This window comes from Parabacteroides sp. CH2-D42-20 (genome assembly GCF_003670185.1).
Lineage (GTDB): Bacteria > Bacteroidota > Bacteroidia > Bacteroidales > Tannerellaceae > Parabacteroides > Parabacteroides distasonis.
The window spans coordinates 173015-288357 of the sequence record NZ_RAYG01000002.1 but is presented as its reverse complement, the minus strand read 5'-3'; the positions used below and the strand labels follow the sequence as shown (position 1 = coordinate 288357).

100 protein-coding genes and 1 pseudogene (2 of these 101 running past the window's edge) are annotated in these 115343 nt (G+C 43.0%); 83 read left to right on the top strand and 18 right to left on the bottom strand.

The genetic code is table 11. From position 1 onward, the window contains the following. The 8 genes from D7V92_RS02890 to metK form a co-directional block, all read left to right on the top strand. A protein-coding gene (locus D7V92_RS02890; protein ID WP_121772227.1) for an ABC transporter permease crosses the window boundary here: on the top strand, positions 1–65 show its end. 814 nt of this gene lie to the left of the window's left edge; the window shows 65 of its 879 coding nt (coding positions 815–879); its start codon lies beyond the left edge, outside the window; the stop codon is at positions 63–65. Between the two features lie 27 nt (positions 66–92). Next, positions 93–332: a DUF3098 domain-containing protein gene (locus D7V92_RS02885; RefSeq protein ID WP_005853907.1), complete on the top strand. Its 240-nt coding sequence runs from the start codon at positions 93–95 to the stop codon at positions 330–332. Continuing rightward, complete coding sequence (locus D7V92_RS02880; RefSeq protein ID WP_005867094.1) at positions 329–1129, top strand: undecaprenyl-diphosphate phosphatase; 801 nt, start codon at positions 329–331, stop codon at positions 1127–1129. The genes D7V92_RS02885 and D7V92_RS02880 overlap by 4 nt, the downstream gene beginning before the upstream one ends. Before the next feature lie 3 nt (positions 1130–1132). After that, positions 1133–1840, top strand: a complete 708-nt coding sequence (gene truB / locus D7V92_RS02875) for a tRNA pseudouridine(55) synthase TruB (protein ID WP_057328132.1) — start codon at positions 1133–1135, stop codon at positions 1838–1840. A gap of 12 nt (positions 1841–1852) precedes the next feature. Continuing rightward, a complete protein-coding gene (queA, locus tag D7V92_RS02870) occupies positions 1853–2902 on the top strand; it encodes a tRNA preQ1(34) S-adenosylmethionine ribosyltransferase-isomerase QueA (protein WP_005853911.1) in 1050 nt (349 codons plus the stop codon). A 10-nt stretch (positions 2903–2912) separates the two neighbouring features. After that, positions 2913–3371 (top strand): 2-amino-4-hydroxy-6-hydroxymethyldihydropteridine diphosphokinase, encoded by a 459-nt coding sequence (gene folK / locus D7V92_RS02865; protein WP_008779929.1) that lies wholly within the window; start codon positions 2913–2915, stop codon positions 3369–3371. Positions 3372–3401: 30 nt separating this feature from the next. After that, on the top strand, positions 3402–3596 hold the full coding sequence (locus D7V92_RS02860; protein ID WP_008778718.1) for a hypothetical protein: 195 nt from the start codon (positions 3402–3404) through the stop codon (positions 3594–3596). A 188-nt stretch (positions 3597–3784) separates the two neighbouring features. After that, on the top strand, positions 3785–5071 hold the full coding sequence (gene metK, locus D7V92_RS02855) for a methionine adenosyltransferase (protein ID WP_005867099.1): 1287 nt from the start codon (positions 3785–3787) through the stop codon (positions 5069–5071). Between the two features lie 114 nt (positions 5072–5185). Here the strand turns inward: metK and D7V92_RS02850 are convergent, their stop codons facing one another. Further along, a complete protein-coding gene (locus tag D7V92_RS02850; protein ID WP_057328134.1) occupies positions 5186–5956 on the bottom strand; it encodes an ABC transporter ATP-binding protein in 771 nt (256 codons plus the stop codon). Between the two features lie 2 nt (positions 5957–5958). Next, the gene (locus D7V92_RS02845; protein ID WP_008773770.1) at positions 5959–6705 is read right to left on the bottom strand and encodes an ABC transporter permease; all 747 of its coding nucleotides are present in this window, start codon (positions 6703–6705) and stop codon (positions 5959–5961) included. Between the two features lie 650 nt (positions 6706–7355). Between D7V92_RS02845 and D7V92_RS02835 the strand changes: the two genes are divergently transcribed. The 6 genes and pseudogenes from D7V92_RS02835 to lptB all read left to right on the top strand — a co-directional run bounded on the left by D7V92_RS02835 (position 7356) and on the right by lptB (position 13030). Beyond that, entirely contained in the window at positions 7356–8528 is a 1173-nt protein-coding gene (locus D7V92_RS02835) for a 6-bladed beta-propeller (protein WP_057328135.1), read from the top strand. Between the two features lie 67 nt (positions 8529–8595). Continuing rightward, a complete protein-coding gene (locus D7V92_RS02830) occupies positions 8596–10164 on the top strand; it encodes a vitamin K epoxide reductase family protein (RefSeq protein ID WP_158598876.1) in 1569 nt (522 codons plus the stop codon). 12 nt (positions 10165–10176) lie between these two features. Further along, complete coding sequence (locus D7V92_RS02825; protein WP_057328137.1) at positions 10177–11202, top strand: hypothetical protein; 1026 nt, start codon at positions 10177–10179, stop codon at positions 11200–11202. Between the two features lie 10 nt (positions 11203–11212). After that, positions 11213–11998 (top strand): galactosyltransferase-related protein, encoded by a 786-nt coding sequence (locus tag D7V92_RS02820; RefSeq protein WP_057328138.1) that lies wholly within the window; start codon positions 11213–11215, stop codon positions 11996–11998. A gap of 51 nt (positions 11999–12049) precedes the next feature. After that, positions 12050–12193, top strand: a pseudogene (locus D7V92_RS02815) (beta-glucanase); the annotation flags it as partial. Between the two features lie 84 nt (positions 12194–12277). Beyond that, a complete protein-coding gene (gene lptB / locus D7V92_RS02810; RefSeq protein ID WP_057328139.1) occupies positions 12278–13030 on the top strand; it encodes an LPS export ABC transporter ATP-binding protein in 753 nt (250 codons plus the stop codon). On the opposite strand, the gene D7V92_RS02805 is transcribed toward lptB, so the two are convergent. Then, entirely contained in the window at positions 13025–13912 is an 888-nt protein-coding gene (locus tag D7V92_RS02805; RefSeq protein WP_008773768.1) for a CPBP family intramembrane glutamic endopeptidase, read from the bottom strand. The two genes, lptB and D7V92_RS02805, sit on opposite strands and share 6 nt — an antisense overlap. Positions 13913–14055: 143 nt before the next feature. On the opposite strand from D7V92_RS02805, the gene tig reads away from it, so the two are divergent. The 11 genes from tig (at position 14056) to mutL (ending at position 29147) form a co-directional block, all read left to right on the top strand. Beyond that, entirely contained in the window at positions 14056–15408 is a 1353-nt protein-coding gene (tig, locus tag D7V92_RS02800) for a trigger factor (protein ID WP_121772225.1), read from the top strand. A 189-nt stretch (positions 15409–15597) separates the two neighbouring features. Continuing rightward, positions 15598–16260 (top strand): ATP-dependent Clp endopeptidase proteolytic subunit ClpP, encoded by a 663-nt coding sequence (gene clpP, locus D7V92_RS02795; RefSeq protein ID WP_005853931.1) that lies wholly within the window; start codon positions 15598–15600, stop codon positions 16258–16260. Positions 16261–16281: 21 nt separating this feature from the next. Continuing rightward, positions 16282–17514 carry an ATP-dependent Clp protease ATP-binding subunit ClpX gene (gene clpX, locus D7V92_RS02790; RefSeq protein WP_005853934.1) on the top strand — a complete coding sequence of 411 codons (1233 nt, stop codon included), beginning with the start codon at positions 16282–16284 and terminating at the stop codon, positions 17512–17514. A gap of 32 nt (positions 17515–17546) precedes the next feature. After that, positions 17547–19727 (top strand): DNA helicase RecQ, encoded by a 2181-nt coding sequence (gene recQ, locus D7V92_RS02785; RefSeq protein ID WP_005853936.1) that lies wholly within the window; start codon positions 17547–17549, stop codon positions 19725–19727. Positions 19728–19941: 214 nt separating this feature from the next. Beyond that, positions 19942–21417, top strand: a complete 1476-nt coding sequence (gene guaB, locus D7V92_RS02780) for an IMP dehydrogenase (protein ID WP_005853938.1) — start codon at positions 19942–19944, stop codon at positions 21415–21417. A 108-nt stretch (positions 21418–21525) separates the two neighbouring features. After that, entirely contained in the window at positions 21526–23112 is a 1587-nt protein-coding gene (locus tag D7V92_RS02775) for a peptidylprolyl isomerase (RefSeq protein ID WP_121772235.1), read from the top strand. 13 nt (positions 23113–23125) lie between these two features. After that, on the top strand, positions 23126–23980 hold the full coding sequence (locus D7V92_RS02770; RefSeq protein ID WP_034532077.1) for a hypothetical protein: 855 nt from the start codon (positions 23126–23128) through the stop codon (positions 23978–23980). 25 nt (positions 23981–24005) lie between these two features. Further along, entirely contained in the window at positions 24006–25370 is a 1365-nt protein-coding gene (locus tag D7V92_RS02765; protein WP_008773764.1) for a peptidylprolyl isomerase, read from the top strand. After that, entirely contained in the window at positions 25367–26968 is a 1602-nt protein-coding gene (locus D7V92_RS02760; RefSeq protein WP_005867109.1) for an OstA-like protein, read from the top strand. Before D7V92_RS02765 ends, D7V92_RS02760 begins: the two co-directional genes overlap by 4 nt. Before the next feature lie 29 nt (positions 26969–26997). Further along, complete coding sequence (locus tag D7V92_RS02755) at positions 26998–27300, top strand: hypothetical protein (RefSeq protein ID WP_005853948.1); 303 nt, start codon at positions 26998–27000, stop codon at positions 27298–27300. After that, the gene (mutL, locus tag D7V92_RS02750) at positions 27300–29147 is read left to right on the top strand and encodes a DNA mismatch repair endonuclease MutL (RefSeq protein ID WP_036653375.1); all 1848 of its coding nucleotides are present in this window, start codon (positions 27300–27302) and stop codon (positions 29145–29147) included. The genes D7V92_RS02755 and mutL overlap by 1 nt, the downstream gene beginning before the upstream one ends. 51 nt (positions 29148–29198) lie before the next feature. Here the strand turns inward: mutL and D7V92_RS22365 are convergent, their stop codons facing one another. Beyond that, positions 29199–29816, bottom strand: a complete 618-nt coding sequence (locus D7V92_RS22365; protein WP_232285188.1) for a DUF3874 domain-containing protein — start codon at positions 29814–29816, stop codon at positions 29199–29201. Further along, a complete protein-coding gene (locus D7V92_RS22360; protein WP_034532073.1) occupies positions 29747–30301 on the bottom strand; it encodes a hypothetical protein in 555 nt (184 codons plus the stop codon). Before D7V92_RS22360 ends, D7V92_RS22365 begins: the two co-directional genes overlap by 70 nt. A gap of 314 nt (positions 30302–30615) precedes the next feature. Between D7V92_RS22360 and D7V92_RS02735 the strand changes: the two genes are divergently transcribed. The 35 genes from D7V92_RS02735 (at position 30616) to eno (ending at position 50891) form a co-directional block, all read left to right on the top strand. Further along, complete coding sequence (locus tag D7V92_RS02735) at positions 30616–31212, top strand: HU family DNA-binding protein (RefSeq protein WP_036618427.1); 597 nt, start codon at positions 30616–30618, stop codon at positions 31210–31212. A 219-nt stretch (positions 31213–31431) separates the two neighbouring features. Next, positions 31432–31842: a 30S ribosomal protein S12 gene (gene rpsL, locus D7V92_RS02730; protein WP_005853956.1), complete on the top strand. Its 411-nt coding sequence runs from the start codon at positions 31432–31434 to the stop codon at positions 31840–31842. Positions 31843–31995: 153 nt separating this feature from the next. Further along, positions 31996–32472, top strand: coding sequence for a 30S ribosomal protein S7 (gene rpsG, locus D7V92_RS02725; protein WP_005853957.1), 477 nt, complete (start codon positions 31996–31998; stop codon positions 32470–32472). A 23-nt stretch (positions 32473–32495) separates the two neighbouring features. Further along, on the top strand, positions 32496–34622 hold the full coding sequence (gene fusA / locus D7V92_RS02720; protein ID WP_005853959.1) for an elongation factor G: 2127 nt from the start codon (positions 32496–32498) through the stop codon (positions 34620–34622). Positions 34623–34644: 22 nt separating this feature from the next. Beyond that, positions 34645–34950 carry a 30S ribosomal protein S10 gene (gene rpsJ / locus D7V92_RS02715; RefSeq protein ID WP_005853961.1) on the top strand — a complete coding sequence of 102 codons (306 nt, stop codon included), beginning with the start codon at positions 34645–34647 and terminating at the stop codon, positions 34948–34950. A 19-nt stretch (positions 34951–34969) separates the two neighbouring features. Next, complete coding sequence (gene rplC / locus D7V92_RS02710) at positions 34970–35587, top strand: 50S ribosomal protein L3 (protein ID WP_005853963.1); 618 nt, start codon at positions 34970–34972, stop codon at positions 35585–35587. Then, the gene (gene rplD / locus D7V92_RS02705) at positions 35587–36216 is read left to right on the top strand and encodes a 50S ribosomal protein L4 (RefSeq protein ID WP_005853966.1); all 630 of its coding nucleotides are present in this window, start codon (positions 35587–35589) and stop codon (positions 36214–36216) included. The genes rplC and rplD overlap by 1 nt, the downstream gene beginning before the upstream one ends. An 11-nt stretch (positions 36217–36227) precedes the next feature. After that, positions 36228–36521: a 50S ribosomal protein L23 gene (gene rplW / locus D7V92_RS02700; protein ID WP_005853968.1), complete on the top strand. Its 294-nt coding sequence runs from the start codon at positions 36228–36230 to the stop codon at positions 36519–36521. Between the two features lie 8 nt (positions 36522–36529). After that, a complete protein-coding gene (rplB, locus tag D7V92_RS02695) occupies positions 36530–37354 on the top strand; it encodes a 50S ribosomal protein L2 (RefSeq protein WP_005853970.1) in 825 nt (274 codons plus the stop codon). 20 nt (positions 37355–37374) lie between these two features. Then, positions 37375–37644 carry a 30S ribosomal protein S19 gene (gene rpsS / locus D7V92_RS02690; RefSeq protein ID WP_005634738.1) on the top strand — a complete coding sequence of 90 codons (270 nt, stop codon included), beginning with the start codon at positions 37375–37377 and terminating at the stop codon, positions 37642–37644. Positions 37645–37696: 52 nt separating this feature from the next. Next, positions 37697–38107, top strand: a complete 411-nt coding sequence (rplV, locus tag D7V92_RS02685; RefSeq protein ID WP_005853972.1) for a 50S ribosomal protein L22 — start codon at positions 37697–37699, stop codon at positions 38105–38107. Positions 38108–38114: 7 nt separating this feature from the next. Beyond that, positions 38115–38849: a 30S ribosomal protein S3 gene (gene rpsC / locus D7V92_RS02680; protein WP_008773760.1), complete on the top strand. Its 735-nt coding sequence runs from the start codon at positions 38115–38117 to the stop codon at positions 38847–38849. A 20-nt stretch (positions 38850–38869) separates the two neighbouring features. Continuing rightward, the gene (rplP, locus tag D7V92_RS02675) at positions 38870–39304 is read left to right on the top strand and encodes a 50S ribosomal protein L16 (protein ID WP_005853976.1); all 435 of its coding nucleotides are present in this window, start codon (positions 38870–38872) and stop codon (positions 39302–39304) included. Between the two features lie 5 nt (positions 39305–39309). After that, entirely contained in the window at positions 39310–39507 is a 198-nt protein-coding gene (gene rpmC, locus D7V92_RS02670) for a 50S ribosomal protein L29 (RefSeq protein ID WP_005853979.1), read from the top strand. A 9-nt stretch (positions 39508–39516) separates the two neighbouring features. Continuing rightward, positions 39517–39774, top strand: a complete 258-nt coding sequence (gene rpsQ, locus D7V92_RS02665) for a 30S ribosomal protein S17 (protein ID WP_008773759.1) — start codon at positions 39517–39519, stop codon at positions 39772–39774. A gap of 1 nt (position 39775) precedes the next feature. Beyond that, complete coding sequence (gene rplN, locus D7V92_RS02660) at positions 39776–40141, top strand: 50S ribosomal protein L14 (protein ID WP_005853982.1); 366 nt, start codon at positions 39776–39778, stop codon at positions 40139–40141. A gap of 19 nt (positions 40142–40160) precedes the next feature. Beyond that, positions 40161–40481 (top strand): 50S ribosomal protein L24, encoded by a 321-nt coding sequence (rplX, locus tag D7V92_RS02655; protein ID WP_005853984.1) that lies wholly within the window; start codon positions 40161–40163, stop codon positions 40479–40481. Then, positions 40481–41038 (top strand): 50S ribosomal protein L5, encoded by a 558-nt coding sequence (rplE, locus tag D7V92_RS02650; RefSeq protein WP_005853986.1) that lies wholly within the window; start codon positions 40481–40483, stop codon positions 41036–41038. Before rplX ends, rplE begins: the two co-directional genes overlap by 1 nt. A 6-nt stretch (positions 41039–41044) precedes the next feature. Next, positions 41045–41314 (top strand): 30S ribosomal protein S14, encoded by a 270-nt coding sequence (gene rpsN, locus D7V92_RS02645; protein ID WP_005853988.1) that lies wholly within the window; start codon positions 41045–41047, stop codon positions 41312–41314. A gap of 58 nt (positions 41315–41372) precedes the next feature. Further along, positions 41373–41768 carry a 30S ribosomal protein S8 gene (gene rpsH, locus D7V92_RS02640; RefSeq protein ID WP_005634758.1) on the top strand — a complete coding sequence of 132 codons (396 nt, stop codon included), beginning with the start codon at positions 41373–41375 and terminating at the stop codon, positions 41766–41768. A 16-nt stretch (positions 41769–41784) separates the two neighbouring features. Beyond that, entirely contained in the window at positions 41785–42336 is a 552-nt protein-coding gene (gene rplF / locus D7V92_RS02635; protein ID WP_005853990.1) for a 50S ribosomal protein L6, read from the top strand. A 21-nt stretch (positions 42337–42357) separates the two neighbouring features. Next, on the top strand, positions 42358–42702 hold the full coding sequence (gene rplR, locus D7V92_RS02630; protein ID WP_005853992.1) for a 50S ribosomal protein L18: 345 nt from the start codon (positions 42358–42360) through the stop codon (positions 42700–42702). Beyond that, positions 42702–43220 (top strand): 30S ribosomal protein S5, encoded by a 519-nt coding sequence (gene rpsE / locus D7V92_RS02625; protein ID WP_008773758.1) that lies wholly within the window; start codon positions 42702–42704, stop codon positions 43218–43220. The genes rplR and rpsE overlap by 1 nt, the downstream gene beginning before the upstream one ends. Positions 43221–43237: 17 nt before the next feature. Next, on the top strand, positions 43238–43414 hold the full coding sequence (gene rpmD, locus D7V92_RS02620; protein ID WP_005853996.1) for a 50S ribosomal protein L30: 177 nt from the start codon (positions 43238–43240) through the stop codon (positions 43412–43414). Between the two features lie 29 nt (positions 43415–43443). Continuing rightward, positions 43444–43890, top strand: a complete 447-nt coding sequence (gene rplO / locus D7V92_RS02615; RefSeq protein WP_005853999.1) for a 50S ribosomal protein L15 — start codon at positions 43444–43446, stop codon at positions 43888–43890. 3 nt (positions 43891–43893) lie between these two features. Continuing rightward, positions 43894–45234 (top strand): preprotein translocase subunit SecY, encoded by a 1341-nt coding sequence (secY, locus tag D7V92_RS02610; RefSeq protein ID WP_005854004.1) that lies wholly within the window; start codon positions 43894–43896, stop codon positions 45232–45234. Positions 45235–45238: 4 nt separating this feature from the next. Beyond that, positions 45239–46024 (top strand): type I methionyl aminopeptidase, encoded by a 786-nt coding sequence (gene map, locus D7V92_RS02605; protein WP_005867121.1) that lies wholly within the window; start codon positions 45239–45241, stop codon positions 46022–46024. 10 nt (positions 46025–46034) lie between these two features. Then, entirely contained in the window at positions 46035–46253 is a 219-nt protein-coding gene (infA, locus tag D7V92_RS02600; RefSeq protein ID WP_005854007.1) for a translation initiation factor IF-1, read from the top strand. Between the two features lie 13 nt (positions 46254–46266). After that, complete coding sequence (gene ykgO / locus D7V92_RS02595; protein WP_005645768.1) at positions 46267–46383, top strand: type B 50S ribosomal protein L36; 117 nt, start codon at positions 46267–46269, stop codon at positions 46381–46383. Positions 46384–46418: 35 nt separating this feature from the next. Beyond that, positions 46419–46799, top strand: coding sequence for a 30S ribosomal protein S13 (rpsM, locus tag D7V92_RS02590; RefSeq protein ID WP_008779937.1), 381 nt, complete (start codon positions 46419–46421; stop codon positions 46797–46799). A gap of 11 nt (positions 46800–46810) precedes the next feature. Then, on the top strand, positions 46811–47200 hold the full coding sequence (gene rpsK, locus D7V92_RS02585) for a 30S ribosomal protein S11 (RefSeq protein ID WP_005634781.1): 390 nt from the start codon (positions 46811–46813) through the stop codon (positions 47198–47200). Positions 47201–47323: 123 nt separating this feature from the next. Beyond that, the gene (rpsD, locus tag D7V92_RS02580) at positions 47324–47929 is read left to right on the top strand and encodes a 30S ribosomal protein S4 (protein ID WP_005867123.1); all 606 of its coding nucleotides are present in this window, start codon (positions 47324–47326) and stop codon (positions 47927–47929) included. 12 nt (positions 47930–47941) lie between these two features. Then, complete coding sequence (locus D7V92_RS02575; protein ID WP_005867125.1) at positions 47942–48934, top strand: DNA-directed RNA polymerase subunit alpha; 993 nt, start codon at positions 47942–47944, stop codon at positions 48932–48934. 7 nt (positions 48935–48941) lie between these two features. After that, entirely contained in the window at positions 48942–49427 is a 486-nt protein-coding gene (gene rplQ / locus D7V92_RS02570; protein WP_121772224.1) for a 50S ribosomal protein L17, read from the top strand. 180 nt (positions 49428–49607) lie between these two features. Then, on the top strand, positions 49608–50891 hold the full coding sequence (gene eno, locus D7V92_RS02565; protein ID WP_008773753.1) for a phosphopyruvate hydratase: 1284 nt from the start codon (positions 49608–49610) through the stop codon (positions 50889–50891). A 62-nt stretch (positions 50892–50953) separates the two neighbouring features. Here eno and D7V92_RS02560 read toward each other — a convergent pair whose 3' ends face one another. Both D7V92_RS02560 and D7V92_RS02555 read right to left on the bottom strand, forming a co-directional pair. Beyond that, on the bottom strand, positions 50954–51307 hold the full coding sequence (locus D7V92_RS02560; protein ID WP_008778715.1) for a DUF4907 domain-containing protein: 354 nt from the start codon (positions 51305–51307) through the stop codon (positions 50954–50956). Continuing rightward, the gene (locus D7V92_RS02555) at positions 51294–52295 is read right to left on the bottom strand and encodes a kelch repeat-containing protein (protein WP_121772223.1); all 1002 of its coding nucleotides are present in this window, start codon (positions 52293–52295) and stop codon (positions 51294–51296) included. Before D7V92_RS02555 ends, D7V92_RS02560 begins: the two co-directional genes overlap by 14 nt. A gap of 271 nt (positions 52296–52566) precedes the next feature. Between D7V92_RS02555 and D7V92_RS02550 the strand changes: the two genes are divergently transcribed. Both D7V92_RS02550 and D7V92_RS02545 read left to right on the top strand, forming a co-directional pair. After that, positions 52567–53883, top strand: a complete 1317-nt coding sequence (locus tag D7V92_RS02550) for a DUF4270 family protein (protein ID WP_121772222.1) — start codon at positions 52567–52569, stop codon at positions 53881–53883. Then, positions 53870–55075, top strand: a complete 1206-nt coding sequence (locus tag D7V92_RS02545) for a hypothetical protein (protein ID WP_121772221.1) — start codon at positions 53870–53872, stop codon at positions 55073–55075. Before D7V92_RS02550 ends, D7V92_RS02545 begins: the two co-directional genes overlap by 14 nt. Here D7V92_RS02545 and D7V92_RS02540 read toward each other — a convergent pair whose 3' ends face one another. From D7V92_RS02540 to D7V92_RS02530, 3 genes are all read right to left on the bottom strand, one after another. After that, a complete protein-coding gene (locus tag D7V92_RS02540) occupies positions 55076–55513 on the bottom strand; it encodes a LytTR family DNA-binding domain-containing protein (protein WP_008773747.1) in 438 nt (145 codons plus the stop codon). It lies immediately after the preceding gene. 123 nt (positions 55514–55636) lie between these two features. Further along, positions 55637–56398 (bottom strand): LytTR family DNA-binding domain-containing protein, encoded by a 762-nt coding sequence (locus tag D7V92_RS02535; RefSeq protein ID WP_036618389.1) that lies wholly within the window; start codon positions 56396–56398, stop codon positions 55637–55639. Next, a complete protein-coding gene (locus D7V92_RS02530; RefSeq protein WP_005867144.1) occupies positions 56395–57576 on the bottom strand; it encodes a sensor histidine kinase in 1182 nt (393 codons plus the stop codon). Before D7V92_RS02530 ends, D7V92_RS02535 begins: the two co-directional genes overlap by 4 nt. 117 nt (positions 57577–57693) lie before the next feature. On the opposite strand from D7V92_RS02530, the gene D7V92_RS02525 reads away from it, so the two are divergent. From D7V92_RS02525 to D7V92_RS02500, 6 genes are all read left to right on the top strand, one after another. Next, complete coding sequence (locus tag D7V92_RS02525; RefSeq protein ID WP_233572775.1) at positions 57694–59382, top strand: LuxR family transcriptional regulator; 1689 nt, start codon at positions 57694–57696, stop codon at positions 59380–59382. 125 nt (positions 59383–59507) lie between these two features. After that, positions 59508–61577, top strand: coding sequence for an outer membrane beta-barrel protein (locus tag D7V92_RS02520; protein WP_121772219.1), 2070 nt, complete (start codon positions 59508–59510; stop codon positions 61575–61577). Positions 61578–61722: 145 nt separating this feature from the next. After that, on the top strand, positions 61723–62001 hold the full coding sequence (locus D7V92_RS02515) for a DUF3791 domain-containing protein (protein WP_005867148.1): 279 nt from the start codon (positions 61723–61725) through the stop codon (positions 61999–62001). Further along, on the top strand, positions 61995–62726 hold the full coding sequence (locus tag D7V92_RS02510; RefSeq protein ID WP_121772218.1) for a DUF3990 domain-containing protein: 732 nt from the start codon (positions 61995–61997) through the stop codon (positions 62724–62726). The genes D7V92_RS02515 and D7V92_RS02510 overlap by 7 nt, the downstream gene beginning before the upstream one ends. A gap of 796 nt (positions 62727–63522) precedes the next feature. Then, positions 63523–67755: a leucine-rich repeat protein gene (locus tag D7V92_RS02505; RefSeq protein WP_121772217.1), complete on the top strand. Its 4233-nt coding sequence runs from the start codon at positions 63523–63525 to the stop codon at positions 67753–67755. Between the two features lie 5 nt (positions 67756–67760). Then, positions 67761–69365, top strand: a complete 1605-nt coding sequence (locus D7V92_RS02500; RefSeq protein WP_233572774.1) for an InlB B-repeat-containing protein — start codon at positions 67761–67763, stop codon at positions 69363–69365. 185 nt (positions 69366–69550) lie between these two features. Here D7V92_RS02500 and rplS read toward each other — a convergent pair whose 3' ends face one another. The 3 genes from rplS to D7V92_RS02485 form a co-directional block, all read right to left on the bottom strand. Then, on the bottom strand, positions 69551–69898 hold the full coding sequence (gene rplS, locus D7V92_RS02495; protein WP_121772215.1) for a 50S ribosomal protein L19: 348 nt from the start codon (positions 69896–69898) through the stop codon (positions 69551–69553). A 138-nt stretch (positions 69899–70036) separates the two neighbouring features. Continuing rightward, on the bottom strand, positions 70037–71053 hold the full coding sequence (locus tag D7V92_RS02490) for a DUF4249 domain-containing protein (RefSeq protein ID WP_034532066.1): 1017 nt from the start codon (positions 71051–71053) through the stop codon (positions 70037–70039). A 5-nt stretch (positions 71054–71058) separates the two neighbouring features. Continuing rightward, a complete protein-coding gene (locus D7V92_RS02485; RefSeq protein ID WP_121772214.1) occupies positions 71059–73695 on the bottom strand; it encodes a TonB-dependent receptor domain-containing protein in 2637 nt (878 codons plus the stop codon). A gap of 114 nt (positions 73696–73809) precedes the next feature. Between D7V92_RS02485 and D7V92_RS02480 the strand changes: the two genes are divergently transcribed. Both D7V92_RS02480 and D7V92_RS02475 read left to right on the top strand, forming a co-directional pair. Then, positions 73810–76809 carry a glycoside hydrolase family 3 N-terminal domain-containing protein gene (locus tag D7V92_RS02480; protein WP_121772213.1) on the top strand — a complete coding sequence of 1000 codons (3000 nt, stop codon included), beginning with the start codon at positions 73810–73812 and terminating at the stop codon, positions 76807–76809. Positions 76810–76856: 47 nt separating this feature from the next. Beyond that, positions 76857–77885 carry a histidinol-phosphate transaminase gene (locus D7V92_RS02475; protein WP_121772212.1) on the top strand — a complete coding sequence of 343 codons (1029 nt, stop codon included), beginning with the start codon at positions 76857–76859 and terminating at the stop codon, positions 77883–77885. Positions 77886–77919: 34 nt separating this feature from the next. On the opposite strand, the gene D7V92_RS02470 is transcribed toward D7V92_RS02475, so the two are convergent. Further along, positions 77920–78504: an RNA polymerase sigma-70 factor gene (locus D7V92_RS02470; RefSeq protein WP_008773734.1), complete on the bottom strand. Its 585-nt coding sequence runs from the start codon at positions 78502–78504 to the stop codon at positions 77920–77922. 107 nt (positions 78505–78611) lie between these two features. On the opposite strand from D7V92_RS02470, the gene D7V92_RS02465 reads away from it, so the two are divergent. The 4 genes from D7V92_RS02465 (at position 78612) to D7V92_RS02450 (ending at position 87532) form a co-directional block, all read left to right on the top strand. Then, positions 78612–79556 carry a FecR family protein gene (locus D7V92_RS02465; protein ID WP_121772211.1) on the top strand — a complete coding sequence of 315 codons (945 nt, stop codon included), beginning with the start codon at positions 78612–78614 and terminating at the stop codon, positions 79554–79556. 42 nt (positions 79557–79598) lie between these two features. Continuing rightward, a complete protein-coding gene (locus D7V92_RS02460; RefSeq protein ID WP_121772210.1) occupies positions 79599–83048 on the top strand; it encodes a TonB-dependent receptor in 3450 nt (1149 codons plus the stop codon). A gap of 18 nt (positions 83049–83066) precedes the next feature. After that, positions 83067–84701: a RagB/SusD family nutrient uptake outer membrane protein gene (locus D7V92_RS02455; RefSeq protein ID WP_087342423.1), complete on the top strand. Its 1635-nt coding sequence runs from the start codon at positions 83067–83069 to the stop codon at positions 84699–84701. A gap of 71 nt (positions 84702–84772) precedes the next feature. Continuing rightward, positions 84773–87532, top strand: coding sequence for a GH92 family glycosyl hydrolase (locus D7V92_RS02450; protein WP_121772234.1), 2760 nt, complete (start codon positions 84773–84775; stop codon positions 87530–87532). 104 nt (positions 87533–87636) lie between these two features. Here D7V92_RS02450 and D7V92_RS22145 read toward each other — a convergent pair whose 3' ends face one another. Further along, entirely contained in the window at positions 87637–87807 is a 171-nt protein-coding gene (locus tag D7V92_RS22145; RefSeq protein WP_005854067.1) for a hypothetical protein, read from the bottom strand. A gap of 137 nt (positions 87808–87944) precedes the next feature. On the opposite strand from D7V92_RS22145, the gene D7V92_RS02445 reads away from it, so the two are divergent. Beyond that, on the top strand, positions 87945–88682 hold the full coding sequence (locus D7V92_RS02445; protein WP_005867165.1) for a 1-acyl-sn-glycerol-3-phosphate acyltransferase: 738 nt from the start codon (positions 87945–87947) through the stop codon (positions 88680–88682). A 9-nt stretch (positions 88683–88691) separates the two neighbouring features. Here D7V92_RS02445 and D7V92_RS02440 read toward each other — a convergent pair whose 3' ends face one another. Continuing rightward, positions 88692–90179: a capsule assembly Wzi family protein gene (locus D7V92_RS02440; protein WP_008773728.1), complete on the bottom strand. Its 1488-nt coding sequence runs from the start codon at positions 90177–90179 to the stop codon at positions 88692–88694. A gap of 59 nt (positions 90180–90238) precedes the next feature. Beyond that, the gene (locus D7V92_RS02435; protein ID WP_121772209.1) at positions 90239–91243 is read right to left on the bottom strand and encodes an alpha/beta hydrolase; all 1005 of its coding nucleotides are present in this window, start codon (positions 91241–91243) and stop codon (positions 90239–90241) included. A 617-nt stretch (positions 91244–91860) separates the two neighbouring features. Here D7V92_RS02435 and D7V92_RS02430 point away from each other — a divergent pair. From D7V92_RS02430 to D7V92_RS02410, 5 genes are all read left to right on the top strand, one after another. Beyond that, complete coding sequence (locus D7V92_RS02430; protein WP_121772208.1) at positions 91861–96225, top strand: hypothetical protein; 4365 nt, start codon at positions 91861–91863, stop codon at positions 96223–96225. 12 nt (positions 96226–96237) lie between these two features. Beyond that, positions 96238–99459 (top strand): PKD domain-containing protein, encoded by a 3222-nt coding sequence (locus tag D7V92_RS02425; RefSeq protein WP_121772207.1) that lies wholly within the window; start codon positions 96238–96240, stop codon positions 99457–99459. Positions 99460–99466: 7 nt separating this feature from the next. Further along, positions 99467–107536, top strand: a complete 8070-nt coding sequence (locus D7V92_RS02420; RefSeq protein WP_121772206.1) for a T9SS type A sorting domain-containing protein — start codon at positions 99467–99469, stop codon at positions 107534–107536. A gap of 37 nt (positions 107537–107573) precedes the next feature. Then, the gene (locus D7V92_RS02415) at positions 107574–109724 is read left to right on the top strand and encodes an Ig-like domain-containing protein (RefSeq protein ID WP_158598875.1); all 2151 of its coding nucleotides are present in this window, start codon (positions 107574–107576) and stop codon (positions 109722–109724) included. Positions 109725–109953: 229 nt separating this feature from the next. After that, positions 109954–110715 (top strand): LytTR family DNA-binding domain-containing protein, encoded by a 762-nt coding sequence (locus D7V92_RS02410; protein WP_008773721.1) that lies wholly within the window; start codon positions 109954–109956, stop codon positions 110713–110715. Between the two features lie 3 nt (positions 110716–110718). Here D7V92_RS02410 and D7V92_RS02405 read toward each other — a convergent pair whose 3' ends face one another. Further along, positions 110719–112092, bottom strand: a complete 1374-nt coding sequence (locus D7V92_RS02405) for a transglutaminase domain-containing protein (RefSeq protein ID WP_158598874.1) — start codon at positions 112090–112092, stop codon at positions 110719–110721. Positions 112093–112314: 222 nt separating this feature from the next. Here D7V92_RS02405 and D7V92_RS02400 point away from each other — a divergent pair, with 222 nt between their 5' ends. The 3 genes in view from D7V92_RS02400 to D7V92_RS02390 are tightly spaced (at most 22 nt apart) and all read left to right on the top strand, a layout consistent with a single transcriptional unit that may run on beyond the window. Beyond that, positions 112315–113481, top strand: coding sequence for a hypothetical protein (locus D7V92_RS02400; protein ID WP_147441509.1), 1167 nt, complete (start codon positions 112315–112317; stop codon positions 113479–113481). Positions 113482–113500: 19 nt separating this feature from the next. Continuing rightward, positions 113501–114562: a hypothetical protein gene (locus D7V92_RS02395; protein ID WP_121772202.1), complete on the top strand. Its 1062-nt coding sequence runs from the start codon at positions 113501–113503 to the stop codon at positions 114560–114562. A 22-nt stretch (positions 114563–114584) separates the two neighbouring features. After that, on the top strand, positions 114585–115343 hold the 5' portion of the coding sequence (locus tag D7V92_RS02390; RefSeq protein ID WP_121772201.1) for a nuclear transport factor 2 family protein. Its footprint extends 225 nt past the window's final position; 759 of the gene's 984 nt are visible here — the first part of the coding sequence; its start codon is at positions 114585–114587; the stop codon falls past the right edge of the window.

The following is a 115343-nucleotide window of genomic DNA, read 5'->3' as shown; positions in this document are numbered from 1 at the left end:
TCGCGACCATTTTTGCCGTGAATAAATATTTGCGGATGGGGGGCGATAAGTTGTATTATATTTAATGTACGAATAATAAAGAGTTGAGAAAGATGGCTAAAAGAGATTTTGCTTTCGGAAAAGAGAATTTTATACTGATTGCGGTAGCGGTTGCCTGCATCGTGCTTGGTTTCATATTGATGAGTGGTGGAGGTTCCGGGGATAATACGTTCAATCCCGATATATTCAGCGCCCGCCGTATCGTGGTAGCTCCGGTGGTTACGGTTATTGGTTTCGTGATGATGATTTTTGGAATCTTGAAGAATAGCAAAGATAAAGAAGTAACAGAATGAGTTGGTTTGAGGCCTTGATACTGGGTATTGTACAGGGATTGACCGAATATCTGCCGGTGAGCAGTAGCGGTCATTTAGCGATTGGTTCCGCTTTGTTTGGTATAGAGGGAGAGGAGAATCTCGCGTTTACGATCGTCGTGCATGTGGCGACCGTATTCAGTACGTTAGTGGTTTTATGGAAGGAAATCGATTGGATATTCCGTGGTTTGTTTAAATTTCAGATGAACGCGGAGACGAAGTATGTGATCAATATCTTGATTTCCATGATTCCGATCGGGATCGTTGGGGTATTCTTTAAAGATACGGTAGAACAAATCTTTGGATCGGGTTTATTGGTCGTTGGTTGTATGCTGCTATTGACGGCGGCTTTGCTGGCATTTTCGTATTATGCCAAACCACGCCAGAAAGAGTCGATCTCGATGAAAGACGCTTTTATTATCGGTCTGGCTCAGGCTTGCGCCGTGATGCCGGGTTTGTCACGTTCCGGATCAACGATCGCTACCGGTTTGTTATTGGGAAATAATAAGGCGAAACTGGCCCAGTTTTCTTTCTTGATGGTAATACCTCCGATCTTGGGAGAGGCGTTGTTGGATGTGATGAAGATGGTGAAAGGTGAAGATGTGGCCGGGAGCATTCCCGCGTTATCATTAGCGGTAGGTTTCGTGGCCGCTTTTGTTTCCGGTTGCGTGGCCTGTAAATGGATGATCAACATCGTGAAAAAGGGGAAACTGATTTATTTCGCTATCTATTGCGCGATCGCGGGATTGGTGACAATTGCTTGTACATTACTGAAATAAAGAATGGATTTTATAGCTGGAGAGATTTTATATTTTAATAAACCACTAACGTGGACTTCTTTTGACCTAGTTAATAAATTTCGCTATAAGCTAAGTCGGAAACTGAAGGTAAAGAAGATTAAAGTTGGACATGCGGGGACACTGGATCCCTTGGCTACAGGTGTGATGATCGTTTGTACCGGAAGGGCTACGAAGCGGATCGATGAGTTTCAATATCAGACGAAGGAATATATCGCTACGTTGAAGTTGGGAGAGACTACCCCGTCTTTCGATTTGGAGAAAGAGATAGACGCCGTGTATCCCACGGAACATATAACCCGTGAGCTCGTGGAGGAGGTTTTAAAGACATTCGTGGGTACGATCCAACAGATTCCCCCGGTGTTCTCCGCTTGCAAAATCGAAGGTAAACGTGCTTATGAGCTAGCCCGGAAAGGAGAGGAGGTTGAACTAAAATCCAAGACATTGGTTATAGACGAACTGGAGTTGCTGGAGTGTGATTTGCCTGTTATAAAGATACGGGTGGTATGTAGCAAAGGTACCTATATTCGTGCGTTGGCTCGTGATATCGGGAAGGCCTTGGATTCCGGCGCTCATTTGATTGGCTTGGAACGGACTCGCATCGGAGAGGTAACCTTGGATATGTGTATGTCTCCGGAGGAGATCGATGATTTCTTAGAGCAGAATGTGGTAAAAATAGAAGAAGAAAAATAAATAGAGTGCATTATGAAGCTTTCGAAATTCAAATTTAACTTACCGTCGGAATTAATCGCTTTACATCCGGCGAAGAACAGAGATGAGTCGAGGTTGATGGTCGTTCATCGTGATACGGGTGAGATCGAGCACCGCGAATTCAAGGATATTCTAGACTATTATGGAAAAGGTGACGTGTTTATCTTTAATAACACGAAAGTTTTCCCCGCTCGCTTGTACGGTAACAAGGAGAAAACAGGGGCGCGTATCGAGGTGTTCTTGTTGCGCGAGCTGAACGAGGACTTACGTTTGTGGGACGTATTGGTGGATCCGGCTCGTAAGATCCGTATCGGTAATAAGTTATACTTTGGCGAGGATGATTCCATGGTCGCAGAGGTAATTGATAATACGACTTCGCGTGGTCGTACGCTCCGTTTCTTATATGACGGGAACCACGACGAGTTTAAGAAGGCTTTGTATGCCTTGGGCGAGACTCCGCTGCCTAAGTATATCGAACGTGAGGTGGAACCGGAAGACGAGGATCGTTATCAGAATATTTTCGCCGCGGAAGAAGGTGCGGTTGTGGCTCCTGCCGCGGGATTGCATTTTAGCCGTGAGTTGATGAAACGTTTGGAGATCAAGGATTGCCAGTTCGCTTTCTTGACATTGCATTCGGGCTTGGGTAATTTCCGTGAGATCGACGTGGAAGATTTGACAAAGCATAAAATGGATTCTGAGCAAATGGTCGTAAATGCCGATGTAGTGGATATCGTGAACAAGGGAAAGGATGAGGGGCACAAGGTTTGTGCGGTCGGAACTTCCGTGATGCGTGCGATCGAGACGGCCGTAAGTACGGATGGTCATCTGAAAGAGTTCGAGGGCTGGACGAATAAGTTTATCTTCCCTCCGTATGATTTCAGCGTGGCTACCAGCATGGTGACAAATTTCCACATGCCGTTGTCTACATTATTGATGATGACAGCTTCTTTCGGTGGTTATGAGTTGATCATGGACGCTTACGATATCGCTTTGAAAGAGAAATATCGTTTCGGTGCTTACGGCGACGCTATGCTAATCCTTTAATCCGGTTTCTATGGCGACAGCTTACCTTGGATTAGGTACGAACGTAGGTAATAAACGAGGAAATTTGGTGACAGCGGCGGCGCTGTTGGCTGAAAGGGTGGGAGATGTTCTTGCCCTTTCTGATATGTATGAGACGGAGCCTTGGGGATTTGAATCGGACAACACTTTCTTGAACGCCGTGATCGTTATGACGACGGAACTTTCCCCTATGGAATTATTAGACGCTACCCGTTTGATCGAGATCGAGATGGGACGTATCGAAAAAAGTGACGGTGCGTATCATGACCGTATCATCGATATCGATCTGTTAATGGTGGATGAGCAAATCCTGCATACGGAGCGGCTGACGCTACCGCACCCTCTGATGCACAAACGGTCGTTTGTTATGGAACCGTTGGCAGAAGTAGCTCCGTTGGTGAAACATCCTGTGTTTGGCAAGACGATGCGTGAACTTTTATCCGAATTATAAGTTTTAATTATGAACTACGAGATTTGAGTTATGAATAAAGAAATTAATAAAGCGATGACGCAAGGGATCGTCTTCAAGAAAGCGAAAGGCGAAGCGGAAGATTCGAATGGTAAGAAAATCAAGTTCTCTGATTTCTTGAAAGGGACACATGGCTCTGATTCAGCGAAATGGAAGGCCGGTTTTAAATATAAAAAAGCCTTACGTAATTCCAAAAAGAAGAAATAATTTTCAATTTTCAACTTTCAATTCTCAATTATTGCGTATCTTTGCGAATGAATTGACGTGGATAGATTTGTATTGCTTGCAACCACGGGAAAAAATGCTAAAAACATATCCTTTTCGTTGCCGTCCGGCAGAAAAATCCTTCCAAGTTCAATTCAGTCATAGATTAGTAATCTTTTCAATTTAAAACGATGAGTTATTTATTCACCTCCGAATCGGTGTCTGAAGGGCACCCCGATAAAGTAGCCGATCAAATATCGGATGCTTTGCTGGATGAGTTCTTGGCGTATGACAAGAATTCGAAAGTTGCTTGCGAAACCCTTGTTACAACCGGACAGGTTGTCTTGGCTGGAGAAGTTAAATCAAGTGCGTATGTGGATGTGCAGGAAGTGGCACGTGGCGTGATCGAGAAGATTGGTTACACGAAAAGCGAGTACCAGTTTGAAGCGAAGTCATGTGGTGTGTTCTCTTCTATCCATGAGCAGAGTGGCGACATCAACCGTGGCGTAGAGCGTGCGGATCCCTATGAGCAGGGTGCCGGCGACCAAGGTATGATGTTCGGTTATGCTACTAATGAGACTGAGAATTATATGCCTTTGGCGTTGGACTTATCTCATAGTTTATTATGGGAATTGGCGAAGATCCGTAAGGAAGAACCGGATTTGATGCCTTATTTGCGTCCGGACGCTAAGAGTCAGGTTACGATTGAATATGATGATAACGGTAAGCCATTGCGTATCGATACGATTGTGGTATCCACGCAGCATGATGAGTTTATCGGTCCGAAAGGTATTTCACAGAAGGAAGCGGATGAGGCTATGCAAAAGAGGATCGCCTTAGACGTGAAGAAGATATTGATACCTCGTGTGAAGGCTCAATATCCGGCTCATGTACAGGCTTTGTTTAATGATAATATCATTTATCATGTGAACCCGACCGGTAAGTTCGTGATCGGTGGTCCTCACGGTGATACCGGTTTGACCGGCCGTAAGATTATCGTGGATACATACGGTGGCAAAGGTGCTCATGGCGGTGGTGCTTTCTCTGGAAAGGACCCTTCTAAGGTAGACCGTTCGGCTGCTTATGCCGCTCGTCATATCGCTAAGAATATGGTTGCCGCCGGTGTGGCGGATGAGATGCTGGTACAGGTGTCTTATGCGATCGGTGTGGCTAAACCGATGAATATTTTCGTGAATACTTTTGGCCGTGCGAAGGTGAATATGACGGACGGAGAGATCGCCGCTAAGATCTGGGATATCTTCGATATGCGTCCGAAAGCGATCGAGGAGCGTTTGAAATTGCGTAACCCGATTTATTTCGAGACCGCTTCTTATGGTCATATGGGACGCAAACCCCAGACGGTGACGAAGACATTCTCTTCCCGTTATTTGCAGAAGCCGGTTACTTGTGATGTGGAGTTATTCACATGGGAGAAATTGGATTATGCAGATAAGATCAAGGACGTGTTTGGTCTATAAAAAATAAGTGGAAAAAGTAAGCTGGCTTAAATGGCGAAGTATGTTAAGATACTTTGCCATTTAAGTTAAGATACTTAGCCGATGAAGTTAAGATACTTTGCCAAGTATGTTAACTTACCCTTCCTCTTGGAGCATTTCTACTTCTTTTACTTTCCTGAACAGGTCGGACGCAAAGATGAAATCGTTCAACGCTTGGTTATTGGAGGTGATTACCTGTTCTTTTGTCCCTTGCCATTCCTTCACGCCTTCCTTGATAAAGATGATATTATCACCAATATTCATCACGGAGTTCATGTCGTGGGTATTGATAACGGTCGTCATATTGTACTCTATCGTAATGTCGTGAATCAAATCATCGATCAATAAAGAAGTCTTGGGGTCTAGTCCGGAGTTCGGCTCATCGCAGAACAGATATTTAGGATTCAAGGAGATCGCTCTTGCGATGGCGGCACGTTTCATCATACCTCCACTGATCTCGGAAGGATATAGATGCCCGGCCTCGGACAGGTTTACACGTTCCAAACAAAATTCCGCACGTTTCCTGCGCTCTTTCGTTGAGTCTTTTGAGAACATGTCTAAGGGAAACATTACGTTTTCCAATACCGTCATGCTATCGAATAAAGCGGAACCTTGGAACAACATACCCATTTCCCGGCGTAGCATATTTAACTCATGCTTGTTCATCGTGATTAAGTCTCTGCCGTCATATAATATCTGTCCGGTGTCTGGCTTCATTAACCCAATGATATTCTTGATCATTACCGTTTTACCCGAACCGCTTCGTCCGATGATCAGATTTGTCTTGCCATCCTCGAACGTCGTACTTATATCTTTCAAGACGGCACGTCCATCGAAAGACTTCGTTAGATTTTTAACTTCGATCATTTTTAAGTAAGCATTAAATGGGTTAATATTACGTCGGCAAGCAAAATCATGATGCTACTCATGACTACGGCATTCGTACTAGCCTTACCTACCTCTAAAGCGCCTCCCTTTACGTTATAGCCAAAATAGGCGGCGATGGATGAGATGATGAACGCATATACTACGGATTTGATAATAGAATACCAAATGTAAAACTCGTTGAAGTAGAATTGCAAACCGTACTCGAACGAGGAAGGAGTCATTCCCGTACTCGTTGAGTAACTGGCGAATATGCCGCCCATGATACCGGTGAACATACTGAAGATAACCAATACTGGAATAAAGATCATCAAACCGAGCATTTTCGGAAGGATCAGGAAATTGGCGGAATTAACACCCATGATTTCCATGGCGTCTATCTGCTCGGTGACTCGCATGGTCCCGATCTCGGAGGCGATATTACTGCCTACTTTACCCGCTAGGATGAGTGCCATGATAGAGGAAGAGAATTCCAGCAAGATAATCTCACGGGTGGTATAGCCGATCGTAAACTTAGGAATCAAGGGGGAACTGATATTCAAGGAGATCTGGATGGCGATAACCGTACCGATAAAGACCGAGATGATTATGACAATCCAAAGAGAATCCACGCCTAGCTTGTATATCTCTTTGATCAATTGCTTAAAGAACATACTCCACCGGTCTGGAAGTGTTATACTCTTCATCATCAGTAGGGTATACTCACCCATTCTGTGTAATGCTTTATTCATTTTTATCTTGTCTTGATAAATTTCTGATTTCAATTTGCAAAGATAGCGTAAAATCCACTAATAACCATATAACATCTTAGAAACAAGATTGGTTTTATTTGTTATTTCACGAATTAGTAAGAGACAGTCGGCTTAAGTGTTTTTGCATGCAATGCTGGTTCAGCAAACGTTTTCTAGGAGAGGTCACATGATGCATCTTATCGGTGTAAGATGTATCATCTTGTTCATGTAAGATGTGTCATGTTAGTCATATAAGATGTATCATCTGTTATTTTGAGATGAGAGTTTTAAATGATGCTGTATGTTAACATGTTTTATATGTAAATGTTGGTTTATGTTGTTTCTTTTTCTTTTTTTTGTAAAACTTTTGATTAATCTGATTATTATGAAGACTATTAAATCATTCAAGATCGAAGGAGCTAGAATCCTTAAGAAACAAGAGATGAAAGAGATCTCAGGTGGTACATCTAAGTGCTGTTATTCTGATGGTATGTGGACTTCTACTTGTGGTGGTTCATGTGAGGTTTGGTGTACGCAACTTTATGGGTCAAATGCTTATTGCATGTAATGTGTAAAATTTGTAGGGTGAAGCTGGATAGAGTTTTGTTTGATCTATCCAGCTTTGTTTTCTTTTCTTAAATTAAAATATTATGAAAAAATTTTTTTTGTTATTGATGATTTTCTTTTCTTGTAGTAAGTCTGAAAAGAATATAGAATTAGTCCAATTTAATTCTCAAGCAAATTGTATTGAAAAAGAGTTTTTGTTGGAAGATATAGCTGATGTCTCTTATGTGTTTTTTAAAATAGATAAGGATGATACTGCTTTTCGTGGTAGACCACTTCATATTTCTAAAAATACGATCGTAATATTTGATTTCCCAACAGGCGATTTTCATTTGTTTGATTTGAGAGGAAATCTTATTTCTTGTTTTAATCATAAGGGATTAGGCCCAGATGATTACATGAGTGTTATTAGTGCCTTTGTAGACGAGAAGAAAGATGAGCTTTATGTCGTAGAGAAAAATAAAATTAAAATATATAGTAAAGCAGGTACTTTTATTAGAACTTTAAATTTGCCTAATGATGCGTGGGTGTATGAAGCTGTAGAGTATGATGATCGCTCAATTTTGTTAGCGGATAATTATGAACGAGCAGCCGGAACTTATGCGGATTTAGCGAATACTAATGCTGATACTTATATGGAGCCGTTCGTTCGTATATCCAAGGTGGATGGAAGTGTCATTGAGTATATAACCGTGCCAAAAGATTTTTCGGTAGATATGACTGCTACTTTTCAGATGGGTGAGAGAACAATGAAAATTGGTGGGCCACTTTATCGGATAGTTTCAAACAAAGATGGCTTTTTGTTGTCCAATCCAGAAATAGATACATTATTCCTTTTTTCAAAAAAAGAGAAGTTGAATCCAATATGGGTACATAATCCATCTGTGAAGGATATGGAAACAAAGAACTATCTAAATGCTTATGTGGAAGCTGGAGGCTATCAATTTTTTGAAAAAGTAACATTGAAAGTAGAAAAGACCCCACCTCTTCCTTCTGTAGCCTTGCTGTTTGATTCAAAGACAAATACTTTTTTTCGTCAAAAGGTTATGATGAAAGATTTTGAGGGAGAGATCATTCCAATAACTCCTGAAATTATTCAACGGACAAGAAATGCGCATGTGGGGCATGTGATGCTTTCGCTACCAAAATTGAAGGAAGCTCTTGAGGCCGGTCGTTTGAGCGGCAGGTTGAAAGAAATTGTTTCTGTCTCAAGCGAAGAAGATAATGATATATTGATGTTACTTCATTTTAAGCATTGATACAACAGATTGTTTAAGATTCAATAAGAGGGACTGTTTGTTTTGTTACTAAGTAAGTTTGATGATTATGGATGATATATTTATACGATATTTGAAATTTTTGGGTGTGAAATACACAAAAAAGTATGCAAAGGAATTGTGTGAATCTAATCCGAATAAAAATAATCTATATGGATTGTCTTCTTTGTTGGATAAATATCAAGTGGATAATGAAGGATTGTTACTTGATAGATCAAAATCGTCGTTGTCTAAAATAGATCCTCCTTTTGTCGTTGAGATGAAAGACGGCTTTGGAATTGTGCTTGAAAAGGATACCGAGAAAATAGATTTGCTGATATCAAAAAAGAAAAAAACGATAAGTTATGATGAATTTATTGAAAATTGGTCGGGAGTCGTTCTTATAAGTGAGCTTAACGAAAAATCAGGAGAACCTAATTATAGTGAAAATAGGAAGGCTTCGTTCTTGGAAATATTTGAAAAATGTCTTTTAGGGGCATTGTTGTTTTTGTTTTTGTTGTTTTGTGGTATTGAAAATGGATTGTTTAGTGAGTGCGGATTGGTTTTCTCTTTGCTCTTGAATATAATGGGTTTTTGTGTGTGCTGGTTGCTTATTGATAATCAAATAGATTCTTCTAGTGGATATATAGATAGTCTTTGTCCTTTATTTGGAGGAGGAAAAGATTGTAATCATATCTTGAAATCAGATGCATCTAGATTATTTGGGTATATAGCATGGAGTGAAATTGGGATAAGTTTCTATATTTCCAATTTATGGTTGATTTTTTGTTTTACGAATCTCTATGCTTATTTGTCAGTTATTTCTGTGTGCTCATTATTGTTTACTTTTTGGAGCGTATATTATCAAAAATATGAAGCAAAGGAATGGTGCTTTTTATGTTTGCTGGTGGTTTTTTCTTTGTGGTTGCTGTTTGTTAATAATCTTGTTTTTGGATTGATTAGGATGCCGGATTTTAGGTATGGAGATTTGATATCCGTATTATGCATATATCTTATACCTTTGTTTTCTGTTCATTTATTACTGCCTATTTTTATGAAATCTTCTAAATTAGAGGAAGTGTCTAGGCGATTTAAACAGTTGAAATCTGATGAGGATATATTTAGAAGTTTGTTGAAATCATCGAGGAAATATGTGATTGATAAACGTCTTGGTATTTCTTGGGGAGATTTTGAGTCTAAAAATACAATTACTGTTATTTCAAATCCTTATTGTAAATCTTGTGGAGAAATGCATTCTAACTTAAAGGCGATGATGATGAATGCTAGAGTGAAGTATAATATTCAATATATTTTTGTAACATATAATCAGACTTTGGAAAAGAGTATTGCTCTTTTTATGGCCATGAACCAAAGTCTAAATTCTTCAAAATTTGATGCTTTCTTAGATGATTGGTTTTCTTCTGATGACAAGAAGAGGCAAGATATAATGAATGGAAAATATTTATTTGATATTAATGATGAATGTTGGTGGAAGAATATCAAAGATCAAAAAAATTTCGCAAAGTTTGTAGATGTAAAGGCTACCCCTACTTTGTTTTTTAATGGATATTTATTACCGAGTAAATATGATGTAGAGGATTTAGTTGAGTTTTGTGATGTTGATGTAGATGTAGATTAATTGTAGTGATATATGCTAAATAAACAGTTGATAAATAAATTAATATCTTCGTTGGATGGCGATTTTCCGTTAGGATTGACTTATGGGAAAATGGGAGTTTGTATCTATTTTTACCAAATGGAACGATTAGTGAAAACGGATCAATATAGAGTGATAGGAGATAAAGTCTTGGATGATGTGTTAACGAAAATTTCTTCTGTTGAATCTTTGAATGTGGAAGATGGATTAGCTGGAATTGCTTTAGGATTAATCTTTTTAGTGAGGAAAAAATATATTGAAGCAAATTTGAATGAGCTATTAGTCGATGTGGATGACGTGATTTATAAATATTTAATGTTTCATGAAAACAAAAGTATTATTCCTGTTAAAGATATCTTAGGCTATATTTACTATTTTAATATACGTTTAGAGGAGATTTCTAATGAACAGGATCAATCTGTTTTTAAAGATGTAATAGCTTATTTAGTTGACTGCTTGTTTGAGAATGTCGATGAAAACTTCTTCGATGATTATGATAAGTTTTCTGTCTATTATTATCAACTGCCTTTGTTGTTTTTTGTTTTTGCAGGTTTGTTAGAAAAAGGAATCTATACTTCAAGGATTTTTCATATTCTTAACGAATGGAAAATGAGGTTGATAACTCGAATTCCTTTATTGCATATGAATCGCTTATATTTGTTATGGGGAATGTTGACTATTAAGCCGTTTTTAAAGGATACGGATTTTATTCAGTATGTTGATCAGATAAAACGCAGTGTGGATGTTAAATATTTAATTGAAAGAGAAATAAATATTAAGAATATATTTGTTACTAATGGGTATTCTTTGCTATTTGTCTTGTTGAAATTGATTGATAAAAAATATCCTTTATATAGCTTTGTTTATGATGAAAATCAGATTGTTGATAAGATTAAAACATCTCCTGCTTGGAAGGACCTGCAGGATGTCCCTTCGTTTTATCGGATTCATAGAGGGTTGCTAAATGGATTCTTGGGAGTTGATTTGCTTCTTTTTTCAAATGAAATGTTAGATAAATAGGCTTCTGTGTATGAAAAGAAATTTTTTAGACGTTACTTTCTTAATTCCTGTTAGGATCGATTCTTTGATTCGACTTGAAAATTTATTGTTGACTGTTAGGTTTATAAAAAGACAATTTGAGACTCATATAATGGTGTTAGAAGCTGCTCCATATCCTAATGGAATCATTCAATTTTTATTGGGAGAAGATATCGATTATATGTTTGTGCAAACTGATGATCCTATTTATCATAAAACAAAGTATTTGAATTTATTAATAAAGAAGGCTACTACTAATATAGTCTCTATATGGGATGCCGATATTATTATTCCTTATGAACAAATGGTAATGGCGGTTGAATCTATTAGGATAAATGATTATGATGTTGCATATCCTTATGATGGAGAATTTTTAGATACCTCTTTCATCTTAAGAAAACATTATTTTATTAATCATGATATAGATTTCTTATTAGCGAACAAGGGAAAAATGAAATTGCTTTATACTTTTGAAGGTATAATTGGTGCAGTTGGAGGTGCTGTTTTTGTAAAAAGAGAAAAGTATGTTTTTTCAGGCATGGAAAATGAGGATTTTTATGGTTGGGGGTTAGAGGATGGAGAGCGACATTATCGTTGGCTAGGATTTGGGTTCAGAATTTATCGTTCTTCTGGTTGCCTTTTTCATTTATCGCATCCAAGAGATATTAATGGAAGTTTTTATTCTGAAACACAAAAAATGAAAGCCTATCATTCTTTAAATGAGGTTATGAATTATACGAAAGAGGAATTGATTGAAAAATTTTCTATACAGCTCTAAGCTTGATGGTCATAATACTTTGATTATGCGTAGTGAATTTTCCGGTATGTAATACCCGGCCATGCGGATCGCTTTATTTATATGGGAGATCGTTGGACTCCGGAGAACGCTATAGACGGGCGTTATATCTGGCTTCCTATCCGATTCGAGGGGGAGCAACCCGTGATCGAGTGGCAAGCTGAGTGGAGTTATTAAATTCTCTTATCGCTTTTTTGCGAATGTATGTGATGTAGATCTGCGGATTATCACGTACATTCGCGTTAAATTTTTAAGTAGCTTATGTCAGACGAACAACGAATGGTGCTCCGTACGGAGGACTTGGTAAAGAAATATAGGATGCGTACGGTCGTGAATCATGTATCGATTAACGTGAAACAAGGGGAGATCGTTGGTTTGCTTGGTCCGAACGGAGCGGGAAAGACGACCACCTTTTATATGACAGTAGGTTTGGTCACTCCTAACGAGGGTAAGATCTTCTTGAATGACATGGAGATTACGAAATTCCCGGTCTATAAGCGGGCTCGCAACGGCATTGGTTATCTGGCGCAAGAGGCTTCGATTTTCCGGAAAATGACGGTGGAAGATAATATCCGCTCGGTCTTGGAGATGACGGGACGTAGCGTTGAGTACCAAAAAGAGAAACTGGAAAGCCTGATTTCTGAGTTCGGTTTGAATAAGGTTCGTAAAAACTTGGGAGACCAGCTTTCGGGTGGAGAGCGTCGTCGTGCGGAAATCGCCCGCTGTCTGGCGATCGACCCGAAGTTCATTATGTTGGATGAGCCTTTCGCCGGTGTAGACCCGATCGCCGTACAAGATATCCAGACAATCGTGGCTCGCTTGAAACATAAGAATATCGGAATCTTGATTACCGACCACAATGTGTACGAGACATTGAGTATTTGTGACCGGGCCTATCTCCTGTTTGAGGGAAAAGTCCTTTTCCAAGGAACCGCCGAACAACTAGCTGAGAACGAGATCGTGCGCGAGAAATATTTGGGAAAAGACTTCGTGCTGCGTAAGAAAGACTTATAGCAGCCGTTTCAATCGCCTGTTTACCAGCATGAACAGCAGGAAAGATAAGGCGGCGATAAGACAAAAGTCCAAAAGATGCTCGGCGGGAATATCGCCTGTGATAAACTCGTTATCCTTGAGACGACTGTCCGACATCCCTATTACGGCGAAAGCATTATTGACAAAGTGGGCGAACACCGGTATCCAGATGCTCTTGCTCCAATAGAGTAGATAGCCGAAATAGGCTCCGAGTATCATCCGGGGCAAGAATCCGTAAAATTGTAAATGGAAGGCGCTAAATAGTATGGCGGCGACCCATATGATCGTATGAGGGTTGGAGGTCCATTTCCCGATCACTCGTTGCAAGGCTCCTCTGAACAGGAACTCCTCGGTTATCCCGGCCGTAACGGCGATAACGATAAGGTTGGCCAGGATTACCCAAACGCTATCGCTGGATAACAGGATCGTCGTCAGTTGTTCGGCGAGGGTTTCTTGCGCCCGCATCCATTCCTCGATAGGAGCCATAAACGCGGGTAACTCCATCTGCTTGTTGAGCAATCCTAGCAAATTGATAACCGGAGAAAATAAGAACATGCAAACTAAGGTGAGAATCCAGATCCTGCCGTCTGTGATTTTCTTGACTGATAGATAATGGCGGGGATTGTCACTACATATCCAAGCCATGGCGATAGATGGTAGCAAAAAGGTACAGATCGCCGAGATGAACTGAATGAGCCTCATTAAATTAGCGTCTTGGGTTATATCAGCCTGTAAACCGTGGGTCGCGAGTAATAAGCCCGTGGATATAATAGATGATAAAACGGCTCCAGCCAATAAGAATAGCAGGAGGATCAAAAGTTGGATTATCGCCGGACGGGTAGCATATATTCCTTTTATTCTCATAATGATTCATTCAAAGGGTAAATAATTGCCGCCAAATATAAACAAAAGAATAAAAACAGATCAAAATTTGCACGATTAAAAGAATAAGTCTAATTTTGCGACCTAAAATTCGATACGACTATTAATTAAATAAATCATTCAGAATGAACGTTTCGCTTAAAAACAATGATGCCGTAAGCGGTATCGTGAAATTAGAAATAGTGAAAGCTGACTATGCTGATCAGGTAGACAAGAGCCTGCGTAGCCTTCGTCAGAAAGCCAATGTACCGGGTTTCCGTAAGGGCATGGTTCCTATGGGCATGGTTAAAAAAATGTACGGAAAGCACGTGCTGGTAGAGGAGATAAACAAATTAGTTTCTGAGAATCTGTTCAAGTATATCCGTGAGAACGATTTGCATATCTTAGGCGAGCCGATGCCTAACGAGACTGAGCAAAAGCCGTTGGATTTCGATAAGGAAGAGGATTTCGAATTCTGTTTTGACGTGGCTTTGGCTCCGGAGATCAATATCGAGTTGAGCAAGAACGATAAACTTCCGTTCTATCAAGTCGCTATCGATGAGGAAATGCTAAATAACCAAGTAAACGCTTATCGCTCAAACTTCGGTTCTTACGACAAGGTAGACGAGGTTGAAGAAAAAGATATGGTAAAAGGTACGGTAGCCGAGCTTGAGAATGGTGCCCCGAAAGAAGGTGGTATCGTTGTGGAGGACGCTGTCTTGATGCCTATGTATATCAAGGATGAGGAAGAAAAAGCTAAGTTTATCGGTGCTAAAGTAAATGCCGTAGTGGTATTCAACCCGAATAAGGCTTACGAGGGTGCTGAGGCAGAGATCGCTTCTTTCTTGAAGATCGATAAGGAGAAAGTGGCTGAGACTACAGGCGACTTCAGCTTCGAGATCAAGGAGATCACCCGTCATAAAGACGCTGAGATGAACCAAGAGTTGTTCGACAAGGTATTTGGCGAGAACGTGGTTACTAGCGAGGAAGAGTTCAAGAACAAGATCAAGGAAGCTTTGGCTGAGCAATTCGCTCCTCAGAGTGACTTTAAGTTCTTGACGGACACTCGTGATATGTTGGTTGAGAGAGCTGGCGAGTTGAATTTCGCTGACGATTTATTGAAACGCTGGTTGCTTGCCGCTAACGAGAAGAATACGAAAGAGAAGATCGACGAGGACTTCCCTCAGATCCTTCAGGATTTGAAATATCAGTTGATCAAGGAGAGCTTGGTTAAGAAGAACGGCTTGAAGGTTGAGGACGCTGACGTCGAGAACTTCGCTAAACGTGTGGCTAAGGCTCAGTTCGCTCAATACGGTATGTTGTCTGTACCCGAGGATGTACTTGACAATTACGCAAAAGACATGTTGAAAAATAAGCAAACACTTCAGAACATCATCGACCGTGCGGTTGAGGAGAAATTGGCTGCTTGGTTGAAAGAGCAAGTGGAACTTGATGTTAAGGAGGTAACCGCTGACGAGTTCAACAAACTTTTTGAATAAAAAGATCTTTACTCGGCCTCTTAGGAGGTTGTTTTATATCAAAAAAGGGATTTCTCTCTAAAAATATCTTAGCGGATAGCGAAATAAATTGTTTCTTTCAGAAATTTATTTATAACTTTGTTTTTCCGTTAAGTCACAGAGGGAAATCCCTTTTTACGTCTTCTCGGTAAATAAAAGATAGGAGAAAATATGGAAGATTTTAGAAAGTATGCTACAAAGCATTTAGGTATGAGTGGTACGGCTCTGGATAGTTATATGAACATCTCCAGTAGCTATATCTCCCCGACAATTATAGAGGAACGACAGCTGAATGTCGCTCAAATGGATGTCTTCTCTCGGTTGATGATGGACCGTATTATTTTCTTGGGCACGCAAGTGGATGATTATACCGCTAACGTGATTCAAGCGCAGTTGTTGTATCTGGATTCCAGTGATCCCGGAAAGGATATCTCTATTTATATCAATTCGCCGGGTGGCTCTGTATATGCGGGCTACGGCATTTACGACACGATGCAGTTTATCTCCAGCGACGTATCTACGATTTGTACGGGTATGGCCGCCTCTATGGCGTCTGTCTTATTGGTGGCGGGAACCAAGGGAAAACGTTTCGGCTTGAAGCACTCCCGTGTAATGATCCATCAACCGCTTGGCGGCGTACAAGGACAGGCTTCAGACATCGAGATTACCGCTCGCGAGATCTTGAAGGTTAAGAAAGAACTGTACACCATAATCTCGGATCATTCAGGTAGACCCTATGAGGAGATCGAGCGCGATGGCGACCGTGATTTCTGGATGACCGCGGAGGAAGCGAAAAAGTATGGCATGATCGACGATGTTTTAACACGTAAATAACAAAAACAACAATAAGAAACTATGGCCAAAACAACAGGCGATACATGTACGTTTTGCGGCAGGAGTAGCCGTGATGTTAATTTGCTTATCAATGGGATCTCTGGTTGTATTTGCGATGATTGTGCCCGGCAGGCGTATGAGATCGTAAAGGAGCAGACAGGAGGTAAGAAAACTTCTTTTGGTTTGAAGCAGAAAGATCTGCCTAAACCGGAAGATATCAAGACTTTCTTGGATCAGTACGTGATCGGGCAGGATGATGCGAAGCGTTATCTGTCGGTATCGGTATACAACCATTACAAGCGTTTACTTCAAAAGGTTACCGCCGACGATGTGGAGATAGAGAAATCTAATATTATCATGGTGGGCGCTACCGGTACGGGCAAGACTTTGTTAGCCCGTACGATCGCTAAGTTATTGCATGTCCCGTTCGCTATCGTGGACGCTACGGTACTTACCGAGGCAGGTTACGTGGGGGAGGATATCGAGAGTATCTTGACCCGGCTATTGCAAGCGGCGGATTATGATGTGGAGGCGGCCCAACGGGGTATTGTCTTCATCGATGAGATCGATAAGATCGCACGTAAGAGCGATAATCCGTCTATCACTCGGGATGTCAGCGGTGAGGGTGTACAGCAAGGTTTGCTGAAACTTCTAGAAGGATCGATCGTGAATGTGCCTCCTCAGGGGGGACGTAAGCATCCGGAGCAAAAGATGATTGCGGTGGATACGAAGAATATCCTGTTCGTTTGCGGTGGTGCTTTCGATGGAATCGAAAAGAAGATCGCTCAACGCTTAAATACCCGTGTGGTCGGTTATTCGGCTAGTTTGGATACGGCTACCGTAGACCGGAATAATTTACTGAAATACATCACCCCGACTGATTTGAAGTCGTTTGGCTTGATCCCGGAGATTATCGGTCGTTTACCTATCCTCACGTATCTGAATCCGCTGGATCGTGATACGCTTCGTAACATCTTGACCGAGCCGAAGAACTCCATTATCAAGCAATACGTCAAATTGTTCGAGATGGATGGCATTAAGCTGACGTTCGATGAGAAAGTCTATGAGTTTATCGTGGATAAGGCGCTTGAGTTTAAGCTGGGTGCCCGTGGGTTACGTTCAATCGTAGAAGCCGTGATGATGGACGCTATGTACAGTATGCCATCTCAAAAAGTAAAGGAACTCCATGTAACGTTGGAGTATGCGAAAGAGAAATTTGAAAAATCGGACGTGAACCGTTTACAGGTCGCGTAAACGTAGGCGGTTTACTATAAATAATACGAAGTATGGCAAAGAAGGATCATTTAACAGAAGAGCTAAATCGGCACTTTGGCTTCGGTACCTTTAAGGGGAACCAGAAGGCTATTATTGAGAACGTGCTGGCCGGGAAGGATACTTTTGTATTAATGCCGACGGGGGGAGGTAAATCTCTTTGTTATCAATTACCATCCATACTAATGGAAGGAACCGCGATCGTGATATCTCCGTTGATCGCTTTGATGAAGAATCAGGTGGACGCGATGCGGAATTTCAGTGAGGAAGATGGGGTCGCCCATTTTATCAATTCCTCTTTGAATAAGTCGGCTATCGACCAGGTGAAATCGGATATATTATCAGGACGTACCAAGTTGCTGTATGTAGCACCGGAGTCCTTGACCAAGGAAGAGAACGTGGATTTTCTGCGTCAGGTAAAGATCTCTTTCTATGCGGTGGACGAGGCGCATTGTATCTCGGAATGGGGACATGATTTCCGTCCGGAATATCGAAGAATCCGTCCGATTATCAATGAGATCGGTAAACGTCCGTTAATCGCTCTGACCGCTACCGCTACACCTAAGGTGCAGCACGATATCCAGAAGAATCTGGGTATGATAGACGCTACAGTCTTTAAATCATCCTTCAACCGCTCTAATTTGTATTATGAGGTTCGTCCGAAAGGAACGAATATAGACCGCGAGATCATTAAGTATATTAAAGCCAACGAGGGTAAATCGGGTATCGTATATTGTTTGAGCCGTAAAAAGGTGGAGGAATTTGCCGACATCTTGAAAGCTAACGGGATAAAGGCGTTGCCTTACCATGCGGGAATGGATTCGCAAGTACGTTCCGCCAATCAGGATGCCTTCCTGATGGAACAGGCGGATGTGATCGTGGCTACGATCGCTTTCGGTATGGGTATCGACAAGCCGGATGTCCGTTATGTGATTCATTACGATATCCCGAAGAGCCTAGAAGGTTATTACCAGGAAACCGGTCGTGCCGGTAGGGATGGCGGAGAAGGCCAATGTATCGCTTTCTATGCTTATAAGGACTTGCAAAAATTGGAGAAATTCATGCAAGGAAAGCCCGTGGCCGAACAGGAAATCGGCAAACAGTTGCTTTTAGAGACTGCAGCCTATGCCGAGACTTCCGTCTGCCGGAGAAAAGTGCTATTGCATTATTTCGGTGAGGAATACCTGGAAGATAATTGTGGTAATTGTGATAATTGTTTGAACCCAAAGAAGCAGGTGGAAGCGAAGGAATTGTTAAGTGCGGTACTGGAGGTTATCAGTACGTTGAAAGAAAAGTTTAAGGCAGATTATATCGTAAATATTTTGGTAGGTAACGAAACCTCCGAAATCCAAAATTACAAGCACAATGAATTAGAGGTCTTCGGTTCCGGACAGGACGAGGATGATAAAACTTGGAACGCCGTTATTCGTCAGGCTTTAATCGCTGGCTATTTAGCGAAGGATATTGAGAATTATGGTTTGCTGAAAATCACGGAAAAAGGTAAGGAGTTCATGAAGAAGCCGGTATCGTTCAAGATTACCGAGGACAATGAATTCGAGGAAGAGGAAGAGGAAGTTCCGGTTCGTGGGGGCGCCTCTTGTGCGGTAGACCCGGTTCTTTATTCCATGATGAAGGATTTGCGTAAGAAATTATCCAAGCGGTTGGAAGTTCCGCCTTTCGTGATTTTCCAAGATCCCTCTTTGGAGGCTATGGCTACTACTTATCCGATCACGTTGGACGAGTTGCAGAATATCCCGGGAGTGGGCGCTGGTAAGGCGAAACGTTATGGCAAGGAGTTCATTGAGTTGATCAAGAAACATGTAGAGGAGAACGAGATTGAGCGTCCGGAGGATTTGCGCGTACGTACGGTCGCTAATAAGTCCAAGTTGAAGGTCTCAATCATTCAGCGGATCGACCGTAAGGTGGCGCTGGACGAGATCGCGTTGACTAACGGACTTGAGTTCACCGAGCTTTTGGATGAGATCGAGGCGATCGTATATTCCGGTACACGTATCAATATCGATTATTTCTTGAATGATGTGATGGATGAGGATCATATCGAGGATATTTACGAGTATTTCAAGGATTCGGAGACCGACGGTCTGGAAGACGCCATCGAGGAATTAGGCGGTGACTATACGGAAGAGGAGATTCGCTTGGTCCGTATCAAGTTCTTGTCTGAAATGGCAAACTAATGGGAGGGTGGCCCGGTTCCACTCTAAAGAAAAAACAAATAAAGAAGCTTATTGTTCCTTCCGAAAGAGATTTATTTTTCCTTCGGAAGGAATTTTGTTTTCGTTCGGATGAAAGTTTATTTTCTTCCGAATCGAATTTTTAATTTCTCCCGTATCGATTTATTGCGTGAAAAGTCGTATATTTGCGCGCAATAATTTTTAAAGCATAAGTTCTATGTCATTTATTGCAGACAGGGTAGTTATGGATGGGTTAACGTTTGACGATGTATTGTTAATCCCAGCTTATTCGGAAGTTCTTCCTCGTAATGTCGATCTCACGACAAAGTTTTCACGTAATATCACATTGAATATACCGATGGTGTCGGCCGCTATGGATACGGTTACCGAGGCCAAGTTGGCTATCGCTATCGCCCGTGAGGGAGGTATTGGTGTGATTCATAAAAACATGACGATCGCCGAGCAGGCAAAGCAGGTCCAGACCGTTAAACGTGCGGAGAATGGAATGATCTATGATCCGGTGACTATCACGAAGGGCAAGCGTGTGGCGGATGCCTTGGCAATGATGGCTGAATATAAGATTGGCGGTATTCCCGTGGTGGATGAAGGCGGGTATTTGGTAGGTATCGTGACAAACCGTGACTTGCGTTTCGAGAAGGACATGAACCGTTCTATCGACGAGGTGATGACGAAAGAGAATTTGGTCGTAACCGGACAATCTACGGATATGGAGGCCGCCGCTCAGATCCTTCAGGAACATAAGATCGAGAAGTTACCGGTGGTCGATAGCCATAATAAGTTGATCGGCTTGATTACCTATAAAGATATAACGAAAGCGAAAGATAAACCGAAGGCTTGCAAGGATTCGAAAGGTCGTTTGCGTGTAGCTGCCGGTGTAGGCGTTACGTTCAATACCTTCGAGCGTGTAGCCGCTTTGGTGGATGCCGGGGTGGATGCTTTGGTGATCGACACGGCACATGGTCACTCAAAAGGTGTGGTGGATGTCTTGAAACAGATTAAGGCGCAATATCCGCATATTGATTGTGTGGTCGGTAATATCGCTACGGGCGAGGCTGCTAAATATTTAGTGGAAGCCGGGGCGGACGCCGTGAAGGTAGGTATCGGTCCGGGTTCGATTTGTACAACTCGTGTGATCGCTGGTGTGGGTGTTCCCCAGTTGTCGGCTATTTACGATGTGGCGAAGGCGTTGGAAGGAACTGGTGTGCCTTTGATCGCCGACGGTGGCTTGCGTTACTCCGGTGATATCGTGAAGGCGATCGCCGCTGGTGGATCTTCCGTGATGATGGGATCTCTGTTGGCGGGTGTAGAGGAGTCGCCGGGCGATACGATTATCTTCAATGGCCGAAAGTTTAAGTCTTACCGTGGAATGGGGTCGTTGGAAGCTATGCAAAAGGGGTCCAAGGATCGGTATTTCCAAGATGTGGAGGACGACGTGAAGAAGCTGGTTCCGGAGGGAATCGCTGCCCGTGTTCCGTTTAAGGGTTCTTTGTATGAGGTCATTTACCAAATGGTAGGTGGTTTACGTGCGGGAATGGGTTATTGCGGGGCTCATAATATCGAGGAGTTGCATAAAGCTCGTTTTACTCGAATCACCAACGCAGGTGTGCAAGAGAGCCATCCGCATGACGTAGCGATCACGCAAGAGGCTCCGAATTATAGCCGCGGTGAATAGTAATACAAGTTTTACGTTTTATAAAAAACACTAATTTAATGGGATAGCATACTTTTCTTGTCGGCTCTCCGTTAGATTAGTGTTATTTTTGTAATGTATATTCGTGCTATGGTAAAAGAATTTTTGATGAAAAAGTTACTTATTTCATTAGGGGTATTCGCTTGTGTGACAGTTAACGCTCAAACCGCATCCGATTCGGTCGTTATGACGGTCGCTGGAAAACAAGTGCCTTTATCTGAATTTATTTTTATCGCGGAGAAGAATGGAGAGGTGGATTTATCGAATACAAAGTCCGTCAAAAACTATGTCGAGCTATTTAAAAATTTTAAGCTAAAAGTAGCGGAGGCGGAATCTTTAGGGATCGACCAGACATCCTCATTCAAAAGTGAGCTGGATGGATACCGGGCTCAGTTGATCGATAGCTATATGTCGGATAAGGAGGGTGAGAAAGCGGCTGCCCGTGCGGTATATGACCGTGGGGATCACTCGGTAGAGTTGACCCACATCTTATTCCGTTTGCCGGAGAAGACGGTCTCCAAAGATACGGTAGCTGTATATCAAGAAGCCATGCGAGTATACGAACGTCTCCAGAAAGGAGAGGATATGGAAACAGTCGGAAAAGCTTTGGCCGAGAAGGATAAGGAGCATGTCGCTTGCGAATATGTACGTTGCTTGCTCCCGATGCAATCCCTAAAAGTGTTTGAGGATGCCGCCTATTCCTTGCCGATTGGCGTGGTGTCTGAACCGGTTCGCACGAAATTAGGATTTCATTTGATAAAAGTCCATAGTCGTAAACCCAATCCGGGGCGGGTACATGTCGCTCATATCTTGATCGCCTTCCCGAAAGATTCCGCTATTCAGGACTCATCGGCTTTTCTGGCAAAAGCGCAAGCTATCTATAAGCAAGTACAAGAGGGTGCGGATTTCGGTGAGTTGGCGAAAGAGTATTCGGGGGATGCGGCTTCCGCTAAGAAGGGGGGGGGATTACCTTGGTTTGGGGTAGGCGAGATGGTCCAGCCTTTTGAGCAAGCCGCTTTTGCGTTGAGCAAGCCGGGTGATTTATCCGGGGTGGTGGAAACTCGTTTTGGTTACCATATCATTAAGTTGATCGATAAGAAGGGACGCCCTTCGTTTGAGGAAGAGGAAAAAGCTTTGTCGAGACGTATGGGGCAGGGTGAACGTAACTTCGAGTTATATAAAGCTTTCGATGATCGTATGAAAAAAGAATACGGATACGTTTTCTATCCGGAAGCCTATGCGGAGCTGCAAGCGTTATGTAATGATTGTTTCCCCACGGACGAGGCGTTTTATGAGAAAGCGAAGGATATGAACAAGACGCTTATGCAATTGGATGGAAAGGATTTCCCGCAAGCGGAGTTCGCTTATTATATCCAACGTTGTCCGTTCTCGACAAAAACGTATGCGGGTGATTTTATGCAAGAGATCTATGATTTGTTTATCCGCGATATCGTAACGACCGCCGAGCGTAAGAATCTGGAGACAAAACATCCGGAGATCCCTCATTTGATGCAGGAGTACCGGGATGGGATTCTGTTGTTTGAGGTCAGCAACCGAGAGATCTGGAGCAAACCCTCCGCCCAGCAGAAGGTGTTGGAAGCGAAGTGGATTGCGGATTTGAATAAAAAATATCCGGTGACTGTCAACTGGAAATTATTGAAGAAACTAAAGAAATAAAATAAAGATAGATATGAGGATAGTCTTCATGTTCCTAACGTTCGTTGTGTTGTTGGGTGCCTGTAAAGGTTCTCAGCCAGTTGATACTACGGATGTCTTGGTTAGCGTGAAAGGACGTACCCTAAATCGTTCGGAGGTGAATAAGCTAATACCCCGGGGGATTTCCTCCGCAGATAGTCTGTTGCTGGCCGAGGGCTTTACCAAGAAATGGGTAAAGGATGTATTGGTGTACGATGTGGCTTTGCGTAACTTGGGGGATGAGAAAGAGGAGGTCGATAAATTGGTAGAGGAGTACAGGCGTTCCTTGGTTCGTTACCGTTATCAGGAACGATTGGTGGAGGAGAAGCTGAAAACTGATATCCGGGAAAGTGATAAATTAAACTATTACGAGGAAAACCAGAAAAAGTTTATCTTGGATAAAGGCTTGATCAAGGGATTATTCTTGAAAATCCCGGTTGATGCCCCGGGACTTACCGACGTCAAAAAGTGGTACAAATCCACAGATGTGGCCTCTTTAGAAAAAATTGAGAAGTATAGTGTGCAAAATGCCACGATTTATGAGTACTTTTACGACAAATGGGTTGATTTCGATGAGGTAATGGATAATATACCGATCCATGTGTCGAATCCGAATGCGTTTCTGAAGGCGAATAAGTATGTTGAGGTGGCGGATAGCAGTTATTGTTATCTGTTGAATATCAAGGAATATTTACCTTCCGGCAGTGTGGAGCCATATGATTATGCCAGTCCGCACGTCACGGAAATGCTGGTCAACCAACGAAAAGTTGAATTCTTGAAAAAATTTGAAGACGAGTTATATAACGATGCGATCCGGAGCGGTGACGTGGAATTCCATTCCGAGCCGTGATCTCTAATTTTATAAATGGGTAGACATGATGAAAAAGATTTTAAGTGTATTCTTTCTTGCCTGTTGTTCTTGCATTGTAATGGCGCAAGACAATGTGATCGATGAAATTGTGTGGGTGGTAGGAGATGACGCTATTTTACGTTCGGATATTGAGACGCAGCGTTTGTATAATCAAAACGAGGGGGTCCGTTTGGATGGCGACCCGTATTGCGTGATCCCGGAGCAGATGGCGATACAGAAACTATATCTGAATCAAGCAAAGATCGATAGTATTACCGTGAACGAGAACCAAGTGATCCAGAGCGTGGATCAATGGATGAACATGGCTGTGAACCAAATCGGGTCTCGCGAGAAATTGGAGGAGTATTTCGGTAAGAAATTTTCCCAGATCAAGGACGAGCGGAAAGAGGCGATGCGGGAGCAGCAGGTCGTGCAACAGATGCAGCAGCAATTGATCGGCGAGATCAAGCTGACACCTTCCGAGGTGCGTAAATATTTCAGCCAGTTGTCTCAGGATAGCTTGCCGAATATCCCTACGACGGTGGAGGTGCAAATCGTTACCTTGGAACCGAAGATTCCGTTTGAGGAAACAGACGCTATCAAGGCCCGCTTACGTGATTTCACGGAGCAGGTCAATTCCGGTAAGATGGAATTCTCTACGTTGGCTCGTTTGTACTCGGAAGATCCGGGTTCGGCGTCTCGAGGTGGTGAGCTGGGTTTCATGAGCAAGACACAGCTGTTGCCGGAGTTCGCGAACGTCGCGTTCAACTTGAAAGACCCGAAACGTGTCTCCCAGATCGTACAGACGGAGTATGGTTACCATATCATCCAATTGATCGAGAAGCGTGGAGACCGTATCAACTGCCGCCATATCTTATTGAAACCGAAGGTTTCCGATAAGGAGTTGGCGGATGCTACCACTCGTCTGGATTCATTGTACAATGATTTGCAAGCGAATAAATTTACGTTCGAGGAAGCCGCCACATTCGTCTCTTACGACAAGGATACACGTAATAATAAAGGTTTGATGGTAAACCAAGATTACGAGAGCAGCAATATGGGAACCCCTAAGTTCGAGATGCAAGAACTTCCGCAGGAAATCGGTAAGGTGGTATATGGCATGAAAGTCGGAGAGATCTCCAAGCCTTTTACCATGTTGACGAACAAGCAGAAAGAGGTAGTAGCTATTGTTAAGCTGAAAGCTCGGACGGAAGGACATAAGGCGAATTTGGCCGATGACTTCCAAGCTTTGAAAGCGATCGTAGAGGCTAAGAAACGTGAGGAATTATTGAACGACTGGATCACGAAGAAACAAAAATCAACCTACGTGCGTATTAGTGACGGTTGGAGGAATTGTGATTTCAAATATCCGGGTTGGATTAAGGAATGAGACTAATTAACAGGTTATTTCTAGCGCTCTTATCGTGTGCTTTATCGGTTGGCGTATTTGCGCAAACGCAAGATAGCACGGTGGTAGCCGCCAAAGATAGTGTCGCTCCCAAGAAGACGAAGGTCTTTTTGGAGCATGCGAATACGCTTTCGTTCGATAAGGAGAGGAACGCCGAGGCTCAAGTACTGAATGGTGATGTTTGTTTTCGCCATGATAGTTCGTATATGTATTGCGATAGCGCATATTTCTTTGAGCAGACCAATTCCTTGGAAGCGTTTAGTAATGTCCGGATGGAACAAGGGGATACCTTGTTCGTGTATGGAAATTACCTGTTTTACGATGGAAATACCCAGATCGCTTATTTGCGGGAGAATGTCCGCATGGAGAATGGGCAGGTTACCCTGTTTACGGATAGCTTGAACTATGAGCGAATCCCGGATATCGGATATTATTTCGACGGAGGTCTGATTGTCGATTCCTTGAATCAGCTCTCTTCTTTTTACGGGCAATATTCGCCTAGTACGAAATTGGCTATCTTCAATGATAGCGTCCGTCTGGAGAATGAGCAATTCACGTTGTATTCCGATACCTTGCATTATAATACGGACTCGAAGATCGCCACGATCCTCGGACCATCCATTATCGTGTCGGATAGCGGCACGATCTATTCTTCCAGAGGTTGGTACGATACCGTGAATAATACCTCTTTGCTATTGGATCGTTCTCAGGTGGTTTCCGGCGACCGTATCTTGACGGGCGACTCTATCGCCTACAACCGGGAACTGGGTTTTGGGGAAGCGTTCGGTAATATGAGTCTGCAAGACACGGCGCAGCATGTCATGCTGGAAGGCCAATATGGCTTTTACAATGAGAAGACCGAGTATGCTTTCGCTACGGATAGCGCCCGTTTCTTGGAATTCAGCCAAGGGGATACATTGTTTCTGCATGGTGATACCTTGAAGATGACTACGGTGGACTCCCTTTACCGGGAAGTAAAAGCTTATTATGGCGTCCGTTTCTATCGGACGGATATGCAAGGTGTTTGCGATTCGATGCAGTTTAATACAAGAGACTCTATATTATATATGTATACGGACCCTATCGTTTGGAATGAACAGTATCAGATCTATGGGGATACGATCTTGATATTTATGAATGATAGCTCGATCGATTTCGCTCACGTGAAGCAATTCGCTTTCGCGATACAGCAAATCGATTCTACCGCGTTCAATCAATTAAAGGGAAATGACTTGAAGGCTTATTTCGAGGGACAGGTCGTGAATCAGATCGATGTGTCGGGCAACGCCGAATCGATTTTCTTCCCATTGGAGAAGGACGGCTCGATGGTCGGCATGAACGAGACCAAGAGCGGTTTCCTTACGATCTGGCTAAAAGACAATAAGTTGGATAAACTGAAAATCTGGCCGACTCCAACAGGTACGATGACCCCTATTCCTGATTTGAAGCCCGACCAGAAATACTTGAAAGACTTTTATTGGTTTGATTATATCCGTCCAAAAGATAAGGATGATATTTATCAGGTCGTGAAAAGAAAAGCTCAAGATGCTCCGAAAAGAAGCAATAAATTCGTACATTAGCGTCGTATTCATAATTAATAGGTAAAGCTATGGCACTTTTCTCGTTTTATAACATGCGCAAGCCGCGTCAATTTGATCATAAGCCTATTTATTGGGACCCTCATAAGGAAGCCTTGGAGGAACGTATAAGCAAGGTCAAACGTGAAATGGGTGTAGAGGAGCCGTTGGAGGAATATAAGCCGCATATCAAGGGAACTTTCATTGAAGGTACCTCGCATCTGAAGAAAAGCGTGGGGCGAGGCGAGGATTCCCGGGCTCGTAGGTATAAGAATGTGAAACTGGCGGTGGCCTTGGCGGTCTTGGCTGCTTTCTTTTGGTATTTGTTCTGGTAATGAGCGATATCATTCATTTACTTCCGGACCATATCGCCAATCAAATCGCGGCGGGAGAGGTGATTCAACGTCCGGCCTCTGTCGTTAAAGAGTTGGTCGAGAATGCGGTGGACGCTGGCGCTTCCAATATCCAAGTGAACATTAAGGATGCGGGTAAGACATTGATACAGGTGATCGATGACGGGAAAGGTATGTCTGAGACGGATGCTCGCATGGCTTTTGAGCGGCACGCTACTTCTAAGATTTCTACGGCCGAGGATTTATTCTCTTTGCATACGATGGGTTTCCGAGGTGAGGCATTGGCCTCTATCGCCGCTGTCGCCCATATAGAGTTGCGTACCCGGGCTAGAGGGACCGAGCTTGGCACTTGCCTATCCATCGCGGGTTCCAATTTGGAGAGTATCGAGCCGGAGGCTTGTAACGAGGGAAGTATCTTCTCGGTAAAGAATCTTTTCTTTAATGTTCCCGCCCGCCGGAAATTCTTGAAGTCGAATGAGACGGAATTCCGGAATATCATCAATGAGTTCGAGCGAATCGCCTTGGTGAATCCGCAGGTGGGTATGTCTCTTTATCATAATGACGCGGAGATATTCAATCTGCCCGAGTCTGGGTTACGTCAGCGCATCATTAATATATATGGTAAGAGTTTAAACCAGAAGTTGCTCTCTCTGGATGCCCAAAGTTCCATGGTGACTATTTCCGGTTTCGTGGGGCGTCCGGACTCGGCGAAGAAGCGAGGGGCATTGCAGTTCTTTTTTGTGAATGGTCGTTATATGAAGCATCCTTATTTCCATAAGGCGATCATGCAGGCCTATGAGCAATTGATTCCTGCCGGGGATATGCCGAATTATTTTGTTTATTTCACGTTGGATCCCTCCTCGATCGATGTCAATATCCATCCGACAAAGACGGAGATTAAGTTTGAGAACGAGCAACCGATCTGGCAGATCTTGATGGCCGCTACCCGGGAGGCGTTGGCTAAATCGAGCGCTATCCCTACGATTGATTTCGATGTGGAGGATGCGATCGATATTCCTGTTTACAACCCGGTCAAGAAAAGTGAGCCTAGTACTTATAAGGCCCCGAAAGTGCAAGTGGATTCCAGTTATAATCCGTTTGACACTACTTCCTATAAAAAACCGGAATTCGATTGGTCTAAATTATATCAAGGGTTTGAGAACGATCGAGTGGCTGCCCAACTGGAGTCCGAGAGTTTCGAGGATGCCCCGATAGAGGAATTGCCGGCCGAGGCTTCGAACCCGGAAAACCTGTTTGCGGAGGTAAGCAATCCTTGCTATCAATATAAAGGGCGATATATCGTGACATCCTTGAAATCGGGTCTGGCGATTATTGACCAGCATCGTGCGCATGTGCGTATCTTGTTTGACCAATACCTGTCGAATATCCGTCAGCAACAAGGTGTATCCCAACAAGTCTTATTCCCGGAGATCGTAGAGTTTACCGCTGCCGAGGCGGCTGTACTGCCTTCCTTATTGGAGGATTTGCGCTTCGTCGGCTTTGATCTGAGCAATCTGGGAAATGACAATTACGCGATCAATGGCTTGCCCGCCGGCATAGAAAACCTTGATCCGGTAAATTTGGTAAAGGATATCGTGGACCGGGCGATCGAGACCGGATGCGAGGTGCATGAGAAGATCTGCGAAGCCATCGCCTTGTCTTTAGCGAAAGCCGCCGCTATCCGTCCCGGCAAATCCTTATCCTCGGAAGAGATGGATCATCTGATCGCCTCCCTATTCTCTTGTCCGGACTCGAACCTGACCCCGGATGGAAAGACGATTATCTCCATGCTGACAGATGAGGAGCTGGAGAGAAGATTTAAGTGCTAGGGATGATTTCGATGACATACGTTTCATTGGCCGCATTTGCTTGTGCTACAGCTAAATCCTGTGAAACGTGTGAAGGGTGAGCGGCACTACTTGATAAAGATTGCCATAGCGGGTGTGTTTACGCTCTATATGGAGGGCGGTCAGTACCTTTCCGAAATTGCTTGCCGTGCTACCGCACATGGCTGCTGGGTTCTTTTCCTTTAATATCTGGAAAATGGAGGCAGCTGATAGTGGATGTACATTTAGGTCTCCCGGACATGCGGCCCGGAAGCAGGCGTGGAACACATCTTCCTCGATCGGACGTTTATAGAAAGCCTCATTCGATCGCATGATCGCCTCCTCCTCTGCGGAGGTGAAACAATGGCGCTCTCCTTTTTGTAACTCGTTTTTCAGCTGGGCGTAGATTTGATCATGCTCGATACCTTCGCAATTAATCTTGCTTTGCACCTCCACGCATAGGAAACGGCGGCTTCCCGTGGGGTCGCTTAATAGGTTCTTCTGGTTTGTAGTGCCAATAAATGAGGCTAGGCGGGGTAGGGGGTGGAAATGCTTGGCGTGTGCCTTACGTACGTTCATCCCGGCCATCTGCATCCAATTTTTCAGCAAAGCCATTTTACGGTCGGGCAACCGGTCGAACTCATCGAGGTTGATGAGTCCGAACCCATCCATTGCGAGGCCAAGGCGAGCATCCAGCGATGAAACCCCTCCACCCATAACGGTTCTGAGGAGACCCGTCGTGCCAGATCGCTTACCCGGTCTTTCCCGTCCCATTCGGGTAACCGCTCCATATATTGCCGGAAAGGATGATACTCTTTTACTTCTTTTGAATATACGAAACGATTCACATCCCGATCCCAGCAATCGATCCCCGTCCGTCTTGCCTCCATGCAAATGCTATTTAGGTCACGTTGCGTCACCGGATAGAAGCGATCCGCTTCTGATCGTTTGTATCGATATTCAGTCTCCTCGCTCAACAAGTTGAAACGGAACTCGATGATTTCTTGGAGGAAAGTCTCCAGACTCTTTTGAAGGATTGAGTTATTGTCGCTAAATCGTTTGGCTTTACCTTCGGTTTGGTGTGGTATGGTGATTGGCCCGTTCGGTTTTAAGAAGCGAAGCCATAGCTGGCCTAAAAAATCCAATACAGTTTTCATGATACTATGTTTTAGAGGTTATTTTTACCGTTTTCTTCTGCGAATATATGTTGTTAACTTGAAGTTTTCCAAATATTTATATTATCATTTGAAATAAAAGTAATCTGTCCAAAATACTAGGAAGAACTCTTGTTTAGGTGGTATGAATGTAATACCTTTGTTAAGTGCCTATAATCTTTTCACCTATGTGAAAAGAACGTATCACAATCATGAAACGATCGTTTCACATAGGTGAAAAGATCATATCACCCTTGTGAAATGACTAATAGCATACGATGTTCCTATGAATAACCTTTTAATCTCATACTTGATATATGGCAGCAAAATATGACTTTTACAAGACTCCGGTATCGAAGGATAGCATGAAGCGTCCTCGTTTTCACGCACGTATCGTATCATCTGGCACGATCGATACGGATGATCTGGCCAAACGTATCCATGGTCGATGTACCGTCACGCCGGCAGACGTAGCTGCCGTGCTTATCTCTTTAAGCGAGGTGACAGCGGAATATTTGCGTGAAGGAAAACGTGTACATATCGATGGGTTGGGGTATTTGCAAGTCACGTTGCAATGCCCTGCCGTACAATCCACGCACGAGATACGTGCGGAGTCCATCCGTTTCAAGTCCGTGGCTTTCCGTCCCGAGGTAGAGCTGAAAGATAGCTTGAAGACGATGACGCTGGAACGAGCCAAGTACAAATCCCATTCCCGCCAATTGGAGCCTGATCGTATCGACCAATTGCTCGCAAGCTATTTTGCCGAGCATGAATATATGACCCGTGTTGCTTTCCAGCGGCTTTGCGGACTGACGAGTAGTACGGCCAGCCGCCGTCTGCATCAATTCGTCGAGGCGGGTAAATTGCGTGATATCGGCACCCGCCACCAGTCGCTTTACGTGCCAGTGAGGTAAATAGAGATAGTAAATGTTAAATATTAATAAATACAACAAGAGCCTACCTTGCCAAACGGGAACAAATATGTACCTTTGCACCGTTTTTAGTGCGGAGTATACGAAAAAAACAGGCACAACTTATTGATTGTCCGAAAATAATGCGTAACTTTGCGGCTCGAAATAGGAAAAGATTAGATAAATAATAATAACACATTCAAAGTTTAAAAAAAGAAAGAAATGCCTACAATTCAGCAATTAGTTAGAAAAGGAAGGGAAACTTTGGTGGAGAAGGGTAAATCACCCGCATTGGACGCTTGTCCTCAAAGACGTGGCGTTTGCGTACGTGTTTACACTACGACTCCGAAGAAACCTAACTCTGCAATGCGTAAAGTAGCGAGAGTACGTTTGACAAATGGTAAGGAAGTTAACTCCTATATTCCGGGAGAAGGACACAACTTGCAAGAGCACTCTATCGTATTGGTACGTGGTGGTCGTGTAAAGGACCTTCCGGGTGTGCGTTATCACATCGTACGTGGTACGTTGGATACAGCGGGTGTTAACGGCCGTACGCAAAGACGTTCCAAATATGGAGCTAAGCGTCCGAAACCGGGTCAAGCAGCAGCTGCCGCAAAAGGTAAGAAGAAGTAATTAATTACATGCCTTCAAACTGAGATTTAAATTTAAGTATTAAAACAGGTTTGAGTTATTTGGATAGGCTATAAGGTTGAGTAAATGGTTCAGCGGAACCGTTGAAGACAAATTAAAGGCAACCAACGACAAGAACAAATTTTTGAAAACAAAATGAGAAAAGCAAAACCAAAGAAAAGACAGATCCTTCCGGATCCTGTTTTCGGTGATGTAAAGGTTACGAGATTCGTTAACCATTTGATGTATGATGGCAAGAAAAATACTGCCTTCGAAATTTTCTATTCCGCTTTGGAAACCGTTAAGGGCAAATTGCCTAACGAGGAAAAGTCCGCTCTCGAAATTTGGAAAGCTGCGCTTGATAACATTACTCCTCAAGTCGAAGTTAAGTCACGCCGTGTAGGTGGTGCTACATTCCAAGTCCCTACTGAAATCCGCCCGGATCGTAAAGAGTCAATTTCTATGAAGAACCTTATTATCTTCGCACGTAAACGTGGAGGTAAGACTATGGCTGACAAGTTGTCTGCAGAGATTGTAGATGCTTTCAATAACCAAGGTGGCGCATTCAAAAGAAAAGAAGATATGCACCGTATGGCTGAGGCTAACCGTGCGTTCGCTCACTTCAGATTTTAATTTTTTAAGGCAATAAAAAGAATATGGCAAACAACGATAAGCAATTGATGTTCACTAGGAACATCGGTATCATGGCTCACATTGACGCTGGTAAGACAACGACTTCTGAACGTATCTTGTTTTACACAGGTTTGACACACAAGATCGGTGAGACTCATGATGGTACTGCTACAATGGACTGGATGGCGCAGGAGCAGGAGCGTGGTATCACGATTACTTCCGCTGCTACGACTACATTCTGGAACTATTTGGGCAACCGTTATAAAATCAACTTGATTGACACTCCGGGACACGTAGACTTCACGGTTGAGGTTGAACGTTCTCTTCGTGTATTGGATGGTGCTGTTGCTACATTCTGTGCCGTAGGTGGTGTTGAGCCCCAGTCTGAGACTGTATGGCGTCAGGCTGATAAATATAATGTGCCTCGTATCGGTTACGTTAACAAGATGGACCGCTCGGGTGCAAACTACTATGAGGTAGTACGCCAATTGAAGGACGTATTAGGAGCTAATCCTTGTCCGATCCAGATCCCTATCGGAGCTGAGGAGACTTTCAAGGGTGTTGTCGACTTGATCAAGATGAAGGCTATTTTCTGGCACGATGAGACTATGGGTGCCGAGTATAGCGTAGAGGAGATCCCGGCAGACTTGCAAGCTGAGGCTGAGGAGTGGCGCGACAAGATGCTTGAGGCTTTGGCTGAGTGCGACGACGCTATCATGGAGAAATACTTCGATGATCCTTCTACGATCACGGAAGAGGAGATCATGGTTGCTATCCGCAAGGGTACGTTGGCTATGCAGATCAACCCTATGACTTGTGGTTCTTCTTTCAAGAACAAAGGTGTACAGACTTTATTGGATGCAGTTTGCGCGTTTTTGCCTTCTCCTGAAGATACTCCGGCTATCGAGGGTACGGATCCTTCAGATCCTGATAAAATAATCACTCGTAAACCTTTGTTCGAGGAGCCGTTGACGGCGTTGGCATTTAAGATCGCTACCGACCCGTATGTAGGTCGTTTGTGCTTCTTCCGTGTATACGCAGGTTCTATCAACGCTGGTTCTTATGTGTTGAACACTCGTTCCGGAAAGAAAGAGCGTATCTCACGTTTGTTCCAGATGCACTCTAACAAGCAGAACCCGATGGAGGTGATTGGTTGTGGTGATATCGGCGCAGGTGTTGGTTTCAAGGATATCCGTACAGGTGATACACTTTGCGACGAAAACCATCCGATCACATTGGAGTCTATGGAATTCCCGGAACCGGTTATCGGTATCGCAGTAGAGCCTAAGACTCAGAAAGACATGGATAAGTTGGGTATGGGCTTGGCTAAGTTGGCCGAGGAGGATCCTACTTTCCGCGTACAGACAAACGAGGAGACAGGTCAGACCGTTATTAGCGGTATGGGTGAGCTTCACTTGGATATCATCATCGACCGTTTGCGTCGTGAGTTCAAGGTTGAATGTAACCAAGGCCGTCCGCAGGTTACTTATAAGGAGGCTATCACGCAGCCGGTTGAGCTTCGCGAGGTTTACAAAAAGCAATCTGGAGGTCGTGGTAAGTTCGCAGATATCATCGTTCGTATGGAGCCGGCAGACGAGAGCTTCGAGGGTACTTTGCAATTCATCGATGAGGTGAAGGGTGGTAACATTCCTAAGGAATTCATCCCGTCCGTACAGAAAGGTTTCGAGAAGGCTATGAAGAACGGTGTGTTGGCAGGTTATCCGCTTGACAAGTTGAAAGTGACTTTGATCGATGGTTCTTTCCACCCGGTAGACTCAGACCAGTTGTCATTCGAGATCGCCGCTATCCAAGCGTTCAAGAACGCTTCCGCCAAGGCAGGTCCTGTATTGATGGAGCCGATCATGCAGATGGAGGTTGTTACTCCAGAAGAGAGCATGGGTGACGTTATCGGTGACTTGAACAAGCGTCGTGGACAAGTTGAGGGTATGGAGACTAGCCGTACGGGAGCCCGTATCGTGAAGGCTAAGGTTCCATTGGCTGAGACATTCGGTTATGTGACAGCTTTGCGTACGATTACTTCAGGTCGCGCTACATCTTCAATGCAGTTCTCACACTACGCTCAAGTATCCTCTTCTATCGCTAAGCAAGTATTGACAGAGGTGCAAGGTCGCGTTGATTTGATCAAATAATATTTAGAAACATATAATAAATATGAGCCAAAAGATCAGAATTAAATTGAAGTCTTACGATTATTCTCTGGTAGACAAGTCTGCCGAGAAGATCGTAAAGACGGTAAAGGCTACAGGTGCTATCGTTAGCGGTCCTATACCTCTTCCTACGCACAAACGTATCTTTACAGTGAACCGCTCTACTTTCGTTAACAAGAAATCTCGTGAGCAGTTCGAACTCTCTTCTTATAAGAGATTAATCGATATCTATAGCTCAACTGCGAAGACAGTTGACGCTTTGATGAAGCTAGAATTACCTAGCGGTGTAGAAGTAGAAATTAAAGTGTAAGTTTTTAACAATTAGTGAAATGCCAGGATTATTAGGAAAAAAAATCGGAATGACATCCGTTTTCAGTGCCGAGGGAAAAAATCTTCCATGCACTGTTATCGAAGTGGGTCCTTGTGTGGTTACACAGATCAAGACTTTGGAGAAAGATGGCTATGAAGCTGTACAGTTGGGTTTCCAAGAGAAGAAAGAGAAGCACACGACACAGCCTGAGATGGGTCACTTCAAGAAAGCCGGTGTAGCACCTCAAAGACACTTGGCCGAGTTCAAGAATTTCGAAACTGAGTACAAGTTGGGTGACGTGATCACTGTAGACTTCTTGGAAGACGCAGGTTTCGTGGATGTAGTGGGTACATCAAAGGGTAAAGGTTTCCAAGGTGTAGTAAAACGTCATGGTTTTGGTGGTGTAGGTCAGACTACTCACGGTCAGCATAACCGTGCTCGTAAGCCGGGTTCTATCGGTGCTTGTTCTTACCCCGCAAAGGTATTTAAGGGCATGCGAATGGGCGGCCAGATGGGTAACGAACGTGTAACCGTTCAGAATCTTCAAGTGATCAAGGTAATGCCGGAACACAACCTTTTATTGGTAAAGGGATCTGTTCCAGGAGCAAAAGGTTCAATCTTATTAATTGAAAAGTAATGGAACTGAGCGTATTTAATATTAAAGGTGAAGATACCGGAAGAAAGGTAACTTTGAACGATGCGATCTTCGGCATTGAACCCAACGATCATGCTATTTACTTGGACGTAAAGCAGTATTTGGCAAATCAACGTCAGGGAACGCATAAGTCTAAAGAGAGAAGCGAAGTATCTGGTAGTACACGTAAGCTGATCCGTCAGAAAGGTGGTGGTGGCGCACGTCGTGGTGATATCAACTCTCCGGTGTTGGTTGGTGGTGGCCGTGTATTCGGTCCGAAGCCTCGTGATTATGAGTTCAAGCTGAACAAGAAAGTAAAATCTTTGGCTCGTAAGTCAGCATTGAGCTACAAGGCAAAGAACAATGCGATTGTTGTCGTAGAGGATTTCACAATGGAAGCTCCTAAGACTAAAGAATTTATAACAATTGCTAAAAACTTGAAAGTGGCTGATAAAAAGTTACTTATGGTTTTACCGGAGAAGAATAATTTAGTATATTTGTCCGCTCGAAATTTAGAGAAGGCAAGTGTAATAACTGCTTCTGAACTAAATACATACGCTGTGTTAAACGCTGTTAATTTGGTTTTAACGGAAAGTTCAGTCGCTGTTGTTGAACAAAATTTTAAAGCATAAGGAGTAGAATAATGGGAATTATTATTAAGCCTATAGTAACTGAGAAACAAACAGCGATCACAGAGAAATTTCCGAATCGCTATGGTTTTCGTGTTTCTCCTGATGCCAACAAATTGGAGATAAAGAAAGCTGTAGAGGACATGTACAGTGTTACAGTAGTTGATGTTAACACCATCAACTACTCTGGAAAGCGTAAAAGCCGTTATACAAAATCAGGTATCATCAACGGCAAGCAAGCTGCTTTCAAGAAAGCGATCGTAACGTTGAAAGAAGGAGAAACAATTGATTTCTTTAGTAATATCTAAAAAGAGAAATGGGAATACGTAAATTAAAGCCCACGACACCGGGGCAGAGACACAAAGTTATTGGTGCATTTGATAAAATCACTGCAAGTACACCAGAGAAGTCTCTTGTAGTAGGTAAGAAGAGTACAGGTGGACGTAACAACACTGGTAAGATGACAATGCGTTATATCGGTGGTGGTCACAAACAAAAGTACAGAATTATCGATTTCAAGAGAAACAAAGATGGCATTCCTGCGACAGTAAAGTCTATCGAGTATGATCCTAACCGTTCATCTCGTATCGCTTTGTTGTATTACGCTGACGGAGCAAAGAGCTATATCATCGCTCCGAACGGATTGGAAGTTGGCCAAACAGTGGTTTCAGGTAGCGACGCCGCTCCTGAGGTAGGTAATACTTTGCCTATGGCAAATATTCCCGTTGGTACTATTATTCACAATATTGAGCTTCGTCCTGGACAGGGTGCCAAAATGGTACGTTCCGCAGGTGCATTCGCTCAGCTGACTTCAAAGGAAGGCGCTTATGCGATTATTAAGATGCCTTCTGGTGAAACTAGAAAGATTCTTGCGGCTTGTAAGGCTACAATTGGCGCAGTTGGCAACTCAGACCATGCTCTTGAAAAATCAGGTAAGGCCGGTCGCTCTAGATGGTTAGGTCGTCGTCCTCGTAACCGTGGTGTTGTTATGAACCCGGTTGATCACCCAATGGGTGGTGGTGAAGGTCGTTCTTCCGGAGGTCATCCTAGATCCCGTAATGGCTTATATGCTAAGGGCTTGAAGACTAGAGCTCCTAAGAAGCATTCTTCAAAGTATATTATTGAAAGAAGAAAGAAATAATCTGATTAATTAAGTAAACTATGAGTCGTTCGCTAAAAAAAGGCCCGTATATTAATGTAAAGCTTGAGAAGAAAGTTCTGGCAATGAATGAGTCAGGAAAGAAAGCCGTAGTTAAGACATGGGCAAGAGCTTCAATGATTTCGCCTGATTTCGTAGGCCATACTATTGCAGTTCATAATGGAAATAAATTTATTCCTGTTTTCGTAACCGAGAATATGGTAGGTCACAAGTTGGGAGAGTTCTCACCGACACGTACTTTCCGCGGTCACGCCGGTAACAAGAAGAAATAATATCGGTAGTAACAGGAATTCAGGAATCTGAAAATAAAAAGAATCGAATAAAATGGGTGCTAGAAAAAGAATATCAGCTGAAGCAAGAAAAGAAGCCCAAAAGACCATGTATTTCGCGAAGTTGAACAATGTTCCTACCTCTCCTCGTAAGATGCGTTTGGTAGCAGACATGATTCGCGGTATGGAAGTATTCCGTGCGCTTGGTGTTTTGAAGTTTTCTAACAAGGAAGCTGCAGCAAGAGTAGAAAAATTGCTTCGTTCAGCAATCGCAAACTGGGAACAGAAAAATGAACGTAAAGCAGAAGCAGGAGAGTTATGCGTATCTTCAATCAGCGTTGATTGCGCTACTACGTTGAAGAGAATGCGTCCGGCTCCTCAAGGAAGAGGTTACAGAATTCGTAAACGCTCGAACCACGTAACTCTGTTTGTTGATACACTTAGTAAAAACGATAGTCAAAATTAATTTGTAGATGGGACAAAAGGTTAATCCGATTAGTAATCGTTTAGGAATTATCCGTGGTTGGGATTCCAATTGGTATGGCGGTAAGAATTACGGGGATACTTTGCTGGAAGATAGCAAAATCCGTAAATATTTGAATGCCCGTCTTGCAAAAGCTAGTGTATCTCGTATCGTTATTGAACGTACGCTTAAGTTGATCACGATCACTGTTTGTACGTCGCGTCCGGGTATCATCATCGGTAAAGGTGGTCAGGAAGTTGATAAGTTGAAGGAAGAGTTGAAGAAGATCACTGATAAAGAAGTGCAGATCAACATCTTCGAGGTGAAGAGACCTGAATTGGACGCTGTTATCGTAGCAAACAACATCGCACGTCAGCTTGAAGGTAAAATCGCATATCGTCGCGCGGTAAAGATGGCTATCGCCTCTACCATGAGAATGGGCGCCGAGGGTATAAAGATTCAAATCTCTGGTCGTTTGAATGGCGCTGAAATGGCTCGTTCGGAAATGTATAAGGAAGGAAGAACTCCGTTGCACACTCTTAGAGCAGATATTGACTATGCTTTGGCTGAGGCCTTGACAAAAGTTGGTTTGCTGGGTGTTAAGGTTTGGATCTGCCGTGGTGAGGTTTATGGCAAGCGCGATCTTGCTCCTTCTTTCACTGCTACCAAGGAGACAGGCCGTAGAAACGACAATGCCGGTGGCAACAGAGACAAGAACTTCAAGAGAAAAAGAGCTAATCGTTAAACGTTAGAATTTAAGTAGAGATGTTACAACCAAAGAAAACCAAGTTCAGAAGACAGCAGAAAGGTCGCATGAAGGGCGAAGCTCAACGTGGCAACCAGCTGGCCTTCGGTTCTTTTGGAATAAAGTCATTAGAGAATAAATGGATTACCGGTCGTCAGATCGAGGCTGCCCGTATCGCCGTTACACGTTATATGCAACGTCAGGGTCAGGTTTGGGTTCGTATCTTCCCGGATAAGCCAATCACGAAGAAGCCTGCAGAGGTTCGTATGGGTAAAGGTAAAGGTAATCCCGAGGGATTTGTTGCGCCTGTTACTCCGGGTCGTCTGATTTTCGAGATCGAAGGTGTTCCCTTTGATATCGCTAAGGAAGCGTTGCGCCTTGCCGCACAAAAACTTCCGGTTACAACCAAGTTTGTTGTGAGACGTGATTATGACATGCAAAATCAAAATGCGTAATTGTTATGAAGATTGCAGAAATTAGAGAACTAAGCACGAAAGAGTTGCTAGAGAGAGTAGATGCAGAGGTTGCGGCCTATGATCAGAAGAAGATTAACCATAGCATCTCGCCTATGGATAATCCTTCTCAGATTAAACAGCAACGCAGATTGATTGCGCGCATGAAAACAGAATTGCGCCAGAGAGAACTTAACAACAAATAATTGAGCCTGATGGAAACTAGAAATTTAAGAAAAGAAAGAACGGGCGTGGTAACGAGCAACAAGATGGATAAAAGCATCACGGTTGCCATTAAATGGAAGGAAAAACACCCCATTTATGGAAAGTTCGTTAGTAAGACGAAGAAATATCATGCTCACGACGAAAATAACGAATGCAACATTGGCGATACCGTAAAGATTATGGAGACTCGTCCTTTGAGCAAGACTAAAAGATGGAGATTAGTTCAAATAATCGAAAGGGCTAAGTAAGATGATACAACAAGAATCAAGACTAGTAGTAGCAGATAACAGTGGAGCTAAGGAAGCTTTGTGTATCCGTGTTTTGGGCGGTACGAGAAAGCGTTATGCCACTGTAGGTGATGTGATCGTAGTAGCAATCAAAAGCGTAATCCCAGCTAGCGACGTTAAGAAGGGTGCTGTTTCTAAGGCTATCATCGTTCGTACTAAGAAAGAGATCCGCCGTCCGGATGGTTCTTATATCCGTTTCGATGATAACGCTTGCGTATTATTGAATGCCGGTGGCGATATCCGTGGTAGCCGTATCTTCGGTCCGGTTGCCAGAGAGCTTCGTGCAACAAACATGAAAATTGTATCACTTGCACCTGAAGTGCTTTAATCTCGTAAAATTTAAAGTAATGAGTAAATTACATATCAAAAAAGGCGATATAGTATTTGTTAATGCCGGCGAGGACAAAGGTAAGACAGGTCGTGTTTTACAGGTACTTGTAAAAGATAATCGTGCGATTGTCGAAGGTATTAATGTGGTATCAAAGCATACCAAGCCTAATGCGAAGAATCCTCAAGGAGGAATCGAAAAGAAGGAAGCTCCTATTCATCTTTCTAACCTTAACGTGGTTGACCCGAAATCTGGTAAAGCTACACGTATCGGCCGTAAGTTGAATGAGAAGGGTGCTTTAGTGCGTTATTCTAAAAAATCAGGGGAGGAAATTAAGTAATGAGCAATACTGCCAGTCTTAAGAAAGAATACCAAGACAGAATTGTTCCTGCCTTAACGAAGGAGTTCGGTTACAAATCCGTGATGCAGGTACCTGTTTTGAAGAAAATCGTGATTAATCAGGGATTAGGTATGGCTACGGCTGACAAGAAGATCATCGATATCGCTATCAGCGAGTTGTCTACGATCACCGGTCAAAAAGCTGTCGCTACCGTATCTAAAAAGGATATCTCTAACTTTAAGTTGCGTAAGAAGATGCCGATCGGTGTGATGGTGACATTACGTCGTGAGCAGATGTACGAGTTCTTGGAGAGACTTGTTCGTGTCGCTCTTCCTCGTATCCGCGACTTCAAGGGAATTGAGAGTAAGTTAGACGGAAGAGGCAATTATACACTCGGTATTCAGGAACAAATCATTTTTCCTGAAATAAATATCGATAATATTACCAAAATATTGGGAATGAATATTACCTTTGTGACCTCTGCGAAAACAGACGAAGAAGGTTATGCTCTTTTGAGAGAATTTGGATTGCCTTTTAAAAACGGAAAAAAAGACTAAGTAGTTATGGCTAAGGAATCAATGAAGGCCCGTGAGGTTAAAAGAGCAAAGCTTGTTGCTAAGTATGCCGCTAAAAGAGCTCAGCTTAAGGCAGAAGGTAACTATGAGGCTTTGCAGGCTTTACCTAAAAATGCTTCTCCTGTACGTTTGCACAACCGTTGCAAGATTACAGGACGTCCGAAAGGGTATGTACGCCAGTTCGGTATTTCTCGTATCCAATTGCGTGAAATGGCATCTAATGGTTTAATCCCGGGTGTAAAGAAAGCAAGTTGGTAAGAGTTTTTTTAGTTTAAATATTGTCCGGGTGGCCGGATCAATTTAATTAATTATTTATATGACAGATCCTATTGCAGATTATTTGACAAGATTGCGTAACGCAATCAAAGCGAAGCACAGAGTTGTTGAGGTGCCGGCGTCAAATTTAAAGAAAGAGATCACTAAGATCCTTTTCGACAAGGGCTACATTCTTAATTTTAAGTTTGTAGAGGATGGTCCTCAAGGTACGATCAAGATCGCCTTGAAGTATGACCTAGTAAACAAAGTTAATGCGATTAAGAAACTTGAGAGAGTTTCTACGCCCGGTTTGCGTAAGTACACTGGTTACAAAGAAATGCCGAGAGTATTGAATGGTTTAGGTATTGCTGTTCTTTCTACTTCTAAAGGTGTGATGACTGACAAAGAGGCCCGCGATCTGAAGATCGGTGGCGAGGTATTATGTTACGTTTATTAATTAGGAGGGAAGAAGAATGTCAAGAATAGGAAAATTACCAATTCATGTACCGGCTGGTGTTACAGTTACAATTAAGGATAATGTAGTAACAGTTAAAGGCCCTAAAGGTGAACTTGTACAGGAAGTGAATCCTGATATTAACGTTACTTTGGAAGACGGAGTTATCCATTTAACAAGACCTACTGATGATAAGAATCATCGTGCGTTACACGGTTTGTATCGCTCTTTGATCAACAACATGGTTGTTGGCTGCTCAGAGGGATATAAGAAGGAGCTTGAGTTAGTAGGTGTTGGTTACCGTGTTTCAAATACAGGTCAGTTATTGGATCTTTCTTTAGGTTATACTCACAATATCTATTTGCAGTTGCCGAAGGAAGTGAAAGTTGAGACGAAGTCTGAGAGAAATAAGAACCCTCTTATTATCCTTGAATCGGCTGACAAACAATTATTAGGTCAGATTTGTGCGAAGATCCGTTCATTCAGAATGCCTGAACCGTATAAAGGTAAGGGTATTAAGTTCGTGGGTGAAGAGATTCGCAGAAAGTCTGGTAAGTCAGCAGGTAAGTAATCTACGTAAACTGAAATTATCATGACAACGAAGCTAGAAAGAAGATTAAAAATAAAAGCAGGCGTACGCGGCAAAATCTCAGGAACTACTGAGCGTCCGCGCCTGACTGTGTTTAGAAGCAACAAGCAAATCTACGCACAGGTGATAGATGATACTACAGGCAAGACTTTAGCCGCTGCTTCATCTTTGAAATTAGATGTTAAGGCTCCGAAAAAGGAGATCGCTGCTAAGGTTGGTGAATTAATCGCTAAAGGCGCTCAGGAAGCTGGCGTTCAGACAGTGGTTTTCGACCGTAATGGTTACCTGTATCACGGGAGAATTAAAGAATTAGCAGATGCTGCACGTAACGGCGGCCTTAAATTTTAATGAAGATGGCAAATAATAGAGTTAAATCGACCAACGACTTAGAGTTGAAGGACAGACTGGTTGCAATCAACCGTGTAACTAAGGTTACAAAAGGTGGACGTACATTCAGTTTTGCTGCTATCGTTGTAGTAGGAAACGAGGATGGTATCGTTGGCTGGGGATTAGGTAAAGCCGGTGAGGTAACGACAGCTATCGCTAAAGGTGTAGAAGCAGCTAAGAAGAACTTGATCAAGGTTCCGGTACACAAAGGTACGATCCCTCACGAACAATTAGCTAAATTCGGTGGTGCTCAAGTGCTGATTAGACCGGCATCTCACGGTACCGGTGTTAAGGCTGGTGGTGCTATGCGTGCCGTATTGGAGAGCGTAGGTATTACAGACGTTTTGGCAAAATCTAAAGGTTCTTCCAACCCTCATAACTTGGTGAAAGCTACTATCGCTGCGCTAGGTGAGTTGAGAAGCCCGTTCGATGTTGCTCAGAACAGAGGTGTTGCTGTTGAAAAAGTATTTAGAGGTTAATTAGGGAGGATAAGTTTATGGCGACTATTAAAGTAAAGCAAGTTAAAAGTAGAATTAAATGCCCGAAAGACCAAAAGAGAACGCTTGACGCACTAGGGCTGAGAAAGATGAACCAGATTGTAGAGCATGAAGCTAATCCGGCGATCTTAGGTATGGTTGAGAAAGTGAAACATTTGGTTTCTGTAGAAAAGTAATAATTGGTTGAAAAAATAAATTATACGATATGAATTTATCAAATTTAAAACCGGCTGAAGGATCTACCAAGACCAGAAAAAGAATCGGACGTGGTCCGGGTTCAGGATTAGGCGGAACTTCAACAAGAGGTCATAAAGGTGCCAAGTCTAGATCTGGTTACAAGAACAAGATTGGTTTCGAAGGTGGTCAGATGCCTATTCAAAGACGTTTGCCTAAATTCGGTTTCAAGAATATTAACCGTGTAGAATATAAAGCTATTAATATCGATACTTTGCAACAAATGGCAGAGGCTAAGCAATTGACTAAGATTGGTATTAATGAATTGATGGAGGCTGGTTTCATCTCTTCTTCTCAAGTGGTTAAAATTCTTGGTAACGGTAGCTTGACCGCTAAGTTAGAGGTTGAGGCTCACGCTTTCTCTAAGAGCGCAGAGGCAGCTATCCAAGCCGCAGGTGGAACAGTTGTTAAACTCTAAGTCATGAGAGCTGTTGAAACAATCAAGAATATCTGGAAGATTGAGGATCTGAGAAATCGGATCCTCACCACTCTTTTATTGGTGGCTATATACCGTTTTGGTACGTATGTAGTGCTTCCGGGTATCGATCCCAAAGCGTTGACCGCTTTACAGGAGCAGACAAGAGGCGGATTGCTTGCACTGTTGGATATGTTCTCAGGTGGAGCCTTTTCTAACGCATCTATTTTTGCGTTGGGAATCATGCCATATATCTCCGCTTCAATTGTTATGCAGTTGTTAGCCATCGCAGTTCCTTCTTTCCAAAAATTGCAGAGAGAGGGTGAGAGTGGCCGTAGAAAAATCAATCAGTGGACTCGTTACTTGACGATAGCGATCTTGTTATTCCAAGGTCCTACTTACTTGGTGAATTTAAGCGTTCAGCTTAAGGCTGCCGGCGCTGCTTTACCGGGTGGTATTTGGTTCACGATCTCATCTACGATCATTTTGGCTGCGGGAAGTATGTTTATCTTATGGCTAGGTGAAAGAATTACAGATAAAGGTGTTGGAAATGGTATTTCATTTATCATTTTAGTTGGTATTATAGCCCGTCTGCCGCACTCTTTGTTCCAAGAATTCGTTTCTAGAACAAGTGAGAAAACCGGTGGTCTGGTTATGTTCTTATTTGAGATGTTGTTCCTTTTGCTTGTTATCGCTGGTGCGATTTTATTGGTACAAGGTACTCGTAAGGTCCCCGTGCAATACGCAAAAAGGATTATCGGTAATAAACAATATGGTGGCGCACGTCAGTATATCCCTTTGAAGGTGAATGCCGCTAACGTAATGCCTATCATCTTCGCTCAGGCGATCATGTTTATTCCTATCTCAATTGTAGGTTTCTCTAGTACGGGAGAGCAGAGCGGTTTTTGGGCTGCTTTCATGGATAATACGGGATTTTGGTACAACTTCGTGTTTGCGGTGTTGATTATCCTGTTTACGTATTTCTATACGGCTATCACGATCAATCCGACCCAGATGTCAGATGATTTGAAGAGAAACAATGGTTTTATTCCGGGTGTGAAACCGGGTAAGAATACCAAAGACTATCTGGATACCATTATGGACCGTATTACTTTGCCGGGTGCTTTTTTCCTTGCGTTGGTTGCTATCATGCCCGCTTTCGCTAGAATTGCCGGTGTAAGTATGGAGTTCTCCCAATTCTTTGGTGGTACATCTTTGTTGATTTTGGTTGGTGTGGTGTTGGATACATTGCAGCAAGTTGAAAGTCATTTGCTAATGCGTCATTATGACGGTTTGTTGAAGTCAGGAAGAATTAAAGGCCGTACAGGCTCTGTTGCCGCTTATTAATAGAATGATCTATTTAAAGACAGATGAAGAGATTGAGTTGATGCGTGAGGCTAATCAACTGGTGGGTAAGACACTTGGCGAGGTAGCTAAGCATATTGTCCCCGGAGTCTCCACACTTCAACTTGATAAGATTGCGGAAGAGTTCATTAGAGATAATGGTGCTGTTCCGGCTTTTTTGGGATATGGTGGTTTCCCTAATTCAATATGTGCCTCAGTGAATGATCAGGTGGTGCATGGTATTCCTTCTTCTAAGATGATCTTGAAAGAGGGTGACGTGATCTCTGTGGATTGTGGGACGATATTGAATGGTTTTGTCGGTGACTCCGCTTACACTTTCTGTGTAGGTGAGGTTGCGCCGGAAGTGAAGAAATTGTTGAAAGCGACGAAGGATTCACTTTATTTAGGTATCCAATGTGCTGTTGAAGGTCACCGTTTGGGTGATATCAGTAATGCGATTCAGACTTATTGCGAGTCTCAAGGTTACTCTGTCGTAAGAGAGCTGGTGGGACATGGTATAGGTCGGAAAATGCATGAGGAACCGGAAGTGCCTAATTATGGCAGACGTGGATGCGGACCGTTATTGCGTAACGGAATGTGTATCTGCATCGAGCCGATGATCAACATGGGAAGCAAGAACGTTGCATTTGAGAAAGACGGATGGACGGTTCGCACAAAGGACAGAAAGCCTTCTGCTCATTTCGAGCATTGTATCGCTATACGTCCGGATGGTCCCCAGATCTTATCTTCATTTAAGTTTTTAGAGGAAGTTCTAGGAGAAAACGCAATTTAATTGGATTTATATGGCTAAACAATCAGCAATAGAGAAAGATGGAGTAATTGTAGAAGCATTGTCAAACGCGATGTTTCGTGTAGAATTGGAGAACGGACATGAAATTACCGCTCATATCTCAGGAAAGATGCGTATGCATTACATTAAGATCCTTCCGGGGGATAAGGTAAGAGTAGAAATGTCTCCGTATGATCTATCGAAAGGTAGAATTGCTTTTAGATACAAATAAAATTAAACACGATATGAAAGTAAGAGCATCTTTAAAGAAGCGTACACCTGAGTGCAAGATAGTAAGAAGAAAGGGTCGCTTATACGTAATTAACAAGAAAAATCCTAAGTATAAACAACGTCAAGGATAATTTATTATTTTTGCAAAATAATCTAAGTAAGTAATATGGCTATAAGAATAGTTGGTGTAGACTTGCCACAAAATAAAAGAGGAGAAATCGCTTTGACTTATATCTATGGTATTGGTCGTAGCGCTGCAAAATCCGTATTAGATAAGGCTGGGGTTGATCGTGATATCAAAGTTAAGGATTGGACAGACGATCAAGCCGCAAAAGTTCGTGAAGTCATTGGCGCTGAGTACAAGGTTGAAGGTGACCTTCGTTCAGAAGTTCAGTTGAACATCAAGCGTCTGATGGATATTGGTTGCTACAGAGGTGTTCGTCACCGTGTTGGTCTGCCTTTGAGAGGCCAAAGCACAAAGAACAACGCTCGTACTCGTAAGGGTAAGAAGAAAACTGTTGCAAATAAGAAAAAAGCTACTAAATAATAAGAGTTAATATGGCAAAGAAAACAGTCGCAGCAAAGAAGAGAAACGTAAAAGTTGACGCTTACGGTCAAGCTCATATTCATTCTTCTTTTAACAACATTATTGTGTCTTTAGCGAATAGCGAAGGACAAGTAATCAGCTGGTCTTCCGCTGGTAAGATGGGATTCAGAAGCTCTAAGAAGAATACTCCTTATGCAGCTCAGATGGCAGCACAGGATTGCGCTAAAGTAGCTTATGATCTTGGTTTAAGAAAGGTGAAAGTATTCGTTAAGGGTCCGGGTAACGGTCGTGAGTCCGCTATCAGAACGATCCATGGCGCAGGTATCGAGGTAACAGAAATCGTTGATGTTACACCGCTTCCTCATAACGGGTGTCGTCCTCCGAAAAAGAGAAGAGTATAATTAATTATAGTTTCTTAAACATTGAATCCGGAATTGTGAATAGATTGCATATTGACCTTATCCTCTCTGTAATCGCGGCTGCACGGTTCCAGATTCAAACAGAACATTTAAAAAAATAAAAAAATGGCAAGATATACTGGACCAAGAACAAGAATTGCCCGTAAGTTTGGTGAGGCAATATTCGGTGCGGATAAAGTTCTTTCTAAGAAGAACTATCCTCCTGGACAACATGGTAACTCCAGAAAAAGAAAAACTTCTGAATACGGTATCCAGCTTCGTGAGAAGCAAAAAGCAAAATACACTTATGGCGTATTGGAGAAGCAATTTAGAAACTTATTCGAAAAAGCTTCACGCTCTAAAGGTATTACCGGTGAGGTGCTTCTTCAATTGTTAGAAGGCCGTCTTGACAATATGGTTTATCGTTTGGGTATGGCCCCGACAAGAGCCGCAGCTCGTCAGTTGGTTTCTCATCGTCACATTACAGTAGACGGAAGTGTTGTAAACATTCCTTCTTACTCTGTAAAACCCGGTCAGGTTATTGGTGTTAGAGAAAAATCTAAATCCATGGAGGTTATTGCCGACGCATTGTCAGGCTTCAACCACAGCAAGTATCCTTGGATTGAGTGGGATCAGTCTTCAATGAGCGGAAAATTACTGCATCTGCCGGAAAGAACTGACATTCCTGAAAACATTAAAGAGCAGTTGATCGTAGAATTGTATTCTAAATAATAATTGATTTCCATGGCGATATTAGCATTTCAAAAACCCGATAAAGTATTAATGTTGGAAGCGGACAATTTCTTCGGAAAGTTTGAATTTCGTCCGTTGGAACCCGGCTATGGTATTACAATAGGTAATGCTTTACGTCGTATTCTCCTGTCGTCACTTGAAGGTTTTGCTATTACATCCATTAAGATCGACGGGGTTGACCATGAATTTGGTACAATCCCGGGTGTTATCGAGGATGTAACAAACATTATCTTGAATCTGAAGCAAGTTCGTTTCAAGCATATCGTAGACGACATCGAGAATGAAAAAGTGAGTATTACTGTTTCGGGTTCGGAAGTGTTCAAAGCCGGTGATATTGGTAAGCAACTGACTGGATTCGAGATCTTGAATCCAGATTTGGTTATTTGCCGCTTGGATCCGACCGCAAGTTTCCAGATTGAATTGACTATTAATAAAGGTCGCGGTTATGTACCCGCAGATGAGAACAGAGACCCGAACGCAGATATGCATGTGATCGCTATCGACTCTATCTTCACTCCGATACGTAACGTAAAATATTCAATCGAGAACTTCCGTGTTGAACAGAAGACGGACTACGAGAAGTTGGTTCTTGAAATAGCCACAGATGGTTCTATTCATCCGAAGGAAGCGTTGAAGGAAGCAGCGAAGATTCTGATTCATCATTTCATGTTGTTCTCAGATGAAAAGATTGCGATCGAGACAGCGGATACTGAAGGCAATGAAGAGTTCGATGAAGAAGTACTTCATATGCGTCAGTTGCTTAAGAGCAAGCTGGCTGATATGGACCTTTCCGTTCGTGCATTGAATTGCTTAAAGGCCGCAGATGTTGAAACATTAGGTGAGTTGGTTAAGTTCAATAAGAATGATTTGTTGAAATTCCGTAACTTCGGTAAGAAGTCGCTCACTGAACTTGATGAACTGCTTGAGAGCTTGAACCTTTCATTCGGTATGGATATCACAAAATATAAATTAGATAAAGAGTAAGTAAACGATGAGACATAATAAGAAATTCAATCATTTAGGTCGTACAAATACTCACCGTGACGCAATGTTTTCGAATATGGCTTGTTCTTTGATCAAGCATAAGAGAATCTTTACTACGACAGCAAAGGCAAAAGCGCTACGTAAGTATGTAGAACCACTTATCACGAAGTCTAAGGAGGATACAACTCACTCTAGACGTGTGGTATTTAGCAATTTGCAAGACAAATTTGCTGTAACAGAGTTGTTCAAGGAAATTGCTCAGAAGATCGGTGATCGTCCGGGTGGTTATACCAGAATCATCAAGACTGGTAACCGTTTAGGTGACAACGCAGCTATGTGCTTTATTGAGTTAGTAGACTATAACGAAAATATGTTGAAGGATACAGCCGCTAAGAAAGCTCCTAAAACAAGACGTTCTCGTAAAAAAGCAACAGCAGCGGTTACTGAGGCTCCTGCAGCTGAAGCAGCTAGCGAGGAAAAAGCAGCTGAATAAGCAAGTTTTTTACAATCATATAAGAAAAGCGATTCGTATCACACGGATCGCTTTTTTTGTTTATTAGCGAATTGATAAATTTGATGAGTTATAAGGAACATTCCTTGCTTGGCTATTGTTATATTTGTGAAAAAGAAAAGTAAGACATCATTGAACAACTAATAAAACAAATATAGTAATATGGAAATTGTAAAAGTAGTAGGTAGAGAGATCCTTGATTCACGTGGCAACCCGACAGTAGAAGTAGATGTACATTTGGCTTCCGGCGCATTCGGTCGTGCGGCTGTACCTTCTGGCGCCTCTACCGGTGAGAACGAGGCTATCGAGTTACGCGATGGCGATAAGAATCGCTACGGTGGCAAAGGCGTTCTCCGTGCCGTGGATAATGTAAATAAGGTAATCGCTCCCGCCATTTTAGGAATGAGCGCCTTGAATCAAAGAGAGATAGACCATAAGTTGCTGGATTTGGATGGTACAAAGACAAAATCAAATCTAGGAGCTAACGCTATGTTAGGTGTATCGCTTGCCGTAGCGAAGGCAGCGGCTAATTATCTGGATCAGCCTTTATATCGTTATATCGGTGGAACAAATACCTACGTGTTGCCGGTTCCTATGATGAACATTATCAATGGAGGTTCTCACTCCGACGCTCCGATCGCTTTTCAGGAATTCATGATTCGTCCGGTAGGTGCGAAGAGTTTCCGTGAGGGGCTTCGTATGGGCGCAGAGGTTTTCCATGCGTTGAAGAAAGTATTGCACGATCGTGGCTTGAGCACGGCTGTAGGTGATGAGGGCGGTTTCGCTCCGGCATTGAATGGTACGGAAGATGCCTTGAATTCTATTATGGCCGCTATCAAAGCCGCTGGATATGAGCCGGGCAAGGATGTGACGATAGCCATGGATTGCGCTGCTTCCGAGTTTTATCACGATGGTGTGTATGATTATACGAAATTCGAGGGTGAGAAAGGCGCTAAGCGTAACGCCCAGCAACAAGTCGCTTATCTGAGTGAGTTGGTGAACAAATACCCGATTGATTCTATCGAGGATGGTATGGACGAGAATGACTGGGCCGGTTGGCAAATGCTAACCTCCACGCTAGGCGGAAAATGCCAGTTGGTAGGTGATGACCTGTTCGTTACAAACGTAGAGTTCTTGAAGAAAGGTATCGAGAAGGGTTGCGCGAACTCCATCTTGATCAAGGTAAATCAGATCGGTACATTGAGCGAGACATTAGACGCTATCGAGATGGCCCACCGTAATGGCTACACATCCGTGACTTCCCACCGTTCCGGTGAGACAGAGGACGCTACGATCGCAGATATCGCCGTAGCTACCAACAGCGGACAGATCAAGACCGGCTCATTGAGCCGTTCCGATCGTATGGCGAAATACAACCAGTTGCTTCGTATCGAGGAGGAATTGGGTTCCTTAGCTGTTTATGGTTATAAGACTTATAAGAAGTAAAAAAACGGGGCAAGCCTACTAATCGATAGCCGGCCTGCCCCTAATATTTAATGATTATAAATCTATTGCCCTAAATAAGAGAGTGAATGTTGTATCTCTTCTCTAGAGACCGAGAAGTTCCTGTTCCCGGCCAATTTATTTAATACGAGTGTGCCTATGTTTTCTGCGCTTTCCTTATCCGGGAACGCAATTACCGTATCAATAGAGGGAATGGTGGGTTGGTAAATCAACACCTTTCCGTTCATCCTGATCTGGTACCCCCAGCCATCCCCCGATTGAAACGTTTGCAACTCCAGTTGCCGCCCGGGAGAAGACCCCATTTCTTCACCCCGGAAAAAAGATAAATAAAACAGTAATACCGGCAGTACCACTAGGCCCGGTACGAACCAAGCCCGTCCTTTCTTAGTACTCATCATCGTCATATTCATTCGGGTGAAGTTCCCAAATATCATCAAATTGAGTGGTACCACTTTTGCCGGATACTACGAATCCTTTCTCGCCAGAGGAGAAAGATGCTGTCGCCGTACGGGCAGTTCCCTTGAATTTAGCCACGTTTTCCCATAGATCGGTGGCCGGATAATATTTCCAAGTGTCGCTACGTAGGCTTCCACTCTCACCGCAAGTCAGATAAGCGGCTCCATCAATCACGAAAGCAACCCCGTTCGTACGTGTGATCGTATAATCATCGTCATAATCCTCGTCCGAGGAATCCGATATATCCCTAAGTTGGGTCCATGATTCCGTGCTGGGATCGAATTTCCAGAAATCGTCTACATATTCGCCGTTATTTTGTCCGCAACATACATAAGCGATTCCATTTATCACGAAGCTGGTAGCGCCCTGACGCTTTGTCCCGCCGATACTGATCGTTTGCGTCCAGCTATTTGCCACTGGATTAAAGGCATAAAAGTCTTTTAGGTAATTCCCGTCGTATCCGCATCCGATATACGCTTTACCGTTTACCCCGAAGGCCACGGCTCCATATCGGCCCGAGCCGGGGAAATCCGCTTTCTGTGCCCACGTATTGGTGGTCGGGTTAAATTCCCAGAAGTCATTCAAGTAATTGGTACCGTCGTATCCGGTTCCCAGATATCCCTTTTCATCTATCGCCATAGCTACGGCCGAATTGCGGGCGGTTCCGGGAAAGTCCGCTTTTTGCGTCCAAGTATCTCGTTCCATATCATATTCCCAACAATCCGATAAACGATTTTTTCCGTCGTTTCCGCAAATCAGATATCCTTTGTTACCGATCGTGAAAGAGGAGGCGTAATTTCGCGCCAATCCGTCCATGTCAGAGACACGGTACCACTTACCGATCAAATCATCGTCATCATCATCACTGCAAGCGCTGATGATGACAGGAAGAAAAGCGATCAAGAATACAAGAATCCTTTTGTGTATCATTCTAACTACGTGTTTTGTTTTTACGGAAGCAAAAGAACGAGGGTTTTACGAGACCCACAAATTAAATCGGTAAACATACGGTTTTTATCGGTGAATAAGCCGGATTTATAGGTTAGGGCCTCGAATGGTTTTGAAATCGGTTTCATCTTCAGTATCGGGCCGTTTACAGAGGAAACCGGTGGGTTCATGGGTTTATCTTGCCGGGTTTTGCGCTAAATACGTTCTTTGCCATCGGATTGATAAAAGATTATTCGCTTATTAAATAAGAAGTATGGTTAGAACATTCTTTGCTTTGGGGTGCTTGATGCTCTGTCTGGGACTGTTTTCCTGTTATGACGAGAACGGTACGTATGGCAGCGATCTGGTGGACTCCGCTTTCCGTAACGTTCGTATAGATACCAGCACGGTCGTAGTGACCTCGGTATTGATCGACTCGTTGGAGACATCCGGTAAGAACGTCGCTTTGGTAGGCCGGTACAAACATTCATTATGGGGAGTCGTCTCGTCGCATAGCTTTATCGCTTATGAGAGACCGAGCTATGGGACTGATCCGAACGAGACGGTCGTACTGGACTCGCTAGTCCTGTCTCTCGCTTTCGATGGTCGCTTTGTAGGGGACACAACCCTCCAACAAACCCTCTCGATTTATCAGCTAACGGAGAAGATCGTCTTAAACGATAACGGGTACTTATATAATAATAGCAGTGTCTCTTACGCTCCCGAGGCTTTGGCGGTCTGCTCATTTAAACCGAAGCCGAAGGGCGGGGAGAAACTGGAAGTCCGTCTTCCCGATGCGCTAGGGCAAGACCTCTTGTCCCGTTTTCATGCGCAGGATCAAGCGGTGTCCGAGGATCGCTTTGAGGACTATTTCAAGGGGGTGGCGATCGTGCCGGACTTGGCGGGAAGCGAGTCTCTGCTGACTTTCACGGTAGCCGATTCCTCCGCCGCTTTAGTCCTGCATTATCATTTATCCGATGAGCTTTCCACGGAGAAGGAATTATGGTTCTTCCCAAATACGGATACCCAGTTCAATCATATCGACCATGACCGTAGTGGAACGGATATGGTAGGATATCCGATGAAAGGAGTGGAGATACCTTCGGCTGAGCTTAGTAACCGGGGCGTATTATTCGGAGGCTTGGGTTGGTATACCCGTCTGGAATTCCCGTATTTGAATAATCTGATGCAACAAGGCACGCAAGTGGAGATCGAGAGCGCTTTACTTAAGATTTATCCCGAGCAAGGCACTTATTCGGATTACAATACCTTGCCGGACAGCCTCTACCTATATATCGCCGATGAGAATAATGTGGTGACGGATGCCGTGACCGATTATCTCGGTTCCGAGGTTCAACGAGGTACGCTATCGGAAGACAATACGTTTAACGAGAACACCTATTATTATTTCGACGTGACTCAATTCATGCAAGAGGAGCAAGGTGCCTTTGGCATGTATAAGCATAATCTTCAGTTGGTTTTTAATAGTGATGATTACACCGGTACGTTCAAGAACTTGACGTTTAACGATCAGGGAGGACGTAACCCGGTCACCCTACAACTCATTTATAAGGTCTATGAAAGTTACTAGATACCTTCTTTACCCTTGCCTCTTGATGGCGGCAAGCGCATCCGCGCAGAATACGATGACTTCCTTGCCTTACTCGATGTTTGGACTGGGTGAGATGGCTTCCGGTTTATATGGTCAAAATACCTCGATGGCGGGTGTCACTGTCGGCATGCGGGAAGGGATGCTGATGAATATAGAGAATCCAGCCGGATTGACGGCGTTGGATAGTTGTAAGTTGTTCGCTGAGGCATCTGCCTTCGTGAAGAATGAACGATACCGCTCAGACGGGAGCTCTAGCAGCGCATTCACCGGGAATTTCTCCGCTTTCTCATTGGGAGGGCGTATCATGCGACGGTGGTATATGTCCGTCGGGGTAACTCCTTATAGTTTCGTTGGGTATTATTTTAAGTCCTCGCAAGAGTTGGAAGGATCTCCCGGAACCTTTGTAACCAGTACGTTTTCGGGGACAGGCGGGCTTTCCAAGGCTTTCCTTTCCCAGGGATTTTTATTGACCAAGCATCTGTCAGTCGGTATGAATCTTAATTTTATCTTCGGAAATATGACGCAGAATGAGATACAAAGTGCGATGACAGTGTCAAGGGAGATGTCCGGCCGCTCTTTTTACGCCGATTTCGGTTTACAATATCATCGTCCGATCGCCAGGGAAACCTTTCTAACGGTCGGCGCCATTTACGGTTATAAGCAACGGATCTCATTGAAAAACACGGTGACGGTGACGGGAAGCAGCACGGAAACCCCCTATAACCAGAAAAGGGTGACACAATATCTACCTCAATATATAGGTATCGGTAGCTCATTGGCGCATAAGAAATGGACGTATGTGTTGGACTATCTGTTCCGGCAATACGGGGTATTGAACTCGGGCGATAGCCGGGTAAAGTTCCGGGATTCGCATGAGCTACGCTTGGGCGTATGCTATTTCCCGAATGGATTTAGCTCCAGCAGTTATTGGAAACGGATGTCTTATAAAGCGGGTGTTTCCGTTTCCACGCCTTACCTGCGGTTGAAAGCGCAATCCGGCGGGGCGTATCGGGTAAGCGTCGGCTTGGGGTTACCCGTCTTGAATGGCCGTATCAATACGGCGTTTTATTACGATCGCCTCCAATTGCAAGGGAATGCGTTGCGAAGGGATATCATGGGCTTTACGGTGACCTATACATTAAGCGAGAAGTTTTATCAAGTGAAACTTTAGTTACTCTTGAAGAGACAGTTTATTCATCAAGGCTGGCAGGTACGAGTCGCTGATAGGGATCAGTTCCTCGCCGATACGTATCCGCTTACGCTCGATATAATTAATGTGGGAGAGGGATACGATGTAAGAGCGATGTACCCGGCAAAAACGATTCCTGTCCAGAAACTCCTCGAACCGCTTCAAGCTGACTTGCGTGAGCAGGGGCTTGCCATTGATACGGTGTACCTTTACATAATCGCCGTACCCCTCGAGGAAAAGGATCTCTTCCCGGCGGAGGCGGATGATCTTGCTGCCCTCCCGGACGAAGATGGGGCGTTCTGTTTGCTCCTTGCTCAGCGCTTGGTGGACATCGGCCAAAGCCTTGTCCAGTTTCTCGAAATATCCCATGAGCGTGTTCAGGGTCGAGGTGTCTCCGTCGAAAGTGATACATTTCAGCATAGTGTTTTTACCTTTATTTGTTGTACCGCAAAATAACAGGAAAGTTCGGTGAAGAAAGGTTAAGCGCCGATTAGTGGTATAATCGGGTCGGTGAATCGCCTTACGGGAGGGGGTGAAAAGACATTATTCCTCCTCCCTCAGAATCCATTTCTTGAAGACCGGGGTCTTGGTTTTGCTAATGATAATACGTTCGGGGACAGGTAAAGTGAGGTTGACGGACAGGCGGCTCCCGAACCAAAGATCTATATCCTTGATGGCGTTGCGTGAAATGATGAATTGACGGTTGGCCCGGAAGAAAAGCCTCTCGTCCAGTTGCTCTCCCAACGCGTCGAGGGTACGGTCTACGGGATGTTGTTTTCCGTCGAAGGTATAGGCGGTAACTTTCTCGTTGGCCGTATAGAAATAAAGGATCTCCTCAACTGGTAACGGATAGAATTTATCGGCCAGCATGATCAATAAGCTCTTGATCGTGTGGCGACTCTGGATTGTACGGTTCGTTTGCCGGATATGTGCCAGCCTTTCCTCGGTATCGAACAGCCGTAATTTATTCAAGGCCCTTTCCAGCGAGGCTAGCGTGACGGGTTTCAGCAAATAATCGATACTGCTCACTTGAAAAGCCTGCAATGCGTACTCATCGTAGGCGGTAGTGAAGACTACCGGGGCATCGATCTCCACCTGCTCGAATATCTTGAACGCCGATCCATCCGCTAAATGGATATCCATGAAGATGATATCCGGATGAGGCGATGTCCGGAAAAACTCCACGCTCTCTTCGATACTCTCCAGCTCGGCGATCACCTCGATCGGGGTAACCGTATTTTGCGCTAGGATCGCCTTTAAGCTATTAACGGCGGTAGTCTCATCTTCTATAATAACTGCTTTCATGAGTGAATGGGTTTATTAAGTAAAGGAAGCGTGACCTTGAAATATTCCTTGCGGTTGGAGATCTGGATGTCCTTTCCGGTAAGCATCCGGTAGCGCCCCCATAGGTTCTTCAATCCGATACCGCTACCTTTGCTATCTTCCGACTTAGGATGTATTTTATTGGATATGATTAGTTTGTCCTCATGGGTGGTATAGATATCGATCTGTAGCGGGTATTGCTTGCTGATAACGTTGTGCTTTACGGCGTTCTCGATCAAGGGGAGTACGCTCAATATCGGCAGATACCAAAGTAAGTAAGGGGTATCCGCTTGGATGGAGAAGAATAGTTTTCCCTCGTAGCGCACGCTCAGCAGATAGGTATACGCCTTTACGAATTGAAGTTCTTCCGCTAGCGTAACCAGCTCTTTCTTGTTGCTTTGCAAGATATACCGGAAGACGTTGGATAGCTCATCCAGATAAGCCAACGTCTGTTGTTTTTCTCCGCTCTGTATCAAGGCGTTCAATCCATTTAAGGAGTTGAAGAAGAAATGTGGGTTGATTTGTCCCATCAAGGCGTTATAGGAATTCTGTAACTTCTCGGTCTTCAATTGTTCATATTCCAGTTTCATTTGTTGCTTGCTGCTTAACAGGCGGATTAGTACGGAACTTAGCATAACCGTAAGGAAGACGAAAAGATGCTCCGTCATGAAAGAGTTAGGGACCGTGAAAGGCTTGGGAGGTACCGGTATGCCCCGGCGCTCGGCAGACCTGATGGTTTGCGTAGCCATCCTGCCCCGGTCGATGCGGATCATGATATCCTGGGTAGCTGGCTGGGGCCCATCTTCCCCAAGCCATTCTACGAAAATGGCCGTGTACAAAACCGGCGACAGATGAAACATGCCGTAGGCGATGCTGATACAAGTTACGCAAACCAGCAATACCCTTTTATACTCTTTCCTGCGGAAAAGCTTGTCCCCGAGCTTATACATCAAGCTGTTGACAATAAATAAGATGAAGGAGAACACGAAGAACCAGATTAGCAAATAATACATGGTGCGATCCGGAGGCTGGATACCCATGCTCGGGTTTCCGGTCTCGAACTCATATTTACGCATCAGAAGGGCGAAGTTCACGAAAATACTAAGCAAGACGGATATCGTGAAGCCGATCAATAAGTCGTTTCTTTTTAATTGTAACATAGATAAACCCTTTGTCTGCTTACAAAGATAGGGCTTCCTTATCCGAGCGGGAAAAGGAATCGACGAAACGGATAAAAATATCGGTGAATCGCCCGGGCTTCCGAAAATAATGTACCTTTGCCGGAAATTAGGATCTCTGTCGCTATGACGAAATGGTTTGTCTACATATTTCTGGCCAGTGTCTGCCTGTTGCTTTCCTGTGGCGGTAAATCCATCCGGGAAAAATTTGCGGAGGCGGACCGGTTGGTAAACGAGAATAACTTAGATAGCGCCGCCTGGCTGCTGGAGGAACAAATAACGCTTTCCGCTCTTTCGGATAGCGATAAGGCAGAGTATGGACGGAGGCTCGCTTGGCTTCATCTCTTGCAGGGGCGCAGCTTGGTGAACGACTCGCTCATCGACTACTCCGTGGATTATTATAAGGAGCATGCCTCGGAGCCTTTACTTTCCGCTTATTTCGTAAAGGCTATTTATATGGGTGATTCCCGGAAGGGGTTGGAACAAAGACGTGCTTTGTACCGAGAGGCGATAGATTCCGCTTATTCCCGTTCGGATTCGACCTACCTTGTACGTTTTTATGACCGATTGACTTCCTTGAGCTTTGGTGAGGGGTTGTATCGGGAAACAATCGCAGAGTCGAAGGAATGGGAAGCCTCGCCAAAAGCTGGATTTAAGGAGATGGCCTATTATATGGCCGGGTTGAGTTATAGCCGCTTGCGAATGAGGGACTCGGCGGATTATTATCTTCGTTTGGCTGCGGACTCGGCCTTGGCTAAGAATATCGAATGGTATGCCCATCATTTTGCCCGTAATTATGCGGATTTCTTGTATGACTTTAATCCCAAGGCTTCTATCAGCTATTTACGTTTGTTGGAAGAACGATATCCGGAGCGAGAGACCCCGGGATCCTATGTTATGCCTTGGATCAATCTAGGGGAATTGGATTCTGCCCGGAAGTATATCGAGAAGAATACGTTAGGCTTGGAACTTAGTCACAGTGATGATATAGCCTCGCATGCGCTGAATTATGCCTATCAATTTATATTGGGCGTAAAGGAAAATAAACCGGTGGATATTTCCCGGTTAGGGCAATATTGCGATTCTTTGTATACCGTGAAATCCCAAACGGAGAAGGCTGAGCGGGAACGATTGGTCGATCAAAATCGTTTACGCCGAGAAAATCTTCGCTTGGAGATGAGCCGGCAGCGTACGTTCTCTATCTTAGTGATCGTTTCCTTGCTTTCCATATTGGTAGCTGGTGGAGTTTCCTTATATATCCGTAACCGAAGGAACCGTTTGATTGATATGGAGGAGCGTTTGGAAGCCTTGCGTCAGCTCTTGAACGAGTCCAAGCAATCCGTAGCGGAGGAGGAGAAACCCGATAGTGCCTTTTTCCGTAAGGTCTTGTTGCAGCAATTGGGTGTTATCCGCTTGATGGCGACTACTCCCACGCAACAAAATAAGGAATTGCTCCAGCAAATGACTCGTATCACGAATGAGGATGTCCCGGTAGATACGCTTTTGGTATGGGATGACCTGTATCCGATTATCGATGCGGTCTATGATAATTTCCATACGCATCTGGTCCGATTGTCTGATGGGCGTTTGCTGGAAAAAGAGATCCAGCTTTGTTGCTTGCTATGCGCCGGCTTCTCTACCAAGGAAATCAGTGTGGTTACCCAGCAAAGCGTCCGTACGATCTATCAGCGCAAGACGGACATCCGCCATAAGCTGGATATGGATGAGAAAGAGGATATCATCGGCAATATAAGTGCTCAAACGGCAAATATAAACTTTTCTCTCTAAGTCGTTTGCTAATGCTTTGTAAATCAGTATATGATCGTAATGCCTTGCACTTTAGTTTCTTGCCTGTATAAATCGATTTTAGCTGTTTCCCTCCTTACATTTGTCTCGAATCAAATTTGAATTTTATGAGAAGACAAGTATTATTTGTGGGATTGATTTGCGTTGCCTTTTTGGTAAATGCGCAAGAGGAGAAAACGATCGATTTGGATGAGGTTACCATTCAAGCCTCTTCGATTATAAGGAAGAAAGACCGTCAACTTATATTCCCCTCCAAAGACCAAGTGCGGCGCTCGATGGATGGCTTGGATTTGACAAGGCGGATGTCTTTACCTCGCCTATGGGTAGATCCGAATACGAAAAGTATCTCTATGGCGAATGGAAACGTTCAGTTGCGTATAAATGGCGTGTTGGCTTCTTCCTTAGAAGTCGCCGCCCTCTCGCCGGAGGATATCAAACGGGTGGAATATCACGATAACCCCGGCTTGCGATATGGGGAAGGAATCGATATCGTCTTGGATTATATAACGATCAAGCGGACTTCCGGAGGAAATCTCGGCGTGGATTTAAGCCATCAATTAAACACGTTTTGGATGGCAGATTATATATATGGTAAGTATAACCGGGGACGTTCGGAATTCTCTTTATCCAGCTTTGCGAACGGACACCGGTATAAAGAGGCATGGCAAGACCGGACGGAAATCTTTCATACCCCAGACGGTACCTTCCAGCGAACACAGGAAGGAATCCCCGGGAGGGATTATGAGATGTATTGGACTACGACGGCGAATTATAACTACACGAAGGATGATGATTATTTCTTGAACGCTAAGTTGAACTTTTATTATTACGACTATCCGCATAACTATAGCAGTGCCCTTTTAAGGAATAGCGAGAGCAAGATGACGACCGATCTTATCGATAATAATAAATCCTTAAATACCCGTCCCTCGCTCGACTTGTATTATTTCCGGAAATTACCACGTAAACAATCATTGGCTGTCAATGTCGTGGGAACTTATTCGAATACCGATAGCCGTCATACCTACCGGGAAGAACTGGAAAGTATTCCTTTGACAGATATTTATACGAAAGTAGATGGAAAGCGCTATTCGGTAATCGGAGAGGGTATCTACGAGAAAGAGCTAGAGACCGGTCGTATTTCCGCCGGTTTGAAACATACGCAGGCTTATACGGACAACGTATATTCCGGTTCCGGTGATTATACGACCCATATGACGGAATCTGAATCGTATATGTATGCGCAATACGTAGGAACTTGGAAGAAGTTGGTTTATAACGTAGGTTTGGGCGCCTCCCGTAATTATCTATCGCAAGAAAACTCGGGCTCTTATAATCGGTGGTATTTCCGCCCGCAGGTAACACTTACTTATACTATCAATGAGGTATTATCCGCTCGTTATCGGTATACCCTGCGCAATGTAAACCCATCCTTGTCTGAGTTGAGTAACGTGGAGCAATGGATTGATTCCTTACAGGTTCGTAGAGGTAATCCGGGGCTATCCCCTTTCTTATATCATAACAACGCCGTGGAATTTCATGTGAATACGGCAAAGGTCAAGGCCGGCTTTACTTTCTCTTACCAATACCAGCCCCGCATGGTCATGGAAGAGACCCTGTATGACGTTAGCCGGGGACTTTTTATCCGTACCTACGATAACCAACGGAGTTTCCATCGTTTTACGCCGGAACTGTATTTGAATTATTCACCCTTCGGCGATTATCTGCGCATGAATATCTCCGGAGGCTTGAACCATTTCCAATCGAATGGAAATAGCTATTCGCATACATACACGGATCCCTTCTATGTGATCTCTTTGAATAGCGATGTGAAGAACTTTAATTTTAACCTGTTGATTTATAAGAGAAGCTATAGTTTTTCGGGTGAGACCAGTCGTGAGGCCGATCGTTTTAATAGGTTGGGTATCGGTTATAGGATCGGGAAGGTTCAGTTAAGCGCTTCTTTCTCTACCCAATTTACCTCATCCGCCCGTTACCGGAGTAAGAACCATTCAGCGATCGCTCCCTATGTGACCGATCAGCGTTTTGGTGATATTTATCCGGGCTTCGAGATCGGATTCTCTTACCACTTAGATTTCGGTCGCAAATACAAATCCGTGGATCGTAAGTTGTATAATTCAGATAATGAATCGGGTATATTGAATAGTCGGAAGTAAGTTACTGTACATTCATACGTGAGGTATTGAAGTATATCTCCTATAGGGAAGGGAGTGTTATATTACGAAAATGACTTTTGATGTCTTTGTATAACTGAAAGTATTTGCTAACTTTGTTATCTATAACCAGAGAAAGGATAGGGTTATGACTATAGAGGAGAAGCAACTGGAATTTATGATTTATTGCATAGAGAGTACCGCGGAACGATTAGGGCGTTATGGTTCGGATGTATATAATAAACTGAAGGAACTAGGAGCGATCAATGGCTATATCCGCTCTTATTACGATACCTTGCATACGCAAGGGAAATCATATATCGTAGACTCCATCCTAGAATATATTTACTATCGTGATCCTCAATGGCTCCCGGACGGATATAAACCCTTCCGGAGTATTGAAGAGAAAGGGAAAACACTATGTTGACGGTTTATCATGGTTCCACTTGCCGCATAGAGGAGCCTTTGGCTGGGGTTTGCCGGCCTAATCTGGATTTTGGAATCGGGTTCTATGTTACGGACTTGAAAGAACAGGCAGTTCGTTGGGCACTTCGTACAGCAGAGGTACGTCATAAGGATGAGGCTTGGCTGAATGTTTATTCTTTGGATATGGATGTCTGTCGTGTCTTGCCATATCGCTATTTATGTTTCGAAACTTATGATGCTGATTGGTTGGACTTCGTAGTAGCCTGCCGTCAAGGTCGAAATTTATGGTCAGCTTATGACATGATAGAAGGAGGTATAGCGGATGACCGTGTGATTCGTACGATTGACCTTTATATGCGTGGGGATTATACACGCGAGGAGGCCTTGGCTCGTCTTATCCATCAAGAGCCTAATAACCAGATTTGCATAATTAACCAAGAGATCATAGATCGTTGCCTCTGCTTTACGGAAGCGTTTCTTTTACCTAAAACATCTGCTCCACTTGTTGTCCCTGGTGCGGCTGATACGGTTATGCAGGGTAAATATAGGGGAGTTATCGAACTGCTTGCGTCTCGTTTGCGTATTTCTGCCGATAAAGCATTAGACCTTTTTTATAATAGTGATACTTATAAATGCCTGACATTACGGAATGGAGATTTGCTTTTAAAAAGCGATCTCTACATTCTTGACGAAATCATACGAGAGCTGCAAGATAAGCAGGGCTAGTGTCTTGAATGTTCCAAGGAATGTGGATAGCAGTTGGAAAACTACTTAGTAAGCAGATCTCCATCAGCTTAGTAAGTAGATACCCCCTCTGCTTACTAAGTAGACCCCCCCCTTTACTTAGTAAGTAGATGTCGCTCTACTTAGGGAGATGATGTCGGTCTGCTTAGGGAGTTGTTGTCGATAGTTTTAAGGAGTTACTTGTATTCTTGCTTTATAACTGTTTTATTCTTTGAAAGATAAGTCTGCCTTCTTCGTTCAGCGGCGGCGAACGATCATTCGCTGCCGCCGAATATATATTCACCGCCGCCGAACGAGCGTTCGCTGTCGCTGAATAAAGTATATATTAGGTAGTGAGGAATTTCCTATACGGTTCAAGAGACATTTGTTTCGGTTTGTTTTGGCTTTTGTCCTTATGGATTGGATGAGGAATTCTAAATATTCGCATGGATGTTTGCGGGATTCATGGGAAATTCCGTACTTTGTACCGAGCCGTTAGAGTGGAAGCTCGGCGGGTTCGTTTTCGTGGAAAAGGCGTTAAAAGATATTATACCTATATCAGAAATCCCCAATTTCATATCCCGGTATAATACGACAGACGCCCATGCTTGTTATAGTTACTTCGAGAGGAGCATCCTATAATGAAGCGTGGGGCTGCTGTTCGTTACCGGGATAAAGGTATGGGGATACCATGATATAGGTGACGATGGCATAAGCCTCGCGCTTTTTCTTTGTGTAGATGATAAGGAGGAGTTGATGGTTGCAGGGTAAATCAATTATTAATTCAAATAGAATGAGTATGAAAAAACTTTTCTTTCTTTTTGCTTTTCTCGTAGGACTTGGGATAAGTAGTAGTGTATATGCACAATTGGTGAAGGAGGTAACACTGACCTCTACCAATACGCTGGCATCCGAGCTAGGAGCGGATGTGGGCAAGGTAACGAGCTTGAAAGTAAATGGCCTACTGAGAGCGGAGGACTTTAAGACGATGAAGGAGCAAATGAATATGCTCCAAGTTTTGGATATGAGTGGGGTGACGGAGTTGCCGAAAACTGCCTATTGGAATGAGAGTGTACGTGAAGAACTTCAAAGTATTCCGAGAGAGGCATTCCAAAATAAATTAACTCTTCAAAAAGTGATATTCTCGGAAGCTCTTGAAATGATAGATGAAGGGGCTTTCTCGGGTTGCAATAACCTCACGGAATTTGATTTCTCAAAAGCTACTCAATTGCGATCAATAGAATATAGAGCGTTTTATGAATGTTCCGGCTTACGGGATCTTGATTTATCGGCCTGTACGAGTTTAGTTGGAATAAGGAGTAATGCCTTTTATCGTTGTAGTAATTTACAAACGGTTAATTTATCGGGATGCGGAAAGTTGTCGAATATAGGAACCTATGCGTTTCGATATTGTTCCTCTTTGCGGACAGTAGACTTGTCTAATTGTACTGCATTGGCAATTTTGGATTCTTATGTATTTTCCGATTGTTCGAATCTGAAGAGCGTTAGTTTGGAGGAATGTATGGCATTAACTACGATTGGAGAAAGTGCGTTTAATAGTAATTATTCTATCTCTCAATTATCCGATTTCGATTTCTCTCAATTGACAGCTTTAAAAGAGATTGGCGAAAGAGCCTTTAGTGGTTGTGCTTTGGCCGGTGATATTGTTTTTGCTTCAGGTATTCAACAACTAGGAAGGGATGCGTTTTATAACAATGATGCTATAACTAGTATCGATTTCAGTAAAAGTACACAGCTTACGGTGATTTCGGAGGGTACGTTTCGTTATTGTCAAAACCTAAAAAAGGTAGATTTTAGCAATTGTGCCTCCTTGAATACGCTGAATATAGGAGCTTTTGACAACTGCCCAGCTTTGGAAGAAGTCGTAATCGATAACGGCTTTTATACTTCTATCGATGGTGTTCTTTTTGTAGTTGATAAAGCAACTTTATTGCTCTATCCAAAAGGAAAGAAGGATGTAGTTTATACCATTCCCTCTAGTGTAAAAACATTGGGAGAGCGTTCTTTTCAAATTAATAGATCATTAAAAGAATTGATTATACCAAAATCTGTATTGACGATAAAGGGTGAGACCTTTTGTGGAGAGGAATATCTTCCATTTGCTTATTATGGAACAAGGATAACTATGCAATCTGCTACTCCTATTGGTCTTTCTCAATCGATAGGATTAAAGGATGCTTATGTGTATGTTCCCAAAGGTTCGGCTGATGTATATAGGAACGCTGCATATTGGAACGAAAGTTATATAGTGGAAACTAATGCAGATCCGATATTGATATCTTTGGATGCTGTAGGTACACTTGCCTCAAAGTTAAGTAATCTAAATATATCTGTGTCAACTATTCAGAAACTGACAATTATAGGACCTATTAATGCGTCTGATTTTGATGTTATTAAGCAAATGAAATCACTTCAAAATATTGATTTGAGCAAAGCAATGATTGAGAATAATTACTTGCCTGATAATGCCTTCTTTCATGATCCAAACCATTATGGTAAGAATATCTTATCTAATTTAGAAGAGGTGATCCTTCCGAATACCCTAGAAGAAATAGGGTATAAGGCTTTTTGCTCTCTACCTGTTTTGAGCAAGGTGAATATGCCTGAATCTATACAAAGTATAGGGGCTAGTTCTTTTGCGTATTGCCCTAATTTACAAAAAATGGATTTCTCTACATTGTTGGGGCTTCAACAGATAGGACATGATGCATTCTCTGGTAGTTCTTGTGTTCCTGCCGCATTGAAACTTCCGAACAGCTTGGAGGGCATTGGATCATCCGCATTCTCTAATACGGGCGTTATTTCTGTGGACTTTTCGAATACAGCCTTGGGTTATATTGGAAGTAATGCTTTCGCTAATTGTTCGATTAGCGGCGATTTATCATTTCCTGCTACTTTGAGTTCTATTGATAGTAAAGCCTTCTCTTCTGCCAAGGTGTCTTCTATCACATTAAGATCGCCAAAGATGGTTAGTTTGACTACTGAGGATCCTTTTTCTTCTGTAGATAAAACCAATTGTAAGGTCTATGTGACGAAAAATTTGATAGATACCTATAAGGCGGATGAATGTTGGTCTGTTTTTGGCGATAACATTATCGGATTCGGACAGATAATTACAGCAACTTCTAATGATGAGAATTATGGAAGAATAGAAGGTGGAGGTGCGTATGAAGAGGGAGATAAAGTGACCTTGAAAGCTATTTGCCATGATGATTTTTGGTCTGAAAATTATAAGAAATATGTCCATTTGTTTGATGGTTGGTACGATGGTGATACAAAGGTCTGCGATGATATTACATATACTTATACGGTCGGTAAAGAGGATAAAGTGCTTGTAGGTAAGTTTATACGTATCGATTTTTACCCTGGTTATGATGGTGGTTATTGCATTGTGGAAAAAGTAGGCAATGATGGTAAATCCGTCACGGTTAAGGGTGTGATGTCTACGGATACCTCTAAGAAATTCTGGGGCTGGTTTGATGCGGAAGATTCTTGGAGTGGTCCTTATCAATTTATTTCTTCTGATATAGAGTTGACTATAAAGGCCGGATCTAAAGATCGAATGATTATGCATCGGTTGATCGATTCAGAGCTGTCTATTCATGAGAATGTTACATTCACTGATGGTATGAAAGTCGAAGGTATAGCCGTTCTTCTTCGTTTTGGTAGCCTCACCGTTGAGGGTAACGAGGCTTGGAAGCTGAAGAGCTTCGCTTACTATCGGGACGCTTCCTTGCTGGTCAATTCCGATATACAGGCCGATGAGATCACCTGCAATTGGGATACTTGGAGTAACTATTGGCATTTCGTATCCTTTCCCTACGACTTGAAGATGTCCGAGATCAAGCTGACAAGCAGCGACGCTCGCTTTGTCGTACGGGAATACGATGGCAAGTCTCGTGCCGATAAGGGAGTGGGCGAGTCGTGGCGACAGCTTTCGGATGCGGAGACCTTGAAGGTGAATACGGGATATATCATTCAATTCAATAGCGGCGATGGAATGGCCGATGGATTTACGACCAAGACAGGTGATATGAAAGCTCTCTTTAATCGGGCGAGCGTGACGATTCCGTTGAATACCTACGCTTCGGATAATGCCATGAATGCCAATTGGAACTTCGTGGGGAATCCGTATCCCGCCTATTATAGCGTGGAGCGATTGTTCGCTGATGGATTGGACGCTACGGTGACGGTTTGGTCTCCCGATTTGAATAACTACGAGTATTATACGCAGGATGATAAGGATGTCTATCTGACACCGCTTATGGCCTTCTTCGTACAAAAGAAGACTTCCAACTTAGTGTTCAATCCAGAGGGTCGTGTGGCTGCCCTGCCGAGGGAAACGCAAGCGGCTTCAGCGTTACGTAGTGTGGATAACCGTCAAGTTGTCAACCTGCTGTTGGCAGGCGAGAAGGCAAGCGACCGTACCCGTGTGGTATTCAACGAGGAGGCTTCGATGGAGTATGAGATCGGCCTTGATGCCGCCAAGTTCAGCAGTCCGAACAAGGATGCCGCCTCTTTCTATAGTTTGGATAAAGACGGGAATCGATTGGCTATCAATGAGCGTCCGGTAGCGGATGGCGTGGTACGCCTTGGATGTGTCCTGCCTGCTAAGGGAAGCTATACGATCTCATTGAAAGAGAAGATTGGCAAAGGTATTCAGTTGGTGGATAAGCAGACGGGTGCCGTATGCGACCTGAACCAAGAGGCTTATACCTTCGAGGCCGAGGCTGGAACCCTCTCTGACCGCTTTGAGCTGAGAAGCGATGTGGTGACTTCTGTTGAGGCAATCGATGCGTCGATTCGCTGGAACGTGCGAGAAGGCTTGTTGATCGTGTCCGGCTTGCGTGATGTGGAAACTTTGAGTGTATGCGATGCGGCGGGTCGTATTCATTTGGCTGGTAAAGTGACGGATGGTGAGGTACGTATGGCCCTACCTCAGTCTGGTATTTATTACATGACATGGACGACAAAAGCGGGCGAGCGTCAGACTTGTTCCATTAAATGGTAATCGCTATGAGAAAACGATTGTTTCGATATATTACGATGGCTTTGTCTCTTTGGATCTTCCTCGGAGGATCCATCGGGCAAGTCTATGCGCAGGATGAGTTCAATCCGACTCCTCCACCGGAGCCGGGGAAACTAACGCTCTTACTCTCCACGGATCCCCACGGATCCGCTTATTTGGAGCAAACGAATCCTTCCGGCATTTATGATACGGGTACGGAAGTAACGGTACGGGCCTATCCGCATACGGATTATGAGTTTGTGGCTTGGCAGTCCGCTGATGGAGAAGAATTGTCCGGCCTCTCGGAATATACCTTCACCCTTACGGAGAAAAACGCTCGCTTGATTGTCAAGCTACGTTTTAACCCGAAGGAGAATCCATCGGAGCCGGGAGATGGTTATTATAATCTGATTACGACCGTCGCTCCTTCCATGGCCGGATGGGTAGAACAGAGTGGCCAAGGTATTTATGAGAATGGCAAAGAGGTGACACTTATCGCCCATGCTTATCCCGATTATGTGTTCGACCATTGGGAGAGCGATGGGAAGAATGTATCGGAAGAGACAACCTATCGCTTCACCATGCCGGGCAAGCATGTGTACCTGCGGGCCGTGTACGACTGGAAGCCGCAAAGTCCTATCGAGCCGGAGATCGGGTATTGCCTTTACGTAAACACTTCCGATCCGGAGGCCGGCTATGTATCGCAAAGCGGAAACGGTATCTATGAGTTAGGGGATGAGGTGACCGTGATCGCCTCGCCTACGAAAGACTATGACTTTATCGGCTGGTATGATGAGGCGGGTATGTGCCTGTCTACCGACATCTCTTATACGTTGACTATTAGTAAGCGAACCACTACGATCGAGGCTCGTTTCAAGAAGAGAGAGGCACCGGTGGATGAGGTGGAGATCGTACCCGGGCCGAATCCGGATGATCCTTCATCTACGGAGAAAGGCGGCGAGGTGGAAGTGATAGGCGAAGCCATTCCCGGCCAAACGGTCGAGATCATCGCGATGCCGAAACCGGGTTATGCTTTTGAAGGTTGGTATTTGGATGGCGTGTTTATCCCGGAGGCGGAGATGAGCCATGAGATCTTGATCGGTAAAGATATGGGTAAGCTAGAGGCTAAATTCCGGGAATTACCCGTTGACTTGGAAGTAGAGGGTGGAGAGAACGGTTGGGCGGAAGTGACTCGCTATCGAGGTGATGTCATTAACTTGAAGGCTGAACCGATCGTAGACCATACCTTTATGGGATGGTACTTGCTAGATCAGTTATTGTCGAAAGCGTTGAATTATGATTTTGATGTCAATATCCTACGTGCGGCCTTGCCCGCTATTCGTGCGGTGTATACCAAAGGTACGGTAGCCAATGAGACGATCGCTAGAGAGGAACTAGTCACGATCGCTTTCTCCGGGAACCAACTCTGCGTGACTGCTCGCCAAGCGATTCGTAGATTGATGGTTTATTCGTTCGAGGGGGACTTATTAGGTACTAACGGCCAAATGGAACAAGGTGATATCTATCGCTTATCCATACGTAGCCCCTTACTTCTCGTTATCGAGGCAACGGATGGTACTCGTATCGTCTGTAAATTATCCTCCGGACGGTAGTCCGTGGCGCAATTTGGATATATGATTCTTTCAATGCCCATTCTAAGGTTCTTATAATGCCCATCGTAAGCCCCTTTGAATGGGCATTGTTAGATGCTTACGATGGGCATTGTAAGAAACGATAAACAAAAAGCCATCCGGCATTCCGCTGGATGGCTTTTCGTATGGCAATAGAATCGGAGAGATTACACTCTCTTTTCTTTGATTCTTGCTTTCTTACCGGTAAGGGCACGCAAGTAGTACAATTTAGCACGACGTACTTTACCGATTTTGTTAACCGTGATGCTTTCGATAAACGGAGATTCGATCGGGAAAATTCTCTCTACACCTACGTTCTCAGACATCTTACGAACTGTGAAACGTTTTTTGTCGCCGTGACCGGAGATACGGATAACAACACCGCGATACTGCTGGATACGCTCTTTGTTACCCTCTTTGATACGGTAAGCTACCGTGATCGTGTCACCACTCTTGAATGAAGGATGCTCCTTCTTCGTAGCGAACGCTTCTTCTGCAATCTTAATTAAATCCATTTGTTTATAGCTTTTTAATTGTAATTTATAATGAAACGCAATTTAACGGGCTACCTTTCCCGACAGAGATTACGTAAAGCGGGTGCAAAGTAACGAAATAAATATTTGATTCGCAATAGATAGATGCTTTTTTGCTCGCTATTTGATTAAATCTTTTATGTCTACCAAGGATTCAAACCATTGACATCCACCAGCGATTCCCGTTCCTCCTTCCACATTGCTGTAGATCCGGACAGGCTCGGCCAGACCTACATTCGTAAGTCCGCCCATGATACCTTCATTCTCGATGTTTTGTAAAGATAGCAGATATTGGTAATAGGGTTCGGACAGGGAATATAAACGAATATGGCGTTTGGTATAATATTTAGTATCGGACCTGAGTTGTTCTTTTACTTGCAACGTGTATTCCTTCCCGTCGAACAGCTCGTCGGAAAATACCCGTCCCCGCCAATTTACCATCGAGGAGCCGAAAACCTCATCCAAGATACCTTGTTGCTGCGTGAATACGGGATCTACGGAGAAGTCCAACAGGACACCAAGATGGTCGTCATCTCCCCATATCTGTAGAGAATAGTAATTTGATTTACCCGGGGTATCTTGGAAAGTGATTTGATAGATAAGCACATCGTTTTCTTCTATGTAGGAGATATTCCCATCTCCATCGACAAGGGTACCGCCGTTGCCGGTAGCTTCTTTACGGGGAATTATGCGCAGGCCTTTGATTTCTGTCTTGGAAGGAATCTTATCTTCCGCCGAGGCTGTTCCATATTCCGGGGTGGAAGCTACAATCTTTACGGTTTGTCCGGGCTGTGGAACCGTATTCGATATATAAAGCGTATCTGTTACCCATCCACCTCGATCCTCTCCGAGCCAACGAGAAGATTTCCAATAGGAATATTCTTTCCAAGGCATCTCCTCCTTGAAGATCCCGTCTATATATAATTCCACCTTGGCGTTTCGAATCGTCACGTCCGGCTTGCTCTCTGAGTGAAACCATGTGCGGGATATGCTGGCCATTACGACTGTATCCGGCGAGAAGGCCGAGTTGATCACCATTTTCGGTGTAGTACGATATTCCTCTAGGTCAAACTTCCTGTAGCAGGAGGTTAGGAGCAGGCTGGATAATAAGATTGATAAATAGAATATAGGTTTCATGTTCTTTAGAATTTATAAGTATATGATATAGACGGAATGATCGGTAAGAGCGATAACGTCTCGAAATAATGGCTGTAGTTTATCCAAGACCGCTTATGGATAGTTATCGGGTTCATCTGGCAATAAGCGTTATATACGCTGATATTCCAGATACCGAGATGGCCGTTCTTTTTAGGTCGATAAATATTAATCCCCAGATCTAAGCGGTGGTAAGCGGGGAGACGTACGTTATTACGCTCCGTGAAATAGTCCAAGCCTCCTTCCGGTAAGAGCGGAGGGACAGGAGTGAGGCCCAAATCCTCGTAATTCTCGAATGCCACCGTAACCCGGTTTCCAGTCATGAAAGTCCAGCTTCCGGTCAGTTCCAATTTCTCGTTGATCTTCCAGTTTGCGACGGTATTCAGCTTATGGCGGTTATCGTATTTCGCGGGGAAACGTTTGCCATTATTAATCTCGTCGAACTGCCGGTCGCTCCACATGAGTCCGTATCCGATCCATCCTGTTATACGCCCCGTCTCTTTCCGGGCGATAAACTCCGCTCCGTAGGCCCACCCCTTACCGGCGGCCAGTTTCTCCTCCCAACCGACGAACGAGGGTAAGAAGTTGTAACCATCTTTATAATCCAGTAGGTGATTCATCCATTTATGATAACCTTCCACCGAGAAGGAATAGTCTTTGTGTAAATTGTAATAAGCGCCGACGGATACTTGATCACTCTCCAATGGCTTCAGCTTCTTGCTGACCGGCATCCACATATCGGTAGGGAGACTCATATAACTTTCGCTGATCTGATGTACGTATTGATTCATCCGGGCGTATGAGGTCTTAAGGCTTAGATTCCTCGTGAGCAGGAAGCGTACGGATAAACGAGGGTCTAAGGAGACATATGTCTTCTTTTGTATATTATACATGTTCAAGCGTAATCCGGCGTTAACCCGGACAATGGGAGATATCGCCCAGTCATCTTCAGCGAAAACAGCCAACTCATTCGCTGAAAGGCGCTCGTCTCCGGTAGTTCGTTTGGTCGGAGACAAATTCTCGGAGGTCTTTTCCTCGATATATTCCGGGCTGAAACGATGGTAAAGATAGTCGGTGCCATAACGGATATGATGTGCCGGGGTAGGAATATAGTCGAAGTTCGCATGGACTCCGAAATCATTGATACCGTTTCGGGTTGAGGTCTCGATAAAACGTGAAGAATAATCTTTGTCACCCTCGGTTCCGTAGTATTGTGAAGTCTCTTGTTTTAGTTTGGATTGATAATGGGAATAAGCCAAGGTGACGGTACCGAACATCTTGTTGTTAAACACATACGACCAGCCGGAAGATAATGCGATGTTACCCCAGCGCATCTTTCCAAAGTCCTTGTTCTCGAAAGGGGTTATATCATCACCTACGGAGAACTCAGAACTTCCTCCTTTTAGGAAATCCTGTCCGAAATAGAAATTAACGTAAGCTTGGCTCCGGTCATTGATATGGTGGTTCACTTTTAGGTTCAGATCGGTAAAAGCATAGCGTGCGCTGAATTTCTCCCCCTTCTTTTTCTGAATTTTATTGTAGATCGCCAAACCCGGTGCGGACAAGGCATCCAGCCAAGAGCGACGGAAGGAGGCGTTGAACGAAGTCCGGTCTTTAATGATCGGCCCTTCGAAATTTAAGTTACCGGAGGTCAATCCCAGCATGGCGCTACCATGGTACACTTTCATATTGCCATCTTTAGTATGCACATCCACTACGCTGGAAAGCCTTCCCCCATAGCGGGCGGGGAAAGCGGATTTATAAAAATCCACATCTTTCAAAGCCTCGGCGTTGAAAGCGGAGAAAAGTCCTCCGAGATGATTGACCTGATACAGTTGGATTCCGTCTATCATATACAGGTTCTCGTCTCCATTCCCCCCACGGACATACATCCCGGCTAATCCTTCCGTTCCGGCTGATACGCCGGGTTGGGTTTGCAGGGCTTTGATCACATCGGCCTCACCGAATAAGGTCGGGATGGTCTTGATCATCTTCCGGGTTATTTTAATCGTTCCCATCTGAGGGGCTTGTATCGGGTTTTGTGTGTCATTACTACCGGTAACGACAACTTCGGCCAATGCTTCACCGCTTTCCAGCAGAATTTCCATCACGGTATCCCGTTCGAGCGGTTGGAATGTATGTGAGAAACGTCCGTATCCGATGTAGGAAGTCTCCAGACGGACTACCCCGACCGGTAAGGTTAGACTGAAGAAACCGTGGTTATTGGTAGCCGTACCCCTTTGTGTGCGAGAGTCATAAACGGAGGCCCCGATTAGATACTCCGTAGTCGCTTTATCCCGTACGAATCCGCTGATGGTTACTGAGCGGGGGCGTTTCTTCAAGATGATGTGGGTACCGTTTATCTGATAAGACAGAGGGAGCTTTAGGAATAGCCGGGTAAGGCATTCCGATATGGATTGGTTATTAGATTTGAATGTAATCCGGGAAATGCCTTTGAGAATAGAAGGATCGTAGGAGAATGTCATGCCTGTTTGATGCTCTATTTTTTTCATGATTTCTTGGATCGGCTCTTGTTTAGCCTCGATACTGAGAGTCGGCGCTTGTCCCCAAGCGCTTGATTGAAAGCCGAAGATAATCAAGATTATGAGTAGTATTAGCTTCATGAAGTACTTCATTTTTTATTACGAGACAGGAAAGATAGTAAAAACCCCTATCACAATTCACGTTACTATTGCGATATTTTCTTATTTTTGGAGAGTAATAATGATAATGTTGTGATGAGACAGATTGGTATCTTGCTTTTGTGTTGTATTTCCCTTTTATCGAGTGGGGCGCAAACAGTCCCGAACCTTTATCGTGAGGTGGATCAGGAAAAGATGAATCATTGGGTTGATTCCGTGTTTGACGCTATGAGTTATGATGAACGGATCGGGCAGTTATTTATGGTTATAGCGAATCCTAAATCCGATAACCGGAATATGCAACGGCTCATGCGTTACGTGAACGAGATCAAGATCGGGGGTATCTTGTTCCATAAAGGGGATCCGGTGACGCAGGCAGAGGTGACCAATCGTTTGCAAAAGGCTTCCCGGATTCCGATGTTGGTCTCTTTGGATGGGGAGTGGGGACTTTCCATGCGATTAAGCGGAACCACCCGTTTCCCGAAAAACATGATGCTAGGCGCTATCGAGGACAATGCCTTGATCGAGGAATATGGAAAAGAGGTGGGACGGCAGTGCCGGGAAATGGGAATTCATATAAATTTCGCTCCGGATATGGACGTGAATAGCAATGTGGATAATCCCGTGATCGGCCTGCGTTCGTTTGGCGAGAATCCGGAGGCTGTGGCGGAGAAAGGTATTGCTTACGCAAGAGGATTGGAAAGTACGGGCATCTTGTCTGTCTCCAAACATTTCCCCGGACATGGAGATACTTCCGAGGACTCGCACGAGACATTACCCGTCGTGCGCCATAACCGGGCCCGCTTGGATAGCGTGGAACTTCTTCCTTTTAAACGTTATATATATGATGGGTTCGCTGGGATAATGACGGGACATCTTTATGTTCCGGCATTGGACAAAAGTCATGAGCCGGCTTCTTTCTCTAAGGCGGTAGTGACGGATCTATTACAGAAAGAACTCGGTTTTCAAGGTCTGTGCTTTACGGATGCTTTAGCGATGAAAGGGGCTTCCACAAAGAAAACGGATAATCCTTCGGTGAAGGCTTTGCTTGCGGGGAATGATATCTTGCTCGCTCCGGCCGCTCCAATCAATGATTTTACGGCCGTGAAAGAGGCTATCGAGGAAGGGGTATTGGATCTGGAAGCGATCGAGGCCAAGTGCTTGAAAATATTAAGGTACAAATATATCGCTGGATTGAATGCCTATAAGCCGGTCGAAACAAAAGGCTTATCGAAACGTTTGAACTCTCCGCATGCGGCATGGATGGCGGCGAAGTTGAATTCGGAGGCTATTACCGTTTTGAAGAATGAGGATACGATCTTACCTCTTAAACAGTTGAATAAGAAAAAGATTGCGGCGCTCTCGATTGGAGACGGGGTTGGTAATGAATTCCAGAAAATGCTGGGTGAATATGATTCGATCGCTTGCTTTAGCATTGGACGGCGTTCTACGGCTGCCCAAGTCCAGCAGGTTTATAATAAATTGCAAAAATACGACGTGATCATTTGTGGCGTACATACGATTCGCATTCCCGAGAGTTTAGCGTTGAGGCAGTTGGCTGCGAAGAAAGAGTTGGTCTATGCTTTCTTTACCTTACCATATGCTTGTAAGGAATATAAGAAGTCGATCGAGAAGGCGAAGGCGGTCGTGTTGGCTTACGAGGGCACTCCCTTAGCGCAGGAATATGCAGCCCAAGTGATATTCGGTGGTATTGCGGCGAAAGGGAAACTTCCGGTTTCGATTCCGGGATTGTATTATGCGGGTACCGGTGTTTTTACGGAGAAGACTCGTTTGGGGTATCACCAGCCGGAAGAGGTAGGAGCGAACCCGGTCCGTTTGGATGTAATTGAGTCGATCGTTAAAGAGGGATTGGATGAGAAGGCTTATCCCGGATGCCAAGTGTTGGTGGCGAAGGACGGCATGATTATCTATAATAAATCGTTCGGTTATTTTGATTACGAAAGTAGGCAGCCGGTCACGGAGTCATCGGTCTATGACTTGGCCTCGGCGTCGAAGGCGTCGGGAACTTTATTGGCGGTCATGAAAGCGTATGATGAGAAGAAATTCACCTTGAACAATAAGATCTCCGATTTTATACCGGAGTTGAAAGAGTCTAATAAAAAGGATTTATCGATAAAAGAGTTATTATACCATCAATCGGGAGTGACTCCAACTATTAATTTCTATCTGGATGCTATTGATAAGGATAGTTATAAAGGCAGTTTATATAGTTCGGCGAAGAACGCTACGCATCCGGTTCGTTTTGACGCTAAAACGTATGTCCGGAATGATTTTAAATATCTTCCGGATATAGTATCAGATACACGGAAACCCGGATTTACGACTGAGGTAGCCCGTAATTTCTATGTGAGTGATTCCTTTAAAGATACGATCCTTCAAGATATCAAGAAATCTCGTTTGGGTACGAGAGGTAGGTACGTATATAGTTGCGTGAATTTCATTATGCTGAAAATGATGGTGGAAAATCTGATGAAATCTCCGATGGACCAGCTTCTTCGGGATGATTTCTACAGCGGGTTAGGGGCTTGGCATACCACTTATAATCCGTTGAAGCGAATGGATACCTTGCAAATTGTACCTACAGAACAAGATGGATTTGTCCGCCGCCAATTGCTTCGCGGATATGTACATGATGAGGCAGCCGCTTTTCAAGGGGGTGTTTCTGGAAACGCCGGATTATTTTCGAACGCTAATGATTTGGCGAAGGTGCTCCAATTGATGCTAAACCAAGGGACTTATGGCGGCGAGCGCTATCTTTCTTTGGAAACCAGCCGTTTGTTTACACAAAGCAAGAGCCCGACTTGCCGTAGAGGGTTAGGCTTTGATAAGCCGGTGATTGGTAATCCGAAAGCTTCGCCTTGTGGGGCTTTGGCTCCCGCCTCGGTCTATGGACATACAGGATTTACGGGTACTTGTTTTTGGGTAGATCCGGATAACCAGCTTATTTATATATTTTTGAGTAACCGGGTGAATCCTAGCCGGGCAAATAATAAACTGGGATCGCTTGATATACGTACTCGTATACAGGATGCGATCTATAAGGCGATTGATAGGAAAAGCCAAAAAGATTTGTAATTTTGTGACAGTTTTAACAGATAAGGTATTAATTAAAAAGCAAGTATATGTTATACGGACATGGTGATGATTTTTATAATGCGAAGAACGAGGTAAAGATAAACTTTAGCTCGAATGTGTGGCACGGAGCTAATTTAGATAAACTGAAGGAACATTTGATCGAGCATTTTGATAAGTTGACTCGTTATCCGGAGCCGGATGCCGCAACTTTGAAAAGATTGCTGGCCCGCCGGTATGAGATCAAGGAGGAGAATATCGTAGTGACGAATGGTTCGATCACGGCTTTTTATTTGTTAGCGCAAGCTTGGCGAGGTGCGAAGTCCATGATCGCTATTCCTTCTTTCTCTGAATATGAGGATGCTTGCCGTTTGCATGAGCATGAGATCTCTTTCTTCCCGACATCCGACGATTTATCGGAGTTATCCTTGGAGGGACAGGACTTCTGTTGGATTTGTAACCCGAATAACCCGGATGGAAAGCTGATCCACCGTACGGAGCTTCTCCGTTTGATCTCGGCGAATCCGCAGACTACCTTCATTATTGATCAGGCATACGTGGCTTTTACGACGGAAGACATGCTAAAGCCGAGTGACGTGAAAACGCATAAGAACTTAATCCTTGTCCAGTCTATCTCGAAGGCTTATAATATCCCCGGCTTGCGTATCGGTTATCTGGTCGCTTCTCCGGAGATCGCGGAGAAAGTGAACAAGTATATCATACCTTGGTCGGTAAATGCTATCGCTATCGAGGCAAGTAAATATATCTTGATCCATCCGGCGCAATTTACGTTGCCGATCCGTAAATGGCAGCGTGAGACCGCGGATTTTATTTATCAATTAAGTAAATTGGATGGCTTGGAGGTAATTCCGACCTCTACGACTTTCTTCCTTGTCCGTTTGAAGAAGGGCACGGCCGCTGATTTAAAGCAATTCCTTTTAGATAATTACGGAATCTTGATCCGTGACGCTTCGAATTTCCGGGGCTTGGATGAGACTTATCTACGGCTCTCTACCCAGAAGGCTGATGAGAACCAGCTTTTACTTGAGGGGGTAAAGATTTGGTTGGACCAACGATAAACGACTATGAAGGGGAGGGGGGAACCCCTTCCTGTTAAAAAAGCCAGCCGATAAATAGAGGTAGGTAATCTTTTAGCTCTGTCTTTAGAAGTTCTGTTGCCTTGTTCTTGTATCTTTCCACGGTTCGTATGGATATTTGCATTTCCTCTGCGATTTCTCCATAGCTCTTATTCTCGAAACGATTCTTCTCGAATGCGAGCCGATAGTTCTCCGGTAGCTTGTCAAGGGCTTGTCTTAATAACGTTTGCAGTTCTTCCCATGTGTAGAGTTCCTCACTACTTTCCGCATAGATCGGGATTTGTTCTTGGATGAGCGATTCGTAATATCTTTCATGGTTGCGTTGCAGATAATTTAAGCAGTGATTTCTGGCGCAAGTGACGAGATAGCTACGTGCGGAGGTCTTTACTGAGATACGGCTGCGATTTTCCCAAATAGCGAAAAACACGTCCTGCACGATATCTTCTCTTGTTTCCTTATCTGTGATAAAGCGTTTGGCGTACATACAAAGTGCCGGATAATATAACTCGAATAAGCGGTGGAAGGCGAGCCTATTATCTTCAGTCGTAATTTGTTCTAAAAGTAAATCGACATTAATAGCCTTGGTATGATTTCTTTCCATGATGGGGCAAAGGTATATATTTTTGAAGAGAACAAAATTAAAAAAACTCATTTTCGCTGTCGTGTTTTTCTTTAGAGTGTGTCTCTATAAGTAAAGGAAGAAAATATATGGAAAGAAAGGTAGAACATAAAAGTGTGTCACGTCAGATAGAGGAAATTAAAGCCTTGTCTGAGGACATATTAGAGTATCGATCGATTGACGTGCAAAAGGCATGGCTACGAATGGAACGTCGGGTAGGGCGGCAAGCTGTCAGACGAACTTTGTCGCTGCTTTTTACTCGTGCGGCAGTTATATTGGTGCTTCCGTTGTTATTTTCTTCGTTACTTTTCTCCTATTTGTATTATGCCACAAGATATGACGAGAAGTCCCAGCCTGTCGTTTATGCTGAGGTTAACTCCCTGCCCGGAACGATTACTCGGTTTGTGTTGCCAGACCAGTCTGTCGTATGGTTGAACTCGGGTAGTAAATTGACCTATCCGTCGGTGTTCGAGGAGAAAGAGCGCAAGGTGTTACTTTCCGGCGAAGGATATTTCGAGGTGGAGGCCGATCCGGAACATCCCTTTTGTGTATCAACTTCCGAAGGTTTACGGGTGGTGGCCTATGGAACAAAATTTAATGTCAATGCCTATGCTGACGAACCTTTTATAGAGGCCGTGTTGGAAAAAGGAAAGATTGACGTGATCCGGAATGATGAACGTATCCGATTGGAGCCGAACAAACAGGCGGTATTGGATAAGGAGAGCGGTACTTTCAGTGTTTCTGCGGCCAACCTGGAGGAGAAAATGGATTGGAAAGGAGGACGGATAGTTTTCCGGAATACTTCTTTGGATAAGGTGTTGAAACGATTGGAGAAACGATATAACGTGGAGATCGTATTGCATAAGAGCGGGAATGCGGAGTATAAATATCGGGCGACCTTTACTACGGAGACTTTGGAACAGATCTTGGATTATTTGAAACAGACTGCTCCTATCGAATGGACATCACGAGAGCCTTCGCAACGTCTGGATTCCTCGTTTGTTCGCCGGAGGATCGATGTTTATCAAAGATAATTGGAAATCTATACTAATATATTGTGTAATCATTAAATCTGTATGCTCATGAGCACATTTCATTTACGTAAGAGAAATCTTGCGCGGTGTTTACCTAATTCGGGCCGTATACTGAAACTTAGTACGGCATTTACATTTTTGACAGCTTTCCAGCTATATGCGGGAACATCTTCTTCGCAAGGAATGACACTTTCCTTGTCGTTGAAGAACGCAACGGTAGAACAAGCGATTGATCGGATCGAACAGGAGACTGGTTATTCTTTCTTGTATTCCAATCATGTCCTAGACACGAACCGTCTTATCAGTTTGAATGCTAGCAATAAGGATATAAGTGTGGTCTTGTCACAGGTTTTCGACAATATGGGGGTCGAATACAAGATTGTGGATAGGCAAATCATTTTGTCGCGTAAGGTGGAGTCCGCTCCTGTCGTACAGCAACAAGGCCGTAAGGTACAGGGTGTCGTATTGGATCCGAGTCAAGAACCGATCATTGGTGCGAATGTCTTGGTGAAAGGAACCTCTATTGGTACAATCACGGATATTGATGGTCGTTTCACGTTGGAAGTACCTGATAATGCGGTACTGGTCGTTTCTTATATCGGTTATTTGTCTATGGAGCTGACTCCGGGCTCGAAGACGGATCTGACGATATCTTTGAAAGAGGATTCGCAAAACTTGGACGAGGTTGTAGTGGTAGGTTATGGCGTTTCTCGTAAAAAGGACTTGACGGGTGCGGTTTCGGTCTTGAAGATCGATGACTTGAAAGATACACCGGTATCCAGCGTAGACCAAATGATGCAAGGTAAATTATCTGGCGTGAACGTGATGCCGGATAATATGCCGGGTGGTGGTGTCGCTGTCCGTATCCGTGGTTATAGTACGATTCGTAACAATGACCCTCTTTATATCATTGACGGTATTCCCGTGGATGGGGGAATCAATTTCTTGAATCCGAATGATATAGAGTCCATGCAAGTATTGAAAGATGCTTCCTCTGCTTCTATTTATGGAGCGCGTGCCGCCAATGGTGTTGTTATCATTAATACGAAAAAGGGAAAAGAAGGACAATTCAATGTGAATTTAGATGCGTACTTCGGTGTACAAAAAGCGGCTAAACAATTGAAGATGTTGAATGCGCAGCAATTTGGCGATATGTTGTGGCAAGCGATGAAAAACGACGGAAAGACACCTTCACACGATGTTTATGGAAACGGTGATCAAGCGGTTGTGCCCGAATATCTGGATAAAGATCATAAGATTCCTTCTGATGACGTGGATTGGGTAGATGAGATTTTGCGTGCCGCTATCGTTCAATCCTATAACCTTTCCTTCACGAAAGCCGATAAGAAATCCAATCAATTGTTTTCTTTGGGGTATTATGATCAGCAGGGATTGGTGAAGTTAAGCGATTTCAAGCGTGTGAGCGGTCGCTTTAATTCCGAGTATAAATTGTTCGATGACCATCTTCGTATCGGGGAGAATATTTCTCTTTCTCATTCTTGGGGTACTAGTGTCTCCAATAATGCGGCGTTGGGAGGAACTTTGTATGAGGCCTATAAGTTCCAGTCGATCACACCGGTGAAGAACTTGGAGGATGAATATGCGGGAAATGTCTTTTCGGATATTCCTAACCCGATGGGAAAGTTGCATAGAAATAAGGATAACAAGGATAAGAAGAGCCGCTTGGTGGGTAATTTGTACGCAGAGCTGCACTTGTTTGACGGATTTATGTTCAAGACTTCTTTTGGTGCAGACTATAATAATCTATACAGACGTTCTTTTAGCCCTAAATATGATGAGATCAACGCTTCTGAGAAATTAAGTGGTTTGTCTAACCGGAATGCATGGAACTTCAACTGGGTGTTCACGAATACCTTGAACTATACCAAGACATTTGGCGATCATACGATCAATGCATTGTTGGGTATGGAGTCGTTGAGAAACCGGTATGAGTATTTTACGGCTTCGAGAGATGGTTTCCCTTCGGATGATCCTAACTTCCATTTTTTGGATGCGGGCGATGTAGGAACCCAAAAGAACTCAGGGTCTGCCACGGAGTATAGCATGGTCTCTTATTTCGGCAAGATCGATTACAATTATCACGATCGTTATTTGGTCGCTTTCACTTTGCGTCGGGATGGATCTTCCCGTTTGGGGAATAATAAGTGGGGTAACTTCCCGGCCGCTTCGGTGGGATGGCGTATCAGTAATGAGCCATTCTTTGATGTGGAGGCTATCAATAACTTGAAGCTTCGTGTCGGTTGGGGACAAAATGGTAACTCAGATGTTCCTTCTTACGCAACGATCGATTCCTATAAGAGTAGTTCATCTACCTCGAATTATCCGATTGATGGAAGTCAAAGCTCTGTGGATTTAGGATTTGTGCAGACTCGTAATGGTAACGCTAATTTGAAGTGGGAGACGACCACTCAAACCAATGTTGGCTTGGACTTAGGTTTTTTAAGCGGTGACTTGAATTTGACATTGGACTTCTTTAATAAGGACACCAAGGATTTGTTGTGGCGTAGAGCCTTACCAGCTTCGATCGGAGGAACGAACATGACGGTTTGGGATAACGTCGGAAAGATGAATAACAAGGGTTTTGAGATGGAGGTGAATTATCAGAAACAGATCAATCAAGATTTTGGCTTCTCTGTAGCATATAATTTCTCTATCATCAAGAATAAGATGACAGAGCTGAATGGCGTGGATTATATTGGTCTTTCCAGCAGCGAACTTCATGGACGAAACTTTGACCAAGAGACCTCTCGTTCGGCGGTAGGACAACCGATCGGCTCTTTCTTCGTGTATGAGGCAGATGGCTTGTTTCAAAACGATGCGGAGATCCAAAACTATAAGAATGATAAGGGCGAGCTGTTGCAACCGAACGCTAAACCTGGCGATATCCGCTTTAAGGACTTGAACGGTGATGGAGTAATCAATAGCGAGGATCGTGATTTTGTAGGTAGCCCGCTGCCTGATTGCAGTATGGGTCTAACGCTTGGGTTCAATTATAAGAACTTTGATATAAGTGCGTTCTTCCAAGGGGTATTTGGTAACGAGGTTTATAATTTGACAAATTATTTGGGTGAGTTCTATAATCAAGCTCAGTATAATAAAAACTCTACGATTCTGGATGCTTGGAGACCGGATCATACGAATACGGATATACCACGTGTAACATTGGATGACCCGAATAATAATATCCGGCCTTCTACTTATTATATTCATAACGCTTCCTTCGTTCGTTTGAAGAATTTGAAGATTGGTTATACCTTGCCGGATCGGATCGCATCTAAATTGAAATTGAAACGTACCTATATTTATTTGCAAGGACAGAACCTGTTTACGATAACGGGCTATAATGGTATTGATCCGGAGGTGGGTTTACAGAGCTATTCTTCCGAGAACCGAAATTTGGATATGGGTGTTGATCGTGGCGTATACCCGTTGCCAAGGACATTCACCTTAGGAGTTAATGTTAATTTTTAATTGAAAATCTGATGTACGATGAAAAAGATAGTTAGTTTAGTTGTTGCGGCTTTAGTGATGTGCTCTTGTGCCGATTCTTTTCTTTCTGAGGAGCCTGTAGGAGAATTTATGCCCGAGCAGGTAGAAAGTGAGGAAAACATAGAGGGAATCGTGATAGGTGCTTATGCGGTATTGGATGGATATTATGCTTCGGATGCGATCAACTCCGGTTGTTCGAATTGGCAGTTTGGGGATGTCGTATCTGACGATGCCTATAAAGGGGGTGGAGGTACCGGTGACCAAAACCAGATTCACTTGATGGAAATCTTTAATGCCAATCCGACGGGTATCGATTTTGAGGCTCGTTGGGCTGCTCTTTATGAGGGTGTAAAGCGTTGTAATCAAGCGATTCGTTTGTTGAGCAATAGTACGGTAAAGAACAAAGAGCAACGTTTGGCGGAAATGCGTTTCTTGAGAGGACACTATTATTTCAACTTGAAAGTCATTTATAATTTGATCCCTTGGATTGATGAGACGGTGGTTGATCCGAATGAGTATCATACGAAATCGAATATGGAGTTTACGTCCGACCAGCTATGGGAAAAGATTTTGGGGGAATTCTCCGCCGCTTATCAAGTCTTGCCGGAAAGCCAATCAGATTATGGACGTCCTACCAAAATGGCGGCAAAAGCTTATATGGCTAAGGTGTATTTATATCAGTCGAAATGGAAAGAGTGCCTAAGTGCTTGTGACGAGGTGATCCAGTCCGGGAAATATACGCTGTATCCTGATTTCAGGGAAGTGTTCTTGCCGGAGAATGATAACAACTCAGAAATTATTTTTGCGGTTCAGTTATCTATTAACGATGGAGCGTCCAGTAATCAAAACGGAAGTTATGGCGATCGTTTGTTACCGCCGGGAGGTCCTTATCCAACTTATGGATTCTTGCGGCCGACCCAGAATTTGGTAAATGCTTATAAGACGAATGAAAACGGCTTGCCTTATAATGATGGTAAGGATGTGGCGGAAAGCGACTATGTGGATGTTCGTTTGGATCATACCTTGGCTCGGCCAAATATTCCGTTTATGGATGTACAGGTGTATGATTGGACTCCAAGAGAGGCTAGCGTATATGGCCCGTATAGCCCGAAGAAACGTTTGGTATCGTTGAACTCTACCCATTACTCTCCGATATGGCCATATGTGAATGCGTTGAATTTTTACGTGATTCGTTATGCGGATTTGCTGTTGTGGAGAGCTGAGGCCGCTATCGAGACCGGTGATTTGGAGACTGGACGTAAGTATATTAATAAAATTAGAGAGCGTGCAAAGAATACACAGCATGTCAAGCTGTGGGATGATCAGTCGCAAGATGCCGCTAATTATAAGGTGGAGATTTATACCGAGCCATTTAAGTCGAAAAATGAGGCTGTGCAAGCATTGCGTATGGAAAGACGTTTAGAGATGGCTCATGAGGGTATCCGCTTCTTTGATTTAGTGCGTTGGGGTATTGCGGATGAGGTTCTCAATGTGTATTTTGAGAAAGAAAAAACATTCCGTTCCCACTTGCAGAATGCTCGCTTTGTAAAAGGAAAGCATGAGTATTTTCCTATACCTCAATCTGTTATAGATATTTGTGGTGCTGAGGTAATGAAACAGAATCCGGGTTATTAAAGTTTTATGAATGGTTGAAAGAAAAGGCAGCGCCCGTTTGGGGCTGCCTTTTTTATTATTTTTGTATAGAGATGAAACAATTGAGATTTCTTTTATATCTGTTGAGTTGGGTTGCTTGCTGTGAGCTATCTGCGACTCCCCATAATATCGCTTCTTTGGCGAAAGTCTCTTGCTCTTCTGCGTTAACGCAGGAACAAGGTTGTGAGAATGTAGTGGATCAGGTAATTCGTATTGCAGGAAAAGGAGAGTGGGTCGCTAAAACAAAGTTGGACTTCCGGGGGCGGGTGTATCCCTATCCTTGGATTCAATTGGATTGGGAAGAGCCCATTTATACGAATCAAGTCATATTATATGATCGGGTAGATAAGGACAGCCATACGGCGGCCGGTACGTTGTTCTTTAGCGATGGAAGCTCAATCACGGTCAACCAGATTCCTAATGATGGAGCACCGAAAGTGGTGACGTTTGAGACTAAAAAAATAGAATGGTTTCGTTTTCAGGCGACAGATGGGGAAGGACGAGATTTAGGTTTGTCTGAGATAGAGGTTTATCCCGCACCGGAATCTTATACAGATTATGTCTCATGGGTTAATCCGTATATCGAGACGGCTAAGGGGCGGTATTTTTTCTTTGTTACAGGAAGCTTGCCTTTTGGAATGATCAGTTCCGCTCCGTTAACCCGTAATATCAATCAGGGAGGAGGAGGTTATAATTATAACTCTACAACGGTATTAGGTTTTCCGCAAATTCATAATTGGATGATTTCTGGCTTGTCTCTGATGCCAGTAAAAGACGAGGTAGATGTCTGTGGAGGGGATAAGGCTTGGCGTTCTTCTTTCTCCCATGAGGGTGAGATCGTTCAACCCGGCTATCATCGTTTATTTTTGGATTCCTACAAGATATGGGTGGAACAGACCGTTACGGATCGAGTGGGGCTTTATCGTCTTACGTATGCGGAAGATGGTTTGGCGAAGGTTTTGGTGAACTTGGGAGGTCATATTGCTACTTCTACTTTGTTGAATGCTCATGTGACTAAAGTGAGTGATATGGAGATCTCCGGATATTTTGATACAGCCGGTCGCGTATGGGGCGGTGTGGATGTTGCGAAAGTGTATTTTGTCGTTCAATTCAATAAGCCAATCGAGGCATTGAATGGTTGGGTGGGCGATAAGAAGGAAATGGGAGTTGGACATTTTACGGGTTCTTCCGAATTAATTACCGTGCCTAAGTCCTCTTTTAAACAATCTCCTTCTTCTGGCGTAGAAGCTTGTTTTGGATCTTTTAAGGCTGGTGATGAGCTGTTGTTGAAGACCGCTATCTCTTATGTGAGTGAGGAAAACGCCCGTGAGAATATAGAGCGGGAATGTAAACATTGGGATTTTGATCAAGTTAAGAGTGCGTCCGAGCGTATTTGGAATGAGTGGTTGGGAAAAATTGATGTGCAAGGTGGTTCTTTTCAGCAAAAGACCAAGTTTTATACCGATTTGTGGCACATATTGTTGGGGCGTCATAAGATAGATGATAGCAATGGCGAGTATCCGGATTATTTGTCCGGAGGAGAACGTGTCGGAAAACAAACAAGGATACATACGATTGCTCCTAAATTCCAAGTACGGACTTTGCCTAAAGATAAAACAGGAAAATCAAGGTTTCATATGTATAATTCAGATGCTCTATGGTTGACACAGTGGAATTTAAATACGTTGTGGGGACTGGCGTATCCTTCTGTTTTAGACGAGTTTTCCGCTTCTTTTATCGAATATGACAAGAATGGAGGTCTATTACCTCGTGGGCCGTCCATAGGGTCTTATACTTATATTATGACGGGCTGTCCGGCTACCTCCTTGATTACTTCCGCTTATCAGCGGGGGTTGTTTCATAAATGGTCGCCCAAGGAGGGATATGCGGCTATGAAAAGGAATCATGAGAAAGGTGGTATGCTTGCCTTTGATATGGATAAAGAGTTGGAGTTCTATATTAAACATGGATATTGCCCAGAAGAGGCTGGCTTGACTATTCAATGGGCCTTTGAGGATTGGGCTTTGGGAGAAATGGCGAAAGCTATGGGAAAACTCAAGGATTATAATTATTATAGAAATCGTTCCTTGGGCTGGCCTGCGTCTTGGCATCCGGATTTGAGGTTGATGATGCCTAGAAAAGAAACAGGAGAGTGGGTCCATTTGGATCCTTTGTCCGAGCGTGGGTTTGTACAAGCCAATGCTTGGCAGGCTACTTTTGGATTATCTCATGACATTGAAACATTGGCTCGCTTGATGGGAGGTAATGACAGCTTAGCTACTCAATTGAATTATGTGTTTGAGATGTCGAAAAATGCAAGATTCCTGTCTAGTTATGTTAGTTATGCCAATCAACCCGGTTGCTCGAATGCGCATGTTTTCTCACATGTAGGAAAGCCTTGGCTGACTCAATATTGGGTGCGTCAGGTCGCTAAACAGACCTATGGTGATATTACGCCAGAGCGAGGCTACGGCGAAAATGATGAAGATCAAGGACAGATGGCTGGAATAAGTGCACTGATGGCTATGGGATTATTCAGTTTGGATGGAGGCTCTGCCTATAATCCGATGTATGATATTACAAGCCCTGTTTTCAATGAGATTACGATTCGATTGGATTCTCGGTATTATAAAGGGAACGAGTTTAAGATTAAAGTACATGATAACTCCCCAGAGAATTGTTATATCCAGAAAGCTTCTTTGAACGGAGAGATGTATCATAAATATCAATTGCCGCATACCGTATTTGAGCAAGGTGGCCTTTTGGAATTATGGCTTGGCGATAAACCAAACAAGGAATGGGGAACTCAATAACGATTTGGGCATATCTCTCAATTTGCATGATGATTCAAAAAAAGGATGTGCGTAACAATGAGGCACATCCTTTTTCATTTCCTTTTAAATCTAAGTAGCGTGTATTATTCTACTCGTTTGTTGATTACGATATGACCAAAATAGCCAAGGAGAACCAATCCCAGACCTGTAAGTAGAATACTATTTGTCATACCACCGGTAAAAAACGGTACAGCCAAAACTGCCGCACCAATAATGAGTACGATCACTCCTAGATTTTTAATTAACTCATTCATGGTTATAGATATTTTATAATTATTTTCTTTTCTACCGCAAATAAAGCAATAATAACCCGATCGTGAAAATATTTTCGGAGAAAAATAATGAAACGATTGAAATTAGCTTCTATATTTGTGTTATAATATAGTTACGTATGGGAAGAATACTTTACATAGTTTATTTGTGGCTGTTTTTTGTACCTGTATTTCTGGTACTGACTATACTTACGGCTGTGACGGTTATCATCGGTTGTCTATTGGGGGGAGAGAAAATCTTCGCTTATTATCCGGGTATGATCTGGTCTCGATTGACTTGCTATCTGGCGCTTTGTCCGGTGACGGTAAAAGGGCGTGAGCATATAGACCGGAAACAATCGTATGTTTTCGTAGCTAATCATCAAGGTGCGTTTGATATTTTCTTGATATATGGTTTCTTAGGCGTTCCCATTAAGTGGGTGATGAAGGCGGGTATCGCTAAAATTCCATTTGTCGGGACCGCCTGCCGTGCGGCCGGTTTTATCTTTGTCGATAATTCTACGCCGAAGGCTGCCGCTCGTAGTGTTTTGGAGGCGGAGCGTTGTCTTCGGAACGGGGCTTCCGTGGTTGTTTTCCCGGAAGGTTCGCGTACGTATACCGGAAAAATGATTCGTTTCAAGAAAGGGGCTTACCAAATGGCTCTGGATCAGCATTTGCCTATTATTCCGATCACCTTAAACGGGCCGTTTGATGTTTTGCCGATCGGGTCGTTGAATGTCCATCGTCATCGGATGGAGATGGTGATCCATCCGGCGGTTTCTACCGAGAATATAGACACTTCCCACAAAGGAATGCAAGCGTTCGCTGATCAGACTCAAGAAATCATAGCATCTGCCTTGTGGGAAGAATATAAATAATTTAGGTTATTATTTCCAGCTTTTCAAGATGCCACGTTTCGCTACTTTCAGGCTGAATCCGAAGTTATCGCCGAACATGGAACCGGCATCAGCTGCCAAAGACCCTGTAAATTCCCATCCCGATAAACGGGGATGTTGATAAGAGATATCTAAAAGTCCGGAAGCTCCTCTTTTCTTGCTAAGGAAAGGGGTGACATGTCTACCCCAACTATTCATCACGGTGACTAATACCCGATAAGATACTTGTGAGGAGATAGCGCCTTCAGCACCGAAATGCCAGTCACGAACACGGTTGTTCTTGAATCCTAATGAACCGGCCTCGTTATACTCTGGGCTTGTGATCAGAGGAGAACCTATCGCCCGGTTAAAATAAGAGGCTCCGGTAGTGTATTCTCCGTTGTTATAATAATCATCACCACCGCCACCTACGCCGGGATGTAGGTCGTGATCAAAATCGATGAAGTGGAACTGTCCGCTTTGGTCTCTTGTAACCAGATACTCCACGACCACCTTACGCAACCACGGAAATTTTGGTAAATCCAATTGTCCTCCCCATAATCCGTCGGTATTGTTTACGAATATCATACCGGATTTATCCTCGAACAAATGTTGGTAATAGGCGGATACTTGCCAGTTTGGTTGTGTAAAAGCCAATTTGAAATCGTAAGAACCGTAATGATTACCCAATACATTGATCTGATCGGATACTGTTGCATTGTCACCACCTTCACTACCGCAAATAACCCGGATCAGGTCCTTGATGGATTGAGGTTGCTTTCCGATCTTAGGATTGGTTGAGGTTCCTCCCCATTGTGCCCAATGCTGTACTCCGATTACACCGGATAACGGGAAGTCATTGCGTGTATCCTTAATCTGTACGAATAATGATTTATGATGCCATAAAACGTTATCTACATAAGTCTGCTTATTGTTTGTGAAGTTAGCCAGATAATCCTTGTCGAAAGAACGACCGACGGCAAAGTCTCCTTTGACTTGCATCCAGCCTTTCGTTAAAGGAACGACGGTAAATTCAGGAATACTGATGTTCACTTCCGGAATCGGGCGGGCATTGGCGGATTGCACGATATCGCCCGAGCTAAGCCAACGATCCCAAAGAGAATTATAGCGTTCCTTGCTTCCTACACTCAATAGCAAGCATTTGTAACCTAACTCGGCATATATTTGTTGGATAAAGAAATTGCGATGACGAGGAACTGCGGCCACTACGTCTAATCCGGCTCCCCAGTGAAAACCTTTGCCAAAAGTTTGATTATGGAATACTCCCGCATTCAAATATCCGTTATTCGCTTCCAAAGGAACAATTCCGTATCGATTGCTAACCATCCAGAAAGGGGTATTGTCGCCACTGGCTACCGATCCGAATATCTCGGCCTTGTAGGTAGTCGCTTCCGGAGTTGTCTCTTCTTCTTGAGCGAAACTAGCCGTTGCCATCCCCAGACAAGTCAGACCTATAAAAATTGATCGCACTGATTTCATGTATATATAAATGTTTTGTCTGGGCGCAAAGGTAAGGATTTATATGTTTGGTGCAACCATTATTGTTTCTTTAACCACTCGAATATAGTTTGATAGGCATCGTTCCGATAGGGCTTTTGAGATAGGATCAGATCGTGGATGCCGTTTGGAATGGTATCTCTCGTGACTTTGTCTCCTAGTTTCTCCCCGTATTTTTGAATGTCTTGAACATCCAAGACGATGTCGGAGGTCATGTATTCCTCATGCCATGTCTCTGTTTCCGGAAAAGATTTGTTGGAAGACATCACTAGTATCGGACAATCCAGTTTTAACCCTTTTTGTACCGTCTGTTGCGCTTCTTGTATGGCTTTGATCCATCCGGCTTTTTTCGGATGCCCGAATATCATTTTCCAGTTCGTGTCAAACTCCCATTCTCCTTTATATTGCTTAAGCAAGCTATAAGCGTAATTCGGGTCACCCAGTCCTTGTACGGTAAGATTCGGGAATAGCCTCCCGACAAACGCAACGGTTGGCAGTACGACTTTCTCCATAAACCATCCGAAATTCCAATCCAGAAAAGGGCTGTTCAAGATAAGTCCGTCTATCGGTAACTCCCCTTTCTTGCTATTCAAATAATAAGGTGTGATCAATCCGCCTGTAGAATGCGCCATTAATAATATCCGTTCATTACCTTCAGACCGGATGGTGGCTAAAGCGGTATCGATATCAGCGAAATACTCTTTTAGGCTCTTGCAAAAGAACGGGTTTTGATTGGGTAATATCGAACGTCCGTATTTCCGCAAGTCCATCGCATAGAAATTATATCCGTGAGCGTTTACGCTATCCCCTAATTGTTTCTGGAAAAAATAATCGTTATAACCATGGATATATAAAATAGCTTGTTTTACACTATCCAACTGAGGCTTCTTAACCAGTGTGCAAACTACCTTCCCCTCATAGTCATCCGGCATCTGGAAGGTACGGCGTAAATAACCATTCCCCAATATATCGGGTACGTATTGAGCGTATACCGCAAATACGAAGAGGCAGAGGAATATGATGATACTTGTTTTTCGTTGTGACATAATATATAATGTAACGGTGTTGTTCCCTATATAACTAAGGAGGCAAAGATAAGGTTTACGAATTGAAATTTCTCGTAATTCAATAAAATAACCGGGTAACTGTGTCAAATATCACTTCACCCAATATGGATCGGGGCTAAGTAGTAATACACTGTATTCCAAGATGAATTCCAGACAATAAGCCTGCGAATTTTATGGATTTGTAAGTCGCTGAACATTAGTGTCCTAAAAGTATGATTATGTTTTGGGTAAAACACGTACGTGTTTTCTATAAGTCATCCAACAAAGAACAAGGGGGGATGTAGAAATATACAATAAGTCTCCCCTTGTTGGTGGATATTTGATACTGATAGGCATGAAAGGAAAGATTATTGCAATTTAATAAGAATTTTTCTTTGCAAAAAGTAAACGGATGAACACGAAAAATAATACTTTATCCGTGGAAATCGGACGCTTATCTGTTAGATGGACTTGGAGGGTTGTGCTGAAAGATAAAAATGTTTTTCTTTATAAAGTAATGTAGACAAACGTGAAGTGAATTGAGTAATAGGAGAGATTGAAGGTTCGTTTGTGCGCATAGAATGGAAATAACCTTAAATAAATAAAAATAGAAGCTTATGAAACAAATCTACTTATGCCTTCTGTGGTTGGGAGGAGTACTAATGTTGTTACTGCCAATAAATATTTTTGCGCAGACATCCATAGAGATTGATGATGGCAGGAATTCTTATTCGTCTAGCTATCCAATGGATTGGAGTTTTGCTACTCATCGAAGCCAATCCTATTATGCGGCAGATTTACTGAATTTGCCGAAAGGCTCAAAGATCACGTCTATTTCATATATGTATGAAACGGACATAAAAGATCTAGGTACAGGGGGTGATCTGAAAATATCCTTGGGAGAACTACCCGCAATGCCATCTAAATCTGAATTTTCGGAGAAGATTACCTTGGTGTATCAAGGAAAACATAATTTAGAGACTGCGGTTGATGGTTATAGGGTGGAGAAGAAAGTAACCTATACTTTCCAAACTCCTTATACATATCAAGGGGGATGTTTGGTCGTTGATGTGTCCAATCAGGATAGTCCTCGTTCACTTACGGGTAATATTTATTTTAAGAGTATTTCAACTGCAGAGCCTGCTTGTTTGTGCTTGCGGGAAGAGAGGTATGCTTTTTACGCTTCTATGCCCTCTATCGCTTTCACAGTTGAACCTCCAAGTTCTGATCCGATCCTTTATGTACGATATAACCAACGAACATATAATTATGGATATATAGCCGGATCTGCTAGTTATGATTTGCCGATTACTAATTTGGGAAAGAATGATTTGCATATAACAAAATCAGAAAGCTCTATTTTTACAGTAGATGCGGTAACAGTTAAGGCAGGAGAGAAAAAGCTTGTCCCTATTAAGGTAAAACCGAAACCTGAAACTTCATTTTTAGAAAAGCTGACAATTCAAAGTGATGGAGGCTCTGCGGTATTGTCATTGTCGGGCACGACTTGGAAGGTTACCCCGTCTTCCGCACAAGTTGAGTTGTCGGAAAGCAAACGGCTGTCTTCTTACGGACTGGATTTTTCCATACAAGAGCTATCGATCTTAGGAGAGATGCAACGTGATGATTGGCGGTATCTTTATGATAATTTTAATAATTTGCGTCATCTGGATTTATCGAGTGCCTCCTATTGGACTGATAATTTTCCTAGTTATTCTTTCAGTCAGAAAATGGCGAGTGCCAATACGTTGGAATACCTAAGTTTGCCTCAAAATATAAAATTTATATATTCTGATGGGGTATCAAGTTTGCAATTATCAAAGCTAAAACATTTAGTATTGCCTGTCTCTTTGGAGTCTTTTAGTGAGAGTTTATCAAATTACTTATATTTAAGTTCAGTTGTATTCTTATCTCCAAAAGCACCAAGTATGAACGCTGTATCAGATCAAACTCTTAAGGTTTATGTCCCTAAAGATGCGATAGATATTTATAAAAATCAATCTGCTTTTCGAAAAATAAGTATTTCTCCTATTACTCAAGCCGTAATGGATGGAGCGAAAGAAGTGATAGAAACAGGTTCCGGAGTTTTGAAAATAGAAGATGATAACGAGTCGAGTACATCATTTTTGATTGACTATCGGGAAAGTAAAACGCATACACAATTATTCTATCCGAAAGAAATCCTAGCTTTATCCGCAGGAACAAAGATTAAGTCGATTAGTTTCTTTGGAAGAGTGAACAATAATGAAGGGAAACCGGAAAATGGCACAATGCGTATCGCATGTAAGGAATATAATGGAGAGAAACCTACTTCTGGATTTGTAGATATGGGAACGGGAACCGTCTATTATGAAGGCTCGGATAATTTAGACTTTACCAATACGGATGGGGAACAGATGATTACCTATGTGTTTAATACTCCTTATGAATATAAAGGAGGCTGTTTGGTATTGGATCTTTTGAGTACAACCCAAAATGTAACGAGTGAGTCTGTATATGTATATTTTAAATATAATCAGATAGAGGATATTTATCAACTAGTTTCAGAGAATGAAGGTTCTCCTCATATTGAGGAATGGGCAAAGCCTAATGTGCAATTCGAATATACCAATAACACGGCACCTCTTATTTCTATATCCGGGGATAGCCATAAAGCTGTTTTAGGCTGTACACCTGTAGGCTCTGTCGCTCCTATTAAATACGTGAAAGTTCGTAACCAGGGTGCTTCCGATTTGACTATCTCCAAACTATCGGGTGTGACGGCTTTTTCATTAATGAAGTCGGTGACTATCCCGGCAGGCTCACTGGATATTATCGGACTGCGGTATGAGCCGAACGAGCGTGGTTCTCATTCGGAGAAGGGCTTGTTAGAAAGTAATGGAGGTAATGTTCGTTTGCTACTACAAGGAACTACTTATCGTCAAGCTCCTTATTGGACTCAATTAGAAGTTACGCAAGAATATCCTTTGGAGCGACTCCTGTCTGATTTGGGAGCGAAAAGAGATACGATAACCGCATTATCTATTTCCGGAAATTTAACAAGTAATGATTGGTCAACTTTGCGAAATGAACGTTATAGTCTGCCTAGTTTGCGTTGTTTGGATTTATCTACGGCAACGGTTCCAGATGATTATTTCAGTTCCAATTATTCATTTTTCCAGCGACTAGAGCAATTTGCTTTGCCGTCGAATATACAAAGCGTAAATAACTTTTCTAATCATACTTCTTTAACAAAGCTAATTTTACCGGTTGGGATAGAAGATGTGTACAATGTAAGATTTCCAGAACAATTGACAAACTTGATTATATTTGCGCCAACTCCACCATCAGTGAACTCTAATGATTTACAATATATTCAAAAGGTTTACGTTCCGGAAAACAGGGTAGATGCTTATAACAACTCTTGGGAGTGGAGAAATAAGGAAATTCTTCCAATTACAGATGAAATTCTAGGTGGCGCATGGACACCGGGGCGTCGTACTGTCACGATTCGGCAAGACGTGGTCTATGATGCGAACAATTATCCGAAAGATTCCTTGAATATTAAGATCTCGCCGGACCCAAACAAAGGATACCCTACGGTGAGCTTGGAAAGTGATGTCCCGTTATTGATAGATACATTGATTCTAAGAAATGAATTAGGATATCGAAACGCATATAGCGAAGATGGGTTGTATGATGAGAGTGAATCTTATTATTCCTCATTCATTAATCACTCCGTAGATGCTAAGTTAAATGTGGCAGGTTATGAAATGCAGTTGTATCCGTGGAGATGGAATTATCTCTCTTTCCCATTTGATGTTCCATTGGCTGATTTGAAAATTGAGCCTGTCTCTGAGTATGATACAAATCCTTCCTTTATAATCCGTTATTATGACGGGAATGTACGGGCAACCAATGGCATCGGTGATAGCTGGAAAGATGTTGTGAGTGGTGATGTATTGAAAGCGGGTAAGGGGTATATAGTACAGACTGATCATAGAGCTATTTGTTCGATTATGTCAGATACGAAACAGGCCTTGCATTCTTTCATGGGAGAGCAATCTATCAAAGTCTCTTTAGATACTTATGCTTCCAATCGTATAGAGGATCAGAGTTGGAATTTGGTGGGTAATCCTTTTCCTTCTTTCTTTAATATACATTATATAGAATACAATGCGCCTATCGTGGTTTGGAACGGCGATGGGTATATTGCGTTATCCGTGAAAGATGATGATTATGCCTTGCGGCCGCTGGAGGCTTTCTTTACTCAAAAACCGGATGAGAAAAGCGATTTGCTCTTCCAGCCCGCTGGACGGCAGATCAATTCGTATATAGCAGACCAAGGGAACTTACGTTCTTCCTCGTTCTCTTCCCGCAGGATTATCAATCTAGTCTTAAAAGGGGACACTTACACGGATAAGAGTCGCGTGGTGATCAACCCTGAGGCCCGGATTGAATATGAGTTGACTTGTGATGCTGTTAAATGGATGAGTCCGAAAGCGGAGATTCCACAGCTCTATTCTCTGGACGGCTCGGATCGTCGCTATGCCATCAATGAACGTCCCGAAGGTTCCGGAAGGATTGCGTTGGGAGTTTATATCGGAAAGGTAGGAACCTACGAGTTGGCACTGCCGGAAGGTATAAACGGGCAATCAATCATACTAAAGGACAAATATTTGAATAAGGAAGTAGACCTATCCTTGAAAAACTATTCTTTCCAAGCGGAAGAAGGTACGTTTAATGATCGCTTCGAGTTGCTTTTATCTTCGGGCGTGGTGACAGGAACAGAGGCCCCGGAGGATCAACAGGGTATGGCTTATGCGCAAGACGGTAATTTGGTAGTGGAGGCTCTCGCTGGAACATCCGTGACAGTTTATTCCTATACGGGAGTCCCGTTGATCAATCATACAATGAACCAATCCCGTTGGATCACATCGTTATCTACAGGCTTCTATTTGGTTAGAATAGGAGATCATACATATAAAGTAATCATGCATTAATTCAGTCGATCTATGAAAAATCTAATAATAATATTGATGGTTGCGCTGTTCCCCACATGGGTGTGGGGACAGAGCTTCGACCCCGTAAATCCTGACGAGCCTTCCACCGTGCTGCCTAAGGCTGATTTTTACACGAACCAATATAAAAGTAGGGTGAGATTCGGTAATCAATCAAAGGACGCATCCCGCTATGAGTGGGATTTCGGCGATGGCTCCGCTATCAGTAAGGAAAAGTCACCCTTGCATATTTATGAGAAAGCCGGTACCTATAAGGTCTTATTGACAGCTATGAATGGTTTAGGCAAGGATACGCTGTCGCATCAAGTAACCATTGAGCCTGTGGAAAACTGGTATATGGGTAATAATGTATCCTTAGACAGGAACAGTAAGGATGTTTATAATTATACGAGCCTAGATGATTTGTTTAAGGATTTGGAGTCATTGCCTTATTACCATTGGAATGATATAACAGTGAATGTCGCACGGCAGCAATCGTTCGCTTTCTCATCTTCGGTCAATCTGACAGAATTGAAGGATGTGATAATCAGGAAAATCAAGGAGATAAGTAATTCGAGTATAAAAATCAAGATAGTGGCGGATTCTTATTCATCCGGTTCGATTCCTATATTGACGCTATGGCCGGCTTTGACCAAAGCCAATTTCGACGCATACAAGGATTTATCCGAATATATGGAATTTTCAAATGTAGTGATCAAATTTGGGGATATCCCATATTCCATTTATAGGGAGGATGAGTTGGAGGAAGAAACGATCTGCTCCGGATCTTCGGTATCACGCTATTTCACTAACCTATGTTCGGCTTTTACCTATGACTGGAAATTAGTGAATGTTCCCAAATATATCACGGGGTATAAAGAAACCGGAATAGGTAATATTCAAAATATGACCTTGCTGAATGCTTCTTCTGAAATGGATACGTTGGTGTACGAGGTCCGGTTTAGGAAGGATAATGAAATTTATTATACGATGAATTGTAAGATAGCGGTTTGCCCTAAGACAGAGGCTGTGACTTTGGTTGCTCCAGCGAAGGATGATATTGTATCTTCTAGGGAAGATTTGCTTTTTTCTTGGAAACCGGTAGTGGGGGCGAGTGGTTATACTCTTTATTATAGAGAGGTTGGAACAGAGGCTTTTTATTCGGAATATGCAAAAGAAGCATCTCTTAAGCCTTATTATACAAGTCATTTTGAATATGATAAGTCGTATGAATGGAAAGTGGAGGTTTATACGCCATGTGGTACTATATCCAGTGAGACCTATACATTCAAGATGAGCCATGCTCCTGACTTGGAAATAGTATCATTTTCCGTAGAGCCCCAAGCTGTCAAACCCGGTCAAGAGTTTACTTTCACAGCTACTGTCAGGAATAGTGGGACAGAGGCTATTTCTGCGGCCTCTTGGAGAGATGGTTTGTATGAATATAATGATACTGGATATTCTTCTCTTTTACAATCGAAGGAACAAGAATCGAAGAGTTTGGAGGTCGATGGAGAATATGAGGTGAAATTCACTATAAAAGCGCCTTTTGAAGAGGGGGAGGAACTACGTTATTATATATATGTGAATGATAATGGTGGATTGCGTGAGATGACGCGATTGAATAATCGTGATAGCCTTATGGTAACAGTCGCTTTGGTGACAATTCCGACTTCTGAGTATAAAGCGTTATGTGCGCTTTATCAATCCGCTAAAGGAGAAGAATGGTATTTGAATAAGCGTTGGAATATAGAATCTTGTGCGGTAAGCCGGAGTAATTGGGAAGGAGTGACGTTCGATGATGAGGGGCATGTGTTGAAACTGGCTTTATCCGGGAAAAATCTTATAGGAACGATTCCTGCGGAGATATTTACTTTACCCTATTTGCGAGAGTTGGATCTTTCCGGAAATAGATTATCGGGCAAATTAGAAAAGGTGATTACGGATAAGGTTTCTGCGGATAGTTTGCGGAGTATAAATTTAGGGAATAACCAAATAACAGGCTATATCCCGAAAGAAGTGAATCTGCTGAAAAAATTGAATAATTTACAATTGTCTAAGAATCAAATAGACTCTATAGAGGCCGTTTTACCTAAAGTCTTGAGTCTGGACATAACTTCCCAGACGATCCATATTGATTCGATTCAATTATCGGTTAATCCTCAACTTCAGATTCCGGCTATCTGTCGGTATGATCATGAGTCACAGTCACTGGGTGTTTATCCAGACTTCACGACATCTTACTCTTCGACCTTGAAATTTGAATATAATCAAGGGAGATATGCAATAAAAGACTGGTATGGAGCTAATGAGGTTAAGATTCCGTCGGGACAGGCATTAACGATAACACAAGCGTCTGGTAGTGCTAAAGGTAGTCATTCTCCGTTTAAGGTTTTTTACGATCAAGGAGATGCTAATATGGACTTAGTTGTGGATGTGTTGGATATCCCTCATACCTTGAATTATATCATGGAAGATTTGGAACATACCGGCTATGTGATTTTTAATTACAATGCGGCGAATACTTTTACCGATAAGTTGATAAATGTACAAGATATGGTAGCTACTGTAAATATCATACTGGGAGCTCCTTTAGCGATGAGATCTTCGTTAAGATCTGCGAATGGGGAGGAAATCGCCCATTTAACGGTTGAAGATGGTTATTTGGTACTGGATAATCCTTTGGAACCGGTAGTCGCCATGGATGTTTCTTTGAAAGGAGTTAAGAGCGATCGGTTGAAACTATTATTCCAAGGCGATAATCTTATGTTCACTACGCGCGATACGGATGAGGGTACTCGATTTATCTTGTTATTCATGGATCGAGCCGGTATATCGACTGGTAAAACGAAGATAATGGAGGTGGCTGGAACGGATGTGGCCGTGACTGGAGCGATGCTGTCTGATAAGGCAGCTAAAGAAATTCCGGTAACGTTCCCCGGTAAAAAAGATCCGGAAGAAGGAACTCCTATGGACATCGATACGATTGATGAAGCAGTCTTGACAAATCTGTTTCAGATACAAATTCCTGAAAATGTCCATCTAATAAAGATCAGTCTGTATGGATTGAACGGACGTTTAGTGGTGAATAAGGAGCTAATGGGAGTTAATGCCGGGGGATATTCACTTCGTGAGGTATTATCGGGATTATCTGTTGGTACATATGTTTTACATGTAGGCATGTGGACGGATAAGGATGTGATAGAGAAAAAGATTAAACTTTATATTTCAAAATAGGTAAACCATGAAAACACGTTATTTGATGTTGCTGTTAGGATGTTTATTCCTCCAGTTACAATCTATTTTCTCTCAAACAGAGAATAATAGCCTTTATATCCCACCGACAGATTGTGCGGTGGGGTCTTTAGCGACTGTTCCAATTATGCTATCTAATGATGCGGAAATAGTTGCCTTGCAGTTTGATATGCATGTCCCGGATGTTGTCCGGTTGGCAGATCCGGGTATTACTTTGACAGATCGAAAAAATGGCCATACGATAACTGTAAAAAATCTTGGTGGAAACAATTATAGGGTCCTGGTCTTCTCTGCTACGAATACTTCTTTGCGAGGAAACTCTGGGGCTTTATTCCAATTGCCATTAACTATTCCAAAGGATTTGGAGATTGGGGCAGTTTATGCGATCGAGTTCAAAGATGTCGTGCTAAGTAAAAGGAATGGCGAGAATGTACAGTCGGGCGTGAATGATGGTTCCATTAAGATCGTGCATGGGAACAGACCCGATATAGCGGTTCAAGAGATAAAGTTCATTTCATCGGAAATAAAACCCGGCGGCAAGGTGTCTGTCGCTTGGTCTGTCAAGAATGTAGGAAACCAACCGACTAAAGCTGGTTGGAGTGAGCAGGTTTATTTGGTAAGTGAGTCCGGAGATGAGGCTTACATTGGACAATTGAACTCTGAGGAATTACTATCTGCCAGTGGAGTGGCATCGCGACAAGCGGAGTTTACGCTTCCAGTTTATCCGGGTATTGACGGAAAGGTTTATGCGAAGGTGAAACTTACTCCTTATCCGGAACTGGGGGAGTTGCCTGTAGATGTGGCTAATAATGAGGCTTCCTCTAGTGGCTATTTGACTTTGGCGAAAGAGTTGTTTTTGAAGTTAAATCGAAATCCTATAGCGGAAACATATACTTCCGATGTGTACGGGTTCTTGAATAGGAGCGGGTCTCGTAAAACGGAGGAGACGTTTACATTTACGAACTCAAATCCGAAACGAATGACGATCCCTTCTTCCGTCACTATCCCGGTAGGAGAATCTGGAATCTCTTTTAAGGTTCGTGTGATTGATGATCAGATAGCGAATCCAGACTCTTTCATTGTTGCTAAAGTTTCTGGTAATGGATATAAGGAAGTGTCTCAAGACATATGGATAGAAGATAACGAGATGCCGAAATTAACGATGACGGCTCCCGAAGACGATCGCAAGGAAGGGGATAGCTTTAAACTTACTATTCAAAGGGAGTGGGCGACTAAATGGCCTTTAGCGGTACGTTTAGTGACAGACCATCCTAAGCGTTTCCAGTTTGATCCTAATGTAGTGATTCCTGCGAATGAAAAATCAGTGACGGTGGATATATTGGCTATCGATGATGATCTTCCGGATGTTACAATCGACGCTGTGTTCACGGCTTCCGCCTACGGCTTCGAGAACGGTACGGGATTTGTGAAATTATTGGATAATGACCTTCCTGACATACAAATGGAAATAACCCCGTTATCTTTCTCCGAATCAGCTGGGCCGCAAGCCGCTATAGCTAGTTTGCGCCGTACGAAAGTAACGGATAATAAGATCACGGTAAAACTGACCGATGACTCGAAGGGGACTCTTTATTATCCTTCTACTTCTATTGTCTTAGAGAAAGGCGTGACAGAGTATCAATTCGCGATCGGTGTAGTGGATAATGATTTGAAAGATGGCGATCGTAAAGTTAAACTGACAGCGGCGGTATATATTTCTTCTTGCAGTTGCTCTGCTGCTGGAACTTCCGCAGGATCAGTCACCAAGGAACTGACGATATTGGATAATGATGGTCCATCCCTGAAGATCACAAGCTCACAGACTTCTTTGATCGAAGGAAAGAAGGATGCGACAACTTTAACGATCATACGAAATACAGATACTTCACAGGCTTTGACTGTAAAACTGACATGTGATAAGCCAGAAGATGTTATTTTTGAGAATACAGTGATAATCCCTGCCGGAAAAACCTCTGTGGATATTCCTGTTTCTGTAAAAGAAAACTCAACAACGGAAGGTAACCGAACCGTAACATTCACCGTTTCTGCCGAAGGTTTTTCTAGTGGTGTTTGCTGGGCGATGATTACGGATCAGACGCTGCCGGATGCGGTAGTATCAGGCTTATCTCTATCTGTTATGGAATCTCAACCTGAAGGAGATATTACTTATAATATTGAGATAAGCAATGAAGGATTTGCGTTGTTATCGAAGGAAACGGAAGTCTCTATTTATTTATCGCAAAATGTAAATTTGTCAGCAGGTTCGTATAAAGAGTTGTTGAGTACTTTAAAATTGCAGGCAGACTTAGCTCCAGGGCAAATGACCCAATTGAAAGAAACTGTTACATTACCGGCTAAGACTGGAGATTATTATATAATTGCGGTAGTTAATGAGAATCAATATCAACCGGAGCTGGTTTATATTAATAATGAATCTGCGGAAGTTCCGTTAAAATTAGTTTCTCCTTATAATATATCTGTATTAGCGGATAAAAAGTCTTATAAGTCAGGAGAACAGGTAATTGTAACCGGAAAAGTGATTGGGGCAAAGGCCGCAAATGTATTGTTGGATTTATATCTAATAAATAGAGGATATCGTCAGGTCTTTAATGTGAAAACAGATGCTCAAGGCCAATTTAAATATATTTTTAAACCGGAAAAATGGCAAATGGGTGATTTTACGCTTGGGGCGTGTTATCCGGGTGAAGGTTTGAAAGAAAGAATGGCTGACTTTAATATTTATGGTATAGGTATCGCTCCAAAGGTACAATGTGAGGTGATCCAAAATAAAATGTATAAAGGGGTAATCCAATTAAATAATCTTGGTACGTTAAAGTTGACAAACGTGAAGGCGGAGGTTGTATCCATACCTTCAGATTGTGCTATCAAATTTGAATCAATTTCTGTAATAGAACCTAATGCTACTGGGCAATTGAATTTTACGATAGAAAGTAGAATTACATCAACAAGCCTTTTGGGAGATAATATAGACGTTTGTGTGAGTTCAGCGGAAGGTGCTAGCGAAAATTTCTCCATTAATTATTATTGTAGCTCAGAAAAAGGCGAATTAATTACCGAATACCCATCGGTTAATACGACTATGACAAAAGGAACTTCCCGAATATATCAATTGAATATTGCTAATAAAGGAGCTGGAGAGACTGGAAAAATAACAGTCGATATACCTAAATTGGCATGGATGAGTTTGGAGAGCCCAAAAGAAATGGCTTCGTTGAAGAATGGGGAGGCTGCTACTATAATTCTGCGTATGTCTCCTACTGCGGACATGGATTTAAATGTAGTTTGTAAAGGTACTATCGGTGTTAATTGTACAAATGGAAAGGGTTTTTCTTTACCTTATAATATAACACTGGTTTCGGAGGCTACAGGTACTTTGCAAATAGATGTCTGTGATGAATATACTTATAATACAAAAGATGCTCCTCATGTTGAAGGTGCTAAAATACGTATAACCACTCCATCTAATAAATTAGTGGCAGAAGGAGTTTCCGGTAAGGATGGGTTATTTACTTTACCGAAGATAGTGGAAGGTTATTATAAGATAGAGGTTAGTGAAGACAATCATAGTGATGTTTTTAAGGGAACGGTATTGGTAGATCCTGGCAAATTAACTTTAAAAACCGTAAATTTAAGTTTTCAAGCTATACAGGTGTCTTGGAAGTTGGAAGAGACAGAGATAGAGGATAAATATGAAATTGTGACTGATGTGAAGTTTGAAACAAATGTTCCTGCTCCTGTTGTAGTTATGAATATGCCAAACAGTATTCCTGCGGAAGATTTGCAGCTAGGCGAATCTCTGATGTTCAATGTGACTTTGGTAAATAAAGGGCTTATAACAGCAGAAGATGTTCAATTACAAATGCCATCAGGTTTTAAGACTTTTACATTTGAACCGATGATACAAGGACCATTTGAGCTACTGCCTCAAGTGGCAATTACAATACCTGTAAAAGTGACGAAAATAGCATCTTTATTAAGAAATCTGGATAATGATCCTTGCGTGGGATACCCGGGAACACTCTATTTTTGGGATTGTGGAACAGATCGTAAATGGCATCGCTACGAGGCTGTATTACAGTTAGGTTCATGCAAGGATGGAATCCCTGATAGAGGTGATGGTGAAGGATCTTCTTATCCGGGTGGTTGGGGATTTGGTTTTGGTTCCGGTTGGTTTAGCTCTGCTGGTAGCTATTCTTCTTCGACTTCATCTTCTCCCTTTGATAAATGGACTGCTGAGGATAAAGGTTGTGAGCCTTGCCAAAATAAGTTTTTATTGGATCTGGTTCAGTGTATTAAACCTGTTAAGGTTGCGGTTGAGGCTGTAAAGTTTGTTTCAAAAAGTGTAGATTGTGTGGGTAGTTTTACTAGTGATGAAAAGGATTTTGTAAATAAACTTAAAGATTGTCCTTTTACACAGGATGTTGGAGCTGGACTTGAGGCTTTGAATAGAATATATGCCTTGTACAATTATCTAATTAATAAAATAGCTAACGGTGAAGATTTGACTTCTACTGAGAAAGATATTATAGCAGATGACTTTAAAAATGTTGCGTTAAGTGCTATAAATGATTTAGTAGATCATTATGCGGGCAAAAATAAGGATGAGGTGGAATCTAGTAAAGACAGTGTTGTTAATTCTTTATTGGAAGCCGTAGATGCTATGAAGAATCTGCGAGATGTGAAAAACCCTGCGGATTTCTTGACAAAAGCTCAAGACTTTTTTAGCAAAATGACGGATCTGCTGGATAAGTTTGAGACAACAAAAGAGGTTGCTCAGAAGTATAAGAAATTTTTGACAGTATGGAAGAAATTTGATTGTATAACTCCTTTATTGGAACCTTGTGATCGGAAAGAACCAACCTCGTTAAGATCTGTATCTAAGGAATATCCTTCTTATATACAGGAATTTCAAGAATCCTTACGTATTGTTCAAGATGGAGCGATTGCTGAAGATGGATTGAGGGAAGAGATTTTAGGGGACCCTATATGGATGGGAGTCTCTGTGGAGCAAATGCTACCTTTATTGTCGTATTTGAATGAATTTACCGATCAATTGGCTGAAGATAAAGGTATTTATCTATTAAGACCACAAGGGGTCAGTGTAGAGCAGTTGGAACGACTGAAGGAGAGATGGTATAACTCTTTTTCTAAATACCAAATGGGGGGAGAGAATAATGTTAATTTGGAAAAAGTGAGGACTTTATTGGCTACATCGAAGTTAGCTTCTGATTATTTGCATAAATCTGATTTTTCTAATTTTACAGAGTTGCTGGAGGCTCAATTGACAAATGTTCAGTCGAAATTGGATAAATCCAAGGAATCGGTTTGCTCAACAATTTCCCTTCAATTCAAGCAAACCATGACCATGACCCGGCAAGCTTTCCGTGGTACATTAACTGTATTTAATGGTCATGAATCTATCGCCATGAAAGATGTACGATTGAATTTGGAGGTGAAAGACGAGGAAGGCAATACTGCGGGAACTCATGAATTCCAGATTAATACTGAAAGCCTAGATACATTTGGTGGCGAATTGGACGGAGCTTGGACATTGGATGCGCAAAAGACTGGAAAGGCCACGATCTTGTTTATCCCAACTAAGTATGCCGCCCCGACAGAAAAGAAGAACTATTCATTCGGAGGAACTTTATCGTATGTGGATCCATTTACGAACTTGGTTGTGACACGAGATTTGTTCCCGGTAACGATGACCGTGAAACCTTCTCCCAACTTAGATATGACTTATTTTATACAGCGGGATATTTTAGGCGATGATCCCTTGACGACGAATAAGGTGGAGCCGATGGTGCCTGCTGAGTTCTCACTATTGATTCATAATACCGGTGCCGGTGACGCTACGAATGTGAATATGGTGACCAATCAGCCAGAAATTATTGATAATGAGAAAGGATTGAATATTAAATTTGAGTTGTTAAGTTCTCAATTGAATGGCGAAGAACATTCATTGGCTTTGGGTGGTAGTGTGGCTACTGCATTTGGTACGATTGAAGCAGGCAAGACCGCATATGCGCAATGGTGGTTTACTAGTACCTTATTGGGGCATTTCACGGATTATGACGTGAAAGCTACACACGTTTCTAGCTATGATAATCCGGATTTGAGCTTGTTGGACCAAGTGACGATTCATGAGCTGATTCGTAGCATTAAGGTGCCGAAGACAGATTTGGCTGGCTTCTTGGTGAATGATAACGTGGATTCGGAAGATTTGCCGGATATGCTTTATCTGTCGGACGGTACGATAGAGGAAGTAGCTGTCGCTAAGAGATCTACTATTCAATTGAGCGGTACCTATCAATATACCTTGACCGTTATTCCTTCGGAGAGCGGTTGGAATTATGGTTCTATCAGCGATCCGACAAATGGAAGACAGACTTTGGTTAGCATTGTTCGAAAGAGTGACGGAGCGTCAATTGATACACGAAATATTTGGCAGACAAGTTGTACGTTGAGAGATGGAAAGGAACCATTCTATGAGAATATTATTCATTTCGTGGACAAAATGGGAACTGCGCAAGAAGAATATCAGTTGACATTTGAACCTGGTCCAAGCGTAGTGCTGGAGGTTTCTTCTTTCGAGGGTATCCCCGCAGAAAATGAGACAGTGGATAAGCCTGTGACGGAAGTGACTGTACATTTTAATAAGGAGGTAAATGCTTCTACCTTTACGACCGAGGATCTTACGCTAGTTCTCCAAGGTGAGACGCAAGACGTGAGTTTGATAAAGATCCAAAAAGTGGATGACCAAACTTTTGTGTTAGACTTGACTGCGCTGACAAAACGGGATGGTTATTACATTCTGACGGTGCAGACAACGGATATCACGGATGCGGAAGGTTTCGAGGGTGATACAGGGGAAAGTGTTAATTGGGTGCAGTATTTAGCGGCGGGAAGCCAGACATTGACATTCTCTTTGTCTACCGGTTGGAATTGGATATCTACAAATATGGAAAAGATAGGAGATCCGATAACGTTCTTGAGTCCTGTAAAGGATCAAGTTAAGCGTCTGCAAAATCAGTTCGAGGAATTAACGAATGACCCAAAATATGGTTTGACGGGTAATCTGAAGACATTGACCCCTAAATCGTCCTATAAACTGGAAATGAGTGGCGATGGGAAAATAGATGTGGTAGGAACAACCTTGACTCCGGATCAAGTAACAATTGACCTGAATAAGGGATGGAACTGGATTGGTTATATACCTCGTGCGGCTGCCAGTCCGACAATGGCTTTATCCTTATTGTCGGCTAATGCGAACGATGAGATCAAAGGACAGCGTGGTTTCGCTAAATTCAATGGTACTAGTTGGGTCGGAACCTTGAAGCAGATGGTTCCGGGTGAAGGATATATGTATTATGCGAATACGAAGCAATCCTTCCGCTATGCGATGATCTATAATACGCTCCTGTCCGCGAGCTTGAAATCCGCGGTTTCGAAACCCGTAGATGTCTGGTCTGTCGATATCCATAAGTATCCAAATAACATGAGTATCGTGGCTGACTTGTGGGATGGCCAAGTAAAACAGGAGCCGGAGGTTTATAAGGTAGGTGCTTTTGTTGGTGAAGAATGTAGAGGTATTGGTCAATATGTGGATGGCTTATTGTTTATTACGGTCTATGGGGAGAAGAGTGGAGAGAAAATTTCATTCCGGGCAATTTCTTCGGGAGCCTCTACAGAATGGGGTATTCGAGAGACCGTATCTTTTGGAGAGTCGTCGTTAGGAACCTTGGATGAGCCTTATGCGTTACATCTCACAGGCTTTATTACAGGAACTGAGACGTTGGATGGTACTTTTGGTTTCTATCCGAATCCGGTAAGCCGAATTTTATATTTCAAGGGTGATTACTCTAATATAAAGAGTGTTTCTGTATTGAATATAAATGGTGTACCAGTCTTGACTAAAGACTTGAATGGCGACAATCGCTTGGATGTCTCATCCCTTTCTGACGGAGTTTATATCTTGATGATTAAAAAGGAGAAAGAGATTCTTTACCATAAAATCATCAAGGTCTCCAAGTGATTATGCGATTGAGTAATAATATATGCAAAATGTTTATATGAGAACAATAAGTTTATTTTTGATAAATGTGGTCATGCTACTCTTCTCTCTTTCGGGAAGAGCGGCAACCGATCCGGGTTGGAGTTGTGATATCCATGCCTACCAATACGATATGAGTGTTTATCTTGCGTTGCGGCAAGATAATAAACCTGTGGTGGCTGATCTTGTTGTGGCAGCTTTTGTAGGAGATGAATGCCGAGGGATTGCGGAGGCGCAATCCGTAAAAGACGCTTCTTATTATTATCTAAGGGTACGAAGTAATGAGGTAGCCGGGGATTCAGTTTATTTTAGGATATATGACCGGGAGAAAAATAAGGAATTGGCGACCTTAGGTAGTTTCTCGTTCGAGAATTTGCGGCAGGTGGGATATCCCAGTCAACCGTGGGTGCTGACTCTGCCTGTCGTAATTACTCCTGATGCGCTGGAAGGTGTGGATGAGACGACCGAGAATATCCAATTGACCGGTACATGGACGGAGGCGAATTTAGCTGATTTAAAGGAGAAACTACAGCCGGAAGAAGGAAAGAATGATAAACTGTCTTCGGTAGATATGAGTGATGTTGTATTAAGTGAAGATGTTACTTTGGAAGATGTGTTTACGAATAGTACGGTTTTGACTTCCGTGAAATTACCGGACTTGTCTGGTGTGAACAATCTTTCAACTGATGCTTTCAAAGGAACAAACCCAAATTGTGTGGTTTTTGTTAATGAGGAAACTAAGGTGCCAGAACGATGGGGTGAGGATGTGAACATTGTTGTTGGCAAGGAGGCCGATCGATTAGTCTTGGTAGAGCATCAACCGTTTCATACGCCAGAAGCATTTACGGTAGGCTCTGCCTATTATAAACGAGAATTTGAAAACAATGAATTATTAAGATCAGCGGCTCTTCCTGGCTGGGAAACTATTTGTTTACCTTTTGACGTGGACGTCATTAAGGCAGGGGAGAGGATTTTGAAACCAGTGTCCTCTTCTGATGGTCTGGAGTCCGGCGATTTCTTTATAGCGACTTTGACGGATAAGGGCTTTGAATACACAGACGGGAATGTGGCGAAACCTTATTTGAAGGCGAATACCCCTTATCTGATTAATCTGGTTTCGGCTGGGGGTGACCGGGTAGCGGGTGAGGTAACTTTCTTTGCGGGTGAAAATATATCTATAGCCGCTTCGGAATTATCTTATCGGCAAGAGTGTTCTCAATATGATATGATTGGTGTTTTTACGCGAGTGCTTGTTGCTGATGGTATTTATGCAGTAACAGAGGCTGGAAATGCTTTTGAGAATGGTAGTCGAGATATACTCCCTTTTGAGGCTTATCTCCAATCAAAAACAGAATCTGTTCCAACCATTCCAATCGCAATGTATACAGCCGTAACCGGTGTCCAGCTATCCTCTACAACCCTTTCTGTCGAGGAGGAAAAGACTGTTACATTATCCGCTACCATATTACCTGCTGATGCGACAAATAAAAAAGTGCAATGGAGTAATGTTGATGAAAGCGTGGCTACTGTATCCTCCTCAGGAATAATTACAGGCGTAAAAGAAGGAACTACGACTATCAAGGTGGAAACAGAGGATGGTGGCTTTACCGCAAATTGCTCAGTTACGGTTACGAAAGGCAATACCCCTCCTACACCTCCTGCGACGACGGTAAAAGTTACAGGTGTGACAGTAACCCCAGATCGCTATAATTTAAACGTTGGTGAGACTATCCAATTATCAGCCATGGTGAAGCCATCGGATGCGACAAATAAAAAAGTATCATGGAGCAGTAGTGATGTTTCTGTGGCTTCAGTGAATGAAGTAGGCTTGGTCTCTGGTAATAAAGTGGGTAATGCTGTCATTTCAGTAAAAACGGAAGAAGGGAATTTTAAAGCGGATAGTTATATCACGGTCAATTTAGTAACAAGCGTGGAAGAGATTGGTCCGGAATCTGTATATATTTATCCAACAGTCGTATCTTCTTCCTTTATTATTTCAGGCTTACGGGTAGATGGACAAGTTGAATTGATTTCTTCTTTAGGGCAAGTCGTTAAAATGATAAAAGGGATTCCATCTTCTGTAAATGTTTCGGATTTACGAGCCGGACATTACATCGTGAAAATAATTCAAGAAGATAAAATCTATATTTTTAAAATGATTAAAAGATAGAAATGGCATCTACATTTATTGGATAAATGCGAAAGGCTCCCTTTTCTCATCATAAGAATAGGGGGCCTTATCTTTTTGTTGTTAAAATAAAAAATGACAGATAAGCATGAAAAACGATAGGATAAACGTGAATATTGCAACTTATACGTAAAAAGCCCTATTTGTGGGTACTCTATGATTTTTTATCTTAACAATAAATATTTTACTTTGTTGGAAAATGGAAGCGTGTATGGAACCGGAAATAACAGTAATAATCATAGATGATGACCTTGGATCGATCCAGAAATTGCAAAACGATCTATTGGCCTTCTCGGAGGTAAGGATATTGGATACAGCGACAACGGCGGAATTGGGCAAGAGGCATATCCTTAAGTATCAACCGGATTTGGTGTTTTTGGATGTGGAACTTCCGGACATGTCTGGCTTTGATTTGCTGGATGATATACGAGATGATATTCTTCCGAACTTGAGAGTCGTTTTCTATACGGTATACGATAAATATATATTGGATGCCTTACGTGCCTCTGCGTTTGATTATTTGTTAAAACCTTATTTAATTGATGAGTTAGCGGCACTCATCGAACGTTTTCATACGACAGAACCTGCGGATGTTGCCTGCATGGAGAGATCTTTGCGGAAAATATTGAATCGGGATAGTCGATTTGCGATCCAAACCGTTTCGGGTCTTTTGCTAGTCCGTTGTGAGGAGATATTCCTGTTTCAGTTCTTGGGAGACCAGCGTTGTTGGCAGATTGTCTTGACTTCCCGTACAACTCATAAACTAAAAATGAGCACGACAGCGAAAGATTTGTTGTCTATCAATAATACGTTTGTTCAAATAAGCCAAGATTGCATTGTGAACTTGACTTATTTGATGTTCATCGAGAATAAGACCTTACGATGCGAGTTCTATCCCCCCTTCCAAGAGGAGGAGAGGATCGCCTCGCATCGCTATTTTAAACAACTGAGAGAACGGTTGGATATTATTTGATGATTACTTAACCTTATAAGAAAGTATGATATAATATCTTTTCTCGTTTGCGTCAAATGCTCCTATACTCAATTTACCTTCAGTCTTAGGAGTATAATTTATGCTCCGTAATTTACCTCTCGTTTCCCAATTAGTGATAGTCGCTGTTCCATGGAATAAAGCGATCTTTATATTGGGAGGGAGAGTGACCATGAACCGGTAGTTCTTTCCTTTTTGCAGATCACGATTAATGGGTACGTCAATTACTTTGAGTGGAAATTTATCATAAGAGAATGTTTGAGGCAGCGCCTCTATTTGGTTCGATTGGATAGCCTTGATTAATTCTCGTCCATCAAACCCAAGTAAAGGAATATTGGATGAATAGCCATCTATATCTTGTATAAGCGGACTATAGTAAGGATTTTTTTTGATCAGTTGTTCATACTCTTCTTTTGACGGTTCGGGTACCGAATATGAAAGTACGGTGGAATACGTTTTCCGGTTAGGTGGAGCGATACTGATCGATACTTCTCCGGGTAGGAATGGCGTAAATACGAGTTTCTGAGTTCCTTGGACTACTTTATTAAAGGGAAATTCGTTGTTTTGTGTCAACGCCAGTTTCGTAGGCTCGGGCAACTGTATCGTAAATTCATACGTTTCTCCTAATTTCAACGTACGTGTCATCGGTATTTGTACCACCCGGAAAGGAAGTTTTTGCCGGGGATATATTTTAGGGAGGGAAAGGATGGTACCGTTACGTAATCCTTCTAACAATTTTTCTCCATCAAAGCCCATATACTCCATGTCGGGTACGAGACCGGGAAGTTTTTGGAATTCTTCGAAAGATAGTGGTTTTTTTAGCATTTGATATTTTTCTTCATAGGGAAAATGTGAGAATGCCATCCATACGGGTGAGGTATGGAACCATGACATATCATCATCGCTACGGGCGAATGTTCCATTGTTGACAGTACCGGAACCCCATGTGGCATCCACAAAAAAGTAACGATTGGGTTTGTCTCCTTCAACTAGTACATAGGCATGGCGTTCAAAAGGCGTACCTGGTATATGATCATATGTTTTGGCGAATCCGGTTACCAAGATGCATTTGATATTTAGAGGCTCGCATAACTTGATAAATAGATCGGCGAACGCTTGGCATACCCCTTTTTTCTGTTTCCAACATTCATCAGCGTCACGGATTTTATAATCTGTGTCATAAGCTATATTTTGTATCAGATAACGATAGATAGCCCTCGCTTGATCATTTTTTTTAGAACATCCTTTTGTGATTTCTGCTGCGATACTTTTATAGTCTACTGTTGGAAGTTTCTCAGCTGATAGCAAAGTGAGATCGCAGAATAATAAAAAGATGATAAGTTTTATCGTATTTTTCATATGCATTTATGTTGGTTGATGTGTTAAAGTTATTGATAATCATTAATACTTTTCATTATTCGTTTCTTTATATAAACATGATTTTTGGCCGCTTAAACGTGGAAACGCTATGAATATCCGTTTATAGGGGAACCCCATCTTTGATATCCGAAGATTTACTTCTAGTTTTGAATTTGTGAATATCTGTTTTAGAGGCTTTCTTATAATAAAAATATGATGCTGATGAAGAGAGGAAAGAGGAAATATGTTTCTCTCGGGATCATTCTGATATGTATGTTTACCTGTCTGCCAGATATATGGGGCGACAATGGAAAATGTGAGAATAGAAAGATCGAAGAGATAATAGAACTAATGGGAAAGAACCATTTAGATGTCGAGGCTGCGGGTGAATATTCGTTAGGCTCGGTATGTCCGGGAAAGAATTTGATTTTGGCCGCAGATGCTAAGGGTACTATAAATCATGTGGGAATTAAATTGTTCGATCGCCGGATCATCGCCGATTATCCTTCTCCTGTTTATTTGTTTGTGGAGAGATACTTGCTATGGGTCTTATTAATGAAAGATGAACCTGCGATCAAGGAACGTTTGAAAGAAGACCGAGTACTATTTCGATTTGGAATGAAACTGAATGATAAGATATATTTGAATTTAAAACAAAGCCTTCGGGAAATCAAACAAGATCAATCCTTTATTATAACGACGGATAATAGTAAATACGCTGTGACTTGGTTGGAAGATCAGCGGCCTATCTTATCGATAAGTTTTCCTATACAGTATGAACTGATTTGGGGTATGAATAAGAAGGAGGCGGAGGGCCAGTTTCAAGATGGCTTAAAGGCGTTTTTGTCAAAAGAAAGGAATTTGCCTGTAGAGGCACTTCCTACTGAAATGAGTTTGATTCGTGATAATTGTTATCGTTCAGAAGGTGATTTTTATGGTTTGGAAGATATTACGTCCTATCGATATTATACAAAAAGAGCGGATCATACCTATTCATTAATATATGATCGTGTTAATCCTGTAGAATCGGTGGCAAACTTATTTACGGCTTATCCCGACTCAATGATCAAAATTGAAATCACTCAACGAATGTATGGAGGTAAACGGGAGCTTTTCACGGTCCCTCTTACTGATTTCATATCTTTTTGTAGGGAAAATGGTTGTGAGATATTCGTTGGCATTGAGAGACAGAACGAAAATTCTATGGCAGGAACGGCCATAATGGTGAACCGGTCATTGGGGTATAATCATATTTTGTATTTCAATGTAGATATGCGTATTTGGGATAATCCGGGATCTTATCCTGTGACGGCTCAATTGTATGCCTTTGTTCCTATGCATAATGTGAGTAGTTTATACGGTGATTCTAACAAAAAACAAGATAAATAACAAATAAAATAATAAGCGTATGAAAAAACTGAGTTACTTATTCATCTTACTCCTTTTCCCGATCGTCGCTTTCGCTCAGGAGGCAACAGTACAAGATAAGGAAAATAAGGAGAAAATCAAGGAGATCAAGTTGAGCGAGGATTATGTGTATGCGGATGCCGTGACGGAAGAGAATCTATCGGAAGCGCAACAAAACTCAATGGATCTGCTCCGTACGAACGTAAACGCTATTTTCGCCGAACGTTTCCACATGTCCAAGGAGGATGTGGAAGATATTTGGGATGTTATCGAGGACAAATGCCAGAATGTGACTATTAAGAAAGGGGATCTCTTTCGGGTATTTACCTACATCATGAAGGATTACCTATTTCCCGGAAAGAAGAAAAAGAAGGTGAAAAACGAGGAGTTGGCAGAAGTGAAACCCTCAAAAGACGAGATTTTACCAGATGAGATAGAGGAAGTATCGGAGGCTTTGGTAAATGATTCATTGCCGACGGCCGCACAAAATGAGATATTGGCTTTCGTTCCGGAAGCGAAGCCGGATGTTACTTCACAACCGGAGCCACAGCAAACACAAGAAGCTGGGGAATCTGAGGCTACATTACAAGATAAGGCTCAAGAGGTAGTTTCAGAAGTAACGGGTGATCCAACAGAGGCTGTTACGGAGGTTCCCGTTGCTGTTGCAACTTCAGTTGCGACAGAGGAACCGGTGACTACTACGGTGATTGCCACTCCTGTTACTCAAGTTGAAGAGCCGGTCGCTGCCGAGCCGGAAGATATTACGGTTTCTAGTCCACCGGCTCCGGCTTTAGACCCTATTGTCAAAGAATTATTGGAAACGCAAACCTATAAAGAACTGATCTCCTTATTAGGCCAGAAAAAAGAGGAAGGCACCCTTATCTATGGACGTATCAAGACTATGCGCTCTCCGGATAGATGTTATCTGGCGATTTTTAAGAAAAGCGAGGTTATCACGATTCTAGGGAAAGGAGATAAGGAACGTTTGAACCTTAAAACAAATACGGAAGATTCTTTGAATAATTATAAGGGACATGGTGTGATCTGGTTCCAGATTTTTTAATAAACGATAAAGAACAATCTATATGAAAAAGTTAATAGCTAAAGCGATCCTATTGATCGTATGTTTTCAATTTGCGTGGGTAGCTCGTGCGCAGTACGCTACGGAATTTTATTTGACAGATTTGGATAATGCTCCGCTAAAAGAAAAAGTGCAGCAGTCTATCGGTAAGTTACTGACGGAGATAAATACGGCACAGGCGAATGATTCACAGCCTTATTTCTCGGGTTTAAACATATCCAAGGACGCTCAAAATACGATTATGATGTTGTGGGACAATACCCCGTTTCGATGTGGCGAGACGGAAGTCATAGAGCGTTGCCTAAAGAATGGCAAGGAATTTCAGGTTCGTAATATCCCGTTGTTCTTGACGATCAAGGATGACAACTCTACTCAAGATAAATATCAAGAGGCCGTAATCGGTTTTGACCGCAACGGAATGATTACTGATTTCCATTTAGCGTTAGCGACAAACTTGTACACGAAAATCTTGAAAAGTAATCAGGCGGTATCAGATTTCCGTTATCGTCAAATGATCTTGGATTATGTAGAACAATTCCGTACGGCTTATAATACGAAAGATATCAATTTCTTGAACCAGATTTTTAGTGATGACGCATTGATCATAACGGGAAAAGTGGTTAAGGCAGTTCCCACGGATATGAATAAATTTATGCCTGATCCTAAGGTTATTTATACGAAACAGACAAAGAAAGAATACTTGACTAACCTTACAAATATATTTAAGACAAACAAACGAATCAATGTCATCTTTGATGATATC

Excerpts from the sequence above, each read along its gene's own strand:
- queA (WP_005853911.1), top strand. The coding sequence starts at position 1,853 with ATGAAGCTTTCGAAATTCAAATTTAACTTACCGTCGGAATTAATCGCT.
- rpsE (WP_008773758.1), top strand. The coding sequence starts at position 42,702 with ATGAAGATGGCAAATAATAGAGTTAAATCGACCAACGACTTAGAGTTG.
- rpsQ (WP_008773759.1), top strand. The coding sequence starts at position 39,517 with ATGGAAACTAGAAATTTAAGAAAAGAAAGAACGGGCGTGGTAACGAGC.
- rpmC (WP_005853979.1), top strand. The coding sequence starts at position 39,310 with ATGAAGATTGCAGAAATTAGAGAACTAAGCACGAAAGAGTTGCTAGAG.
- D7V92_RS02860 (WP_008778718.1), top strand. The coding sequence starts at position 3,402 with ATGAATAAAGAAATTAATAAAGCGATGACGCAAGGGATCGTCTTCAAG.
- rpsG (WP_005853957.1), top strand. The coding sequence starts at position 31,996 with ATGAGAAAAGCAAAACCAAAGAAAAGACAGATCCTTCCGGATCCTGTT.
- D7V92_RS02460 (WP_121772210.1), top strand. The coding sequence starts at position 79,599 with ATGCTCATGAGCACATTTCATTTACGTAAGAGAAATCTTGCGCGGTGT.
- D7V92_RS02465 (WP_121772211.1), top strand. The coding sequence starts at position 78,612 with ATGGAAAGAAAGGTAGAACATAAAAGTGTGTCACGTCAGATAGAGGAA.
- rplW (WP_005853968.1), top strand. The coding sequence starts at position 36,228 with ATGGGAATTATTATTAAGCCTATAGTAACTGAGAAACAAACAGCGATC.
- D7V92_RS02765 (WP_008773764.1), top strand. The coding sequence starts at position 24,006 with ATGATGAAAAAGATTTTAAGTGTATTCTTTCTTGCCTGTTGTTCTTGC.
- D7V92_RS02880 (WP_005867094.1), top strand. The coding sequence starts at position 329 with ATGAGTTGGTTTGAGGCCTTGATACTGGGTATTGTACAGGGATTGACC.
- rplC (WP_005853963.1), top strand. The coding sequence starts at position 34,970 with ATGCCAGGATTATTAGGAAAAAAAATCGGAATGACATCCGTTTTCAGT.
- D7V92_RS22145 (WP_005854067.1), bottom strand. The coding sequence starts at position 87,807 with ATGAATGAGTTAATTAAAAATCTAGGAGTGATCGTACTCATTATTGGT.
- D7V92_RS02550 (WP_121772222.1), top strand. The coding sequence starts at position 52,567 with ATGGTTAGAACATTCTTTGCTTTGGGGTGCTTGATGCTCTGTCTGGGA.
- rpsL (WP_005853956.1), top strand. The coding sequence starts at position 31,432 with ATGCCTACAATTCAGCAATTAGTTAGAAAAGGAAGGGAAACTTTGGTG.
- folK (WP_008779929.1), top strand. The coding sequence starts at position 2,913 with ATGGCGACAGCTTACCTTGGATTAGGTACGAACGTAGGTAATAAACGA.
- tig (WP_121772225.1), top strand. The coding sequence starts at position 14,056 with ATGAACGTTTCGCTTAAAAACAATGATGCCGTAAGCGGTATCGTGAAA.
- rplX (WP_005853984.1), top strand. The coding sequence starts at position 40,161 with ATGAGTAAATTACATATCAAAAAAGGCGATATAGTATTTGTTAATGCC.
- infA (WP_005854007.1), top strand. The coding sequence starts at position 46,035 with ATGGCTAAACAATCAGCAATAGAGAAAGATGGAGTAATTGTAGAAGCA.
- secY (WP_005854004.1), top strand. The coding sequence starts at position 43,894 with ATGAGAGCTGTTGAAACAATCAAGAATATCTGGAAGATTGAGGATCTG.
- rplR (WP_005853992.1), top strand. The coding sequence starts at position 42,358 with ATGACAACGAAGCTAGAAAGAAGATTAAAAATAAAAGCAGGCGTACGC.
- D7V92_RS02420 (WP_121772206.1), top strand. The coding sequence starts at position 99,467 with ATGAAAACACGTTATTTGATGTTGCTGTTAGGATGTTTATTCCTCCAG.
- D7V92_RS02560 (WP_008778715.1), bottom strand. The coding sequence starts at position 51,307 with ATGATGAGTACTAAGAAAGGACGGGCTTGGTTCGTACCGGGCCTAGTG.
- rpsS (WP_005634738.1), top strand. The coding sequence starts at position 37,375 with ATGAGTCGTTCGCTAAAAAAAGGCCCGTATATTAATGTAAAGCTTGAG.
- D7V92_RS02885 (WP_005853907.1), top strand. The coding sequence starts at position 93 with ATGGCTAAAAGAGATTTTGCTTTCGGAAAAGAGAATTTTATACTGATT.
- mutL (WP_036653375.1), top strand. The coding sequence starts at position 27,300 with ATGAGCGATATCATTCATTTACTTCCGGACCATATCGCCAATCAAATC.
- rplF (WP_005853990.1), top strand. The coding sequence starts at position 41,785 with ATGTCAAGAATAGGAAAATTACCAATTCATGTACCGGCTGGTGTTACA.
- rpsJ (WP_005853961.1), top strand. The coding sequence starts at position 34,645 with ATGAGCCAAAAGATCAGAATTAAATTGAAGTCTTACGATTATTCTCTG.
- rplP (WP_005853976.1), top strand. The coding sequence starts at position 38,870 with ATGTTACAACCAAAGAAAACCAAGTTCAGAAGACAGCAGAAAGGTCGC.
- clpX (WP_005853934.1), top strand. The coding sequence starts at position 16,282 with ATGGCCAAAACAACAGGCGATACATGTACGTTTTGCGGCAGGAGTAGC.
- ykgO (WP_005645768.1), top strand. The coding sequence starts at position 46,267 with ATGAAAGTAAGAGCATCTTTAAAGAAGCGTACACCTGAGTGCAAGATA.
- map (WP_005867121.1), top strand. The coding sequence starts at position 45,239 with ATGATCTATTTAAAGACAGATGAAGAGATTGAGTTGATGCGTGAGGCT.
- D7V92_RS02435 (WP_121772209.1), bottom strand. The coding sequence starts at position 91,243 with ATGTCACAACGAAAAACAAGTATCATCATATTCCTCTGCCTCTTCGTA.
- D7V92_RS02440 (WP_008773728.1), bottom strand. The coding sequence starts at position 90,179 with ATGAAATCAGTGCGATCAATTTTTATAGGTCTGACTTGTCTGGGGATG.
- D7V92_RS02490 (WP_034532066.1), bottom strand. The coding sequence starts at position 71,053 with ATGAAACCTATATTCTATTTATCAATCTTATTATCCAGCCTGCTCCTA.
- D7V92_RS02755 (WP_005853948.1), top strand. The coding sequence starts at position 26,998 with ATGGCACTTTTCTCGTTTTATAACATGCGCAAGCCGCGTCAATTTGAT.
- D7V92_RS02430 (WP_121772208.1), top strand. The coding sequence starts at position 91,861 with ATGAAACAAATCTACTTATGCCTTCTGTGGTTGGGAGGAGTACTAATG.
- metK (WP_005867099.1), top strand. The coding sequence starts at position 3,785 with ATGAGTTATTTATTCACCTCCGAATCGGTGTCTGAAGGGCACCCCGAT.
- fusA (WP_005853959.1), top strand. The coding sequence starts at position 32,496 with ATGGCAAACAACGATAAGCAATTGATGTTCACTAGGAACATCGGTATC.
- D7V92_RS02450 (WP_121772234.1), top strand. The coding sequence starts at position 84,773 with ATGAAACAATTGAGATTTCTTTTATATCTGTTGAGTTGGGTTGCTTGC.
- D7V92_RS02770 (WP_034532077.1), top strand. The coding sequence starts at position 23,126 with ATGAGGATAGTCTTCATGTTCCTAACGTTCGTTGTGTTGTTGGGTGCC.
- D7V92_RS02850 (WP_057328134.1), bottom strand. The coding sequence starts at position 5,956 with ATGATCGAAGTTAAAAATCTAACGAAGTCTTTCGATGGACGTGCCGTC.
- rpsM (WP_008779937.1), top strand. The coding sequence starts at position 46,419 with ATGGCTATAAGAATAGTTGGTGTAGACTTGCCACAAAATAAAAGAGGA.
- D7V92_RS02775 (WP_121772235.1), top strand. The coding sequence starts at position 21,526 with ATGGTAAAAGAATTTTTGATGAAAAAGTTACTTATTTCATTAGGGGTA.
- D7V92_RS02530 (WP_005867144.1), bottom strand. The coding sequence starts at position 57,576 with ATGTTACAATTAAAAAGAAACGACTTATTGATCGGCTTCACGATATCC.
- D7V92_RS02545 (WP_121772221.1), top strand. The coding sequence starts at position 53,870 with ATGAAAGTTACTAGATACCTTCTTTACCCTTGCCTCTTGATGGCGGCA.
- D7V92_RS02520 (WP_121772219.1), top strand. The coding sequence starts at position 59,508 with ATGAGAAGACAAGTATTATTTGTGGGATTGATTTGCGTTGCCTTTTTG.
- D7V92_RS02510 (WP_121772218.1), top strand. The coding sequence starts at position 61,995 with ATGTTGACGGTTTATCATGGTTCCACTTGCCGCATAGAGGAGCCTTTG.
- D7V92_RS02505 (WP_121772217.1), top strand. The coding sequence starts at position 63,523 with ATGAAAAAACTTTTCTTTCTTTTTGCTTTTCTCGTAGGACTTGGGATA.
- D7V92_RS02825 (WP_057328137.1), top strand. The coding sequence starts at position 10,177 with ATGCTAAATAAACAGTTGATAAATAAATTAATATCTTCGTTGGATGGC.
- rplB (WP_005853970.1), top strand. The coding sequence starts at position 36,530 with ATGGGAATACGTAAATTAAAGCCCACGACACCGGGGCAGAGACACAAA.
- D7V92_RS02405 (WP_158598874.1), bottom strand. The coding sequence starts at position 112,092 with ATGAAAAATACGATAAAACTTATCATCTTTTTATTATTCTGCGATCTC.
- rpsH (WP_005634758.1), top strand. The coding sequence starts at position 41,373 with ATGACAGATCCTATTGCAGATTATTTGACAAGATTGCGTAACGCAATC.
- D7V92_RS02425 (WP_121772207.1), top strand. The coding sequence starts at position 96,238 with ATGAAAAATCTAATAATAATATTGATGGTTGCGCTGTTCCCCACATGG.
- D7V92_RS02395 (WP_121772202.1), top strand. The coding sequence starts at position 113,501 with ATGAAAAAACTGAGTTACTTATTCATCTTACTCCTTTTCCCGATCGTC.
- rplN (WP_005853982.1), top strand. The coding sequence starts at position 39,776 with ATGATACAACAAGAATCAAGACTAGTAGTAGCAGATAACAGTGGAGCT.
- D7V92_RS02515 (WP_005867148.1), top strand. The coding sequence starts at position 61,723 with ATGACTATAGAGGAGAAGCAACTGGAATTTATGATTTATTGCATAGAG.
- D7V92_RS02540 (WP_008773747.1), bottom strand. The coding sequence starts at position 55,513 with ATGCTGAAATGTATCACTTTCGACGGAGACACCTCGACCCTGAACACG.
- D7V92_RS02535 (WP_036618389.1), bottom strand. The coding sequence starts at position 56,398 with ATGAAAGCAGTTATTATAGAAGATGAGACTACCGCCGTTAATAGCTTA.
- D7V92_RS02575 (WP_005867125.1), top strand. The coding sequence starts at position 47,942 with ATGGCGATATTAGCATTTCAAAAACCCGATAAAGTATTAATGTTGGAA.
- D7V92_RS02485 (WP_121772214.1), bottom strand. The coding sequence starts at position 73,695 with ATGAAGCTAATACTACTCATAATCTTGATTATCTTCGGCTTTCAATCA.
- rpsD (WP_005867123.1), top strand. The coding sequence starts at position 47,324 with ATGGCAAGATATACTGGACCAAGAACAAGAATTGCCCGTAAGTTTGGT.
- D7V92_RS02845 (WP_008773770.1), bottom strand. The coding sequence starts at position 6,705 with ATGAATAAAGCATTACACAGAATGGGTGAGTATACCCTACTGATGATG.
- rplD (WP_005853966.1), top strand. The coding sequence starts at position 35,587 with ATGGAACTGAGCGTATTTAATATTAAAGGTGAAGATACCGGAAGAAAG.
- D7V92_RS02410 (WP_008773721.1), top strand. The coding sequence starts at position 109,954 with ATGGAACCGGAAATAACAGTAATAATCATAGATGATGACCTTGGATCG.
- D7V92_RS02455 (WP_087342423.1), top strand. The coding sequence starts at position 83,067 with ATGAAAAAGATAGTTAGTTTAGTTGTTGCGGCTTTAGTGATGTGCTCT.
- clpP (WP_005853931.1), top strand. The coding sequence starts at position 15,598 with ATGGAAGATTTTAGAAAGTATGCTACAAAGCATTTAGGTATGAGTGGT.
- rplQ (WP_121772224.1), top strand. The coding sequence starts at position 48,942 with ATGAGACATAATAAGAAATTCAATCATTTAGGTCGTACAAATACTCAC.
- D7V92_RS02760 (WP_005867109.1), top strand. The coding sequence starts at position 25,367 with ATGAGACTAATTAACAGGTTATTTCTAGCGCTCTTATCGTGTGCTTTA.
- rpmD (WP_005853996.1), top strand. The coding sequence starts at position 43,238 with ATGGCGACTATTAAAGTAAAGCAAGTTAAAAGTAGAATTAAATGCCCG.
- D7V92_RS02470 (WP_008773734.1), bottom strand. The coding sequence starts at position 78,504 with ATGGAAAGAAATCATACCAAGGCTATTAATGTCGATTTACTTTTAGAA.
- D7V92_RS02820 (WP_057328138.1), top strand. The coding sequence starts at position 11,213 with ATGAAAAGAAATTTTTTAGACGTTACTTTCTTAATTCCTGTTAGGATC.
- D7V92_RS02445 (WP_005867165.1), top strand. The coding sequence starts at position 87,945 with ATGGGAAGAATACTTTACATAGTTTATTTGTGGCTGTTTTTTGTACCT.
- D7V92_RS22365 (WP_232285188.1), bottom strand. The coding sequence starts at position 29,816 with ATGGATGGGTTCGGACTCATCAACCTCGATGAGTTCGACCGGTTGCCC.
- D7V92_RS02415 (WP_158598875.1), top strand. The coding sequence starts at position 107,574 with ATGAGAACAATAAGTTTATTTTTGATAAATGTGGTCATGCTACTCTTC.
- D7V92_RS02500 (WP_233572774.1), top strand. The coding sequence starts at position 67,761 with ATGAGAAAACGATTGTTTCGATATATTACGATGGCTTTGTCTCTTTGG.
- eno (WP_008773753.1), top strand. The coding sequence starts at position 49,608 with ATGGAAATTGTAAAAGTAGTAGGTAGAGAGATCCTTGATTCACGTGGC.
- rpsK (WP_005634781.1), top strand. The coding sequence starts at position 46,811 with ATGGCAAAGAAAACAGTCGCAGCAAAGAAGAGAAACGTAAAAGTTGAC.
- guaB (WP_005853938.1), top strand. The coding sequence starts at position 19,942 with ATGTCATTTATTGCAGACAGGGTAGTTATGGATGGGTTAACGTTTGAC.
- D7V92_RS02475 (WP_121772212.1), top strand. The coding sequence starts at position 76,857 with ATGTTATACGGACATGGTGATGATTTTTATAATGCGAAGAACGAGGTA.
- lptB (WP_057328139.1), top strand. The coding sequence starts at position 12,278 with ATGTCAGACGAACAACGAATGGTGCTCCGTACGGAGGACTTGGTAAAG.
- D7V92_RS02805 (WP_008773768.1), bottom strand. The coding sequence starts at position 13,912 with ATGAGAATAAAAGGAATATATGCTACCCGTCCGGCGATAATCCAACTT.
- D7V92_RS02555 (WP_121772223.1), bottom strand. The coding sequence starts at position 52,295 with ATGATACACAAAAGGATTCTTGTATTCTTGATCGCTTTTCTTCCTGTC.
- rplS (WP_121772215.1), bottom strand. The coding sequence starts at position 69,898 with ATGGATTTAATTAAGATTGCAGAAGAAGCGTTCGCTACGAAGAAGGAG.
- D7V92_RS02735 (WP_036618427.1), top strand. The coding sequence starts at position 30,616 with ATGGCAGCAAAATATGACTTTTACAAGACTCCGGTATCGAAGGATAGC.
- rplE (WP_005853986.1), top strand. The coding sequence starts at position 40,481 with ATGAGCAATACTGCCAGTCTTAAGAAAGAATACCAAGACAGAATTGTT.
- truB (WP_057328132.1), top strand. The coding sequence starts at position 1,133 with ATGGATTTTATAGCTGGAGAGATTTTATATTTTAATAAACCACTAACG.
- D7V92_RS02400 (WP_147441509.1), top strand. The coding sequence starts at position 112,315 with ATGAAGAGAGGAAAGAGGAAATATGTTTCTCTCGGGATCATTCTGATA.
- D7V92_RS02830 (WP_158598876.1), top strand. The coding sequence starts at position 8,596 with ATGGATGATATATTTATACGATATTTGAAATTTTTGGGTGTGAAATAC.
- D7V92_RS02480 (WP_121772213.1), top strand. The coding sequence starts at position 73,810 with ATGAGACAGATTGGTATCTTGCTTTTGTGTTGTATTTCCCTTTTATCG.
- recQ (WP_005853936.1), top strand. The coding sequence starts at position 17,547 with ATGGCAAAGAAGGATCATTTAACAGAAGAGCTAAATCGGCACTTTGGC.
- D7V92_RS22360 (WP_034532073.1), bottom strand. The coding sequence starts at position 30,301 with ATGAAAACTGTATTGGATTTTTTAGGCCAGCTATGGCTTCGCTTCTTA.
- rplV (WP_005853972.1), top strand. The coding sequence starts at position 37,697 with ATGGGTGCTAGAAAAAGAATATCAGCTGAAGCAAGAAAAGAAGCCCAA.
- rplO (WP_005853999.1), top strand. The coding sequence starts at position 43,444 with ATGAATTTATCAAATTTAAAACCGGCTGAAGGATCTACCAAGACCAGA.
- D7V92_RS02835 (WP_057328135.1), top strand. The coding sequence starts at position 7,356 with ATGAAAAAATTTTTTTTGTTATTGATGATTTTCTTTTCTTGTAGTAAG.
- rpsN (WP_005853988.1), top strand. The coding sequence starts at position 41,045 with ATGGCTAAGGAATCAATGAAGGCCCGTGAGGTTAAAAGAGCAAAGCTT.
- rpsC (WP_008773760.1), top strand. The coding sequence starts at position 38,115 with ATGGGACAAAAGGTTAATCCGATTAGTAATCGTTTAGGAATTATCCGT.